The following is a 115,343-nucleotide window of genomic DNA, read 5'->3' on the forward strand; positions in this document are numbered from 1 at the left end:
ATTACGTTGATACTTAGCCGGGATACTGAACGGAAAACCGGGGTCTTTATCGATCAATTCAACCTTGTTATGTTTAATCTGAATAAGCGTCTGATAGAACTGCCCGTCGGCCTGTGACTGATAATCGAGTGTGACCAGGCTGGAATACGGGAACAGGAAGTTGTTCAGCATATTGAAGTCTTCATAATCCAGCCGAAGGGCATTTTTGGTGGGCTGTTCGGTTACCATCAGCCGTTTCAACTTCCGGTCATTTTCGCCGATATAGTTCTCTACCAGCACCTTACCGGCGCTTTGGCGAAGCAGCAAATAATCGCGCTCCTTTTTGATCTTTTGGGCCGGGCGTTTCGGAAGCGGCAGATTTCCGACAATTAATGCCTGCAGCAAATCGAAGTTCATGTCGAAATTGAACTGACGGCTCAGCGTTGGGAAATCATAGACTGCATACCGACGTTCCAGCTTATCCATGATTTCTACCGAATCGCGGGTGATCAGGGCCCGTACAGCTTCAATACCTAATTTAGAAATGCTGATCCAGATGAGGCTGTCTTTGCGAACGCGCAGGTTCAGGTTCGCATTGCTGATATCCTGAGTCTTATTCTTGAAAGACAACTTTGATTTGGCCGTCAGGTACGTGAAGTCAATCTCTGCCACGTTGGCGCGGGCTTCGTCGATACCGGGGCGGGCCAGTGTGGTGCTGGCTATCGGAGCCGTTGTGGTGACGGCATCTGGCGGCGCAGGGTTGGTTGTGGTTGGTTGTGGCTGGCTAATTGCCACCGTATCGGCCGAAAGAGTGGCAGCGGGCGGGGTATTTTTTATGCGCTGACGATGGCAACCGGCCTGTAAAACCAGGGTGCTTGCCAGCAAGGCATACAACAGAACTCTATTCATATAATTTTCCGCCCGCAATTTTCTGGTCGAGCCGATCGCTGGCTTCGCCTTTTTGCCGGGCTAATTTCCACTGTTCAAGTGCTTTGGCTTTATCGCCCAACTGGAACAAAACATCACCGTAATGTTCCAGAATTGTTCCGCTGACATGCTCAGGATCTGACTGTATGGCTTTCTCCAGGAATTTCTTTGCGCCCGCGTAATCTTTCATGACGTACAACACCCAGGCGTGCGTGTCCAGGTACGTTGCATTGGTTGGGTGCAACTCTGCCAATTTTGTCGACATGGTCTTTGCCCTCGGCAAGTTTTCCTTACGTAACGACAGGAAGTAGCTGTAGTTGTTCAGCACCCGGTCGTTGATAGGATCGGCCTTCAGCGCCGCTTCATACGCTTCATCTGAGTGAACATAGTCGCGAATGCCGTTGTAAGCATCGCCCAACTCCCCGTTGATTTCAACCAGTAATTTACCGTTAGAACCTGCCAACAGTTTCCGGCTCTCCTCCAGAGCATCTACCGCCTCTTGATAGCGACGCTTGTACAGGTTTGCCGACCCGTTTGAATACCAGAGTAATCCTTGGTTAGGAAACACTTCCAGTGCTTTTTCCGTGTGAACAAGAATGCTGTCAACCTGCGCCAGTTCGCCGTCTAGTTGCACAATGGCTCCCCAAACCTCATAGGTAGACGGGTCGAGGCGGGCGGCGCGTACGTAGGCATCGCGGGCTTCGGCTTTCTGCCCCTGTTGCATCAGCAGGTCGGCCAGCATGACCTGGGCTTTGGCGTCGTTCGGGCTCTGGCGAGTTAGCTCCTGCGCCATTTTCAGGGCGTCCTGTTTGGCGGCGGGGCTATCACCCGACGTACCTACGTAGCTCGATAAGATCCGGGCTTTCAGACCCGCTTCCAGGTTTGGGTTGGCAAATACCTTTTGTATCGCCTGATTTGATTTGTCGAGGTTGCCTTGTTTACGATAAATATCAGCCAGCATCATGTTGGCTTGTGGATTGTCGGGGCTGAGTTTCAGGGCGCGTTCCAGCCAAGTAGTGGCAAGCGGCACGCGGTCATTGGCCATCAGCAACTCGGCACCTTCGACCAGAAATTCAGGGTCGGCCGGTTCGGAGGCAATCAACTTTTCGGCCTCTTCAATGGCTTTGTCTACTTTGTTCTGCTTCAGGTAAATACGTTGCTTCTGGTGGGTGATCTCTTCGTTCAGGCCCATTGCCTTCTCTACGCGGTCGTAGGTAGCCAGTGCCTTGTCGGGTTTGTCGTCGAAGAGATAGATGGCGGCCAGTTCAACCCCATATTCGATTGTTTCGGATCCTTTCGCCAGCAGACTTTCGTAGAGTTCTTCCGCTTCGGGGTAGCGCTTCTGCTTCACATACAGTTCGGCCACCTGCAGCAGGTAATACGCGTTATTCTTGTCGAGTTGATAGGCTTTCTGGGCGTAGGGAAGTGCTTCGGTCGTTTTGCCCGCCTTAATCATGGCCGACGCCAGGGCATACTGCGTGGCGGCATTGGCCGGGTTCTTGGCCACCATTTTTTCGAGGGCTGTGATTGCCTTCGTTGGTTCATCAACGAGCAGGAACCGGTAGGCATCGGTAAACTCGGTTTCCTCGGCAACGGCCTTATCTGACTTCACCGCCGGTTGAGCAATGGCCCCATTGTCGATGGCAGTCACGGGTGTCGGCTGGCTGAGTGCCGGGACAGTCTTGCGTTGGGCCAGTGTCGTAGCGGGCAGGGAAAGACACAAGCCAACCAGCAGGGAAGGCCACAGTTTTCGTACTCCGGCGAAAGGCAGAGTAAGTGGGCTACAGGATGTGAAAATCAACGGCATAACGAGTAAATACACTATCAACGCCCCGGTCTAGTCTGGTATTGCTGGAAAACGGTATAGGCAAGGTAAACAAATGTACAGCCAAACCCGCAAACTACCTTTCCCTTAACTGGTTCTGTGAGCAAACGCCGTACCAGCACCACAAGTAGCTAGCCTGTGGCCCATGCCTTTCCACAGAAGCCCGATGGCTGTTCTATCTCCGCTGCTCCTATGACCACCTTTCGTTTTCTATGCCTGGGCATGCTGCTTCTGCCGACATTGGTAAAAAGCCAGTCATTCTTTGATTCGAATCTGCCCATTCTGCTGATCGATACCCGCGGTGGAACGATTGTAGATGACCCGAAAATTGTGGCCGAGATGCGTGTCATTGACAATGGCAACGGCAAACGTAATGTCATCACAGACAAGGCTTCGTTTAGCAGCGTCATCGGCATTGAACTGCGCGGAGCCTCGTCGCAGGTGCTTTTCCCGAAGAAACCATACGGTATTGAGCTGCGCGATTCAACAGGCGTAAACTCTGTAACAAAATCTGTGTTGGGTATGCCCGCTGAGAGCGATTGGGTATTGAACGCAACTTATAACGACAAAACGCTGGTGCGCGAAACGCTGACCTATGATTTTTACCGCAAGATGAGCCCATACTACGCGTCACGCTTCAGGTACTGCGAACTGGTGCTGAACGGCGAATACCGGGGAATCTACATCCTGATGGAGCGGCTAAAGCGGGATAAGAACCGGGTGAACATTTCCAGTATCAAGAAAACCGATATTACGGGCGATGCCGTTACGGGGGGCTATATTCTGAAGATTGATAAAACGGAAGGTTCCCCTTCAGTTACCTGGACATCGCCCTATTCTGCGGGCTCATCGCGGGTGCCGGTTCGTATCCAGATTGATCGGCCTAAGCCGGAAGACCTGGCCCCCGAGCAAATTCAGTATATAACCAGGTACGTTACTGATTTCGAAAATGCACTGAATGGACCTGATTTTGCGGATCCCGACAAGGGGTTCAGGAAGTTTGCTGATGAGGACTCGTTCATCGATTACCTGTTACTGACCGAAATCTGCCGGAACGTAGATGGATATCGGTTAAGCGCCTATTTCTATAAAGACCGGGATTCTAAAAATCCTAAAATCGTGATGGGCCCTATCTGGGATTATAACCTGACCTATGGAAATGCCGACTACTGCAACGGGAATAGCTACACCGGATGGGCCTTCGATTTTAATACCGTTTGCCCGCAAGACGTTTACTCCATTCCGTTCTGGTGGAAACGGATGCTACAGGACCTCACCTTCGGCAAGAAGGTAAAAGCAAAGTATAAAGCCCTGCGGCAGACAGTGCTGACGCCCCAGCGATTAGGCGCTTTCGTCGATTCAACAACGACGCTGGTGACAGAAGCCCGAATCCGCAACTTTACGAAGTGGCCGGTCATTGGCGTCTATGTGTGGCCAAACGGTTACGTTGGCTCAACTTACCAGAAAGAAGTAGATTACCTGAAAGACTGGATTACGCAACGCCTGGGCTGGATGGATGTGGCCATCGAGCAATTTGGCATGGCTCCGCTGGCTACTGAACCCAGTGCGTTACGTTTGGGACCAAACCCGTCTATTGGTGATGTGCTGGTGACTCTCCCGCTTCCCGACCCTACCGACGTAGCCTTGACGTTGACTGATATGCAGGGGCTTTCCGTCTATCAGGTACGTTGGCCTAATCAGTCCGCAGGTACGTTCGAGCGAACGCTGTCTGCCCATCAGTTCACCCGTGGGCCAGGTACGTATGTGCTAACCGTGACCACGCAAAGCGGGCCGGTATCGAAGGTGATTGTGCGGTATTGAGGTATCTGTTCTGATACCGAACGATCACAGATGCTCAATTTTAAGTTCTACGCGCCGGTTTTTTGCTTTCTCTGGCGAGTCATTTGAAACAATTGGCTGATCTGGTCCGTAGCCTGCCGTTTTAGTGCGACCAGCCTCGATTCCTTGCCGAATCAGGTAGCTTTTGCAGGCAGCGGCCCGTGCTTTAGACAACGTTAGATTCAGGTTGCGCGACCCTTCGTTTGAGGTGTGGCCCGACAATTCTATAGTTACCGTCTCATGAGACTGCATCCAGGCCACCACTTTATCCAGTTCCGCTCTTCCGGCTGGTAATAAGTCGCTGCGACTTTGTTCAAACTGAATATTCTCCAGAACAATCCGGTCACCTTCGCGCATGGGCGTGTTCCCTAGCACAACAGATGCACTGGTTCTAAGCACCGGAACTGGTTTCAGATAGACAACCAGAGACTGGCAGTCTGACAAGCGTTTTATTTCGGTCTCCAGGCTGTCAGGCATATAATTCGGCGCCTCGGTGATCAGACTGATGTAGCGGCCGGCAGTAAGGTTAAGGAGCGAGAATCGCCCTTCCCGATCGGTAACAAGTTGCTGGCTTCCCACGGTCAATGTGGCTCCGGTGATGGCAGTTCGCTTGTCTGCATCGACAACGAGCCCGCAGATGCGTTGATACTGAGGTGTAGGCACGGGAGCCACCACAGACGGTTTAGGAGTGGGAGAAATTGGTATTACTGCGGGTACTGTTTTAGACTGCTGCGCCATAACCGGGTGTTCTTCTGGTGCGTAACCTGTTGTGTCGTACGGAACGTTAGATAGTGCCAGCCGCTGTGCCCCGGTATTGGCCGGAACGGCAACATCATCAGTAAAATCTAACTCAACGGTTGATAATCCTTCCGGAACATACAATTGAACAACTGTTCGGCTGTAGCCTGCCGGAAAATAGCGGATATAATATCCATCAGGATGTTTAGACCATCGCCCACGGCGTACGTCGGGATTATCGACAAGGGCCGGGCCTGCCAGCATGGCCAGTTGTTCTATATCCTGGAAACTGCTCTGCGCCTGACCAATTAATTCACGAATCTGATGTTCGGCACTAAATATACTGCGCAGACTGGCGGTTATTTCTGGCGAATCGATTAGTGACAGAGCAATGCCCATAAGGGCCTGTTTGTTTAGCCGAAGCAATTGCGAAGGAGTCAGCAGGGTAGTAGCTACCCCAACCAGTTCACTATTCATTGTGCTGAAGTCACTACGGGCAATAATAGCCCACAGCAGGAGCTGTACCTGGTGTTGATCTATTTCGCTATGCCGGGCCGACTCGGCCAGTACCGTTGCAACGATGTCTTTTTGGCGACCCAGTAGTGGAGCATACAGGTAGCCATCGCCGTTACTGGGCGCGTGAGTACCCGCCCTGATGCAATAACTTCGGCTACGGAGTTCGTAAAAACCGGGCGTCAGGATGTACCCACCTGTTGCAGATCGAGGGCGGCGGTGAATCGGGCGGAACGTTTGGTCATTACCAAACGAATCGTTTAAGTCTATCCGCTTATCTGCATCGCGTATACTGGTCGTTATCGGCTCATTTTTAATCCACCTGTTCACCACACCCTTCCCCAAAAGGCTATTGAATGTAGCACTAAGATCATTGCTCGTTTGGGCAGTGGCCGTACCTGATAAAAGTATGGCCAGCGACAGCCAGCTTAACCGGAGGTAGCTTAGTCGTATCATTCATTCCGGGGCTATCGGGAGGAGCGCGAGGGTGAATTCTGGGTAATAATCTCGTAAAACAGCCAGGCGAGCAGGCCTACATTGGCCGATTTTACCAGATAGAATACCGGCTGAGGCAGCAATTCCATTGCGCCGATAAATAGCTCTGCCACAAAACCCACCACAACCGCTGTAACAAGCGGCTGGTTGACCGTGCGTCGTAGTCCCCAGATGTCAATAAAAGTTATCATTATGCCAATCGCTTCCAGAATTCCTGTTAGCCAGGTTGCAACTGAAGCTGTGAAGCCAGTAATGACGAAAGGCAGCAAGCCTATCAGCTTCGTCAGAAGCAGCAGACTTGCTCCGCGACGTACCCACGTGAGCTGATAGAGCCGCCCCACCTGTAATAAACCCCAATACATGACAATTTTGCATCCGTATACAAAAACGGCACCCGCAAAACCCAGTTTTACGAGCAGAAACAGGTAAGAAACGGCCGAGCCGGCCATGGCGCCCAGTGCCGCTATGGTCAGGTCATTTGTGAGTGTGCCGCTCAGGAAAAAGCCTGACCTGGCTGTGGCACTGGGCGCATTGGCTGTGTGCGATTCGCTGGCTGGTATCATGGCTGAATAGGCGTGGTTTTACCGTTGATCGTAACGTTGCCGGAAAGCTGCTCAACACCGTATGTCTCAGCTGGGCTAATAAAATCGAGTTGTACGTATACTGGCTGGTTACTGCCCGATGCACTGACGCTACCCTGCACTTTGTACCTACCCGCTTTTTGCGTTTCGGTAGTTGCATTCGACAGCTCAATGTCAAGTGGGCCCCCGTTCAGGATTACTCCGGATGAATGCTGGTAGTTCTGAAAATACAGTTTGCCGCCAACACGTGGTGTACCCCCAAAAATGAGCGCGCCTAATCCAGCACCAACATCACGGAGCTCAACGCTGCCTTCGTTGTTCCTGCCATCTTTAGTGAAGATAAGGGTCATATTTTTCAGCCCTTTATCATCATGAAAAACGCTCATCAGCCCGTCGCCGATAGCCGTAGCAATGGAAGCGGGCTGGTTGGCCACCCACCCGCCGGTAATGGCTTTGATGCCCGCCATCAACAAAATAAGGCAGGCGAAAATGAAGACTGGCCGGGGTACCTGGCTGTTTGTAACCCAGTGCCCAATGGTACTGGTGGTGGTTTTATCCTGCTCCATTGGTATCAGTAGCCTTGCTCGGCTTTACGTTGATCATAATATTGCTGGTCTTCGGCTTTTTTCTGTTCGCGTGCATCGTTCATGTCCTGCTCTCTCTGGTCTCGTTCATCGGCCCGGCGTTGTTCGTCTTCTTTCCAGTATCGTTCCTGATTTTGCTGGTCAGACGCCTGTTGATTGGCTTTGGCATCCTCCACCTCACGCTGGTTTCGGGCAGCCGATCCACCACCGCTAAACAGATTGAGCAGTGAGCCTGCAAGCCCCCACACATTGGCGTTTTCTTCGGCTACAGGCCTGAACCCACCAGACTGCCCAGCCAACTGCGCATTGGCCGTTTCCTGCGATCGGCCGCCCAATGTCCATAGTTTAACGAGGAGTAACCCCGTAAGTAGCAACAAACTAATCCGAAACCGGGCATTGCTTCCCGTTGTTGTTTGATGGCTGTCGTTCATGCCTTTCTGAGGAAATAGTTAGTGACAGTAAGAGGTGTTACAGACCATCTGGAACGATAGACGTAATACGTCCCTGTTCTGGCTTGCTGGCCGTGGCTGCCAGACGGAAATTGGTAATTCGTTCAGAAAACCCGTCGCTATCCTTAAACGCTCGCCCTGTATTGATGGGGATTAATTCATTGTTAGGGTCGCCGTAATCTTCCAGCATAAACAGCGTAGACTCCAGGTTACGAATGCCGGTAGTCGTTAACTCGCCGGAATACACTTCTACTGTGCGGCTACGGGTCGTATTCGTTGTGCGCTTAGTCTCAAGGATGACAAACAAGGAGAAGAAATTGCCATTTCCTGCCAGGTACGTTCCCTGACCGGTGGATGTAGCCGCTACGCTGCCGGTGCTTTTACTGATCGACTTTGTATCAAGTGAAGCAGTTAGGTTTGCACTGTTTTGTGCGTATACCTTAATCTTGTAATCGTTGAAGCCATCTGGTTTAACTGGTTCATTTGGAACGCTACTCTTCGTCATATAAAGCGGGGCGAGGAGGTAGGCTCCTTCAATGTTGGGCGGGTTACGTCCTTCGTAAATGGTGACACCCAATTCGCGGACTTTCGCAATGGTTTCTGCCGGAACAAGACGGAGAATATCCGTACTGAAATCATACCCGGATGGTTGAATGACTTCCCGTTTTATGGTGCAACCGGCCAGGAAGATCAGTAACCCTCCGATGCAGAGTAAGTATTTAATTTTCATGTTGTTAGCGTGGTTAATGTATTAGAGCGAAAAGCCAAGGCCGAGTTTCAGACCGGCGTAGTTCATGGCCGGAACACCATACTGTTTGTCCCAGGTTGCTTTTTGGTGTACCCGGTAAAATAGCCCTGCATCAAACCAGACCCGTTTTTTGTGGTCAGTGGTGTAGCCTAGTGTACCCCCTAAACTCGTTTGCAGGCCGGTAAACCTCTCCCGCACGTCGTCGAAACCAGCATTGATTGTCAGTAGGTTGATGCCCCCTTCCGGCATCAGGTAAACCGCCTTCGTGATGTATACCGGAATGGTAACCGAGAGTGGAATCTGGGTTGCATCACTGTTATACCGACGAATTACCGGGCCATCCGAGCTTGTTTTGTACTCAACCAGGGTCGACCAGCGCCAGTAGCCCGTTTGTAAGCCGACACTAATTCGGTTCGAGAGGCGGTATCCAGCCAATAGATTACCACCAAAGCCGAGCACATGAGCATAACCAATTGTTTTGCTGGTCCAGGCTGGGTTTTCTCCCAGCATATAGCCTGCACCGGCCTGTATAACCAGATACAGTGGTGATACCCGTTTTTGCCGGATTTGTGCCGCAGGCGCAGCCGATACCGGCGGTGTACTCTCTTTTGGCGGCGGCGGACAGTCGAGTAGTTTAACCCGATTGTCAGCATAAATGAGCTTCAGCACTTTATCGCAAGGCAACTCAAGTAAGGGGGTGTTCTCGTCGATTTTGTAGAGTACCGATTGGGTTTGTTCATTCAGATAGACCAGTGCCGCCGGAATGATCTGCCCGTCGCGGAGGTAAATTTTGGTTATCTGCCCGTTATCCAGCCCCACAAACTGCATCTCAACACGTCGGTTCAGTGTACGGCCAGCATCGGTCGTGTTAGGTGCCACCGGGTGCCCTTCGCCATAGCCCCGAAACGTAACCCGTTTGGCGGTGACCATACCCGCTCCAACAAGCCGATTGCGGACAGCCTGCGCCCGGTTCTGCGATAACGTCAGGTTACGTTGTGGTGGACCAACATTATCAGTGTGTCCCCCGATTTCGAGCATAACCGCCGGAATTTTATTCAGTACACCAGCAATAGTGTCCAGATAAGCGGCACTGCTAGCGGTCAGCACAAACGAATTGGTTTCGAAATTGATATCCTGAAGTTTGATTTTCACCCCTTTAAGCGTTGGTTGATTTCGGAGCGAATCCAGAATCAATCGAAGCGTGGTGGTTGCCGGTACTGTTGTGTCAGCCAGCATACTGGCGGCGAAAACGGGCTTGATAACCGGTTTTGCTACAGCAGGAGCAAGCAGGAACGTACCTACCAGCAGGTATAGAAAAAGTTTGATCATAAACGGGTAGAGATAGAATGCAGATAGCCAGCTTAGTTGGGCCGAAACCATACAGCTTCGGCCCGAACAGGTATTACTGTTTTTTAAGATCAGTGAATTTGCCGTAGACAGACAGTGTGTAATTGCCAATGCCCGAGCTATTACGATCTGGTTCAATCGTGATTTTGTACTGACCCTTCCGTACGTCCTTCAGGATGTAGTTATAGTTTTCGTAGAATGAATTGGCGGCCACTTGCGTACCGTTTGGATCAGCCAGATAGATCGCACCTCGTATATCTGGCGACCGCAGCGAAATGTCCAGAATCGTGTTGTCGGTAGTTACATTTACCGTGTATACCGTTGGCGCGTTCTTACCACGATAGGTATCCGCAATAGTCGACGACTCAAATACGTACTGCTTCAGGTTCTGAACCTGACCAAAAATGTCAAGTGTGTATGTTCCGATAGCATCACGGCTACCTGAACTTGCCCATAAGCCATACACGCCTTTGTTGAGCTTGTTGATTAAATACCGGGGTGTGCCAACAAAGGAATTGCGATCAACCTCTGCGCCGGAAGGGCCGATAAGCGTTAGCCATACAGGCATTTGTGCCGACTGCATGTTTATGTCTGTAACGGAATTGTCGGCTGTGACTTCAAATGTGTAATAATGGTTCCGGGGCGTGAAAACGGTTCCACCTCCCCCTTCCGGCCCGAATGAAATATTGGCTGCTCGTCCATTCAGCGCCGGTATGCGGGTAAACTCTGAACCAAACCCGCGGCCCTTGAGTACGTAATTACCAATGTCGTACCGCTGACCTGAACAAACCATGACCGTGTAGGTACCAGCGTTCACGACAATATCACCGGTTTGATTTCGACCAAAACCAGACCGATTGACCTCCTGACCAAGCGGATTGTAGATGTAAAACCCTACGTTAACATCTGACGAGGTCAGAGAAAGGGATATTGGCTGGTTGTTGGTGGCTACGTCGAACGTGTAGAAATGGTTACGGGGTGTATACTCGTTACCTCCCCCGGTACCGTCGGTGGTGTTCCATCTTCCTGTTATCTCTTTAACCACTGGTATCGTTACCGTCACGGTTACGTCAGCGCTGACGGTGGGCCAGTTACCATCTGTTACGGATAGTGAAAAAACATACGTACCCAGCAGATCCGGCGTAAATTCGGCAATGGGGCTGGTGGCATTCGTGATGGTCGCTGCGCTGCCCGTTGGTTTCGATTTGATCGTCCACAGGTAGGTTAGTTTATCGCCGTCGGGGTCACTTGTTTTTGAGCCATCCAGGGTCACTTTTCGACCGGTTGATACGGTAGACGATACACCGGCATTAACCACTGGGGGCTTGCCCGGTATGGCAACCGTAACAGTTATTTCGCTTGACGTAGACAAACCACCCGAGGCGGTAACTGTTAGCACCAGCACATACGTACCTGGTTTGTCGGGTACAAAACCTGCTGTCAGGCTGGTTGGATTTGTAATAGTTGCCTTACTTCCGTCGGGTTGGCTTTTGATTGTCCACTTATAGGTCAGTGCCTGTCCCTGCGGGTCAGTTGATCCGCTGCCATCCAGCACAACCGAACTGCCCAGCGTTGCGCTCGTAGTAGTTGTAGCTACTTTAACGACCGGAGGCTGAGGAGGCGCAGGTTTGTCGGTCTGTTTGCAACTGGTAAACAGGGCAGCCAGTAGCACAAACGTGTAGATTAATGATGGACTTACCCATTTCATTATACGAAATACTACTGATGGGTTGCCTGAGTGAAAACTATTGATCGGCGTCATAGCTAACGTTTTTTGAGAATTGATAGAAGAAATAATGGTGTGGATAGAAACGGCATCAATCAGCTTGTTAGCTGAGCGGTATGGGCAAAGTACCTTGATACATGCCTCAGAATCAATCAAGGTTTTTGACCTTTTTTACTAGTAAAAACCTTGATTGCTAGCCTGATATATCTGGTTGGAATAGTCAGAAATGGGTTACAGTGGTTGGGGTACGTTGTTTCAGTAGCCGGTCTGTCACATCCTTTACCAGTGTGCGGGCAAAGCGAAGCCATATACCCCGGCGCGAACCCACATAGAGTTGAAGTGTGGCCGTAACCTCGCCCACAGTAACCCGGTCTTCATAAATCAGCATTGGTAACACGTTGCGCTGCGCCTGCTGAATTTTTTGTACGAAAGAGCCACCCAGAATAAACGGCCGGCCTGTTTTGAGGGCGTCGCGGAGCATAGCGGCAAAAAATACCAGTCGATGAATTTCACGGAATGGCGATCGGTATTTCTTGAACCATATGGCTCCTATTTCTACCAGGTCGTTCTCGCACAGGTGAAGCGAAGCCAGCGATCGATCTTTGGCGGCCTCGCCCGGAGCTATAAAATAGCGGTGAGGTGGCACATCATTGATCACGTATCCGCCCAGATACACATCGGGCCGCGCCGTAAGAACGACAACTGTCACTTGCCGAACGCGCTGTAGATAGTCGGCAGATACTGTGACACCCAGAGAAGCAAGTTTGTAATCGGCACTGAACCGGGCCAATTCGGCAGGGGTCGTCAATTGTTTGGTTGTGAACATGGCAATCGAGGGATTTGGTCTCGATTTGCCCTTCACGTCATTTCGGAAAAGGTATACACGCACTCGAAAAAAAAACGGGATGTCGTGGCTGACATCCCGTTTTTTACCTGCTACCAATACAAGCTATACCTCATTCAACCAGCACGAATGCCGCCCATATGGTTGGGTCGTCTACCTGCTTTTGCATATCGAGTTGTGCTGTCTTAAACGCCGAGCGTACGTCTTGACCTGCCTTCAGGTACGTATAGAAAAAGGTCATAAGTTGCTGGGTACGTATGTCATCAACGGGCCATAGGCTCATCAATAGTTTCTCGACTCCCGCCAGTCTGAACGATCGTTGCAGTCCGAATACACCTTCTGCGCCCCGAAGGTCCCCGAGGGCCGTTTCACACGCACTAAGTACAACAAGGCGAGTTTGGCTCAGGTCCTGATCAGCTACTTCATACGCTGTTAATACGCCGTCATCGCCTTCGGGCAATTGAGTACCTGTTTGCCAAAGTCTGTTGGCACCTGCCATAGCCAACCCCGAGCGCATAAGTGCCTTGTCTATACCACCAGGTGATTTATTCTCTGACTCTGCCGGAATAAACAGACCATGGGTGGCCAGATGCAGAATAGCTGGTGAGTTGCCAGAGAACTGCCTGAATCGCTTCTCTGATGCATCAGTACCAATAGTTAGTACTGACTGGGGCAAAAGCCGATGAATCGCGGTCACTTCCTGTCTGGTTGCGTCGAGGTAAGGAAACGGGATTAGGTTACTCGTTTGAATTGCTTTTTGCAGGTACGTGTCCGATTCTTTTGCATCCTTGTTGTTGCCACTGGCCGACGTACCTGCGGGCTCATACCTGATGCCTCCCAAAAGAGCTACAGACATACCCGATTGCCAGCGTAATGGCCTTATTCCCTGGGCAATCTGCCGGGTACTAAACAGTTGGTAGAGCTCATGCCGGCTATTGAGGTAACGTTTACTCGCGGGTGTTTTCGCCGTTGTTCCGGGTAATGGTATGGCCGCAAACGCTACCCGGTGCAGGAGGCCATCTGCCGAAAAGTAGACGCGATTGACGCCTTCAACTAATTTCTCAATGGGCTGCCACACCAATCTGTACAGCGAGTCGCCATAGGTGATGGTGCCAAACCGTGGGCCACGACTGGTATAGAGCGCTGTGGGCGTTTCACTATCAGCCAGCAACTGCCTGAGCTGACTTTCTTTACCAAGCCTCACAAAACGCGGGTAGGTGTAGCCAGGGCGAATGACCATGGCGGCATAAAGAATGCTATCGCCATTGTAATTTGCAGTAGCTATATATGCATTGTATCGAACAAAAGTTACGCTAGCCTGAGCCGGTGCGAGCTTGCGTTGTATATGCTTCCAGTCTAATTGTGTACGTACCCTAAGGTCGTTGTATACGCTCGACAACCGGGCTAATTGCCGTTCGACAAGGTCAACTTCAGCAGACAGGGTAGTTTGCTGCTGAGTTGACGAACCGATTATCTGCCTTTTTAAGTCAACAGATTGATTATAAAGCCGAACAAGCGATGTATCGCCACTTTTTCGAATCACGTTTCGAAGTTGGCGCGCATCATCGAGCAATAAACCGTTCATGTATAGAGCGGCATTATAACTTAACTGCTGCATTAGTGAGTCTTCATCATGCTCGATTATAGACGAAGTAAATGAGATCGTATTGTTGAAAATAAGTGCTCCGTCTTTTGCATATAACTCCTTTTGTTTTTCTGAAATAAAACCGAAATTTTTCGCCTGAATGTGTTGCACGATATCAATAGCTTCACTCAGCAACGGAGCCACAAGTTTATGTTTGCCCATTGTCATATACAGCGAAGATAGATCATTCTCGGAACGAGCTACAAGTATGTCTTTGGCTAAACCTATTTCTTTGGTAATTCTCAGCGCTTCTAATCGGTGTTCGGCCGAGCGGGTGTATGTTGTGGAATCCTGCCTGTAAAGACTCGCTATCATGTTATGAACAATCGCAACTGGCATACTCGTTGGGCCAAATTGTGCTTTCGCTAGCGCCAATGAGGTCTTGAATGATATATCGGCCATCTGATGTTTACCTAGCCTCACATAGGCCTGGCCTCGATCTGTCTTAAGACGCCACAACGAAGGATGTTTGCCCTCAAACCAGTGGGCAATAAATGCCTCAGCATCCGTAATTTCAGCTAGTATTTCGTCTGTATATCCTAAAATGCCTAATTCTGGTACCATGTTTAGCACGGCAGAAATATAGCCGGGATGAGCCGCTTTTTTATAGTAAGAAATCGCTTTCCTGAAAAATATAAGCGACTGTTCGGGGTCATTTAATCGACCATATACGCCACCTAATCCATTATTAATTGCAGCATCAAGTTCTTTGTATTGACCATTAAAATTAGTAGTAAGCAGCTTGTTCGCTTTGTCGAAAAATTGAAGCGCTTCCCCTGGTTGGTCCATGTCGAGATATGTATCACCTGCTGTAATTAACGTAGCTATCTGGCCCGGATCGTTTGGGTAGTGGTCATAGATCGCCAGCGCTTCATTCAATATGAATACTGCCTTTGACGCACGTTGTGATTTCTGGTATAAAGCTCCTTTTTGTGAAAGAAAAAAAGCGGTCAAAACTGGCTGGTCTGCGTATTTTTCCGTTGCTACTTTAAGGCCAAAATCAATCATTTTTTCGGCTTGGTCGAAGTCGTTGGAAGCTATAGCGTTCTGTATCTGGCTATTCAGCGTTTTTAATCCCTGCGCCTTCAGGCTGACAGGCTTGACCACAACCAGCAGGAGTGTCAGGGCTAGTATTCGTACCATCTGATTCATAAACGTTTAGTGTTTAGGGGCAGCTACCCAGAACTGAAACAGGCCGGTACCTGCCTCGTTGAGCAGTAACGACTGGGCTGGACTGCCCCGAAGCCGGGAAGCTACCAGTATGGATAAGGGATGATGCTCAGCGCCGACATCTGAACGGGCACCTCGGGTTTGAACCGTTGCTTTGAGGGCAACGGGTGTGCGTGACAGTAGCAGTTTATACGTTTCCAGACCCATCGGCGGAGTGATTTCACGCATTGGAAACGAACGGCTTTCGCCCGGTTTTAGTCCTAATGAAGCAGCCGGATACCTGTTATTGGGGATTCCTACAGAAATGCCAGCATCGGGCAGAATGTCGATTAATGAAAAATAAAACGGCGACGTACCTACATTGCTGACCGTGAGCCAGGCCTGCTGATCGGTGCGCAAAACCGGCAATCCATTCAGTAACTCGATGGGTAACCGTGTCTGGATGGTGTCACGATTGGGGTAAAGCCGCACTGGAACCAACTCAACGGCTACCTGCATTGCCGGATTTATGATGTCCATGTCGCGTAGCCAGTTAGCTTGTGCGTGCGCCTTCACGCGGGTTGCCAGAGTAGCTGTTTCCGTAACCGGGAATCGCTCGATCAATAGCCCGTCTGTTGCCTGGTAAAGCCCAATCCATTGTTCGTTAGAACGAATCAGCCAGTCGGCCCCGTCGTTAACTAATTGAATGCCGGGTACTTGTTGCAGCACCATGTTGAGTTCCTGCCGTTGCCTTGCGTTGCTGAATCCGAACAGGGTAACGCGGGCCGACCCTGGCTGAAGAGCCTGGGTTGCCAGGTCTGTTTGAATCGTTATTGAATCATGATCTGGCACAGGATTAAGCAGTTCAATAACTGATTCTAGCGGTGTTGCCTGAACTACCTGACCTGTCAGTAGCTGTGGGGCGTCGTCGCCGCGGCTTAGTTTGACCGAAATAGTTGACCCCTTCGTGTAACCCAGGATCATGCCTTTCATGAGCCGAAACCGTTTCGTGGCCTCCAGTTTAACGCGGGTCAACAGGCTGGGAATGACAAGGTCACCACCCAGTAATAGGGCTGTCGAATCGCCTTCTATTGTAGGATTCTGCAGGGTCAGCTTGCGTTTTAGCTGTTGTTTAATCTGCCCGAATAAGGTCAGGTACGTTGTCTGATCATTGATCGACTGCATGGCCTTATTAAAAAAGAGCGACACTGGGCCTACCCACTGGTTGTCGTCATCACGGATCTCGTATTGCTTTTGGCTGGCCTGTGCGCCAGAAATCATGACAACGTTACCGACTGGTCGGGCTGTTCGGGTTGTTGACTTGGGGCGATCGAACCAGCCTGATCCTGGTTCGTTGATTGGAAAGGCCGTGCGTCCGATGTTGTCTGTCCGGATACGGGCCTGCCCTCGAGACAGGCTTCCCGAATGGCAGGCGTCGATTAAAATGAGTACGTGTCCCTGTTTCCCCAGCACATTGCGAAGCCGGTCAAGGTATTCCCCCAGTTCATCATCACGAATCAGCAGGTTTGATCGATTATAGGCGGCAGTAGTTGGGAGCGGAGCATCGTAGGGAACCAGGGCTTCATCTTTTTGATCCAGGGTCTCATCGCCGTTCTGATCTGGCAATTGTGTACCATGTCCACCATAATGAATGATGACTTTATCGCCTGGTTTGCAGTGGTTTATCAGATCGCCAAGCGCTTTTCGAATGGCTTTTGCGCTGGCCTGGCGATCCTGCAGAATGAGCACATCTGTAAACGCCTGCTGCTGCAGCGTCTGGGTCATCCAGTAGCGGTCGCGGGCGGTGTGCAGGCTGTCGCGCCCTGGCGGGTAATGGCCTATCTCGATTAGTAATGCCCGCTTTGTGGCCCATGCCAGCTCGGTGGCACAAAGCACAAGTAGCCCTGTCAGCAACACATATCTGATCATACCCGTCAGCGTAGTTTTTCCAACACGTCAGTGGCCCATTCTCTGTATGGGTGCGTATTATTGTCACTAATAACCTGTAGTGTTTGCCGGGCTTTTGTGGTATCGCCGGTTTTGAGGTAAGCCAGTGCTATGTACCAGTCGGCTCGTTGCCGCAGACTGAGATCGGGCGACTGGCTGACGCTACTGAGCGCAGGTATGGCGTCGTTTGGGCGGCTCATAGCCAGAAGGGTTATGCCCCGGTAGTAGGAAACAAGGCCTAGCGAGTCGGGGGGAATGCTGGTCAGCAGACGAAGTGCTTCCGGGTAGTGTTCAGCATAATACTCGGCGCGGGCCGCTGCCAGACCGGCTGGCTGAACAGCATCTTCACGTGCGTTGGGTTCTGGTTCATAATACGCCATAAACGCCTGTTCAGGCGTGAGCGTTTGCGTAGATTGATACCAGAAGAAGCCACCGGTAAACGCCAGGCATAGCAGCACAAATGCGCTGGCATACCGAACCGTTCGGCGAAGTCGCTGCTGCCTGCCAATGCCGGTTCGCATGGCGGCTAGCTGGCGTTGCATGACCACCGCATCCAGCCCATCCTGAATCTGTTGTTGGATATCAACTTCCTGTCTAAGCTCAGCGTCCTGGTTCATACGTTCCATGAAAACCTGCCGTTCAGTGGGGCTCATCCGTTTGTTCAGATAAGCGTCTATTTCATTGAATAAGTCGTTGGAAAGGTCCATTTGCGCTTCGTTTGCTAGGATGAAGTAGACTCACCACTAACCGATGTAGTTGAATCACCGGTATTGTTTCCTGTTGCTCTGTTTGGCCGAATCAGAATATTCAATTTAAGCAGTTCAGCTTTCAACTCGATCCGGCATCGGTAAACGCCAGTTTTAACTGATTTAGGGTCGATTTTCAATTCGCTGGCAATCTCATCGTACGATAACCCCATTCGCGACAGGAGCAATTTTTGCTGACAGGTAACTGAAAGGGTGGCCAGCGCCCGCTCGACTGCTTCATTAATAAGCATGTACTCAAGCTCCGATTCAACCTGTATGCCTGCCTGTGCCAATACTGGCTGAAGATCATCGGCGTGGAGTAAAGGCATTTGCAAGTCTTTCTTCAGGTACGTTGTGAGCCGGAATCGAACACCCAGTTTAATATAATTGGCCATATGCGGTTCATCGGTCAATCGTAATTTTCCGGTATTGATCCGCTGGTGCATCGTTACAAAAACCCGATCCAGCGCTTCGGCAGCCCGCTCTTCATCGCGCAGTTTAAATCGTCGCGCTTCAGACGAAGCCACCTTAAGGTAACGGTCATACAAACACTGGAAAGCCCGGTTACGAATCAGCTCGTTTGAATTGCCCACGGCCTCATGTAGTTCCTGAAATGTACTAAACCGGGCACAGGGCTTCGTGTCGCCAACGAGCAATGCCCGGATCCGATCGAAATAAAAGCGGGCCGAACGATCAATAGGTTTCGAGGGCATAAACAAACAGCATCACACTATCATCAGGTAAATGCGGCCATAAAATTGCCGCATTAAGAAAGGCCAGTCAATAAAGGGAACCTTTATAAACAGCCATTGTATGGGCTTGATCGTTTGATTGTTTTGTATTTTTCGGATGTTTCTTCCACTCCCGTTATGTTCGTCCGTTTCCTTTGTCTTGTTCTGTCAACAGGACTGCTTCATTGTGCATCCGCGCAGTCGCCGCCATTACTCCGAGTTAATGAATCGGCAACGATATATCCACTTGGCAGGTTTGTGGAGTATTTGGAAGATTCTTCAGGTACGTTGTCGATAGCCGACGTTCGGGCTTCCCATCAGTTTGTGCAGAGTAAAAAGCTGATACCGTCGTTTGGTTTTTCAAAATCAGTCTACTGGTTCCATTGTCGGTTTATAGCCAACCCGGTAGCTACAGATCTGCGGTGGCTACTCGAACTGGGTTATTCGCACTTTCGAACGGCCGACCTGTACGTGTTCAATCAGGCTGGTCAGCAAATAGGGCAGATACTGGCCGGGAATAGCCGGGGTGAGGCACATCGACCGTTAGCAACCCACAATTATGTATTTCCGCTACGGCTGGCTGCAGGTCAGGAAGTACATCTTTATCTGCGTTGCGATGGTATGGCGAGCAAACTATTTCCGCTGACCCTTTATGAGCAGGATGCTTTTTATAATGCTGCTCAGACTACATCGCTCTGGTTGGGTTTTTACTTTGGTTTTCTGGCCATTACAATTCTTTATCACCTGCTGCTCTTCTTCTACAATCAGACGAAAAGCTACCTTCTTTTCAGTGCGTATCTATCGGCTTACCTGCTTAACGAATTGCTTCGGGGAAACGGCAATTACATTGAACGGTTGGTGCTGGTGTACCATCCCTTCTGGCAGGAGCACGTGGTTTCCCTGCTCAACGGGGTGATTGTTCTGGTCAGTGTGCTCGGCTTGCGATTCTACAGCATGGGCCTGAAACTGGAAACCGCTGGTTGGATGTACAAACTATTACGCTGGATGCAGGCTATTAACCTGTTGATTTATAGTTTGTTATTAACTGGAATGTTTCCGGTTTCGTATTCGTTGTTCTTCAATTTCACGGTACCTCTATTCGCTTATCTGACCGTGTTGCTTATTAGTCTGGTCAGAATCGTAGAAGGTTACCGACCTGCCTGGTACTACTTTCTGGCTACGCTAATTCTGTTCGCTGGCGTTCTGATAGTCATGTGTGAACGATCGGGCTGGCTGGAAGGAACGAATTTCTGGCAGCATAATGCCATTCAGGTGGCGTCGATTATTGAGATTCTGCTGCTATCACTGGGTTTCGCCGAAGGAATCAGGGCAGAGCGGAAACGCAGGAAGATGGAACTGGAAGTATCCAACCTGGCTGGCCGAAAGTCGGAGCGCGAATGGCTGTCTATAGTATTGCACACCTCGTTTGGGACCACCTTGTCGACCATGTTGTTTGGACTGAGTCAATTGGAGTGGAAACGGTTGACGGAGACCAATTTAAACCTGCTGGTGAACCTGAAAAAACAGCTCGATAACTCATTGGATGAACTCCGTATTCTGGCTCGTAGTTTGCCGCCAACGCTACTTGACGAACAGGGGTTGCCCGTTGCTCTCAAGACCCTGATCACGAATTATAATACGCGAAACCAAGTGCAGTTTCATTTTAATACAGACGGCAACGAAAGGCGGCTGGAGGCCAGGCAGGAGTTTGAGCTGTACCTGATCGGTCTGGAACTGGTCAATAACGTAATGCGTCATGCCGAGGCCACTTCGGCATGGCTCGACCTGATTTGGGGCCAGCACGATGATTCGTTGACTATTCGAATGCGGGATAACGGCAAAGGTTTTGCCGATAATAGTTCTGGCGGTGGCTATGGCTTGGAGAGTATCCGCCGTATTGTTCAGCACAACCTCGATGGGTCTGTTGAGGCCACCAATGGGCCAGCTGGCGGAGCCCTGGTTACGGTGCGTGTTCAATTGCCGCAACTTGCCAAGTTGAATAGGGTTAAGGCTAGATATAGCCCAGTTCGGCAGCTTTTCGGAGTAGTTCGTTCGTACTTTTAACGCCTAGTTTTTCCTTAATGTGGTGAACGTGAGAGTCGTAGGTATTGGTATTTTTTATCAACAGATCTTTCACAATGTCGGCCCGTTTCATGCCAAGATCAATCCGGTTAAGAATTTCTTTCTCGCGCGGGGTGAGTCTGGGCAGGCCATTTTTATTGATATTGATCAGCACATCTTTCACATCATTACTGAAGACCCGTTCGCCTTGCTCGGCTTTCAGCAAAAAATCAACCAGTTCGTCTTTCGTAATCTGTTTACTCAGGTAGCCGTCAAGCCCCAACTGATTCGCTTCCTGAATAAGCAATGCATTCTGGCTGGCACTTGTCAGCAATACGATTCTCAGGTTGGGGTATGTCTGTTTCAGCCGCTTTGCCAGGCTAAGGTCAGTTACTTCGTTACCCAGAATCAGATCGAGAAGCAACAGGTCGGGTTGCTGGTATTTTAGTTTTTCCCAAAGTTGGGCGACAGTAGAAACCGAACCGATAATCTGAATGGTTGGATGCCCCACAAAGGCTCTAGACATCAGGTCTGTCCAGAGCGGTAAGTCATCAACTAAAAGCACCTTGAACATACTAAGTGGGTCATTAAGAACAGGCTACAAAGAAATTGAATGCATCTATATACTTTCATTTATTATCTGACAGGCACGCTCACCAGCCGATTATATCCAATAAAGATATGATCAGAAAAGTCGGTTTCAACGGTGTTGGTAGACTGGTGATCGGTTTTGGCTCAACTCAACAATCAGCATACGCCAGGCGTAGTTCGCGCTGGGTCACTCTGCCGTCCAGTGTCTTCACGGCGCCAGTTAAACTGAGTGGGCGTTCAGTGCCGAAGGTGCTGTAGATCAACGAGAGTTTGTCGGCCGATACAACTACTTCGATGGGCAACGACCCTTCACGAATGCAAATGGCCAGGTGATTCTCTACTGTCTGCGGCGATATACCCCGCGCTGTGGCAATGTCGGAGATGGACTTTCCCGATAGAAACAACGTGAGCGTCGCTTCATGTGCGGCTGCGCTGGGTACGTTAGGCTGAGCACGTTGGGGCTGGTCCCGAGCTACGCCCACACGGCTGGCGTTACCGTAGCCTGCGCTGGCATAGTCGGGGTTGTTTCGGATGATGTGGAGCAGTTCATCGCCAATGCGCTTGGCCTTAGCCTTGCCTAATCCTTTGATCTTAGCGAGTTGCTCAATGGTTTCGGGACGAACACGCTCTATCTCCGTCAGCGTTTGCTGGGACATGATCTGATAGGCCATGGCGTTATGTTCCGAGGCCATGTTGTTGCGCCATTTCATCAACTCGAAATACAACGCGCTCGGCTTCGACTCATCACGGCGCCCAGCCGCTCCCCGCTGCCGGGCGCCGATGGCTGGCGCTGTGGCCTGTTTCCGGGCGGGTACAAAATCGAGTTCGGCGCGGTTGCGGGCTTCACCATAGCGCAGGGCATCGAACCCATCGCGGCATTTGGCGAAGGTGGCCAGGTTGACGACCAACGCTTTTTCGGTATCGTCGAGGTATTCGAGCAGGGCTGTTCGTACCTGTTTATTGTCCGATTCGGTGGGCAGCGCACGAAGCTTGGGCAGTAGCTCGTCGGTAAGCAGGTTGTGGAAATACACGCTGGCATTGCGTATACGTACCTGAAGAGCCTCGTTGGCCTCGGGCAGCGGCTCCTGTGCAAAGTATTCGGGCAACTGCTTCTGGAACCGGTGGGCCATCAGCCGGGCTTTGTCGGTGAGTATTGCGGCCAGTTCGGTTAGCTCGGGCATCAGGTTCATCGGCAGGCTTCGGGCCGAATCGCCCACGACTTTCCGGGTACGTCCCAGCCAGTAAGCCGCCTGTTCAAACGAGAACAGATCGTACAGCCGCTGTTCCTGATTCACCCGTTTGGCGCTTTGGAAGTGTTGCTCGGTGGGGGTACGTTCCTGCACATCGGCATGGAACCGCTCCAGGTTGTATTCGGTCTTGATGCTGCTGGCCGGAATGGGCGTTTGTAGCACCAGCCCTTCCAGCGTTTTACACCGGCTCAGCGCCACATACACCTGCCCATGGGCGAAGGCTTTCCCGGCGTCGATAATGGCCCGCTCGAAGGTCAGACCCTGGCTTTTATGAACGGTAATGGCCCAGGCCAGCCGCAGCGGAAACTGCATGAACGAGCCGATGATATCGCTTTTGATCGCCTTGGTAGTTGGGTCGAGCGTGTAGCGGATATTCTGCCATTCAACCGGACCGGTCACAATGCTCATGGCCTCGCCGGGGCATTTCACTTCGATGTAATCTTCTCCGAACGCGATGATCCGGCCAATTTTGCCATTGTAGAACAGCTTGTCGCGCGAGACGTCATTTTTGATAAACATCACCTGCGCGCCCACTTTCAGCTCAAGCTTATGCTCGGTGGGGTACATGTGTTCGGGGAAATCATCGAGAACGGTAGCTGTATAGGATCGAAGCGGCGATGATAGTTCGGCCAGTTTCCGGTTGTTGATCTGCTGAGCCGTGTTGTTGTGCGTCGACAGGGTGATGTACCCTGCTTCATCGTCGGGCGCAAAGTCGGGAATGTAGCGTTGATTCAGATCGGCAAGCCCTTTGGCGGTGATCGTTTTCTCGCGGATGCCGTTTAGCAGGTCGATGAAGCGCTGGTCGGATTGCCGGTAGATGTGCGTGAGTTCGATGGACACGTACTCAGTTTCCTGCAAGGCCTGACTGCTGAAAAAATAGCCGGTCTGGTAGTGCGGTTGCAACAACGCCCAATCGTCGTCGCGAATAACGGGCGGAAGCTGCTGCATGTCGCCGATCAGGAGCAACTGAACACCGCCAAAGGGCCGGTCGCCACCCCGGTACCGCCGCAACACCGCATCGATACCGTCGAGCACATCGGCCCGCACCATACTGATCTCATCGATTACAAGCAGATCGAGCGTACGGAGCAACTTGATTTTTTCGCTGTTGAATTTTCGGTTCAACTGCCCCTGATCGCCGGGAACAATAGGCCCGAATGGCAGTTGAAAGAGCGAGTGAATGGTAACGCCCCCCGCATTAATAGCCGCTACGCCCGTTGGGGCAACTACAACAAGTCGCTTGGCCGATAACTGCTTGATCTGGTGAAGAAACGTGGTTTTACCCGTACCTGCTTTTCCGGTAAGGAACACATTCTGGCTGGTATGCAGCACATAGTTATGCGCCAGATCGAGTCGTTCGTTTGGGATGTGGAGTTTAGTAGTCAAGTGCGTACGGTTGGTAACAGAAAATGCCGGTTGGCTCTATAAAGATAAATGGTACGCGGGTTATGACGGGTACGCGGATTATGGTGGGTACACGGATTTAAAGGATTAAACAGATTGACGCGAATTGTCGGATTTAAAATGGATTTGCTCTGCGTCAGTCTGTAATCCGCTTAAATCCAATAATCTGCGTCAATCTGTTTAAGCCTTTAAATCCCGTACCGTTTCCGCTTACCTATCAGTTCCATATTCTGGAAACAGATTCCTGTCTATAGACATTACAAGCTTTATCATATTTTTAAATAACTCATAATCAATAGTTTAATCTACTGGCATGCTATTCGTATTCTTCGTCTCCAAACAATCAGTTCATGGAAACGAAGAACAACCTATCCATTTTCATTGTCGACGACGATCCGTTCTGCGGACAGCTCTACGAACATCAGGTTCGTAACCTTGGCTACACCAATGTAACACTGTTCAACGATGGTCAGGAGTGCCTGAACCACTTGACGGATTCCCCCGATGTCATTTTTCTGGACTACCGGATGGAGCCGATGGATGGCCTGGCTATGCTGCGCAAGATCAAGCGGTTCAATCCTAACATCTATCTGGTCGTCATCTCGGGTCAGGAGGATTTGAACGTAGCCATCGACGTGCTTAAATATGGGGCGTTCGATTACATCATCAAAGGCGAGAACGACCTGGAGAAAATTGACGCTGTGCTGAAGAAAATCCGGCATGTGATGGCTCTGCTTCAACAGCGGCCAACCGGAAAAATTCAGAAGCTGTTGAGTTACCTGGGGGTCGCATGAGCCGGATCAGCACCTTGCCCGTTTTGATGTTCTTGCTCGCCGCTGTCGGGCTGTCGGGTTGCGCCTCGCAAAACCTGTTTCAGAAGCCCGTCACCACTAAAATCGACTCGGTCTTTTTAGGGCAGGCATCGTCGACGCAGTATGTTATCCGGAAAGATGACAAACTCAGTATCAGTATCTGGAATCATGACGACCTCAGCGTAGGCTCGCTCTACAGTATCTACAGCGCCAACGAGGTCTATGGCAAATGGGTGATGGTTGACCCCAACGGCGACGTACCCATTCCGAAAATCGGGAAGGTGAAACTGGCTGGCCTGACGCAATTGCAGGCCCGCGATCGATTACTGACCGAGTTCAGGAAATGGATTGTCGATCCGATCATCGATGTGAAGGTGCTGAACAAAGAGGTGACGATACTGGGCGAATTGAAAAACCCCGGCAAATTCCTGCTCGAAAAAGAAGCCAACTCGCTGATCGAGCTATTGGGCCGCGCGGGCGATTTCGATTTGTACGCCGATCGACAGGCGATTCAGGTGATCAGAACGATTGATAACCAGCCGCATACGATGAACATCGACTTAACAAGGATGGATCAGTTCGCTACAAGAAACATTCAGATTCTGCCCGGCGATGTGGTATACGTACCTGCCAAAAAAAGTAAGCTATGGGATAAGCGAGCCGGGCCAAGTGTGCTCCCCGTTGCCAGTGCCATCACCACGTTGCTGGTGCTATTCAAGTTTTTTATCTAATCATCAGCCATGTCTGAGTTATCGAAAACGCTGGGAATTCTGGGGCCGTTTGTGCGCGGCTTACCGCTGACGGCGGCCATCATGACCGTGGCGTTGTTTCTGGCGGGACGTTACCTGCGCTACGCTACGCCTATGTACGACAGTATGGCGAAGATCAAGCTGGCCGATGCCAACGAGGGAGCTCCCAGTGCTAATCTGTACAAGGATTTCGACGTGTTCGCCAATACAAATAAAATTCTGGCCGAGGTTGAGTTGCTGAAATCCAATGTGTTGCTAACCAAGGCGCTGTCAGATCTTGACTTGGCCGTAACGATCTACAGAGTTGGGAAGCTACGGAAAGCAGACCTGTACGGGCAATCGCCCATTCGTATTACGGCGGCGTTTACGGACCCTACATGGTACAGCCAACCGTTCAAGCTGGTCATCCGGCGCGATTCCCTGACGGCCATTACGCTGCCAGGTGGCAAGACCCTCAACTGCGAATTAGGCCGGATTATGACCTTCGAGGGCGGTAGCATTTTCATCAGCCGTAACGAAGCGTTGCTGAAAGAGCGTCATCACCTGGCTATCAATGATACTTACGAGTTCATTGTCAGAACTAAAGAAAGTGTGGTTGAGTCGGTGGTAAGTGATCTGGATGTGATGGCGGTGGATAAAGACATTCCAGTGCTGCGCATCAGCTACCGGAGTTCCGTACCCCAGAAAGCTGCCGACGTGGTGAATGGCGTAGCGGCCGCATATATCGCCGACGGTGTGAACGACCGGTTTCGCACGGCCGATACCACCGTTGACTTTCTGAATAAACAGCTGGTTGACGTAAAGAGCCGGTTAACGGCCAGCGAGCAGGCCATTGAAGGCTACCGGAATAGTAAAAACATCATCAACATTCGGCAGGAGACGGAAACCGATCTTCGTCAGATTGCCGATTTGCAGAAACAACTGTCGAGCGTACACATGAACGTGCTCGCCATCGACAGCCTGAACAGGTACGTTCGCCGGAACCCTGATTTTCTAAGGTCGGCCCCCAACTTCGAGGCGTTCAACGACCTGCTCTCAACGGAGATCGTCAAGAAAATGAAGCAGTTGCAGGGCGACCGGCGCGAACTGCTGACGCGCTACACGCCCGAGCATGAAAAAGTACGGCTACTGGATACGCAGATGAACGACCTGGCCGACTACATGAAGGAGAGCATCAACAACACACTTACCAATCTGAAAATCAAGCATAACGACCTGGGCCGAACAGTCCGCGAAGCCGAAGCGCAGTTTATTGGACTGCCCACGAAAGAGAAAACCATGACCGTGCTGGAACGCAATTTCAGCCTTGATGAACAGATATACCGTTTTCTGCACCAGAAACGCACCGAAGCCGATATTGCCCGTGCCGCCACTATCTCGTTTCACCGGGTCATTACCGAAGGAAAAGTAGCCCGCACCCCGATTTCGCCTAATCCAACGCTCATCAAGGTGCTGGCGGGATTCCTGAGCTTATTAATCAGCATTGTGCTGTTGTACGGCGTGCATTTCCTGAAAGCGCGGGTCAACAACGTAGAAAATATTCAGAAGACATCGGAGACAGAGGTAGCTGGTATGGTGCCATCCTTGGCGAATCCGGCAAAATCCAGCGCTTTTTTCCGGCAGTGGGCACTACACATGGAGTTGAAACAGTGGCTGGTGCCGGGCTCGGTCATCACCATTTCGTCGTTCGATAAAAAGGAAGGCAAACGTACGCTGGCTACGGGGTTAGCAACGGCGCTCGTTAACCTGGGCAAGACCCTATTGGTTGTCGATGCCGATGGCACGCTAACCCAGTTTGGTGAGCCGGATAATCCGGCTTATGTGAACGTACCTGCTACTGACCCCCAGTGGCAACGGCCTATCAACTGGATGCCGATGCTCAACGAGTGGAAAGCCAGCTATGATGTGGTACTTATCAAAAATGCGCCGATTACCGCCGAACCGGCAGCGGTGATGCTGATGGCTTCCGCCACGCTGAACCTGCTGGTGCTCGACAGCCGCCGAACCAAACAGAGCCGGGTACTGGAAGCCGATCTGCTGGCCCAAAACCTGATGCTGCCCATGATGCGCTTCGTGCTAAATCGGGCAGGATACACGCCTTCGCTGCTGAGCGAGTTGAGTCAAACCGTACGCGGTCTGGTGGTTCGTCGTCGCGCGTCGACACCTAAACAGAAGGAGGTGTACGCATGATACCAGCTTCGATAAAACAACTCGTGGGTTCTGAAAAAGGGCTGGTTTTGGCCGATCAGGTGGTAGTTAGCGGGTCGGCGTTTATAACCAACCTACTGCTGGCGCACGCGCTGGGTCTGGCTGCTTACGGTCAGTTTTCGGCAGTAATACTAAGTCAACTATTTCTCCTGTCTGTTCAGCAGGCGGTTGGCAGCGGCATCTACCAGGTCGTGTTTCCCGGATTGTCTGAAACTGAACAGCAACGTTATACCAACGGGCTGTTCTGGCTTCAGTTGGGTTGGTTAATAGGCTTGATGGTGTTGTCTGGTCTGATCTACAGCCTGTTGCCGACTCGTGTTATTCCCTTCAGCATTCATGTTCTGCTGCCTGCTGTTGTGGGAACAGGCCTGTATCTGTTGCAGGATTTTCTCCGCAAGGTCCTGCTGGTGCAACAACGGGCGGGCCACGCCCTTCTGCTCGACTGCCTGACTAATGTTGGTCAGCTGGCACTGCTGGCCGTCTTTAACTGGCAACATGCGCTATCGCTTCCGGTTTCGCTTTGGATCATCGGAGCCACGTTTGTACCCTCAATTGTACTGGGAATAGTCTGGTTACGAGCGGGTCAGCCACAGGCTACCAATGGCCAGTTCGTCTGGGAAAAGCATCGGCAGCAGGGCGGCTGGATGCTTCTGTCGGCCCTGACGCAGTGGCTGGCCGGTAACTTCTTCATTGTGGCGGGAGGCTGGTGGCTGGGTGCTGCCGCATTGGGTGCGCTCCGGCTGGCGCAATACATCTTCGGGTTGCTCAACGTACTGCTTCAGGCGCTGGAGAGTTATGTCATTCCGAGGGCAGCACAAGTAGCCCATTTGCCCCTTAACCTATTAACGTACCTGCGTGCGGTATTGCTTAAAAGTCTGCTCGGGTTGCTGCCGGTGCTCCTGTTTCTGACGCTGGGTGCCGAACCCTTGCTGGCCTACATGGGTGGCAACGACTACCGCCCGTTCAGTTACGTCATGTACGGGCTGTCGGCGGTGTATATGCTGGTGGTCTGTAGCTACCCGATCCGAATCATCCTGCGGGTTCGCCTGCTTAATAAACACTACTTCACCGGCTATGCCCTGACCACGGTATTCAGCCTGGCTACGGCCTTCTGGCTCATCACCACCTGGGGGTTGGTGGGCGTACTGGTCGGCCTGTTTTCCACCCAGGTCATCCTGATCACGTACTGGCTTTTTGTTGTACATCATAACGGTTTATTCGTATGGAAATCATTCATCTTGTTCTCGGTAAGGCCAATCCGGCCCGAATGAACGGTGTCAATAAAGTAGTGAACGAGCTGGCTTCCCAGCAGCAACAGGCCGGGTATGCGGTCGAGGTCTGGGGGTTCTCGGCCAATCAACTACACGATTATCCGGAACGTACCTATACCACGCGCCTGTTCGAGGCGAGCCGGAATCCGTTCTGGGTTGGTGCCGACTGGAAACGCGCCATGCTGGTCAGAAAAGGAACGGCCGTTGTGCAGATTCACGGCGGCTTTGTGCCCCGTTTCTATGCCGCTGCCCGTTTCCTGGCAGACAATCGAATTCCGTATGTGGTTACGCCTCACGGTAACTACAACTGGCATGCGCTGCAACGAAATAGGCTGACCAAGCGACTGTATTTCAATTTGTTTGAACGAAAAGTGCTCTCTGGCGCCAGTGCTATTCACGCGTTGGGAAAGAGCGAGATCGCCGGTTTGCAGACCATGTATCCGAACCAGAAGTCGGTGCTGATCCCGTACGGCTTTTCGGTGTACGAACAACCCGGCGAGCCGATCGACTCGACGTTTATTATCGGTTTTTGTGGTCGCCTTGATATAGACCATAAAGGACTTGACTGGCTCATGGATGGCTTTGCCGATTTCCAAAAGAACGTACCCACAGCTCGTCTCTGGCTGATTGGCGACGGCCCGCACCGGTTGCAGTTGAAGCAGATGGCCGACGATCGGAACGTTGGCCAACAGGTTACCTTCTGGGGGAGCCGCTTCGGCGAAGAGAAGCTCCAGTTGTTGGGCTTGTGCAGTCTGTTCGTTCATTCGTCGCGGTACGAAGGCCTGCCGGTGTCGGTACTCGAAGCTGCCTCGCTGGGGCTGCCCTGTCTGGTGTCTGAGGCAACCAACGTAGGCGATGCCATCCGGGCGTTCGATGCCGGGTACGTTGTTGAGCAGGGAACAGCGCCGCAGGTAGCCGAAGGGCTGACCGTTCTGCACGATCAGTGGCAAACGGGTGAGCTGGCTCAACTGGGCCGGAACGCCCGCGAGATGGTCGATAAACATTATAACTGGCCGCGTCAGGTAAAGCAGTTTAATGAGTTGTATCAGCAGGTATGGCACGCCAATTAACCGCCCCCCGCGACCATAGCCGGTTTCTGAAAACAGTTGGTTTCTTGCTGACGATAATCCTGTTTGTCAAACTGGGCGGCTTCTTCACCTGGAGCAACAACATCTCGATTACGCGGGTCATTAAAGTCATCAGTCGCATTGCCATGACGACCTCTATCTGGTACCTGTACCGGGCCATCATTAACCGGGGGGCGGTGGCGTCGTTCGGCTGGAAACAGAGCTTGTCGCCGTTTCTGTACGTGGTGTATCTGTTTCTGGGTTTGCTGTCCGTGATGTGGTCAACCGATCCGGGGTATTCTGGTCTTCAGTGGTTTATGGATATGGAAGGGTTGGTATTTGCGTATTACTTCATTGCCTGCTTTATCCTGATCGACTATTTTTTTAGCGGAAGTGCCGTGAAGATGTACCAGGTGATCGGCGATGCGGTCATGATGATGATCAGCATCTTTCTGGTTGGCATGTACATCGATCCCGAGACGTTTTACCGACTGACGCACGGTGGTGAAGAAGCACGTCTCGGTGGATTTATCATGAACCCCAATGAGTTGGGCATGCTGTGCGCGGTGGGCGTTTCCTGCTTCATTTTCAATATCTACCGAAAACACCAGTTCGTCTGGACGTTCATCAAGATTGGCCTGCTGATGTGGGCCGTTGTGCTGACGGGTTCACGTTCATCAACTATTGGCTGCCTGCTGATCGCTTTTTTCCATATTCGTCAATCGTCGAATACAAAGCTGAAGCTGGCCATGTATGCCGGTGCGGTCATGGTAGTGCCGGTGGCAGTTCAGACGCTATTGATTAAGGAACACGGTGGGGGGTTAGACGAAGTAATGAGCATGACAGGCCGACTGCCGTTCTGGACGGCCTTGCTAAACGAAGGCCTGCCGAGAGCACCTTTCTTTGGCTTCGGCTTCATGCGCATAGCCACCACCGACTACTTCCAGGGGGAGCACATCTTCACCTACGCGGCCAAGATGACCCACAACACCTTTATTCAGGTCTTGATGAATCTGGGTTTCGTGGGCTTCTTCATTGTACTCTTCCAACTCGTATTCACCATTCGTGGCTTTCTGCAGGTGCCCGAAAAAGAGAAGAGCCTGATCTGCGTGGGTGTGCTGATTCCGATCATGATCAACTCGTTTACCGAGTTCGGTATTTTCGGCGAAACCAACTACGGCATCCTATTCTATCAACTCCTGATTTTCTACATCAGCCTGTCGATAAATCCGCTGCTGACCCCCGGCGAAAAAATCTATCTCTACCGCCGCCGCCCCGATCTGCGCCCGGCTTAGTGTATGCTGAATGCTTGCGGCGGTCCCGCGTCCGGGTTAGGGTTTGCGCCGTAAGCATTACCGTTCCAGAAAATGGAATCGCTTTCCTGAAGACGGAAGGTGGTTTCAGAAAAAGAGGCCAATACAGCGCGTATTGGCCTCTTTTTGGTACTGGCATGGTACTGGCAGGTCTTGTTTACATGAACAAGTTGGTGTACACATCAGACATACAGCGGTTGCAGACCGGGCTAACGAAAATTGGCATCCCTCTGGCCACTAAACCGACAACGGCGGCCAATTGCACGATCTCCTGTTACCTATACCGTAACCCCGATGGCAGCATCCGGTGGTTATGGCCAATCTGGTCTGATCAGCCTGATTTTCTGCGCTTTTACCACGCCGGTAGTCGCCAGGCGCGTTGGTTCGTTTGGTTAGTTCGGTTACTTTTTCGCCTGAAACGGGGCCATTGGATGGGTCACGATCGCATCACATTCTACACAACCGAAGCGGGCTACCAGTTGCTTCGACGTACCCAGGTTAATCGGTGGGCGCTGTTTACCGGTACGGCCGGGCCAAATCGAAAGCTGGTTATCTGGTATAACACGCAGGTTGAAAAAGGCTTTTTCCTGAAAGTTGCGCTGGCTGAACCGGCCGTAATAAACCTGCGACAGGAAGCGTTGGCCCTGCGGCAACTTCAACAGAACCCATTGCTGCAATTGGCTACACCCCAGCTCGAAGCCTATTCAGAATCGATGCTGATTCAGGAAGACATGGGCGATGCCGATACCTGGCAGATTAACAAACTGGCCGAGTTGCCGTACGGGGCAATGCAGGAGTTTGTTAGCCAGAACTGGCACACGAAACCATTACAGCAGGCCGATTTCTGGACGTCGGCCCTGGATGCTCTGGTGAAATTGCGGGTAGCCAATGACAGCCGCATACCCGTTAGCCTGCTCGATAAGCTGGAACGGCTGATTCAATCGCTTGATGAACAAGCACCGATTGCCGTTGCCTCGGCCCACGGTGATTTTACGCCCTGGAATATCCTGTTGCGCGGCCACAAGCTGTGCGTGATCGATTGGGAGTTGTACCGCGCAGAGTTGCCGGGTTTATACGACCTGTTTCATTTTCAGTATCAGTCAATGGTTATGCTGGGCAACCAGGGCTTCAATGCCATTCGGCGGGAGGTCGATACCATCTTGAAACAGACCGACTGGCGTTTGTTCCGTGAACGAAACTCCGTTGATGTCGACCTTGCCGAGAAACTATACCTCATTCATACCATAACGTATTACCTGTCGGTCTACAGCCGTCAGCCCGATTGGCACCAGCAGGTAAACTGGCTGCTCGACACCTGGAATCAGGCACTCACGTATTGGCTGGGTCAGAAGCAGGTCGTATCTGACCGGAAACTGGTATTGCATGACCTGGCTTTCTGGCTTCACAAGCAACCCCACGCGGCCCTGAAATTCCTGCCAACGTACCTGGATGCGCTTCCCGACTCGTCAGACCTGGATCTGGCCATGCCCCGTCAAACGGCGAAGCAGTTGGTCAGGTACGTTCGGCAGCATCCGTTGATTCGTCAGGTTACGGTAGATCATCGGAGCTTTATGAAACAACTGCATATTCAATGCCTTGATAATACCAGTCTGCATGTTGACCTGATCTGGACATTCAAGCGAAAGCACCTGGAATTCATGGACGCTCATGCTGTCTGGGAACAGGCCACGCTGGCACCGCATGGCCTGAACGTACCTACACTGGCTTGTAATCAGACCTACGTCCGGCGGTTCTACGGTCTCAATAATGCGCTGATACCAGCGCGGTACCGACACCTGTTCGATGAACCGGTTATTGGCTCCCTGTTGGCTGAATCGGTGACCGACATCAGAGCGATGCCCCAGAATCGGGGGTGGCGGGCTGTACGCAGTAGGCTGGCTTACGGGCTTGATACACTTCGGTCGTTTGCTTTTCAACGCGGAATGATCGTGACGTTCAGCGGGGTTGATGGTGCCGGTAAATCGACCGTAATTGAGCAGACCAAACTGGAGATCGAGAAAAAACTCCGGCAACGGGTGATCGTGCTTCGGCACCGGCCATCGCTCTTGCCGATCCTCAGTGCCTGGCAGTATGGCCGCCGGGAAGCGGAACAACGATCGACTAATCGGCTTCCTCGTCAGGGTACGAATCAGAGTGGTCTGTCGTCGCTGCTTCGGTTTGCCTATTACTACGCCGATTACCTGCTGGGGCAATTTTACGTGCAGGTGAAATACGTCTGGCGTGGCTACATTGTTTTGTACGATCGTTACTATTTCGACTTCATCAACGACAGCCGCCGGAGTAATGTACAACTGCCGTCTGGGCTAGCCGCTGGTCTGTACCGTTTCCTGATGAAGCCTCAGTTAAACGTATTCCTCTACGCGCCAGCAGAAGATATTCTACGCCGGAAGCAGGAATTAGATGCCGAAACCATCGCTGACCTGACCCGCCAGTATCTGGGCCTGTTCGATAGCCTGCAAAAACAGTATCCGTCGTCAGAATACATGCCGGTGCTGAATCAGGACCTTCCCGTTACCCTAACCCGCATTTTTGACCGTATTCAACGCACTACGGTGGGTACGCTGGTGGGGTAATGGGCTTCATGCTGTCGAAGGGCCAAGCGAAAGCAACCCGACAGCGCGAAGCCAAGCGAAAAATCAATCAACTAATCTTCTCTAGTCTCCCAATGAAAACACTCCTTGAACGGATCGTTCAGTTACGTAATCCGCGGTTTCGGTTTTCGCCTGCCTTGGCTAACGGGCTCATTCTGGCGTTCGGCTGGCAACAGGTAAGGGCGTTGGTCAGGAGTAGCGGCCTGTTGCTGCGTGGTCGTTTGCCGAAGGGAATGGTTCGGGGGCGGGGCGTTCAGTTTTTCAATCTGCGTCAAATCCAGTGGGGGCGATTTTTGAAGCTGGGCGACCACGTGTATTGCTCGGCGATTGCTACGGATGGTATTCGGCTGGGCAATCAGGTAAGCATCGGGGCCTTCAGCCGGCTGGTTGTGTCGACTACGCTCGATAACCCCGGCCTGTATATCCGGATCGGCGACCGGGTGGGCATTGGCGAGTTTGCTTATTTGGGTGGCGCGGGTGGCTTAACGATTGGCGACGATTGCATCGTTGGTCAGTATTTCAGTTGCCATCCCGAAAACCACCTGTTTGGCGACCTGAACGTACCCATCCGGTTGCAGGGTGTCGAACGCAAACCAATTATCATCGGTATTAACTGCTGGATTGGCAGTAAAGTCACGGTGCTTGGCGGCGTAACCATCGGCGACGGATGCGTCGTAGCGGCCGGTGCCGTGGTAACGCAAAGTTTCCCCGCCAACAGCCTGATCGGCGGAGTTCCTGCCAAACTATTGCGTACCAGAGCAGAGGCTACTAAAACGCGTCAGGCTTCGTTGTCGCTTGCCTGTAGCGAGTGAAAACGGCCTCAGCAATAAATCCAATATCCGAAATCCCAGATCCGACATTGAAAACTGTACTCGCCACCGCCTACGCCGTGAATCCGTATAAGGGTTCTGAAGATGGCATGGGCTGGAATTTTATTCTGCAGATGGCTCGGTACAACCGCGTTGTTGCCGTTACCAGGCCAAATAACCAGCCTGCAATCGATCGCTATTGGGCCGAACATCCGGAGTTAACCGAGCTTCAGCAACGTACCCGGTTTCTGTATTTCGACTGGCCCTACTGGCTGCGATTCTGGAAGAAAGGGCCACTATTGTCGATGATCTATTATTACGGCTGGCAACTGAGTCTGGCTATCTGGCTTCGGCGGCAGCGCCTGACGGTCGATCTGGTTCACAACGTGAATTTCCACAACGACTGGACGCCAACCTTTCTCTGGTTGCTGGGTAAACCCCTCGTTTGGGGGCCGGTGGGGCACCACCCGGCTATTCCTGATGTAGCCCTGCGCGAGTTTGGCTGGAAAGCAGCTCTTCAGGAGCGAGTGTTATGGGCCGTGAAGCAAACCTTCTGGAAGCTGGACCCGTTTTTGCGTCTGAGTAAGCTACAGGCATCGCACATTCTCTGCATGAACCAGGCAGCGGCCGACGTGCTGCATCTGCCAGCCAGTCAATACAGCCTTGTGCCGTCAGTTGCTTCTGCTCCGGTCAGTGTGTCCAGTTCAGGGAGAGCCGGTTCAACGCTCTTCCGGGTGCTTTCGGTGGGGCGGTTTGTGCCGCTCAAAGGCTTCACCAGCACGGTTCGGGCGTTCGCGTACTTTTATCATCAGCTCGCGCCCGACGATCAGCAACGTACCCAGCTCACCCTGGTAGGAAGCGGACCAGCCGAGCCGCTCATCCGGCAACTCATTGCTGACTGTGGTATTGGCCATTGTGTCGAGATTATAAACTGGTTGCCGAAAGAGGCGGTAGCAGCCTGTTACCAATCGGCATCGGTGTTTCTGTTTCCGTCGTACGAGGGGGCGGGGATGGTGGTGGCCGAGGCCATGAGCTACGGCCTGCCTGTACTCTGCTGGGATAACGACGGACCGGGCCGCTTCGTCCATCCTGACTCTAAGCTACGGGTCTCCTGCCAGGTGCTTGAGGTCGGTGAAATGCAACTGGCCAACCGGCTAGACTCCCTGTTTCACCACCCAAGTTTTTACGAACACGAAAGCCAACTGGCGTTACAACGTTTCAAAACCAACTTCAATTGGTCTGTTCGGGGCGAACAGCTCAGAAAAATCTATACAGCTGTTTTGTTGGCTAAACGATCAGCAGCAAGTTCATCTTATGACATCCAGGCGACTTATAGCGGTTCATCTGCTCAATGACTGGAGCGGTAGCCCGCTCGTTTTCCGGCAGGCACTCGAAGCGCTTAGCCAAACTGGGTACGTTGTTACGCTGTTTACGGCAACACCGTCGGGCAAGGGTTTTCTGACGGATATCGATGGCGTAACGACCGAAGCGCTACGGTATACGTGGCACCCGGTTAAAGTCATTACGCTCATTAACTACCTGCTCGTTCAGGCTCGGCTTTTTTGTCGGCTGCTGTTTTTTCTGCAGTCAACAGACGTCGTATATATCAATACGTTACTGCCGTTTGGTGCGGCCCTGGCGGGCTGGGTACGTGGTTGCCGGGTTGTGTATCACGTGCACGAAGTGAGCATAAAGCCCTGGTTATTGAAGGTATGGCTGCGTGGCGTAGCCAACCAGACAGCCCAACAGGTGTTGTATGTGTCAGCCTATACGGCCCGGCAAACGGCGCTGGCCAGGCCCGAGAGCAAGCTGATCTATAACGCCTTGCCAGACGCATTCAGGCAGCGGGCCAGCCAGATCAGCACACCCAATACTGTCTTTCCGTTCACGGCACTCATGCTCTGTTCCAACAAAGCGTATAAAGGCGTTAATGAATTTGTGGCGGCCGCCCGACAGCTACCCCACATGCGGTTTTTACTGGTGTTGAATACAACCGCTACCGACGTCGAGGCATTTATTAAGGCCACCACCCCTCCCGCCAACTGCATCGTTTTCCCTGCACAGACAGACACCATTCCGTTCTACCAGCAAGCGCATGTGGTATTGAATCTGTCGCACGCCAACGCCTGGGTTGAAACCTTCGGGCTGACAATTCTGGAAGGCATGGCCTGCGGATGTCCCGTTATGGTTCCGCCCGTTGGTGGCGTCCGCGAGCTGATCGACGATGGGGTAGAGGGTTTTGTCGTTAATGCCCTACATCCGCAGGAGCTAGTTGATGCGTTGCAACAGGTATCGGCCGATATGACGCTGTATATGCGTATGGCGCAGGCCGCTCGCCAACGCGCCGGCTTCTTTTCCGGCCATTCGTTTCGGCAGCAGATAAACGCTGCCTTTAGCGCAGACAACACCCTGACTACAACCGCTAGCGGTTGACTTGCAGGTCAGCTGCCACAGTCGTGATTACGCTGTCTAGTTTGCTTATCAATTGGCTTAGTTGGTTGGTTGTTAGTGAGTTAGTCGCTTCTTTCTCAATTGTTCTGATGTCGTCTTTCAGCGCCACAATGCCCAGATTATCGATCGATGGCTTAATGCGATGCGCTATTTTCGTGATCGTCTCGTAATCGTTCAGAGCGAAAGCCTCTTTGATTTCCCGTACCGAGGCCGGTCCATAGTCGATAAACAGGTTGATCATTTTGGCGATAAACGTCTCGTCACCGCCTGCCATGCGCCGAAGCGCAGTTAAATCATACAAGGGAGGCACCGCTGCTGCTACCGGCTTAAGCGGGCCCTGCTTTTTAGCCAGCCATTTAGCTACAACGGCTAAGAGTTGTGCCTCTTCAAAGGGTTTAGACAGGTAATCGCTCATGCCGGCGGCGATAAACTTTTCGCTGTCTCCTTTCACCGCGAAAGCCGTTAGAGCAATCACCGGTAGTTGACTGTCAATGCTCGAACGGATCGTTCTGGTGGCTTCTATGCCATCCATAACCGGCATTTGCACATCCATCAGTACCACGTCGAAAGTCTGGTTTTGTAACTTCTCCAGTGCATCCAGCCCGTTATGTGCCTCTTCGATAACGGCGCCATAGTTACTCAGCACGGTTGAGGCCACCAGCCGATTCATCTCGTTGTCGTCTACCACCAGAACGCGCTTACCGGCAATGAAATCGGTATTCACCAGGTCTATTTCTTTCACCGGCAGATTCTCCTGAAGGCCTTTGGCAAACGGAATAACGAAGGAAACAGACGTACCCAGCCCTTTTCTGCTCTGCACCTGCATGGTGCCGCCCATCAGTTCAACCAGGTTTTTACAGATGCTCAGCCCCAGACCTGTACCGCCGAACCGTCGGGTGATCGACGCATCTTCCTGTCTGAATTTCTGGAGAATCGTTTCAGAGAAAGCCTCATCCATGCCAATGCCTGTATCGCTTACAGTGGCTTCGATGAGCTGCTGTGTCGAATTATCGCTAAGTACCTGACAACGGATATCGACGCTTCCTTTTTCAGTAAATTTTATGGCGTTGGAAATAAGATTGAGCAGGATCTGATTGAGCCGGTACGGATCACCAATCAACACGGGCGATAGCTGACTGTCGCAAAACGAATTGGTAAACGCCAGCCCTTTTTCTTCGGCCTTGTGCATCATAACCTGCATGGCCTTGCCAATCACTGATCGCGGTTCAAAACCGATCGCTTCGAGCGCTAATTTCCCCGCTTCAATCTTCGACAGGTCAAGAATGTCGTTAACGATGATCAGCAGGTTATCGGTGGCCGATTGGATCGTGCTCAGGTAAAACTGCTGCTCTTTTGTCAGTGTCGTTTTAGACAATTGATTCGCCATGCCCATGATCGCATTCATAGGCGTGCGGATCTCGTGGCTCATATTGGCCAGAAACAGCTCTTTCACCCGGGTCGATTCTTCGGCTACTTCTTTGGCATATGTGAGATCTAATTCCAGCTGTTTCTGGCGGGTAATGTCAACATGAGTGCCAATGATTTTCAGCGGTTTATCTTCGTCATCTTTCTCCGTTACCACGCCCCGGTCAAGTACCCAGTGAATGGTGTCGTCGTTATGAAACATGCGGTACTCTGTATGGTGCTGACTAATCAGGCCTGCTTTGTACTGCTCGTCGTTCAGTTCCAGAATCTTCCGATCGTCGGGATGCACCCGGCTCCACCACAGGTCGGCTACGTTCGAGGTTTCTGCTAACTGGTAGCCCAGTACGTTATTGCTGGGGTTCGAGAAATAGGTTTTACCCGTTCTGAAATTATGTTCCCAATAATTGTCGCCAACATTGGATAACGCTATCCGGAGCCGTTCTTCATACTCTCTCAGCTTCAGCTGCACTCCCTTTTCGGCCGATATATCCTCGATCATTGAAAAGTAGTGCGTAACCGTTCCCTGCTTGTTCAGCACAGGCTGGCCGTTGGTTCGTGCCCAGAACCAGGTGCCATCTTTCCGGTAGTGAATGCCTTCAATGTCGAACGGTTTACCGTTGGCAAACGCATCAAGCATCGTTTTCAGGCTATTCCGGTCAGAAAGAGGACCTTTGCACAGGGCCATTGGGGTTTTGCCGATAATCTCAGGAATACTGTAGGCGGTGAGGTTGGCAAAGCCATCGTTCGACCAGAAGATGTTGCCTTCCAGGTTGACGAAGACGACGCCATTTTTGTTGGCGCTCGCCACCATCGACAGGCGTTCTAATTCAGCTTCATTCTTTTTGCGTTCAGAAATATCTCTGATGAACGAGCAAAAGAATTGATCATCCCCCTGTTTGACAGGGATGATGTACATCTCGATGGGAAAGGTCTTGCCAGCGTGGTTGATGGCGGGTAATTCCATTTGCTTACCCAACACAGGCCCATTCCCTGTATCTGCGTAATGCTGCATCCCCCGCTCATGCGCAGCGCGGTGTACCTCCGGAATAATCATGTTGGATAACCGCTTTCCAAGCACTTCGGCCGCTTTCCAGCCAAAAACGTGCTCGGCCTGCGGGTTCCAGAATGTGATCAGGCCCGCCATGTCGATCGTGATGATGGCGTCGAGAGCTGCGTTCATGATCAGGCGGTTCTTTAACTCGCTTTGCTCAATGGCATCCTGGCTTCGTTTCCGCTCCGTGATGTTCGTATAGCTCCACAGATGACCTTTATACGCTTCGTCGATGTAGATCGGGATGTAGTCTCGCTGGAATATGGAGCCATCTGCCAGCTCCAGTATCTCGTTGGTAACGAGCTGTTTGTTGGTTAGTATGTCGTCGATCCGTTTAACAAAACTATCCGGATCTTTGAATAGGTGTTTGGTTTGTTCGGCCGTATGTGTGCAGTCAATACCTTTCAGCAGGTCTGGCGCAACGGGTATGGCGAACAGGTTGCAGAACACCTGATTGGTGAAGACTATTTTTCGGTCTTCATTTTCGAGCAGAACGCCGCTCTGCATGTTTGTTATCAACGAGGAGAAGACCTCTTCAGCATTTTTGCGCTTGTTAACCTGCTGGTTCAACAAATGAGCAATGGCCAGCAGGTCGTCGGCTCCGTCAGGTACGTTTTCGTCTGATACTTTACTGGCTACTTCCTTTAATTTTTCAATAGACTGTTTCTTAACGTATATCTCGCGTTTGAGCTTCGTATGAAGCGCCAGGTATTCTTCTTCGCTGATGGTAAACGCCCGTTCGGCCAATTCCCTATCCCGATCAAGCGCCCTGTATGACTCGCTGATCACCTCCAGAAACTTCTTCATACCTGCGCTGCCAATTACCTCTGCCGGCAAGTATTTTATGATTTGCTTCGACAGAAGTTTATGGTAATTCATAAAACGAAGTAATGGTCATGGTCTGATTGTGTAGTTGACAGCTCCCCCCATCGTACAGCGGAGATAGCTCACCGTTGGCGTAAAAGCCGATGATAGGTACGTCGCTCCCCAGCGTATCGCTTACGGCTTCCACTTCCTCATCGATACGTGGCCCGTAGATGAGCTTCCGGCCCACACAACTTATCAGCAGGGTGAGGTCCGGTTTACGATTATTGGCAAACCGGGTTTGCTGAGCGGCATCGGCCGCGGCGGCCGTGAGCTTATCAAAGTTAGCTTTCATAAAACGGACGTTTGAGCCGGCAGGTACGTCACCGGCAAACGTCATACTTTTTTTGTCTCTGTCGATAGACAGGATGGTGCGCACTACGGATTTTTCGGCACCCGGCATCGTTACGGAAAGGGGAAACAACAAGGCAGCTCCCGGTAGATTCTCCGCATCGGGACCCAGGTATTTTCGGTAAATGGCCAGAGCGTTCTGGTCGTCAATCTCATACAGGACGTTGTTCTCTGATCTGGTGATTTCTTTTTCAAGACCAAACATGTCCCAGCCACCCTTTGAGCCGTGGGTAACAACCAGTTTCCGGCCGTAGAAGCCAATCGCTACGATGTTGCCTTCCGTGGGTTGGTCGTTCAACCCTACCAACGTTGATTTAAACTGGGCCGCATCGCCAGCCAGCCCACCCGTCACCAGTACGTTTTTGGTACTGGCCGTAAGCCCTCTTACCAGATCGCTGCCATTGACCAGACATCCGTCTGATAAAACCATCATGTAGGTCAGGTCGTCGGCCAGTAGCTGGTTGGCCAGTTGTTTGGCGGCGTCGAAACTACTCTTGAAGTCGTTGATGCTGACCGAGGCAGTTTGAATTCGGGTATGCCCGAACGCCATGGCAACGGCTACCAGTGTGTTATCATGAACGATATCCTGATAGATCTCGCCGGCTGTACTGCATATGGCTATCTCTGCCTTTGGAAATTTCGTGCGGACGGTGGCAAAGAGGGCGTCATTTTTCAGTATTTCGATGGCTGCAAAACACAAAACCAGCTGAGCATCTTCATCCGCCAACGAATGGCTGACAGCGTGTTTTGACCAGGCATTATCTGAATACTGAACGATGGATGCGACCATTGGAATGGCTATTGACGTAGAAAGTGAACCAACAGCTATTCACCGACAAAATCGTACCAAACTTAAGGGTATTGTATAATGGACTTGTAATCATGCGGTTGGTAATTAGGTATGTAGGCTTCTTTTCCATTATCTGGAAAAAAAGTCTCTATTTGGGAAAATTTCACCCGGCAACGATAGGCCGTTTCTGGTGCCGACACCAACTAGGTACAAGGTGCATTGGAAGGCCTGGAAAAGGAGGCGATACCATCGGCCTACTATCTACTTAGCTGGCCCCTGAGACTGGCTTTATAAGCAGTGAATGGTTGGTGAACCCCGATTGTATAATGTGGAACGGTTTTCCAGAATTCGGAATACTGATGTGGCGAAAACCCGTAAACTGAACAGATAGAGGGGTTTTTCCGGTTTGGCACGGCTTAGGCTAATAGGCTATCCACAAATAAATTATCAGCATGAGTAAGACAAGCGTAGCCATTATTGGCACTGTTGGTATACCAGCCAAGTATGGCGGGTTTGAAACCCTGGCCGAGCACCTGGTCGAGCACCTGGGCGACGAACTGGACATAGCCGTGTATTGCACAACCAAGAAGTACGGGCAGACCGAACGGCAGAGTCATTATAAAGGTGCCCGGCTCATCTACCTCCCTTTCGATGCTAACGGAATTCAAAGCATTATTTATGACTGCATCAGCATTGTGCACGCCCTGTTTTATGCCGATGTGCTGCTGATTCTGGGCGTAAGCGGCGGTTTCATGCTGCCATTTGTCCGCTGGTTCACCAACAAAAAAGTGATCATCTCCATCGATGGTATTGAGTGGAAACGCCACAAATGGAGCAAACTCGCCAAGTGGTATTTATGGGCCGCCGAATGGATGGCTGTTCGGTACTCGCACGCCGACATTTCAGACAACGAGTCGATCCAGAATTATACAGCAATTCGCTATAAAACGCTGAGCCAGATTATCGAATACGGTGCTGATCATACAATGGCCGTGCGCCCCACGCCCGCCGATCGGGAACGCTACCCCGTTCTGGCAAAACCATATGCTTTTACGGTGTGCCGGATTGAGCCTGAGAATAACATCCACCTGGTTCTGGAGGCTTTCGCCCAGTTACCCAAACGAACGCTCGTACTGGTGGGCAACTGGCAGAACAGTGCCTATGGCGTAGCGTTGCATCAGCAGTACAGTACATACCCGAACCTTTACCTCTTCGACCCGATCTACGACCAGCGGGCACTTGACCTGCTACGGAGCAATTGCCTGGTTTATGTGCATGGCCACAGTGCGGGTGGAACTAACCCGTCGCTGGTTGAGGCCATGTATCTGGGTTTGCCCATCATGGCGTATGACGTAACGTATAACCGAACCACCACCGAAGGGGAAGCGCTGTACTTCAAGTCGTCGGATGCGCTGGTCAATCAGATTCAGCAAACATCGGTTGCCGATCTGAAAGCACAGGCAGCCGTTATGAAAGCCATTGCTCACCGCCGATATAGTTGGTCGGTGATTACCCGGAAATACGCGTTTCTGGTGCAGCGTGTCATGCAGACCTCAACCAAAAGTAATCTCAATTCTGAAGCCGGCTCGCAATTATCGCCCGACTGGCTGTTGCAGGCCGGTCTGGCCCATCTACAGGCACCTGCTTACTTCTACGAATAACAACTTGCCTCAACCCATGCTTACTAACGTACAAACTACTGCCAGCCTGTTCTACGGCATCGCCATTGCGCTGCTGCTTTGCTGGATGCTGCTGCCGCTGCTGATTCGCCTGAGCCCACTGATCGGGCTGGTTGATCGGCCCAACGACCGGAAAGTGCATCATCAGTCAATTCCGGCCATTGGCGGACTGACTATTGGCCTGACCGTGATCGGAACGGCCATTATCTATGCCCCTTTGCAAGCCTTGTTCTGGCAGCATATACCGTTGGCAGTAGCTCTGGTCATCTTATTGGCCACAGGCGTGATTGATGACCGGTTGAATATCCGGGCGTCGCTGCGGCTGTTTATTCAGGTAAGCTGCGCTGTTGCTGTTGCCCATCACGGCATCCGGCTGACGTCGTTGCATGGCTTGTTCGGCATCAACGAGCTGTCACTAGTTTTGCAATACGGGCTGACCGTACTGATCCTGACCGGTATGGCTAACGCCTTTAATCTTATAGACGGCATCGACGGATTGGCGGGCAGTCTGGCGTTGATCAATATGGTCTTGTTCAGTACCCTGGCGGTTTTCTTCGGGCAACGTACCTGGCTGGCGTTGTTGCTTCCGGTAGTCGGCGCGTTGCTTGCCTTTCTGAAATATAACTGGCGACCTGCCCGGTTATTCATGGGCGACGGCGGCTCTGTTGTGCTCGGTTTCCTGATCGCCGTTTTAGGGATCGTATTCGTTGAGCGTGCCTATCAGGATCGGAGCGCCTATGTGCCGCAAGTGGTGGCACTGGTAATGGCCAGCTGCATGATTCCGGTACTCGACGCGCTCCGTGTGTTCGCCAATCGAATCAGCAAGGGGCAATCGCCCTTCCTGGCTGATAAAAACCACATGCACCACTGGCTGCTGAAACACCGCCTTGCTCATTCTCAGATAACGGTCAGAATGGCTGGTATACACGTCACGCTGCTCCTGCTTTCGCTGGTTATCTCGGTTTTCTTCAGCATATCGCTGGTCGTTATTGTGCAGGTTGGCGTTGTCTTTGCTTATACCGGCATGATGCAATTGAGCCATTCTTTTCTAACGAGCTATCGACTGGTCAAATTACTGGCCTCTGGTTGAGGGTTAATTTAGAAATATGAAGCCTTTCAGGTTGTTTGTAGGCCGTAAAGCGTATCCCCGTGAGTAAGCAATACCATAGAGCTAAAAATATGTACCTGCTAGTAGCTAGTTTGATGGATATAATTAGTTTCTTTTATGGTCAATATGGCAACTTGAAGCTGATTCTCGTTGCCTGTACAGCTTACCCATACAATCCGCAGACGACTACAGTACGAATCAAACAGCCTCATTGATTCTGTGTACTAACTTAATGCTACCCACTCAATGAAGGACTCTGGTGCCTACCGTATTTTTATTGTTGAAGATGATCCCTGGTATGGCGAAGTACTTAAGTATCAGCTCTCGCTGAATCCAGATTATGAACTGCATCGGTTTACGACCGGAAAAGACTGCCTAACGTACCTGGGTACGTTGACGCCCGACCTGATCACGATCGATTACTCGTTGCCCGACACCAACGGAGCCGACCTGTTCAAGCGGATTCATGAGCAACTGCCCGACGTACCTGTCATTGTCATCAGCGGCCAGAAAGACGTTGAAACCGCTGTTGGTCTACTGCAGGCCGGGGTACACGATTACTTCGTAAAAGATGACCGGACAAAAGACATGCTCTGGAATGCCGTGATCAAGATCCGGGAAAACCAGAGCCTGAAACAGGAGATCGAGCACCTGCGCGAAGAACTGGGGCAGAAATACGATTTCAGTTCGATCATTAAAGGTAATAGTCCGGCCATTCGAAGGGTGTTTTCGCTGGTTGAAAAGGCCGTTCGGACCAACATCAATGTATCGGTCACGGGTGAAACAGGAACCGGGAAAGAACTGGTGGCCAAGGCGATCCACTACCATTCTGACCGGAAAAAGAAACCGTTCGTAGCGGTTAACATGGCCGCCATTCCGCTCGAACTGGCCGAAAGCGAACTCTTTGGCCACGAAAAGGGGGCATTTACCGGGGCCATTAACCGTAAAATAGGCCGCTTTGAAGAGGCCAATAAAGGCACGCTGTTTCTCGACGAGATAGCTGAGCTCGACCTGTCGCTGCAAAGTAAATTGCTGCGCGTTTTGCAGGAACGCGAATTGACGAGAGTGGGCAGCAGCGAACGAATTGCGCTCGATATCCGGCTGGTTATTGCGTCGCACAAAAACCTGCTCGACGAGGTAAAAGCGGGCCGTTTCCGCGAGGATCTGTATTATCGGATCATGGGGCTGCCCATTGCCCTGCCGCCCCTCCGCGACCGGCCAACTGATATTATGATTTTGGCGCGGCACTTTCTGGATGATTTCTGCAAGGAAAATCGCCTGCCTGCCATGGCCATTTCACCATCGGCAACCGATAAACTAATTCAGTATAGTTTTCCGGGCAATGTACGGGAGCTGAAATCGGTGATGCAACTGGCCGCCGTGATGTGCGATGGAAACGAGATCAGACAGGACGATGTCTTGCTGGCGTCTGAGTCGGAGGATATGCCGATGCACGGCGAAGAAAAGACCCTGCGCGACTACACCATTCAGGTTATCAAGTCGTACCTCAAGAAATACGATAACAACGTGGTGCTGGTTGCTGATAAACTCGATGTGGGCAAATCAACCATTTATAAGATGATTCAGAATAACGAGCTCTCGTTGTCCTGAATTGGACCATTATGCGTATGAACCCATTGGCCAGCTCGTCTGCCGAGCAACTCACGTCTGTTACTTCACTACATCAGGAGAACGAACGTCTTCGGAGAGAAAAGCAGGAGCTAGAGGTGATCGTGCAGCAGCAACGGGTCGTCATTACTCAACTTGAACAGCAACTGAGCGAACGGACAGATGCGCCAGAGGGAGTTGACGAGTTGCGTACGCATGCGCACCGGCTGGCAAACCTGCTCAATGACTTTCAGGAAGGCATTTTACTGGAAGATGAACACCGGTCAATTGTGCTGGTGAATCAGTTATTCTGCGATCTGTTCACGGTACCCCTGGCGCCTCACCAGATGAAAGGTATGGACTGTTCAGGCATGGCTGAACAAAGCAAACGCTTTTTCAGGCAGCCCGAGCAGTTTGTGGCGCGGGTCAATCAGTTATTGCGCGACCAGAAGCATGTGGTTGGCGAAGAACTGGAACTGGCCGACGGGCGAATTCTGGAGCGCGACTACGTACCTATCTTCATCGATAACCTGTATGCAGGGCACCTTTGGAAGTATGCAGACATTACCAGGCGCAAACTTGCCGAAAAGGCCTCGGTTCGGCTCAACGAGAAGTATCGGCGCATCATCGACAATATGAATCTGGGCCTGATTGAAGTGGATCTCGACGAGCGTATCGTGTATACCAATCAAAGTTTCTGCGCCATGAGCGGTTATGATGCCGACGAACTGATTGGTAACGTGGCTACCGAAGTTCTGCTTAAAGGCCAGAATATCGACGTTATGCGGGAAAAGAACGAGAGTCGTTTAAAGGGCAGTATGGATGCCTACGAAGTGGCTATCAAAAACAAGCGGGGCGAAGCCATGTGGTGGCTGGTTAGCGGAGCGCCGCTGTATGCCGAAACCGGCGAGGTTGTTGGCTCGATCGGTATTCACCTGGATATAACGAATCAGAAGCAGCTTGAATCAGAATTGCGCGTTGCCAAACAGGAGGCCGAACGATCATCGCAGGCTAAAGAGCTTTTTCTGGCTAATATGAGCCATGAGATCAGAACACCGATGAACGCCATTTTAAGCCTGGGGCAGCAACTGACCAAAACAACTCTGACCGATCATCAGCAGTTTTTTCTGAGCATGATCAACACCGCTGCCCGCAACCTGCTGGTTATCATCAACGACATACTGGATTTCTCGAAGATTGAGGCGGGGCAGTTATCCTTGGAGCATATTGGCTTCAATATGGGCGATCTACTTCAGCGGGCGGTGAATGTGCTGGCCCATAACGCCCGGGAAAAAGACCTGCAGCTGGATGTGGTTGTTGGCTCTGGCCTGGCTCCCGTACTACTCGGCGATCCGTATCGCCTTAATCAAGTGTTGATGAATCTGGTCGGAAACGCCATCAAGTTTACTGAATCAGGCCGGGTGCAGGTACGTTGTCAGAATCGTACGGTAGGTAATAGCCAGCTCGTAACTATCTGTATTGCCGACACAGGCATTGGCATGACGGCCAGTTTCAAACAAAACCTGTTCGCGAAGTTCACGCAGGAAGATGGGAGTATCGGGCGGCGTTACGGGGGTACGGGATTGGGTATGAGCATCACCAAGCAACTGATTGACCTGATGGGCGGTACGATCGAGGTTGAGAGCGTGAAGAATGAGGGCACTACCGTAACAGTGCACCTGTCTTTCCCGATTGGTATAGGCGACGTGCTTCCGGCCACTGATCCAGGCGCTCAGAATACGTCTCTTCTTGCCGGTAAACGTATTTTGCTGGTCGAAGACAACGATATGAATCGGCTGGTTGTGACCACGATTCTGGCCGCCTGCGCTGTCACGGTGATTGAGGTCGCCAATGGCGCTGAGGCACTGGATATAGTACGGACACAGGCCGTTGATCTGGTGCTGATGGATGTTCAGATGCCAGTGATGGATGGCCTGGAGGCCACCCGCATCATCCGGCAGGAGATTAGTTTGTCGTTGCCGGTTATTGCGCTCACCGCCAGTGCTATACGTACCGAGAAAGAAGAATGTTATAAGGCTGGTATGAATGGCTTTCTGGCAAAGCCATTCGAAGAAAGAGAACTGTTTGACGTGCTGCTTAAATGGCTGGCTACTGATAAGCCGCTGCCCGGGACCGACGAAAAACCATTATACGATCTGTCGAAACTGGAATCGATTGGCCGGGGTAATCAGGCATTCATACAGAAGATGATTCGTCTGTTTTGTACGGATGCCCCCGACGTGGCGGCCCAGCTTAAAATGGCCCATCGAGACGCCAACGTTGACCAGATCAAACAACTGGCTCATCGGATAAAGCCGGCCATCGACAACCTGGGCGTACAGACGCAGCGGGCGGTTATCCGGCGAATTGGCGAGCTGGCAACCAACGAACCCGATTCGCCTGAACTCCCAGTATTGATAGACCAGTTTAAGGAAGCCATATCGGTCATTGTTGCGCATATGCAGGCTACGTACCCAGGCGTCTAGTAGCCAACGTACCTGGGTTTAAGCAGGCAGGTAAACAGTGAAGGTCGCCCCTTCGCCAACCTGGCCACGAGCTTCTATACCACCGTTGTGTTGTTCAACAACTTTCTTCACAATTGCCAGGCCAATGCCTGTGCCTGGGTATACGCTGTTACGACTATGTAATCGTTGAAAAGCCCCGAATATGCGGTCTTTGTATTGGTCATCGAAACCAATTCCATTGTCAGCTACCCGAATGGCCCAGTACGAGCTGGCCTGGGGCGTTGGGAGTGAAGCAGGCAACTGTTTGCCCCGAACCTTTTCGGCGCTTATTCGTATGTGTGGCCGTACACCCGGCCGCGAGAATTTCAAGGCATTACCAATCAGATTCTGTATTAATTGCCTGATGGTTAAATTGTTAGCTCTTAGAGTCGGCAGCGTCGATATATCAATCACTGCCTTTTTATCGGCTACGCGCGTTTCCAGGTCTATCAGTACTTCCGAAACCAATACATTAAGATCAAGCGAGTTGCTGATGTCGGGCAGGTTTGTTAGGCGGGAATAGGCCAGCAGGTCCCGGATCAGAATCGACATCCGATCAGCTGCACTTTGCATACGCTGAATCAGGTCTTGTCCGGATTCGCCAAGTTGCGGGCCAAATTGCTGCGACAGCAGATTGCCGAATGATTGAACCTTCCGCAGGGGTTCCTGCAGATCGTGACTGGCAACGCCCGCAAACTGTTCAAGGCTCTCGTTCGATTCGCGCAGTTGTTGCTGCGTTCGCTGGGCGGTGGTGACATCGCTGAACGTAACCACCACGTTATCTGACCCCTGCCGAACCGCCGATACATTAAACCAGGCTTCGAGCCCCTTTTCGTCGCGATAGTACTGAGTTGCCTGCTCGGGCTGGCCAGTTGTCACAACCCGCTGATAAATAGCGAGAAACCCTCCGTCGGCGTTTCCGGGAAAAGTAGTCAGCAATCGAGTTCCCACAATCTGGTCGGGAGTGTGCCCCGTCATGACGGTTGTGGTACTGTTGGCTTTCTCCATCAGGAAATCAATGGGCTGGCCGCTATCATCTCGAATGGCCCTCATGGCTATTATACCGTTTGGCGACGATTCGAAGATGGCCGTCAACTGGTCTTTTTGCCGGGCCAGATCGAGTTGAGCCTGTTTGCGTTCTGAAATATCCAGTAGGGTCAATACCAGTCCGTCGCCCTGTCTGATTGCGGTGATATCAAACCAGGCGTTCAGCCCATCTTCCCTGAATTCCTGCTCTATCTGTTGTTTTTCGCCCGTTTCAACCACGATCACGTAGCGATCGAAAAGCCCGTTTTTGCGCTTGGTGGGGAAAAGGCTCAACATCCGCTGGCCAATCAGGTGCTCAGCTGGTTGTTGCATGATCAGACAAACCTGTTGATTAGTCGAGAGCACTTCAAAATCAATGATATGCCCTTTTTCGTCGCGAACAGACTTACAGGAGATCACGCCGGATTGCACGCCGTCGAGTACGTTCTGGAGCATATTAGCACTCTGCTGCAGTTGCTGTTCGGCTTGTTTTTGCTCAGTTATGTCATTATAGGTTACCAGCAGACCTGTCTCTGTCTTCTGAATGGACAGGTCAATCCATTTCTGGGGAACAGGGTAAAAATGACTCGTTCGAATTGACTGACCGGTCCTGTAAACAGCTAAATAATGGTGAAACATGCCCTGTTCCTGCGTTTCAGGATACAGTTGTATTAGCGTGTTTCCCAGCAGTTGCTCACGCGTATACCCCCCGCCCAGCAGCAGCAATGCGCCATCATTGACCAGCGTTACCCGAAAGTCGATCACCTCACCGGCATCATTCATGATGGGCTCAAACGCAGTAATCCCACTCAGAAATGTATTTATAACACCATCGAGAAGTTGGTTTCGATGAATAAGCGATACCTCGGCCTCTTTTCGAGTCGTTATATCGCTGAAAATCAAAAAGAAGCCGTCGCCCAGGCGCCTGGCCTGTGTTTGTACCCACCGGCCAGCCCGCTTAAAATAGGATTCGTGAATAAATGGCTGATTATTCTGGATCAGCGGCATATAGGCTGTTTCCAGCGCCCGCGCCGCTGGAAACCGTTGAAACAGCGTTCCCTGCCTGAAATCGGTGTCGGTATACCCTAAGAGCATACGGGCCTGCGCATTATAATAGACTGTTTCATAATCTATTATAATGCCTGCTTCATTGCGGATAGGTTGGTACGCAACAATACCGTTAGGCGATCCGTCGAGAATACCCAACAATAGATCCGATGCTCCGGTAGTAGGGAAGTGGGTAATCATAAAGTCATTGAGTAACTCGTAGGCAAAGCCGTTGAGTACAGTTCACGAATGTACAGAAAGTCACGCGTTTACACTATGATTGGGCCAAAAATCACGCCGTGCTTTTGGTATATATACATATACACGAAAGAGGGCAACCACACTCGTTGGTTGCCCTCTTATCAGTTTCTTGCTAGTAAGTAATTAGCTCGAATCGGTTCAGGAGAAGTAGAGTAGAGCGATAGGCAAATTACCACTCAGTAGATCACTGATTGCCCCTGAGTTGACTGGTCTGTCAATTAATTGATCGTGCCAGTTGCTGCTGCCGGTTGGAAATACCACCCGCGTATCGAGCCAGTCAATGGCCAATGGCTTGTCTACACCCGTTTCGTGGCATAATCGCGCCAGATGGAGTGGCACAACGACAACGTACCCGACGCCGTTCTGCTGCCGGGAAAACGCCAGAACATGATCGCGGTAAGCGCCTTCAACGGCTAAAGGAACGTACTCAGACGTCGCCCAGAAGTCAGGCTGAGTGCGGCGGTTCTTCAGCAGCTTGTTTGTTAGCCAGCACTTAACCAGACCACTAAACCGCTCCGCCCAAAGCGCTGCCGATTGGCCAGCTTTATGCTGGTTACCATTCATTTCGTTTAGGTTCGTTATCATTGTTTCCCGCAGCGCGTAATCGACCGGGCGTCTATTATCAGGATCTACTAGGCTTAGGTCATGTAATTCACAGCCCTGATAAACGTCAGGAACGCCCGGCGTCGTGAATTTAAGCAGCACCTGCGCCAGCGAATTACTGATAGCAAAGTCGGCAATACGCTCCTGAAATGCGGTGAATGCCGGCCAGAATGAACCGTGCTTGTCCAACAAATGATCAATGTAGGCATGAGTGGCATCCATGTAGGCGGTATTAGGAGCTGTCCAACTGGTGTGCCGTTTTGCTTCCTGGAAGGATTTGGTCACGTATTCGTGCAGGCGGTCAGAAAAGTCATCTTCATCCTGTCCGGCAAACGGATGGGCTCCAACCAGTGTTTGCAGAATGAAATACGCATCGTTCTGATCGGGCCTGTTGTCGGGGCGTTGTTCTGCGGTCTGATCCAGCCAACGTTGGGCGGTTTGGGTCCACTCGTTGCCCAGGGCCGTCAGCACGTTCAGGCGGGCCCGTACGTCTTCGCCACGCTTGGTGTCGTGGGTCGAGGTGCCGTTCATGGCCAGCGGCCAATTGGTCTGCCGATCCTGCATTGCGTCATGAAACGCAGGTACGTCTATACCAAATGCTTCGGCTGAATCCCCTACTTCGTTATGGCCAATGAACCGGAAATACGTATACAGCAGTGTGTCTTCAACGCCCTTGGCCATCAGCGGCCCGGTAAACTGCATACACCGCTGGTAAAACCGAAGGGCCCGGGCATTATAAGCAGTATCGCCCTGCTGTGGTTTGGTTAGCCAGATCGATTCCAGCAAATCGGCAGGCGCGCGCAGTTCAACGGCCCGGTTACGAACACCATCAAGCATAAGGCGCAAGGCATTGGCTTCGTCTGCCTCCAGCGGAAACTGATTGCCGTAGTAGCGGTAAACCGGGCATTGCACCAGCAATTCGGCAATGGCCAGTAACAGCATCGTTGGGTTTACCGCCGCCAATTGCTCTTCTGTAGCCAGATGCTGATCATGGAAAAGCTTATACAAGTTGGCCAGTTCACCACCCATGTCGTGGTAAAGAATGTAGGCTTTTCGGCTTAATATCTGCTCGTGAATAGGCGTATCGTTACCAACCAGCTTATTATAAAAGTCAGTAAACGCTTCTTTGCCAGCTGGGTCTGTCAGAATATTGTTGACGAGCGCCAGGTAGTCGTATCCACTGCTACCCTGAATGGGCCAGGTGGCAGGCATTGCCTCTCCCGGTTCCAGAATTTTCTCGACTACGATATACGGTTCAGGGCCCATCGTTTCCCGGAGCCTGTCCAGATAACCTGCCGGATCGAAAAGTCCGTCAATATGGTCAATCCGCAACCCCTGGAACGTACCGTCGGCAACCAGTTCACGAACAAACTGATGAACGTGGTCGAACACGTCGGGGCGTTCAACGGCCAGGCAAATAAGCCCATTAACGGTGAAAAACCGCCGGAAGTTGATGCGCCGCCGCGTCTCGTCGCCATCACACAGGCGGTAATGCTGCTCTTCACAAAGCGCATGAATGTCATCGGCCGATTGGTTGAACCAGGCCAGCCGTGTCTCTATGTAATGCCGAACTGTCTCATCATCGGCCATAAGCTCCGCTAATTCAAGGCGTGCCTCGTCCCACAGCATGGAGGCCTGCCCTGCAGATACAGGCTGATGGTCAGTTACTCGGTTCCGGTCAGATAACAGGTTGTCCGGACTGTCGATGACCGGTTGCGTTGGGTGATTTGATGCGTTGGGGGCAAACAGGCCATCAACTCGTTTTAGCCATTCAGATAGCACTGCAGGTACGTTGCTGGTAAAGGCATCTGCCTGTTGTTGTTCTTCAGATACCAGCGCCTGTGCATACGTGTGCGGTGCCAATGGAAAATGGTTGTCGTAATACTGCAACACCAGCCGCTGATGCATGTAGGCTACCCGTAATTCGCCATTCTTGATGATGCTGGCCAGTTTCTGGCCCAAAAACGGAGCCATCAGCGTGCCGTCGAACAATTCGTTATTGCCCGGAATATCGAAATAGTGGGCGTATAGCGATTGGTGACCTTTTTCGAGCACGTCGCTGATCCACGGATTGGCCGGGTGAAACGCCAGGTGGTTTGGCACAATATCCTGCAACCAGCCCATGCCGCGTTCCGTCAACTGCTTACTCAGGCTGCGCAGCTGGTCGAGTGTGCCAATTTCCGGATTGATTCGCTGGGGGTCAATACCATCATACCCATGGGTGCTGCCGGGTGTCGCGGCCAGGGTAGGCGAGGCGTAAATGGTTGTGACGCCCAGTTTGTGGAGGTAATCGAGTTGCCGTTCAAGATGGGCAAACGTGAAGTTTTCGTGTAATTGTACACGATACGTAGAAACCGGATTATACATGACGTTGAGTGTAGATGATCTGTTGACAGACCACTACCTAAACGGTAAGAGTACCGGTAAATGTTTTGCGGGGTTAGCGATAGCCGCCACCGAAGCCGCCATTGTCGAAGAACGAGCGGCGACGGCTTAGTTTCAGCTCCTGAAGGATCGAGGATTTGGCCCGAAGGTCGAACGAATAGTTACCGGCACGGCTGGCACTACCGGCGTAGGGAGTCCAGTTGAATGCCATTTCCCAGCAGTGCAGATCGCGGTTCACGCCAATGGTTGTCAGCGAGGGAGCGTGGTACTGGAAATCGTAACCAGTCTGGTACGTAAATTTCCACTTCGGTGTCAGGCTAAAATCACCGGTCAAATTCAGGGTTTGAATAACGGCGCTCTGCGAAGGTGTCAGACGGGTATAACCAAACGAATAGCTTACGTTGACTGTCCACGGAATGCTAAAGTCGACGTACAGGTCGGGGTTCTGATTAATGGCTTTCAACGTGGCATCTGACGCATTGGGTGACTTTTTCGGAGCATCCGCTTTCTTCGGGGCAAACCGCGTACTCACAAACGCCTGAAGACTTGTTAAGCGTGCCAAACCCTGGCCGAGGGAGTAGGCATACTTGTTAACACGAATAGGGTCTACCGTTTCGCCAACTTGCTGATAGCCATATGGGTCGAACGTTGATGAAACGTTGAAATTCACGTTTTTGGCGATCTGCGTATTGGCACTGACATTCAGCAGCGAAAGTTTGTACTCGGGAGCCAGCAGGTTATAGCTGCCGTTGATGCTAAGGTTATCGAGCAGTGGAATCTTCTTGAACTCAGCCCCCGACGTATCATCGCGTGACCGGACTTTCATTTCCAATTGGTTGACGATGCCGAATGAAAGGATGGCGTTTTGGCCGGGAGCACTGCTGCCGTACGTTCCGCCCAGCCCCCGATAGCGCGACAGTTTACGCCTATATTCGGGTAAGCCTGCCAGTGAACCTTCGGCAGGAAGGGTAGTGAAAAAGCCAAAGGTTGATCCTGAAAAATCGGGCGTATAGCTGATAGACACCGAGGGAGCTACGGTATGGCGAATGGCTTCCAGTCGTTTTCCCCGGATGAAGTAGGTGCCATATACCCGCGTGTTCAGGCTGGCATTGGTTGCAAATGAATACGTTGGGAAAAAGCCCCGTGCCGTATCTATTCGAACGCCCCCCTTTGTTGGGTCTGTAGGATCCGGAATGTAAGTATACGTCAGTTGCCGGCTGTATATATCACCTTGCAGTGAGAAACCGGGTGTAAAATTGATGTACCGGGCGATCTTGAAGTTGGGCAATGATACTGGAATACTGTACCGCATCGTGACGTTACGATTATCTAATATTCGGCCCAGATTCTCCAGATTAAAGGCAACCAGATTAGGGTCGGCTATTGTGCGCCCCAGCCGGATAGAATCTGCCCGCGCCAGACTATCACGAACAACTTCATCGCGACTACGCAACCGGGCATTTGAGATCAGGGTGAACCCCAGTCCACTCGTGTCGATCGTATTACGGATCGTGTTGCTGATCGCCGCCTGCGCATCAAACTGGAAACCTACCCGAAAGCTTTCATACCACTTACCGGTGCCTCCTTTCAGAGCAAATGGGGCAATCTGGTTTACCGATAAGGTGTAGTCGAAGCCTACGTCGGTTTTGCCATTCTCGCGTACACCCGTTGTCTGGTTTACCTGCCCGAACTGCTGGTTTACCCGGAAATTGGCACCCGACCGAACATACTTACCGAACGTGCGGCTATACTGGATTGAGGAACCTGCTACGTTCGACGTAACTGCCTGGGTACTGAACGAGTTGAACTGGTTGTAACTGTTACTGGTGACGTTTACATTGGCTGAGAATGAGCCTCGCCGCCCAATGTTCTGAGGTGCATGCGCCCAGTTTATCGCAAAATCATTGCGATCTGGCGTGAGCAGCCGTTCGGCTTCTGTCAGCGCCCCTGACGTATTATGGTTGAACCGAAGCTGGAAGCTGCCGGCGTACCGATACCGTTTGTTGTAGGCCCCCGACGTACCCAGCCCCCAGCTTCCGCGCGAGTAGATCTGACCGGTAAACTGAAGGCCAATATTTTCGTTCACCGCCCAGTAGTAACCGCCATCGCGCAGGTAAAAGCCCCGGCCGTTGGGTTCTTCCCCATACTGCGGCATTAGAATACCCGACACGCCAATGTCTTTTTTCTTGGGGAACGGGAAAAAGCCAAACGGAAGGCCAAGCGGCAACGGAATCTGGTTAATGACCAGATTGAACGGCCCAGACACCACCTGCTTATTGTGCACCACCTTCAGCTTGGGCGCGTTGATGTGAAAGTGTGGCGTGGCCAGATTACAAGTCGTATAAATAGAACCACGGATATACAAATTGTCTTCTGCGTCTTTCTTGACCACTTTCCCCCGAATGTTTCCTTCCCCCTGCTGCGTAACAATTCCCTGAACCAGTGCTTTTTTGGTCTTAAAATTGTAGCGGATCTCTTTTGTGTTGTACTCTTCGCTACGGTCTTTGAAGATAGGTGTTCCCACCATTTTTTTCGACGTAGAATCGTAGCGACCGCGGGCAAAGACTTCGTTAGTAGCCTGGTTAAGCTTGATGTAATCGGCTTTCAGCGAAATGTCGCCATACACGACCTCGGCATTTCCCCAGAGTTCCACAATCTGACCATTCACCTGGCTGGAGTCTTTCGACGAATATCGGACGGTGGTTGTAAACTGATCTGCCGGGGCTTTGGTGGTATCCTTTCCTACCCGTAATCGAGTAGTATCACCACCCGAAATGCCCGTCACGTTCGTACCTGGTATGCGTGAGCCAGTGGTAGCCGACGTACCTGAGGGACGGGTATTGGCCGGTTGTGAAGGAGGAACGGGCAGTGGACTCAACGGGTTAGTGGGGCGGTCCTGCGCATGCAGAATCCCCGTAACTGCTGTTAAAAGCCACAGTAGCAGTGTATAATTCGTTACCCGTAAAATAATATACGTGATTTTCGGTTCTATCAAAAATTACATTTGCCGCCGTTGATAGTCTCAACAGTGCACACAAAGTTACCTACGAACAATCACCCAATACTGCCTTGAATCGCAATTCGCTGTTAATTTTTATTAAACCATTTACCTCCATCAAGTCAGTTATGCTTGTTAAGATTATCCTACTTTGTGCCGTATTGATTCCGCTACTGGCTGGAACAATGGTGCCCAAACCAGCCTGGCAGGATTCGACCAACCAGCAACCACGACCCGCTGGCCGGGCCAATCTGATACGTACTGTTGTTCTCGACGCCGGGCATGGTGGCAAGGATCCGGGCACACACGGGCGTTATGCCAAAGAGAAAACCATGAATTTGAAACTGGTGCTGGCATTGGGCGCAAAGATCAAAGAAGAGATGCCCGGCGTACGCGTTGTTTATACCCGTACTACCGATCGTTTTATCGAACTGGCCGAACGCTCAGCCATTGCTAATCGCAATCGTGCCGATTTGTTTATTTCGATTCATTGTAACGCCAACCCAAACTCGAAAGCTGTCCACGGGACCGAAACCTACACAATGGGGTTGCATAAAACGGAAGGAAATCTCGACGTTGCCAAGCGAGAGAACGCCGTTATCCTCAAAGAAGCCAACTACGAAGAAACCTACAAAGGCTTTAACCCTAACTCGCCCCTGGCCTATATCATGCTGGCTAATTATCAGCACGCTTTTATGGGAAGCAGTATCAGCTTTGCCGAAAAAGTAGAACGTAATTTCCGCCGCGAGGCCGACCGCACAAGCCGGGGCGTGAAGCAGGCCGGTTTTCTGGTGCTCTGGCGCACAACAATGCCCAGCGTTTTAATAGAGGCAGGTTACCTGACCAACGCTGATGAAGAAGATTTCCTGGCTTCAGAAGAAGGGCAGGAGCGCATAGCAGGCTCGATCTACAAAGCGTTTGAGCAGTATAAACACGACATGGAGGGAGTGAATTGAGCATAGGTGTTACCAGCGGAGGGGCGTGGCTTTATCGATTTCACTGACTCATTGGCTGCGTGGCAACTTTGGACATTGCCTGTCTAACCTTGAACCATGACCCCCCTTTTGCCGGTTATACGTCGAGGCAGGCGTATTAGACGCACGCCGATTCTATTACACGCTACATGAAACTCTCACAGGAAGCGAAAGTGGGTCTGCTGGCCTTGATTACGCTCACCATGTTTTTCTTCGGATTTAATTTTCTGAAAGGAAGCAACATCTTCAAGAAGAATAAACAGTTCACGGTCGTCTACGCCAACGTTGACGGACTGACGACCTCCAATCCCGTGCTGCTTAACGGCCTGACGGTAGGGCGCGTTGCCAAAATCGATCTGATGCCGGATCAGGGGAACAAACTGCTGGTTACGATCGACATGAACAAAAACGTGGTTGTCCGTCAGGGATCGAAAGCCTTGTTAGCCGATGGGGGTTTGTTAGGCGGAAAAATCATTCGGCTGGAAATAAACAAGGCCGGCACCGTTATGGACGAAGGCGAACTAATCGCTTCCAGCGAGCAAGGCATTTCGGCGTTGATCAAAGAAAAAACGTTACCCGTACTGAATAATGTTGACTCCCTGACCCGTCGGCTAAACTATGTAGTTGCCTCGTTTGATCAGACGGCCAGCATTCTGAATCAAACCCTGCGCGGGGCTGGTACGGTAACAGGTACGTTGAATGCAGCACTGGACGAAAACCGGACTGGTCTTAAACTGGCTCTGGCTAACGTAAATCAACTGTCGCGCTCGCTGGATAAGACTACGCAAGAGTTAAGCCCTATTCTGAATAAGGCATCGTCGTTTACGGATTCATTAAATGCGCTGCAATTGCGTCAGACCTTGAATAACGCTAACAAGTCGATTGATAATCTGCAACAGATGCTGGGTAATATTCAGAAGGGGCAGGGGTCACTTGGCAAGCTTGCCACTGATGATTCGCTCTATGTGAACGTTAGTCGCACGGCGGGGGGGCTGGAGAAGTTGTTGACGGATTTCCGGCAAAACCCGAAGAAATACATCAATGTATCGTTCTCTGTTTTTGGCAAAAAAGACAAACCGGCTGTTGGCAAGCCCGGTACAATGACCACCACCACCGTAACAACAATGGTGATAGATACTACGCGAAAGTAAATTTGGGTGTCTGCTTTGATTTCCAATAACTTTCTGCTACTTTTGCACTCCCAATCGCGACGGTTTAGTATCAAACATAGAAGCGGGTGAAGGTCCGAAAGGAAACCACATCTGATTTAATTAGCGGCAGAGGCGTTCCATCAGGTACGTTGTTTTGCCCTGAAGAGGTCAGGTGTTCTAACGCCTGACCTCTTTTTTTGATCCTGAAAAACAAGCCGTTGCAATCACGGCACATTTCCCGTACTTTTGCGGTCCGTTTCGGCGGGGTCCGGTCTACCGGCGGCACGGCGTTCCGTGATAGTTTAATCATTCTTTCACCTGCTTTTTAACAAACAGAAAATGTCTGGATTAATTGGTAAAAAGATCGGGATGACCAGTGTGTACAATGCGGACGGGCAGGCTCTGGCATGTACAGTAATTGAAACTGGTCCCTGTGTTGTAACCCAAGTCCGCACCAAGGACAAGGATGGCTACGAAGCTATTCAGTTGGGCTACGGCGAAAAAAGAGAAAAAAACACCAACAAGCCAATGTTAGGCCACTTTAAAGCGGCTAACACAACGCCTAAGCGGAAACTGGTTGAATTCAAAGAATTCGAACAGTCATTCAACTTGGGTGATACGCTGCAAATTGGCGACGTATTTGGTGAGGGAGATTTCGTTGACGTAGTCGGTACGGCTAAAGGTCGCGGTTTCCAGGGTGTAGTAAAACGCCACGGCTTCGGCGGTGTTGGCGGCCAAACGCACGGTCAGCATAACCGGGGTCGTCACCCAGGTTCGATCGGTGCCTGTTCATTCCCTTCGCGGGTGTTCAAAGGTCTGCGCATGGCAGGTCGTATGGGTGGTAACCGGGTTACGGTTCAAAACCTGAAAGTGTTACGCGTGTTGCCTGAGCAAAATCTGCTGGTTGTCAGCGGTTCAGTTCCAGGTGCCAAGAACTCATTCGTCATAATCGAGAAGTAAGCCGTCATGGAAGTTATCGTATATAACAGCAAAGGCGAAGACACAGGCAAGAAAGCCGAGTTGTCTGACGCCATCTTCGGCATCGAACCGAACACGCACGCGATCTACTTAGACGTTAAGCAGCACCTTGCCAACAAACGGCAGGGTACGCACAAAACGAAAGAGCGTGCAGAAAGTGCTCACTCAACCCGTAAGATCAAGAAGCAAAAAGGAACGGGCGGTGCTCGTGCCGGTAGCCTTAAGTCACCCGTATTCGTGGGTGGTGGTACCATCTTCGGTCCTCGTCAGCGCGATTATTCGTTCAAACTGAACAAGAAAGTAAAGGCTCTAGCCCGTCGTTCTGCGCTGGCTGCCAAAGCCCAGGCCAGCAATGTTTCGGTGCTGGAAAGCTTCACCTTCGAAGCGCCACGCACAAAAGATTATGTAGCATTCCTGAATGCTATGCAATTGACCGGCAAAAAGACGCTGTTGATTCTCCCAGACGTAGACATCAACGTTGTTAAGTCGAGCCGTAATATTCAGAAAACCCGTGTAACAACTGCTTCGCAGGTGAACACGTATGACCTGATGAACGCTGACCAACTGCTGATCAGCACGGAGGCCCTGGAAAAACTGCAAACCATCTTAGCGAACTAAATCATGGACGTGCTGAAAAGACCGATCGTTACCGAGAAGATGGCCACGCTGAACAAGCTGGGTAAATATGCCTTCTCAGTAGATCCAAAAGCCAATAAAATCGAGATTGCTAAAGCTGTAGAACAGATGTATGGTGTGAACGTGACAAGCGTAAACACAACACGGAAACTCGGCAAGAAGCGTTCGAAAAACATTAACGGGCGGGTTGTTACAGGCCGTACTCCCCTCGTTAAGAAAGCCATCGTGACCGTCGCTGAAGGCGAAGTGATCGACATTTACGGAGATTTATAGCCTCATCCCATAGGCTGACAAACCGAACCATTATCATGGGCGTAAGAAAACTAAGACCAGTAACTCCCGGCACTCGCTTTCGTGTTGCTCCCGATTTCAAGGAGCTCACCACGAGTAAGCCTGAAAAAAGCCTGTTAGAACCCCTGAAAAAATCGGGTGGACGTAACGACACAGGCCGCCGGACGATGCGCTACATTGGCGGAGGCCACAAGCGTATGTATCGGATTATCGACTTCAAACGCGATAAATTTGATATGCCTGCTACCGTTGTTTCGGTAGAGTATGATCCAAACCGCTCGGCCCGCATCTCATTGGTGCAGTACGAAGACGGCGAAAAGCGCTACATCATCTCTCCACAGGGGATTCAGGTGGGCCAGGTCATCCAGTCAGGCGAAGGTGTAACACCCGACGTAGGTAACGCCCTGCCACTGGCAAAAATGCCGATTGGTACGATCGTTCACAACATCGAATTGCAGCCAGGCCGTGGTGGTTCTATGGCCCGTTCGGCAGGTACGTATGCGCAGTTGGTAGCTCGTGAAGAGCGTTACGCTGTACTGCGTTTGCCTTCTGGTGAAACCCGCCGCGTACTGAACGTATGTTTGGCTACGGTTGGAACCGTATCAAATGCTGACCACATGAACGTAACGATGGGTAAAGCCGGTCGTATGCGTTGGTTGGGTCGCCGTCCGCGGGTACGTGGTGTAGCCATGAACCCAGTCGATCACCCAATGGGTGGTGGTGAAGGCCGTGCATCAGGTGGTCACCCACGCTCACGCAATGGTCAGTTCGCTAAAGGTCAGAAGACCCGTAAGCCGAAGAACGCATCCAATAAGTTGATTATCAGCCGTCGTAAAAAGTAAGCAGTAAATGGCACGTTCCCTAAAGAAAGGCCCATACATCGACTACCGCCTTGATAAGAAGGTGGAAGCGCTGAATGATACGGGCAAAAAATCGGTGGTCAAGACCTGGTCTCGCCGGTCTATGATTTCTCCTGATTTTGTAGGTCACACCTTTGCTGTGCATAACGGCAACAAGTTCATTCCAGTCTACGTGACGGAGAACATGGTGGGTCACAAATTGGGTGAATTCTCTCCTACCCGCAATTTCCGTGGTCACACGGCGAAGAAAGACAAAGGCAAACGATAAAACAGCTTGGGGCTTAGGGCCTAGGGCGAAGGATTAATTTCCTGCCCCGTGCTCCCTGCCCCACGCCCAAGAAACATGGAAGCAATAGCTAAGCTTAAAAATGTACCCTCGTCGCCGCGCAAAATGCGGTTGATCGCCGACTTGGTTCGCGGTCAGCGTGTGAGCCGGGCGTTGGGTATCCTGCGGTTCCAACCGCAAGCCGCTGCTGTCGTACTGCAAAAAGTCCTTCTTTCAGCAGTGGCCAACTGGCAGCAGAAGTACGAAGGTGAGCGCATTGAAGACGCTGACCTGTACATCAAAACGATTTTCGTTGATGGCGGCACAATGTTGAAGCGTCTGCGCCCGGCCCCACAAGGCCGTGGTCACCGGATCCGCAAGCGGTCAAACCACATTACATTGGTAATTGATAGCGCAGTTCCTGCTCAGCCGACGATTGAAACCGCACCCGAAACATCTGAAAACGCGTAACTCGAATGGGACAGAAAATTAATCCAGTAGGTTTCCGGCTCGGCATCGTCAAAGGATGGGATTCGAGTTGGTACGGCGGCAAGGAGTTCGCAGATAAACTTGTTGAAGACCAGAAGATCCGTAAATACATCTCGGCACGTATTCCGAAAGGAGCTATTGCCCGGGTTGTTATCGAACGGACGCTTAAGCGCATCACCCTAACGATTCACACGGCACGTCCGGGTATCGTTATCGGTAAAGGTGGCGGTGAGGTCGACAAGATCAAAGAAGAGCTGAAAAAGATCACGGGCAAAGATGTTCAGATCAATATCTTCGAGATCAAACGTCCTGAAATTGACGCCAAACTGATCGGCGAAGCGATTGCTCAGCAACTGGAAGCCCGGATTTCATTCCGTCGCGCCATGAAGCAGGCTATCAACTCGGCTATCCGTGTAGGTGCTCAAGGTATTAAAGTAAAAGTATCAGGCCGCTTGGGTGGTGCTGAGATTGCCCGTTCAGAGCAATATAAAGAAGGTCGTGTGCCCCTGCACACTATGCGTGCCGACATCGATTATGCCTTGTCTGAAGCTCAGACAGTATATGGTAAAATCGGTATCAAAGTATGGGTCTTCAAAGGTGAGCTGTACGGCAAGCGTGATTTATCACCAGCTGCATTGATGTCACAAGCTTCAGCTGGCGACCGTGCTGGAGGAAGCAATGACCGTGGCGACCGTGGTGGTCGTGGTCGGGGCGATGAGCGTGGCGGTGATCGTGGCGGCCGTGGTCGGAATGACCGTGGCGGCAATAGCAATGATCGCGGAGGCAATAATCGTGGTGGCGGAGCCCCTGGCGGCGCTAACCGTGGCGGTGGCGGCGCAGGTCGTCCCGGCGGTGGTGGCGGCGGTGGTCGTCGATAGACATCAGTGAACCGTGGGAACGTACCTATACTGACCCACGATTCCTTAACTCACTCTAACAGCAATGTTACAGCCAAGAAGAACCAAGTTTCGCAAAATGCACAAAGGTCGTATCAAAGGACTCGCTACACGCGGGTACGAGATCGCCTTCGGAACATTTGGCATTAAATCACTCGAACCAGGTCGGATCACGGCTCGGCAAATCGAAGCAGCTCGTATTTCAGTAACACGGGCAATGAAACGGGAAGGGCAAGTCTGGATTCGTATTTTCCCTGACAAACCCATCACTAAGAAACCAGCCGAAGTACGGATGGGTAAAGGTAAAGGTGCTCCTGAGTATTGGGTGGCCGTTGTGAAGCCCGGAACAATCATGTTCGAGGCAACCGGCGTTCCGCTTGCTACTGCCCAGGAAGCGCTGCGGTTAGCCGCTCAGAAACTACCTGTTCGGACAAAGTTCATCGTTCGTCGGGACTATATAGAAGAGGAGGCATAAGCCACAGGAGATAAGAAAGCCATGAAAAAGCAAGACATCAAAGCCCTGTCGGTCGACCAGCTCCACGAGCAGATCAGTGCCGAGAAACAACAGTTACAAAAGCTCAACTTTGCCCATGCGGTATCTCCGATTGAGAATCCCATGCGTATTCGTGAAAGCCGCAAACTGATTGCCCGGTTATACACGGAGTTGACCCAGAAGGAAAATCAGGCATAACCCGTTAGCCACGTATCGCAATGGAATCACAACAAGAGCAAACTCAGCCGCAGGTCGCAGCATCTGCGCCAGCCGCCGCAGCGTCGGTTGAACGGAGTGCCCGGAAAGAACGGATTGGGAAGGTGACGAGCAATAAAATGCAGAAAACCATCACCGTTGCCGTTGACCGGAAAGAGAAGCACACCAAGTATGGTAAATTTATGACCAGCACCACTAAGTTCACGGCACACGACGAGAACAATGAGTGCGGTATCGGCGACACGGTTCGGATCATGGAGACCCGCCCGTTGAGCAAGAACAAGCGTTGGCGTTTAGTTGAAATCATCGAGAAAGCGAAGTAAGCAGCCATGGTACAGCAGGAATCAAGATTAGGTGTTGCAGATAACAGTGGTGCTAAAGAAGTACTGGTTATCCGCGTACTGGGCGGTACAGGCAAGCGCTACGCTTCATTGGGTGATAAGATCGTCGTTACGGTCAAAGCCGCCATCCCGTCAAGTAATATGAAGAAAGGCACGGTGTCTAAAGCCGTTGTCGTTCGGACCAAGAAAGAGGTACGTCGGAAAGATGGTTCATACATTCGCTTCGAAGACAACGCAGCTGTGTTATTGAACAACAACGATGAGCCGCGTGGTACGCGCATCTTCGGGCCTGTTGCCCGTGAACTGCGCGAGAAGCAATTCATGAAAATCGTTTCGTTAGCCCCCGAGGTTATCTAAACTAAGGCATCAGGATGGAAAAGAAGAAAACAGTCGTTCCGCACAAGTTCCATATTAAAACTGGAGACACCGTATTGGTTATCTCGGGTAATAGCAAAGGACAACGGGGCGTCATCAAAGAAGTGATCCGGGAAAAAGACCGGGCCAAGGTGGAAGGCGTGGCAATGATCACGAAGCACATCAAGCCAACGGCTCAGAATCCTCAGGGTGAACTGCGTAAAGAAGAAGGTACGATCCACATCAGCAACCTGATGCTCGTTGATCCTGCCACAGGTGAGCCGACCCGGACGGGCCGTCGCCTGAACGACAAAGGGAAGTTGCAGCGTTTTTCTAAAAAGACGAACAACCTGCTCTAATCGGCTAATGTGTTCTAAAACACACTAAACGGACAAAGAAATGGCAAGCACGCCACGATTGAAAGATAAGTATGTGAACGAAGTGGCTGAACAACTCAAGCAGAAGTTTGAGTACAAGTCAACCATGCAGGTTCCCCGCCTGACCAAAATTGTTATCAACAAAGGCATTGGTGCCGCTGTTGCTGACAAGAAACTGGTCGATGTAGGCGTAGACGAGTTGACAACGATTACCGGTCAGAAAGCTGTACCAACGTTGTCGAAGAAAGCCGTATCTAACTTCAAACTGCGGGAGAATATGCCCATTGGTGCGAAAGTTACGTTGCGCGGCGACAAAATGTACGAGTTCCTGGATCGTTTGACTACGGTGGCTCTGCCCCGCGTTCGTGACTTCAAAGGAATTAGCGACAAAGGATTTGATGGTCGTGGTAACTATACCTTCGGCGTTAAAGAACAGATTATCTTCCCAGAGATCAGCATCGATAAGGTGTCACGTATCTCAGGTATGGATATCACCTTTGTAACAACGGCAAATACCGATGCGGAAAGCATCGAATTGCTGCGGGCTTTGGGTATGCCTTTCGCCAGCAACAAAAAATAAGTAAAACCAACCATGGCTAAAGAATCACTCAAAGCAAGAGAGCGCAAGCGGCAAGGTTTAGTCGCCAAATATGCGACAAAACGGGCTGCGCTGAAAGCGGCTGGCGACTATGTTGGCTTAGATAAACTGCCACGGAACGCCTCACCGGTTCGTCTTCACAACCGTTGCAAATTGACAGGTCGTCCTCGTGGCTACATGCGCAAATTTGGTATTTCGCGTGTAACCTTCCGCGAGATGGCAAGTGCCGGTAAGATTCCGGGTGTAACGAAGTCAAGCTGGTAAGGTTTTATTTCTCAAACAGTTTCCGTACTTTTGCAAGCCTTTTTCAGAAACAGGCAAGCAAGTAACTCCTTGCAGAAATGAATACAGATCCGATAGCAGATTTTTTGACCCGTGTCAGAAACGCCATCCGTGCCAAGCACCGGGTAGTGGAAATCCCTGCATCAAATATTAAAAAAGAAATCACGAAAGTGCTCTTCGAAAAAGGCTTCATCCAGAACTATAAGTTCGATGAGACCGGCCCTCAGGGTACGATCAAGATTGCCTTGAAATATAATCCGACTACGAAACAGTCAGCTATTGTTGACTTGCAGCGGGTTAGCCGTCCGGGTCTTCGTCAATATACAGGTGCAGCCACGCTGCCCCGTATTCTGAATGGACTGGGTGTCGCCATTGTGTCGACGTCAAAAGGCGTCATGACGGACAAAGAAGCCCGGACGCTTAACATAGGCGGCGAGGTGTTGTGTTACGTTTATTAATACCAAAGAAACACTATGTCACGCGTAGGGAATAAACAAATTGAACTGCCTGCAGCCGTTACTGTCTCCGTAGATGCTGAGAACGTGGTAACAGTGAAAGGCCCTAAAGGCAGCCTGTCACAGGCTATCGACCGTGATATTTCGGTATCATTGGAAGATGGTATTGTAAAGGTAACGCGCCCCACTGAGCAGAAACGGCATAAGGCTCTCCACGGCCTGTACCGTGCGCTGGTGAACAATATGGTCGTGGGTGTCAGCACTGGCTTCAAAATTGATCTGGAAATTATTGGTGTAGGTTACAAAGCCTCGGTTGCCAATAACATTCTGGAATTGAACCTGGGCTACTCGCACAATATTTTCCTGGCCATTCCGGCTGAGATTAAAGCAACGGCGATCACTGAGAAAGGCCAGAACCCGAAGGTTATCCTAGAAGGAACTGACAAGCAGTTGATTGGCGACGTAGCTGCCAAAATTCGCTCGCTCCGTAAGGTTGAGCCATACAAAGGAAAAGGTATCCGCTTCGTTGGTGAAGTGGTTCGCCGGAAAGCTGGTAAATCAGCAAGTAAGAAGTAATAAGCGCCCATTTGGTCGGTATCAAATAAAATGGCAGCAACGAAACAATCAAGACGGCAACGGATCAAGTTTGGCATCCGGTCGAAAGTATCCGGTTCGCCTTCGCGTCCCCGTTTATCCGTATTTCGCTCGAATAAGGCGATCTACGCACAGATCATTGACGACGAAGCAGGAAAGACACTGGTGTCTGCTTCCTCAATGGAATTGAAGACCGAAGTGAGCGGTTTCACAGTTGAAACTGCGAAGAAGGTCGGTCAGCGGTTAGCCGAGAAGGCCGCCGCCCAGAATGTACAGTCGGTGGTTTTTGACCGGAACGGCTATTTGTATCACGGCAAGGTGAAAGCCCTGGCTGACGGTGCCCGTGAGGGTGGCCTCAATTTCTAAGAGAATGGTATCGAACGTAAAACCGTCAAAAGTAAACGAGGCTGACCTGAAAGAGCGCGTAGTAGCGATCAACCGGGTAGCCAAGGTAGTAAAAGGTGGTCGTCGCTTCAGCTTTGCGGCCATCGTAGTTGTTGGTGATGGCAACGGCGTAGTAGGTTATGGCTTAGGTAAAGCAAACGAAGTTACAGATGCTATTACCAAAGGTGTTGAAGACGCAAAGAAAAACCTGTTCCAGGTTCCTTTGTTGAAGCGCACTGTGCCACACGAAATGGAAGGTCGCTTCGGTGGCGGGTTCGTGTTGGTTAAGCCAGCTGCTCCGGGTACAGGTGTTATCGCTGGCGGTGCCATGCGTGCTGTATTGGAGAGCGCAGGTATCCACGACGTATTGGCAAAGTCGAAAGGCTCATCTAATCCGCACAACGTAGTAAAAGCTACGATCGATGCGCTTATCAAGATGCGTTTGCCCCACCAGGTTGCCTTCCAGCGTCAGGTGTCACTGAAGAAAGTATTCAACGGTTAATCGAGACGAAACATGGCACAGGTACGTATTACACAGGTGCGCAGCACCATTAAACGCCCAAAAACGCAGAAACTGGCTATCCAGTCACTGGGTTTGGGCAAAATTAACCGGAGCATTGTATTGGAATACAATCCATCAATTGCTGGTGTGATCCGTAAGGTTGAACACCTGGTTAAGATCGAAGAAATTTAAAATTAAACTGACAATGAATCTAAGTCACATTAAGCCGGCAAAAGGGTCAGTTAAGCAGCGCAAGCGAGTCGGTCGCGGTCAGGGTTCCGGAATGGGCGGAACATCGACCCGTGGCCACAAAGGTGCTCAATCACGCTCTGGCTACAGCCGTAAGTTAAGCTTTGAAGGTGGTCAAATGCCACTTCAGCGTCGCTTACCTAAATTTGGTTTTACCAATCCAACTCGGGTTGAGTACAAACCTATCAACCTGGATACACTTCAGGAGTTGGCAACAGCAGCTAACGTAACAACCATTGATTTCGCTGTATTGCGCGAGCATGGTTTAGCCGCTAAAAACGACCTCATCAAGGTATTGAGCCGTGGTGAAGTAACGTCAGCCCTGGAAGTATCAGCCCACGGTTTCTCTGCTTCAGCTAAAGAAGCGATCGAGAAGGCAGGTGGCAAAGTAACCGTTATCGAACGGATTGCTAAGAAAGAGTCTGCGATTTAACCACCGGTAGCCGCGTACGACTTGTATGAACCGTTTCATAGAGACTATTAAGAATATCTTTTCAATTGAGGAGTTGAGGACGCGTATCCTCAACACTCTTTTGTTTATAACGGTCTTCCGGCTGGGTACGCACATTGTGCTTCCCGGTGTCGACCCGGCCCGTTTGAACCTGCGTCCTCAAGGGTTGCTAGGCCTGTTAGATACGTTCTTGGGTGGTGCTTTTAGTAAGGCATCCATCTTTGCGCTGGGTATCATGCCTTATATCTCGGCATCGATCGCGATCCAACTGTTGACACTGGCGCTACCTTATTTCCAGAAGATGCAGAAGGAGGGTGAATCTGGTCGCAAGAAGCTGAATCAAATCACTCGAGTGTTGACGATTTTCGTTACGGCTGTTCAAGCTGTAACGTATATCCGGACAACTATCCCAGCTGACGCGCTTTTCATTGATCGGACGTTGTTCACCATTGCTGCTGTATTTATCCTGACTGCTGGCACCATCTTTTGTATGTGGCTGGGTGAGCGGATTACAGATAAAGGAATTGGTAACGGTATCTCAATGATCATCATGATCGGTATCGTTTCGCGGCTTCCAGGTGCTATCTACGGTGAAGCTCTTTCACGGGGTACGTCACAGATCTTCATTTTCTTCATTGAAATGGTTGGTCTATACTTTGTGATTATGGGTGCTGTGTTGCTTACGCAGGCGGTACGTCGAATTCCGATTCAATATGCTAAGCAGGTTGTAGGGAACAAAGTGGTTGGTGGTCAGCGCCAGTACTTGCCGTTGAAACTGAATGCTGCTGGTGTAATGCCAATCATCTTTGCTCAGGCATTGATGTTCATCCCTGGTTTTGCTTTCGGATTGGGTGCCGAGAAGAGTGAGACAATGGCTTCATTGTATAACACATTTCAGGATTACACCTCATGGCAGTACAATTTGCTATTTGCATTTCTGATCATCGTCTTCACGTTCTTCTACACAGCGATCTCGGTTAACCCGGTTCAGATTTCTGATGATATGAAGCGTAGTGGTGGTTTCATTCCTGGCGTAAAGCCTGGTTTGTCAACTTCTGAGTATATTGGAACGGTACTTGACCATATCACACTTCCTGGTGCTGTTATGTTGGCGATAGTAGCTATTCTGCCTTCATTGGCTAGCCAATTAGGCATGACTTCGAGCTTTGCTGCTTTCTTTGGTGGCACATCATTGCTCATCATGGTAGGTGTAGTATTGGATACGTTACAACAGATTGAAAGCTATCTGCTGATGCGTCGTTACGAAGGTTTGATGAAATCTGGTCGGGTGAAAGGCCGCACAGAGGGCGTACCAGCCTAATATAAATTATGATTACGTTACGCAACGACGAAGAAATTGAGATCATCCGGGCGAACGGTCAGGTACTTGGCAAAACGCATGCTGAGGTCGCCAAACTGATTCGTCCGGGGATTACAACAAAGGAACTTGACACTGTTGCTCAGACGTTCATTAAGGATAATGGGGGCATTCCCTCGTTTCTCGGTTTCAATAATGGCACAGCTATCCGTTTTCCCGGTGCCCTGTGTATTTCAGTAAACGATGTAGTTGTTCACGGTTTTCCGACCAACTATGAGTTGAAGGAAGGCGACATAATCTCAGTTGACTGTGGTGTGTATCGCGATGGCTACCATGCCGACAGTGCCTATACCTACCCAGTTGGTGAGATTGCTCTAGGTACTCGTAAACTGTTAATGCGCACGAAGGAGTCATTATATGTTGGCACTGCCAAAGCAATCGATGGCAATCGGGTTGGTGATATTGGCTATGCGATTCAGTCGTACACGGAGCACTTTGGCTACACTGTAGTTCGTGAGTTAGTGGGGCACGGTGTGGGTCAGTCATTACATGAAGAACCACAGGTGCCTAATTATGGTAAGCGTGGTCAGGGAGTGAAATTGAAAGAGGGTATGGTTATTGCCATTGAACCAATGATCAATTTCGGCAAGAAAGGCGTAATACAGGAACGCGATGGCTGGACAATTCGAACTAGTGATCGTAAACCGTCAGCGCATTTTGAGCATACCGTTGCAGTTCGTAAAGGGAAGGTCGATATACTGACTACGTTCGAGTACATCGAAGCGGTAACGGCTGGGACCAGTATGGAAATCGAGTTGAGTGCCGCAGCAGCGGCTTAACGTCTATATGGCAAAACAGAATTCGATTGAACAAGATGGCGTGATCCTCGAAGCATTATCGAATGCAATGTTTCGGGTTGAACTCGCCAACAAGCATGAAGTAATTGCACACATCTCGGGCAAGATGCGGATGAACTACATCAAGATTCTGCCCGGTGACCGTGTTAAGTTGGAGATGTCGCCTTATGATTTGAGTAAGGCGCGAATTGTGTACCGTTACAAGTAAACAGGCAAGCAACCATGAAGGTTAAAGCGTCAATTAAAAAGCGCAGCGTAGACTGCATCGTGATCCGGCGGAAAGGGAAACTGTACGTGATCAACAAGAAGAATCCCCGTTACAAACAAAGACAAGGTTAACCACATGGCACGTATTGCAGGTGTTGACATCCCCGATAAGAAGCGCGGCGCTATTTCGCTGACGTACATCTATGGTATCGGCCGGAGTGCAGCAAAAACGATTCTAGCAAAAGCTGGTATCGACGAAAACAAAAAGGTTAGCGAGTGGAATGACGATGAGTCTACGGCCGTTCGTAACGCTATCAGCGAAGAGTTCAAAGTTGAAGGTGCACTGAAGTCAGAAGTGCAACTTAGCATCAAACGGTTGATGGACATCGGTTGCTACCGTGGTCTGCGTCACCGTAAAGGTCTGCCAGTTCGCGGTCAGAAAACCAAGAACAACTCACGGACTCGGAAAGGGAAGCGTAAGACGGTTGCCAACAAGAAGAAAGCAACGAAATAAGTAAGTGGTCATTAGTTGAAACGTCATTCATAGTCATTAGCTAGTCATTTATCGTTTAGTAGAGTGCTTTCGACAAATGACTATTAATGACAACAAATGACCAACTTCAAGTTAATGACGATTATCTAAGCAAATGGCACAAGCAAAACGTAAAGACAAAGCTAAAAAGCGGGTCGTCGTAGTTGAGTCAGTAGGTCAGGTACACATCCGGGCTACCTTCAACAACATCATCATTTCGATCACGAACATGAACGGTCAGGTTATCTCATGGGCATCTGCCGGTAAGATGGGCTTCCGCGGTTCGAAGAAAAATACCCCCTATGCAGCCCAAACAGCTGCACAGAACTGCGCACAGGTTGCCCACGAATTAGGTATGCGGAAAGCAGAAGTGTTTGTAAAAGGACCAGGTGCCGGACGTGAGTCGGCTATCCGGACTGTACAAAACACAGGTATCGAAGTGACCACAATCCGTGATATTACCCCGCTGCCCCATAACGGTTGCCGCCCTCCGAAACGTCGGCGCGTATAGTATTGGTTAAAGTTGATTGCAATCATTTGGCATCGTAGTAGCTATTACAGTCAGGTTATTGCCGCAGCAATGAATACGGTTGGGCGACATTTAGTTGTGTCTGATCTCTTTTTCACATTATTCATTTCTTATAATGGCACGTTATATTGGCCCAAAAGGCAAAATTGCCCGTAAGTTTGGTGAGGCTATCATTGGCCCCGTCAAAGCCTTACAAAAGAAAAACTACGCGCCCGGTATGCACGGACGCGGCCGGAAGCGTAAGACCTCAGAATACGCTGAGCAGCTTCAGGCGAAACAAAAAGTGAAGTACATCTATGGTATCCTGGAGCGTCAGTTCCGTGGATTGTTTCATCGTGCTGCCGTCAAAGAGGGCATCACAGGTGAAAACCTGCTGAAACTTTGCGAAGCCCGTCTTGATAATACCGTTTATCGTATGGGTATTGCTACCACTCGTCGGGCCGCCCGCCAGTTGGTTGCTCACAAACACATCACTGTTGATGGAGAAGTTGTGAACATCGCTTCATATTCTCTGAAACCTGGTCAGATTATCGCCGTTCGCGAAAAATCAAAGTCGCTTGAAGCCATCACGACTAGCTTGTCTGCTCGTAACGCAAAGCGGTTCAACTGGCTGGAGTGGGATCAGCAGCAACTAGCTGGTACGTTTATCAGCTATCCCGAGCGTGATCAAATTCCTGAGAACGTCAACGAGCAATTGATCGTTGAATTGTACTCTAAGTAATAAATGAGTACAGTTGGCCGAAGCAGTTGGCAGAGCTAATCTGCCAACTACTTCGGCCAACTGTAGTCTTAATTTTAGGCTGTTAACCACGAAAAGGTATGTCTATATTAGCTTTCCAAATGCCCGATAAAGTCGTAATGGAAAAAGCCGACGACTTTCACGGTGTATTTGAGTTTAAGCCTCTCGAAAAAGGTTATGGCGTTACGATAGGAAATGCTTTACGCCGCATACTGTTGTCGTCACTGGAAGGTTACGCCATCACTAGCGTCAAGTTTCCAGGTGTACTCCATGAATTCTCTTCGATCGAGGGAGTTGTTGAAGATGTAACCGAGATTATCCTGAACCTGAAAATGGTTCGGTTTAAGAAGGTTAACGATATGGTCGATAACAAGATCACGGTGAACATCAAAGGTCAGTCGGTGCTCAAAGCTGGTGATATCAGCAAAGCAACGGCTTCATTTGAGGTGCTGAACCCAGATCTGGTTATCTGCAACATCGATAATACACGTGACCTGGAGATGGAAATCTTCGTTGAAAAAGGTCGTGGGTACGTACCTGCAGATGAGCCGCGTGCCAACGAACTGCCGTTCGGTCATATCCCTATTGATTCGGTTTATACGCCGGTGAAGAACGTTAAATTCGGTGTTGAAAACACACGGGTTGAGCAAAAAACGGATTACGAAAAGCTGGTTCTCGACATTGAGACTGACGGCTCAATTCATCCGGAAGAAGCGCTGAAAGGTGCTGCTCACATCCTGATTCAACACTTCATGCTATTCTCGGATCAGACAATGACGTTTGATACGGTGAAGCCTGAAGAAGACAACGTGGTGGATGAGGAAATGCTGCACATGCGCAAGCTTCTCAAGACGTCACTGGCTGATCTGGATCTGTCTGTACGTGCCTACAACTGCCTGAAGTCTGCTGAAGTGCGGACGCTGGGCGATTTGGTTCGCCTGGAGATTTCAGATATGATGAAGTTCCGCAACTTCGGTAAGAAGTCGCTGACTGAATTAGAGCAATTGGTTGCTGACAAAGGTCTGACTTTCGGTATGGACGTTGTTAAATATCGGTTAGACGAAGAATAAGCTCAGTTTGACGTTTACTGTTTTGAAGTTTGACACTTCGAACGCCAAACGCCGAACGACAAACTACTACAATGAGACACGGTAAAAAAGATAATCACCTCAGCCGGACCCATTCGCACCGCGACGCAATGCTGTCGAATATGGCCGTTTCGCTGATTATGCACAAGCGGATTGAGACAACGGTTGCGAAAGCGAAAGAACTTCGTAAGTACGTTGAGCCGATCCTGACGCGTGCCAAAGAAGACAACAACCAGAATCGTAAGGTTGTCTTTCAGTCACTGAATCACAAAGAAGGTATGAAGGAGTTGTTCGGCGTTGTGTCGGATAAGATCGCTTCTCGTCCCGGCGGATACACTCGCATCATCAAACTGGGTAACCGGAAAGGTGACGCAGCTGAAACCTGCCTGATTGAACTGGTTGATTTCAACGAAACATTGCTGGCCGCCGCTGCTGAACAAACGGCAACCAAAACCCGTCGTAGCCGTCGGGGTGGTGCAGGCCGTGGTGCTGCCGGTGCAACCGAGGCTGCTCCCGTAGCTATTGCTGCTGACGACGAGGCTCCATCAGCCGAAGTGGTTGAGGAAACGCCAGCCGCAGTTGCAGAAGAGGCTGCTGAAGCAACTGTAACTGGTACCGACGACCTGACAATTGTTGAAGGTATCGGCCCTAAGATCGCCGAGTTACTCAATAACGCAGGTATCACCACATTCGCTCAATTAGCCGACGCTTCCGACGAGTCGGTACAGGCTGTGCTGACAGAAGCGGGTCCAAGGTACAACATCCACGATGTAGCAACCTGGAATGAACAGGCTGCCTTGCTACGCGATGGCAAAATGGACGAGTTCAAGGCACTAACTGACCGCCTGAAAGGTGGCCGTGAAGAATCTGCCGAGTAGTGATAAACCATTCGTCATAAAGAAATGGGGTTAGCCGGTTATCGGTTAACCCTTTTTTTTAACCAAAAACATCAATTATACCCTCATGACACGCCCTCAACAACCCGAAGCGTTACTGGTTTTGCAGGATGGTACTGTTTTCAAAGGTTTTGCGTTAGGCAAAATTGGTACAGCTGGTGGTGAAATTTGCTTCAATACCGGCATGACCGGTTACCAGGAAATTTACACTGATCCATCATACTTTGGTCAGGTGATCGTCAACACGACGTCGCATATTGGCAACTATGGCATTCAGCTAGGCGCTGAAGAAGAGTCGGCCGGAGTGAAGATTCGGGGAATGGTTTGTAATTTCTTCTCACCAACTTATTCGCGTCATCTGGCCGACGGTTCGCTGCAACAGTACTTCGAGAAAGCTAATATTGTTGGTATTCATGGCATCGACACGCGGCAACTGGTGCGCTACATCCGTGACAAGGGTGTAATGAACTGCATCATTTCATCTGTCATTCTGGATGCAGATGTACTCCGCGCTGAACTAGCGAACGTACCTGACATGGCCGGATTAGAGCTCTCGTCGGAAGTATGTACGCAGACAACCTATGAGTTGGGCGAACAGGACTCTCGTTTCCGGGTTGCCGTGCTTGATTTGGGCGTGAAGAAGAGCATTATCCAAAGTCTGGCCGACCGGGGCGCTTATTGCAAGGTGTTTCCGGCTAAAACGTCATTCTCAGAACTGCAGGCTTTCAATCCGGATGGGTTCTTTATCTCAAATGGTCCAGGTGATCCGGCAGCGATGCCTTACGCTGTAGAAACGGTGAAGCAGGCACTGGATACGGAAAAGCCGTTGTTCGGCATTTGTCTGGGCCATCAGATTCTGTCGCTTGCCAGCGGTATTGGTACCTACAAGATGCATAACGGTCACCGTGGCCTGAACCACCCGGTGAAAAACCTGATCACGGGTCTGTGTGAAGTAACGTCGCAAAATCACGGTTTCGCCGTTGTTGCCGACGAGGTTATGGACCACGCCAATGTAGAGGTGACGCATCTCAACCTGAATGATAATACAATCGAGGGTATTCGGAGGAAAGATAAGCCTGCCTTCTCGGTGCAATATCATCCGGAGGCATCGCCCGGACCACACGATTCGCGCTATCTGTTTGATGACTTTATTACGTTGATGAAGTAATATCGAATCAGTTAATTCCTCTTTTTCGTAAAGCCGACGCCTCAACGGCGTCGGCTTTTTCGTTACTAAGTCCTATGTCATCTGCTACCAAACGCTTTCTTACATTTGGGCTGGGCCTACTGCTGATCAACGCGCTCTCGGCGTTTATCTATACACGTGTAGACCTTACCGAAGATAAGCGATACACACTGTCGGGGGGGACACAGCAACTGCTGGGTACGTTACCCGCCCGCGTGCATGTCGATGTTTTTTTGACGGGGAAACTGCCACCGGGATTTAAACGACTGGAAACAGCTGTTCGCGAAACGCTGGACGAGTTTGAAGCCGAGGCGGGCAGTAACATCAGTTTCCGCTTTATCGACCCAATCGCAGGTACGTCTGAGGCGCAGCTGCAACTACTTGAACGATTGGCAAAGCTGGGTCTTCAGCCCACAAACCTGTTTGCTAATCAGGGGGGGACCCGCACAGAGCAGCTCATCGTACCGGGCGCTGTAATCAGTTACGAAGGCAAAGAAGCAGGTGTGTTGCTATTGAAAGGTAATAAAGCAGCCTCGCCTGCCGAGCAACTGAATCAATCGTATGAGGGCGTAGAGTACCAACTGGCGGCTGCAATCCGGCGGTTAACGCAGCCAGAAGGTAGTCGAAAGCGCGTTGGGCTTGTATTCGGACATACGCAGGTGCCGCCAGAGCGCTTCTCCGACCTGCTGGCTTCCATTCAGGAGCAGTATGATCTTTTTTTCGTAGACCTTAAAAAACCCGGACCCGTTGAAGGTGTTGATGCACTGCTGGTGCTAAAGCCAGATCAACCCTTTGCGGAAAACGAGGTGTTTAAACTTGATCAATACGTAGTTAAAGGTGGTAAAGCTTTGTTCTTCGTAGACGGAACGCGGGTTGATAGTGTGAGTGTACAAGGCTCTTACGCGCAACCACTGTCAATAGGGCTTGACGATCTGTTTTTCAATTGGGGGGCACGTATCAACCGTAATGTGATAAAAGATCTGGCCTGTGGCGTGATTCCATTGAACGTGGGTACGTTGGGTGATAAACCAAATGTGCAATTGGTGCCGTGGCGATTCTACCCCGTGCTGAACTCCTTCGGAGATAGTCCTATCACCCGTAATATGGACGCCGTTGCCAGTCGTTTCCTGAGTACGATGGATACCGTTCGAACGAAGGGAATTCAGAAAACGGTACTGCTGAAAACATCACCGTACACGACAGTGCTAAATCTGCCTGCTCTGATCGCCTATAATGAAGCCCGGCAGCAACCAGATCCGGCTACATATACGGGGGGTGTTAAAATGGCTGGTGTGCTGCTCGAAGGTGAGTTCACATCCTTATTTGCAAACCAGTTACTACCTGACTCACTTAAGCAGGGGTTCAGGGCAAAGTCGCAGGCAGGCAAAGTCCTGATCTGCTCTGATGGAGATATGATGGTGAATGATGTTGACTATAAACGAAAGGCGCCATTGCCGCTTGGCTACGACCGTTTCTCGCAGAAGCAGTTTGCCAATAAAGAATTTGCGCTCAATGCCATCGACTATATGATTGACCCCAAAGGGCTGATTATGGCACGTACCCGCGAAGTTCCCCTGCGGCCGCTCGATACCATAAAACTTGGTCAGGAACGTACCTGGTGGCAGGCAATCAATGTGCTGGGGCCGTTGGGCTTACTAGCCGTTGGTGGACTGGTTTGGCAGTTCTTTCGCCGCCGCCGGTACGCCTGATACAGTTGCTGATGGCTCTGGACAAAACCTGAATTGAGGCTTAGAAAAGGGCCTATTTTTTGCTACTTTTGTTCAAATACACAAGAACCTATTTGACGCCTCCAGCGCATGAAATTCATCGTCTCCTCGTCCGTTCTGCTCAAGAACCTGATGAACATCAATGGGGTGGTTGCGACCAACCCGATCGTACCGATTCTCGAAAACTTTCTGTTTCGTATTGAAGACGGTACGTTGACCGTAACGGCGTCGGATCTGCAAACGACCATGACTACGCAAATCCCCGTGGATGCGTCAGAAACCGGTGCTATTGCCATTCCGGCCAAGCTTCTTCTCGACACCTTACGGAGCTTGCCCGAGCAGCCCATCACGGTTAATATCAACACAGATACATTCGGTACTGAAATCCTGACGGACAACGGCCGGTTTAAGCTGTCGGGCGAGAATCCGATCGATTTTCCGAAGATCCCGGCTGTCAATAAAAACCAGTCTGTGGAGCTCTCGTCAGATGCTCTGTTAAGCGCAGTGAACAATACGGCTTTTGCCACCAGTACCGATGACCTTCGCCCAGCCATGACGGGTGTATATCTGCAACTGAACAGCGATAATGCTACGTTTGTTGCTACCGATGGCCATCGCCTTATCCGGTACCGCCGGACCGACATTCAGACGTCGGCCAGCACCTCGCTGATTATTCCTCGTAAAGCATTGTCGTTGCTGAAAACGTCGTTGCCGGAAGGGGTTGATGTGAAAGTCGAGTTGAGCCAGGCAAATGCGTCATTCGCATTCGGTTCAACGCAACTGATTTGTCGGCTGATTGATGAGCGCTTCCCCGATTACGAAAACGCCATCCCGACTAACAACACGAACGTGATGACGATTGGTCGCGCTGATCTGCTGAACTCACTGAAGCGCATAATGATTTATGCTAACCGGACAACCCACCAGATTCGGTTGACGATGAAAGCGAATAGTCTGACTATTTCGGCGGAAGACCTCGATTACTCGAATGAAGCCAATGAGAAATTGCTGTGCGAGTATGAAGGCGATGATATGGAAATTGGGTTCAACGCCAAACTGATGGCCGAGATGCTGAGCAATCTGAGTGCTAAGATGATTTCGCTTGAAATGTCGGCTCCGAACCGCGCCGGCTTGATCATCCCTGCCGATAAAGAAGAGAATGAAGAGATTTTGATGCTGGTGATGCCGGTAATGCTGAACACATACGCGTAACCAACATTTGTCTAATTCATACCATACAAAAAGGCCCTGGCTAATCAGTCAGGGCCTTTTTGTATAGAAGCGCCAGAAACGCATAAAAAGTAAAGTTGATCAATTGAGAGCCGCAGTGCCTGAGCAAAGTAGCGGGATAGATAAAGGAAAGGATTTAGGAATAGGAAACTGTACGTTTACAAATATAATAGATAGGACAATAGAAAGATATTATTGCCCTTAAAAGGTTAGGGAATCTATTTATTAAACGTATACTAAGGCTAATAATTAACTAGTATAGATAAGTAGCTTGGTTGCCCTCTGTTTACTGCCGGATTACAAACCATGATGCCAAGACATACGAATACCCAGGCAATGACGCCTGGGTATTCGTAAAAAATGTATGTGTTGCCGATCAGGCAGTGGCTTCTGCTAAAGCTGGGTAATCAATGTATCCTTTTTCGCCTGGGCTATAGAACGTGTCGTAGTCGGGCTGGGCCAATTCTGCGCCTGTCTGCATGCGTTCAACCAAATCTGGATTCGGAATGAATGGACGGCCAAAAGCGATTAGTTCAGCTTTGCCAGCGCTTACTGTTTCTTCTGCGCGGGCTGCATCATAGCCGCCGCTCAAAATCAACGTACCTGTGAAGATGTTGCGAATCGCCTCAACAATCTTTTTATCTACGGCCGGGGCACCCATAGCTTCGTGATCGACCAGATGAACATACGTTACAACGCCGTTCAGTTTCTCGGCGACATGCAGCGCAATGGCGTCGTAATCGGGCGAATAAGGCATATCGTTGAAGACGCCGTATGGTGATAAGCGAATGCCGGTTTTCTCAACACCAATAGCAGTCGATATAGCTGCGGCTACCTCGATTGCAAAGCGGGCGTAATTTTCAGTAGAGCCGCCATATTCGTCGGTACGCTGGTTCGACGTCGGCCGTAAGAACTGCTCAACCAGATAGCCATTTGCACCGTGCAGTTCAACGCCATCAAAACCGGCGGCAATCGCATTTTTGGCAGCAGCTACAAATTCCTGGATCGTTCTGTCAATATCGGCTTTGGTCATTGCCCGTGGCGTTGGATGATCCTGCATACCAAGCGCGTCGGTATAGATCTGCCCGGCGGCGGCAATTGCCGAGGGCGCCACAATCTCAGCGCCTTTCTCCATATGCGATGAATGGCTTACCCGGCCTGTATGCATCAGTTGGGCAACTATTTTGCCACCCTTTTCGTGAACAGCCGTAGTTACTGCCTGCCAGCCCTCCACCTGTGTAGGCGTATAAATACCGGGTACGCGGGCATATCCATTGCCGTTGGCCGATGGAGCAATTCCTTCTGTGATGATCAACCCTGCCGATGCACGCTGAGCATAATATGTAGCCATAATTGGCGTAACATCGTGCCCAATTGTAGCCCGGTTACGGGTCATGGGGGCCATAACGACCCGATTTTTCAAAGTGATATTACCTAACGTAGCAGGCGAGAACAATTTCGTTGACATGTTGGATGTGTTGTACGTACAAATACAGGCAGACAACAAGGCCAGAACTGGTATTAGTTTATATGTATTTACATTTAATTCAGATGAATGGAAAATTGGCCTGACCCTCAATGGATTGTAAACGCTAAAAGATTATGGGCGAATGAGCTGGTCTACAGCCTGAGTCGGAAGCAACGTACCCAGACGTACCTGCGATTCGAGCTGTTCCAGACGTTCTGCCATACCTGACTGACTAAAGAACTGCTGCTCGATCTGCTGGCGAAGCAACGTACGGAACCAGTCGAGGGACTGTGTTTGCCGGTGCCGAAGCCGCTCACCCGATTGCTGAAATATTGTCTGGTGGCGTTCGATCATAGCCCAAACGCCGCCGATACCTGTGCCTGTTAGTGCTGAACAGGTCAGTACGGGTGGTTGCCAGCCAGAGCCGGTAGGGGGGAAGAGATGCAACGCGTTCTGATACTCAACACGGGCGCGTTTAGCCGCATTGGTATTATCACCATCGGCTTTAGTGATAGCCAGCGCATCGGCCAGTTCCATAATGCCCCGTTTCATGCCCTGTAGCTCATCACCAGCGCCTGCCAGCATCAGGAGCAGGAAGAAATCGACCATGCCATGAACGAGCGTCTCCGACTGTCCTACGCCCACTGTTTCAATTAGAATGACATCAAATCCGGCGGCTTCGCAGAGTAGCATGGTTTCGCGGGTACGATGCGCCACGCCCCCCAGCGAGTCACCCGCCGGCGATGGTCTGATATACGCCCGTGGGTCCATCGACAAGCTCTCCATACGGGTTTTGTCGCCCAGAATACTACCGCCCGATCGTTGGCTGGTAGGGTCAATGGCCAGCACCGCCAGTTGCTTGCCGAGGCCGGTCAGGTACGTGCCGAACGTTTCGATGAAGGTACTCTTTCCTACACCCGGCACACCCGTGATGCCCACGCGCACCGATGTCTGCGGAATGTGGGGCAGTACCCCTTCCAGCACCTGCCGGGCCAGGAGCTGATCGCTGGGTAACTGGCTTTCAACCAGCGTAATGGCGCGGCTCAGTACCAGCCGGTCACCAGCCCGTAAGCCGTTGATATAGTAGGATGGTGGTTGTCGTTGGCGCATTTTCGAATTTACTGTTTGCCGTTTGCCGTTTTCTGTTGTGCTGCTAATTGACCGTTTTTTCCTCAGCAGCACAACAGAAAACGGTAAACGGCAAACAGTAAATTAATTTTTTAGATCGTCGGGTGTCGTGATCTTGATGTTCTCATAGTCACCTTCGATCAGTGAAATCGGGTAGCCGGCAAATTCGAGTACGCTGGCACAGTCGGTAAAGTGGGCTTGTTCGGGGCCGGCGAAAGCCTGACGGAACCAGTCGAGGCGGAACGTTTGGGGCGTTTGAATGAGACGTACCTGCGCCCGATCGATTGCTTTGCTGCTGCCATCACTGCTAATCAGGCGCACCGAGTCTTTAGCGGGTACACAGGTTACGGCAGAGCCTTTATGCGAGGCCGTGGCGAAACTCACGGCAATCGTTGCCGGGGTAACATAGGGTCTCACGCCATCATGAACGGTCACCAGCCCTGTTTCGTCTGCGTCTGCCGGAATACTGGCCAGGCCGTTGCGTACTGATTGAAAACGTGTTGCCCCTCCAATGATCGTGGTGACGTTGGCGGGGAAAAATTGATGAGTAGCACAGAGCGATTCCCAAATCGCCAAATCGCGCTCGGGTAAAACCAGCCGAATAGGCATGTCGGGCGAATAGGCCAGAAATTGCTCAATGGTATGCTGCAGGATAGGCTTACCCCGGAGCAGTAGAAACTGCTTGGCAATGTCGGATTTCATGCGGCTTCCACTGCCGCCCGCCACAATAATGGCAAAAAAATGAGTTGTTCGTCGCAAGAGAAAATAGTCTACAAAAGTCAATAGTCGACAGTCGCGCTGCTAAAGTACCAAAATGGCTGTTTAGCTACGCGACTGTCGACTATTGACTTTTGTAGACTACTGTTTTTTTATAAAATCAACATCGCATCACCATAAGTGAAGAAGCGATATTTTTCTTTGATAGCCACTTTGTAGGCTTCCTTAATCAACTCGTGCCCACCAAACGCAGAGGTCATCATCAGCAAAACTGACTCTGGCAGGTGCATATTTGTCAGCAGGGCATTGGCTATTTTGAAGTCATACGGCGGGAAAATGAACCGATCTGTCCAGCCTTCAACGGGCTTCAGGCGGCTATTGGCCGACACCGACGACTCAATGGCTTTCAGGGCTGTTGTGCCAATGGCACATACGCGCTTGCCGGCATCCAGACCCGCGTTTACGATCTGCGTTGCTTCAGGCTCGATACGGAAATTTTCTGAGTCGGTTTTGTGCTTGGTCAGGTCTTCAACATCCACCTGCCGGAACGTACCCAGCCCGATGTGCAGCGTAACGGGTGCAAAATGGATACCCTTGATCTCCATCCGCTTCATCATCGCGCGGGTAAAGTGCAAACCGGCTGTTGGGGCAGCAACGGCACCAACATGCTGGGCAAACACAGTCTGATAATGTTCGCGGTCTGCTTCGACCGATTCGCGCATGATTTCGCGGGGAATTGGCATCTCGCCCAGTTGGTCCACCGCTTTCATGAACTCATCATGGTTTCCGTCGAACAGGAACCGGATAGTACGGCCGCGTGAGGTTGTGTTATCAATTACTTCGGCAACCAGATCGCTGTCGCCAAAATACAGTTTGTTACCTACCCGAATCTTGCGTGCGGGGTCAACCAGCACATCCCAGAGTTTCATTTCGCGGTTAAGTTCGCGCAACAGAAACACCTCGATTTTCGCCCCCGTTTTTTCTTTGTTACCGTATAGCCGAGCCGGAAATACTTTCGTGTTGTTGATGACCATCACGTCGCCATCTGAGAAATAGCTCAGGATGTCGCCGAATTTCTTGTGTTCAATGGTCTTGGTTTTACGGTCAACGACCATCAACCGTGCTTCGCCTCGTTCAACCGGATATTTGGCAATCAGACTTTCGGGGAGGTCAAATCTAAATTCAGCTAGTTTCATACACGATTTCCCCTTGATAATTAAGCCTATAAGATGGGGAAAGTTCGCAAATATACGACGAGAAAACCCGGATTCGACGGCAGAGGGGTAGGAAAAGTTAGCAGCAAGTCGATAGTAGTCAGTCAGTAGTCAATAGTCGGCTGACGCAAGCGTATTTAAGCGTCAGCCGACTATTGACTACTATCGACTCATTATGCCTGGCTTTCTTCAGTGGTGAGTGGCTGCACTGAGCCTTCGGTGTTAACCTCAGCGCGGTCAGATACGTTGAATTTAGCCATCAGCTCAGCCGACACTTCGTTCGAGTACGTGCCCTGGGCCGCTACAAAAAGTCCTTTCATCCCGTTCGTGCAGGAGATGGCATACAATGTCATCTCGTCCCCGGGGTCAGATGTCCCTTCGAACCGGTGAAATTCGTCGACCTTGAACTCGTCGCTTTTGCACTTGACATCGTCTTGGCTGGTCACCTTGAGGTAATCTTTTTCGGGCGCAAATTCTTCGGTGTAGCCACGGCTCTGCAAATCCTGCATAGCCTCGGTAAGGGTGGTGAAATGAGTCATAACGAGCGTATGTTTTAGCAGTAAAACCACTTTGCAGGCAGGTTGTTCGCCGGGTGAGTAAGCGGTATTTCAGATAATCACTATATCTATTCGATAGTTTTTAAAGAACAAACCGACAGGTATGTGATTACATGTTGAAACAATTAATTGGTCAACGATGAAAAACGCACTAATTCTGGCACCTGCCCTGGCCCTTTTTGGGCTAAGTGCCTGCAAAAACAATGGTACTGATGTGAACGCGCCGGCTTTTGCCGAACGTACTTCCTTTACGGCCGCCCGCCAATATCCGGAAGGCATTGCCTATGCGCCTACGCTCAACAAGTTTGTTGTTACCTCGCTCACACTGGGTAAAGTTGGAACTGTTGACGTAAACGGAGTGTACGCTGATTTATTTAGTGATGCGCAACTCATTTCAACGCAGGGGGTGAAAGTATACAATGGTAAAGTGTACGTCTGTAACGCGGCCCAGGGAATTGCGACAAAAACAACGGCGGCGGCAACGATGAAAACGGCGGGACTTTTCGTCTACAACCTGAGCACGAACCAGATTGAACGTCGTACCGATTTGGCGGCTTTATTGCCAAACAATCAGCATCTGGCTAATGATGTGGCCATTGATGCGCAAGGTGTAGCCTATGTAACAGACTCGTTTTCGCCGGTCGTTTACCGGGTTGGAAGCGATGGTGCGGCCTCTATTTTAGTGAATAACCCAGTTTTAGGTGTTCCGTCGGGGCAGTTTGGGCTCAATGGCATTGTGGCTCACCCCAATAATTATTTGATTGTTGTGGTTGCCTCTACCGGCAAACTGTACAAGATTGATCTGGCCAACAGTAACACGATCACTGAAGTGACTGGCTTTTCGCCTGTAACCGGAGGCGACGGCATGGTCCTGATCAATGATGATCTGTATGTTGTGAACAACCGGAATCAGGTAACGCAATTACGCGGAGCCAACAACTGGGCAACAGCCTCAGTTATCAAAACAGATGCCGCAGGGTATGATCAGGCCACAACGAATACGGTAGTGAACGGGCAGGTATATACGCTCAACGCCCGGATTGGCGAAATATCAGCCGCGGCTGGGAATCCCACCAGCTTGACCTCATCTGCTTACAGCATTCAACGGTTTAAATAGATTTTTGTGTTTACCGTTTATTGTCTTCTGTCGCTTCGCTACTTAATAGCGCAACAGAAGACAGTAAACGGTAAACTCAATTTAACCATATATCCCCAATTACAACCGATAGCATAGAAATGGCGTCAGGTACGTGGTGAATCTGTAGATTACCATACAGATCACTAGTCACTACCTTCTTACGCCTGACTTTTCTATGCAACTCGTAATTGAAAATCTATCCAAAACGTACAATAACGGCGTTCGTGCCCTTGATAATGTCTCGCTGACTATTCCGACGGGGATGTACGGTCTGCTTGGTCAGAATGGCGCCGGCAAAAGCACGCTTATGCGCACGCTGGCTACTCTGCAAGACGCCGACAGTGGTACGGCGATGCTCGGCGACCTCGACGTGCTCAATCAGAAAGAAGCCGTTCGGCGCACGTTGGGCTACCTACCCCAGGAGTTCGGCGTCTATCCACGTGTATCCGCCTCGGAATTACTCGATCATTTTGCCCTACTGAAAGGCGTGATCAATGGCCGCGAACGGGCGCAGTTGGTTGAGGCGCTGCTGAACCGGGTCAATTTATATGATCACCGAAAGAAGGCGGTGAGCAGCTATTCGGGCGGTATGAAACAACGTTTCGGCATTGCCCAGGCACTCATCGGCGACCCTCAGCTTATTATCGTAGACGAACCTACGGCGGGTCTTGACCCCGGCGAACGCAATCGTTTCTACAATCTCCTATCCGAAATAGGCGAGAACGTTGTTGTCATTCTCTCTACCCATATTGTGCAGGATGTGATGGAACTCTGCAACAACATGGCCATCATTCATCAGGGCCGCGTTCTCTATGGCGGCACCCCCACGGCAGCCGTGGCCGGTCTAACGGGCCAGATCTGGGCCAAATCGATCAGCAAATCGGAACTGCCCACCTATCAGCAAATCCACACGCTGATCTCCAGCAAACTCGTGGCTGGCAAACCCCTCATTCATATCCTCAGCGACGTTGACCCCGGCGATGGTTTCACTGCCGCCCAGCCCGATCTGGAAGACGTCTTCTTTAGTCAGTTAAGAGTGAGGAGTTAAAAGTTAATAGTTGCGCTGCTCAATATATCAGACTCACGGCTAGGGAAAGTATCGTACAGGCTAAGTCGTTTGACTTTGCTGTCCGGATTGTAAAGATGTATCAATGACTTATTGAGAATCATCGAATTAAGCCACTTGCAAAACAAATTCTAAGAAGTGGAACGTCAATTGGCGCAAATGTCGAAGAGGCATTAGGGGGCTATTCGAAAAAGGATTTCGTTACCAAGATTGGTATAAGCCTGAAAGAAGCTCGTGAAACGCACTATTGGCTCAAACTGCTTCATGCGACTGGTTACTTAGAGCAAACCGCGTTCGATTCTATCTGCTATGACTGTCAAGAACTAATAAAGATGCTGGGTGCCATAAAAATCACAACTCAGCGAAATATAGCTGAAGAGTTAAACAAGTTGAAAGGCCGTCGTCTACAAAACTCTTAACTCTACACTCTCAACTTTTAACTGCATATGTTCTCCCACCTCTTCACCTTCGAAATCCGGTATTGGCTACGGCAGCCAATGGTCTGGATATTTATGCTGGTCAACATCACCATGTTTGCCTGGGCTACCGCATCAGATGACCTGACCATCGGTGGGTCGTTTGGCAATATCTTCAAAAATGCGCCTTATGTGATTCAGAATCAATACGGTGTCTGGACGATCTTTGCACTGCTGATGACCACCGCCTTTGTGCAGAACGCCGCTCTGCGCGACTTTACATACAACAGCCATCAACTCGTGTTCTCATCTCCCATCCGGAAGATCGATTACCTGGCGGGGCGGTTCTTCGGCGCGTTCTGTGTAGCACTGATCCCGTTCTTAGGAATTTCAATCGGCATTCTGCTGGGTACGTTGATCGGGCAGGTCACCGGGTCGGTTGAGCCGGAACGGTATGGACCAGTGGTTTGGTCGGCGCACGTAAACAGCTTTCTGACGTTTGCGGTAGGCAACACCTTTATCTCGGGGGCATTCATCTTCATGCTCGCTGCTCTGAGCCGGTCAACGGTAATTGCCTTTGTCGGCGCGGTGCTTCTGTTAGTAGCTCAGATCACCGCCTCAAACCTCACCGGCGACCTCGACAATGAACGGATGGTGGCTTATTTCGACGCGCTCGGCTTCGGTCCGTTCGGCCTTGTGACGAAATACTGGACGGTAGCCGAAAAGAATACGCAGTCGGTTGGGCTGCTGGATAGCTATATGGCCATCAACCGCCTGATCTGGTTTGGCGTTGGGCTGATCTTACTGGGTATCACGTACCTACGTTTCTCATTCAGTGAGCGAGTGAGCGGGGCGGGTTGGTTTCGTCGCAAAAAGAAGACTGACAGCCTGCCAACCGATGCTACAGGTATTGCCGTATTTGGCGAAGCGCAGCCGCTCCCCCGTGTACTGATTCAGACGGGCTCATCGGCACAGGTTGCCCAGATGTGGCGGGTAGCAAAGACTGATTTCAGGGGCACTATTCGGGGTACGGCTTTTCTGGTCATTATGATGTTGGGCCTGATTAACATGGGCTTTTCGCTGAAGTTTGCCGATAATTTCTACGGCCTGTACTCATTTCCCGTCACCTACAACGTGGTACAGACCATTCAGGGAACGATGGGCATTTTCCTGTTCGCCATTATTATTTTCTATTCCGGCGACCTGATCTGGAAAGAGCGTGATGCTGGCCTGGATCAGATTTACGATGCCACGCCGCACCGGAACTGGAGTGTATTTGTGGGAAAACTGCTGGCCATGATCGGCGTGGTACTAGTCATTCAAATCCTATGCGTATTGGCAGGTGTGGTGGCGCAAACGCTAATGGGTTATACGAATTATGACCTGAAACAGTACGCCATCGACTTTTTCGTACTGAGTATGTCGCGGCTTATTCCGATCATCGTGCTTTCGATGCTGTTGCATACACTGATCAATAATAAGTACGTCGCGTTTTTTGCTGTGGTCGTGGTGTTGATCACCAATGGCTATATCTGGGGGCCGCTCGACGTGCAGAGCAATCTGGCGCAGTTCAACGCTACGCCCAACTATACCTATTCCGACATGAACGGCTGGGGACCCTATGTGGCTGCGCTGGCGTGGTTCCGAACCTACTGGCTGCTGTTTGCTGCGCTGCTGAGTGTGAAAGCGGTGCTGTTCTGGGTACGTGGTAAAGACATAGGCTGGCGGTCGCGCTGGCAGAGCGCCAGACAGAATTTTGTGGGGTTGAACCGGCGTGTTACGGTGGGTTTACTGGCCGTCTGGCTAGCTGTTGGGGGCTATCTGTTCTATAATACATATGTGACTAATCCGTTCGATACGTCGAAAGTGCAGCAGAAACGGCAGGTGAGTTATGAGAAAACGTACAAGAAATATGAACACCGGCCGCAACCGCGTATTACCGACGTAGCTTACGTGATCGACCTGTATCCTGATGAGCGCGAGTTGTCGGTATCAGGTACGTATCAGCTGAAAAACCGCACGAACGTACCTATCGATTCGCTCCACATCGTGCTACCTAACCGCATGGAGTACCGCCTGACCATTGCCGACGCAAAACGCGTGCTGAACGATTCATTGCTTCAATACAGTATTTACCGGTTGGCGCGCCCAATGGCTCCCGGCGACTCGCTGACGCTGACCTGGACGGCCCACCGGCGGGCGCGGGGTATCGAAAACGAAGTGGAGTTTGTGCAGCAGGTGAACCAGAATGGCTCGTTTTTCAATAATATGGACATTTCGCCGCAGATCGGTTATCAGAAAGAGGGTGAGATCGGGGGCAAAAATGACCGGAAAGAATACGACCTGCCCGAACGAGCCCGGATGCCCAAACTGGAGCGTAATTGCACTACCGACTGCATGAACACCTACATTGGCGGTAGCTCCGATTGGGTGAATGTGCGGACAACCATCAGTACCGCACCCGATCAGATTGCAATAGCGCCAGGCTCATTGCGGAAAGAATGGACAGGCAACGACCTACAGGGCCGACCCCGCAAGTACTTTACGTATGCGCTTGACCACGAATCATTGAACTTCTATTCGTTCATCTCAGCCCGTTTTCAGGTTGATCGTACAAAGTGGAATGGCATTGACGTGGAGGTGTATTACGATAAGCAGCACCCCTACAACGTGCGAAACATGAGCGAGTCGATCAAACAGTCGCTGGCTTACTACACGGAGCATTTTGGACCCTACCGGCACCAGCAGGCGCGCATCATCGAGTTTCCACGCTATGCCAGTTTTGCCCAGGCGTTCCCGGGCACTATGCCCTATTCGGAAAGCATCGGCTTCATTTCAAAGATCGATCCTGAAACTGACGTTGACATGGTGAAATACGTAGTGGCGCACGAGATGGGGCACCAGTGGTGGGCGCATCAGGTAATTGGTGCCGAAATGCAGGGCGCCACCCTACTGTCTGAAACGATGGCCCAGTACTCGGCCCTGATGGTAATGCAGAAAGCCTACGGCCGCGACCGGATGAAGCGCTTTCTGGGGTATGAAAGTGACCGGTATCTGGGTGCGCGGGGCAGCGAATCAGAGAAAGAGGTGCCGCTCGAAAAGGTAGAAAATCAAGGGTACGTGCACTACAACAAGGGCAGCCTAGTCATGTTCAATATGAAGGAGTTCATTGGCGAAAAGGCGGTGAACAACGCCCTGCATGACCTCACGTCGGCCTTTGCCTACCGCCAGCCGCCGTATCCAACGTCCTACGAACTCGTTGATCGTCTGCGCGCTAATACGCCCGACTCTTTGAAATCGACGATCAAAGACCTGTTCGAGCAAATCACGATCTACGACAATCGGGCTACGGCCGTGAGCGCGAAGAAGCGAAAAGACGGGCAGTACGACGTATCGGTAACAGTGCAAACGGCTAAGCTCCTGGCCGACTCGCTGGGCAGGGAAACGCCGCTTCCGCTCAACGATCTCATCGATGTTGGCGTGTACGGTAAACCGGCCGACGGCAAGAAAATAGGGAAGCTACTCGCCATACAACGTACCCGGATGAAGGCCAAAACAGGTACGTATTCATTCGTGGTGAAAGAAGCCCCTTACGAAGCAGGCGTCGACCCACTCAGCTACCTCGCCGACCGTATTCCGGCCGATAATTTGAAGAAGATTACGGGGCTGTAATTAACGAATGGTACTTAGGTGGCTATTGATAATCAATTTAAGCACCATTTATTGTTGAATATGCTTTGCGCTATAAGTTGCTTACGCTGCGGTCGAAGGGCTCAGCGTAAGCAGCTTGTAGCGCAAAGCCAACACGCTTCGCGAGTATGTGAACATATCTGTTTATTTGCCACCGGTTTTTGGCTTAACTGATTGTGCCACTTCGATAAACGGAGCGATCCAGATTTCGTTTTCGTGCTGTTTCAGGAAGGCTAGTAGCTTGCGATGCTCGGGCAAAGCTACGTTCAGGTTATGTTCGCCACCCACGCCGTGGAAGAGGAAAACCAACACCGAATTGGTCGCCATAGCCTGTTTCACCAGTGCAATCATTTCCTCGCCCGATTGCCCGTTGATACCGTAAGCACCTACATTACCCAGATCAATGGCTGTGGGTTGCTTCATCTCGCTGGTAGTACCTCGGGCAGCAACAAAATCGCCGGTTACTTTTTCGTAGTAGTTTTCGCCGCCAACGGTTCGGTCGCCGCAGGGATAGGCGAAGGTGCGCTGTTTTTTGCCGTCGAGGGCTTCCAGGAATGTATTGGTCATCCGAATCTCGTCCACAATACGCGGTACGGTATACGTCCGCAGGTCGCGGTTGGCGCTTACCCATTCACGGCCAGGGCCACCCGTGCAGGGGTGAAATAGCGTATGATTTGCTAACTCATGCCCGTGCGTAGCGGCTTTTTTCCAGTCGGCAACACGTGCTGTAACGCCGGGAAAACTACCCGACAGGTAGAACGTGCCTTTGAACCCCAGCGAATCCAAAGCGGGAACCACATTGTCGAGATGGACTTGCAAACCATCGTCATAGGTCAGCGCCACTGCGCACTTTTTACCTTTCCAGGCGGGGTTTTGCGCGAAGAGCGAACCGCTAAAGAAGGCAAGCGCGATAAGTAGGAAGGAGTTTTTCATGCTGGCGGTTTATGGATTGTTTATTGACTCAGAGTCGTTTTGTCCTCCCGACGTCAGGAGGGATCGTGGCGTTCCGCCTCATGGCGATTGGCACTTTGAACAGGAGCGCCACGATCCCTCCTGACATCGGGAGGACAAAAAAGGCAATACAGCCAAACAACCTACGAAGGCTTCACCGTTAGCAATCCGCGACGGCGAAGCAGCGGTTTGATGTCGGGTTCGGCACCGCGGAAATTACGATATAGCGTCATTGGCTCGTCGGTGCCGCCGCGCTCGAGCACGTTCTTACGGAACGATTGCGCCGATTTCTGATCGAATAGCCCTTTCTGCTTAAACACTTCAAACGCATCCGCATCGAGCACCGCTGACCAGATATAGCTGTAATAGCCTGCCGAATACCCACCGGCGAAAACGTGCTGGAAATAGGTGCTCCGATAACGCGGCGGAATCTGGTCGATCAGGCCGATCTTGTCCATCGCCTGTTTTTCAAACGCGATTACCTCGGAAGGATCTTTCAGGCCGGGTGTCTGGCCAGGCTTGAGCGTGTGATAGGCCATGTCGAGCAGGGAAGCGGCTAGGTACTCGCTGGTTGCAAACCCCTGATTGAACAGGCTACTTTTCTCGATCTTCTCGATCAGCGCATCGGGAATAACCTCACCGGTTTTGTAATGCTTGGCATACAGTCTCATCATCTGCGGCTCCTGCGACCAGTTTTCCATGATCTGCGACGGTAACTCCACAAAATCGCGGGGAACGGACGTACCTGACTGGCTACCATAAGTCACGTTGGAAAGCAAGCCATGCAGCGCGTGGCCAAACTCGTGGAAAAACGTACGGGTCTCGTCGAGGCTCAACAGCGCGGGTGTATCGCCGGTGGGCTTCGAGAAGTTGCAGACAATCGATACAACGGGCGTTATTTTCTTGCCGTTTTCTACTTCCTGTCGCCGGTAGCTGGTCATCCAGGCACCACCCCGCTTGCTGGCGCGGGGGAAGAAATCCATATACATGATACCAATATGGCGGCCATCGTTTTCCTTCACTTCGTACGCAACAGCATCTTCGTGGTAGACGGGCAGGTCGGTGCGGCGCTCGAAACGCAGGCCATACAGCTTACTGGTTAGCATGAAAATGCCTTCGCGCACGTTGTCGAGCGAAAAATAGGGGCGGAGTTCCTGCTCATCGAGGGCAAACTTTTCTTTGCGCAACTTCTCGGCATAATAGCGCCAGTCCCAACCGGCTAGTTTCTCATTTTTTCCGTCCCGATTCATCAGGGCCTGTAACTCGTCGGCTTCTTTCCGGGCAACGGGCACCGTAGCTGTCCAGAGCTGATTCAGCAGTTCACCCACTTTAGCCGGAGTCTTGGCCATACTTTCTTCCAGAATGTAGGCGGCGTGGTTGTCGTAGCCCAGCAGTTGCGCCTTTTCAGCCCGTAGCGCTACCATACTGGCCATAATAGCTTTGTTGTCGCGCGCATCATTATGATTGGCCCGTTCCAGATAGGCCCGGTAGATTTTCTCGCGCAATGCCCGGTTGTCGGCATACTGCAAAAACGGCATGATGCTCGGGTTTTGCAGCGTAAAGATCCACTTGCCCGGCTGGGTACGTTTCTTCGCTTCGTCGGCAGCAGCGGCAACGATCGACGCGGGCAAACCACTCAGGTCTTCGGCCTTGTCGATCACCAGGGTATACGCGTTGTTTTCAGCGAGTAGATTCTGCCCAAATTTGAGCGTCAGCAACGACAGTTCGCCGTTGATTTTCCGGAGCCGATCCTGCTTCTCGGCCGATAGCCCCGCGCCGCCGCGTACAAAATCCTTATATGTTTTTTCGAGCAGCCGCTGTTGATCACCCGTCAGTTTTAGCTTGCTTCGCTGATCGTAAACGGCTTTTACCCGCGCAAACAGGGCCGGATTCAGCGAAATATCGTCGCTGTGTTTTGAGAGTTTGGGCGCTACTGTCTGGGCAATTTTCTGAAGCTCATCGTTGGTATTGGCGCTGTTCAGGTTGGCAAACACCGTGTTTACCCGGCGCAGCAGATCACCGCTTCCTTCCAGGGCTTCGATGGTATTGGCGAAGGTGGGTGCCCCGGTTTTGGCCACGATGGCGGTAATTTCGACGTCCTGTTGTTTCATCCCTTCCTCAATGGCCGGCTCAAAATGCTCAGGCTTGATTTTGTCGAAGGCCGGAACGCCAAACGGCGTGTTGTACGGACTGAAAAACGGGTTGGGCGTGGGCGGTTCAGCCATGGGGGCGAAGGCAGTCAGAAGCACAGTTGACGCGAGGAAAGCAAGCGTAGCTTTCATGGGATATCGGTAAGATGAAGGTCAGTAACAAAGATATTCATTTGCGCAGTGATAAAGGCGCGCTTACATCCCGGTGACGTACCTGTTTACGCTTCACAGCGTGATACCTTTTTTGCTGTAGGTCCGCCGCTGCAGTCGAAGGGCTCGCACGCGAAGCAACCTACAGTGTGAAGCTCCGTGCGAATAGTATTTACCGCTATTGCTTACTACAACGAGAATTATTGCTCAAGCTTTCCCAAGCATAGACAACGTAGCCGGGTCGGGCGTGCCGCTGTAATATTTGTCCAAAACGGCCTGGAAAATGGGGTCTGCATCAGGAACTAAGCTAAACAGGGTCATGCTGGACCGTAGCTTTACATCATCCGGTGAGCCCAGGATCTGCGTGGCCGGTTTGCCTTCCACATGCAACATAGCCGTGGCGATCTCAATCAGGCGCGGACCGAGTAGGGGGTGGTTCAGGTAATCGATGGCTTCCTGCAGGTCGTGTATGGCGTAGAAAGCGGCTGTACTGCTAAAGCCCAGGCCAGCTATCTGTGGGAAAACATACCACATCCAGTGGCTTCGTTTCTGCCCATTCCTGATTTCGGCCAGAGCCTGCGTATAGTTGCTGGCCTGCGCGTCGACAAAACGATTCAGATTCGTGGCTTCTTCCATGATTGATAAAGTAACGTGAGTGTTGGACAACTGACTGCCTTAGCGATTCCACCCGCATAGCCCCGCGAGGGGCGATAGGTCGATAGAAAGACGGCAACCCATTCGCTACCAGCCCCGTTAGGGACGACATGTTAAAGGTGTTACCTCAATTACATGTCGCCCCTGATGGGCCTCGGTCGATGGCCTTTTCGATTCTGGCTATTGGCATATCACCCCTGATGGGGTTATGCAGCTAAACCGGCTATTTATCCATGTTCAACTTCTGTAATTACGTAACTCCCTACGACCTGAACTGGCGGAGATTGTACGTAAACGTCATCATGAAATAGCGGTTCAGCACCAGCGAGCGGCTGTCTTCCAGGTACGTCTCCGAGAACGTCCGGCTGACGCTGTTGTTCTGATTCAGCAAATCGAAGACCGACAATTTCAGCTCGCCATTCTGGTTCTTGAACAGCCGTTGCGCGAAACTGGCGTTCCACAGCGTGAACTTCTGATTGAACCCGCCCGACAAGCCCGCATACTGCTGGTAGTTGATATCGGAGCGCAGCACCATCCCTTTCCAGATATTCCAGACCACGTTAGCTCCGGCGGTTTGGGTATTGAACGAGTTGTTCAGCTTCGGTTGCAGCGTATTGATGGCCCGATTGTAGCCGTAGTTGTACGACACCGTGAAGTCGATCTTCTCGCTGATGTTGCTGCTGAGTACCACACCCTGGCTGATGGCGTAGGTGTTGGCCCGGTTCACCTGGTAGTTGATCAGGCTGGGCGCGCTGCTGTAATTCAGGCTGGTGTTCAGGTTCAGGTTGCTTTTCATGAACGTCAGCGGTGTGCCGTACGAACCAAATAACCGCAGATTCACGGCGTCTTCAGTGTTGACCGGGCGGGTTAGCTGCGTACCCTTTTGGAGAAAGATGCCTTCTCCTGTTGATGAAACAACACCGGGAACCCGCATGGCGCTGTCGGCAATGAACAGCGACGAACCGATCGGATCCTGCGTGTAGTTGGCGCTAATCAGGGCAACCAGGCTGCTGGCTTTCTGGACCGCCGTTTTAGTGAAGCGGGCCGAAATGTTGTGGCTGTAACTCTGTTGCAGATCGGGGTTGCCGATGGTCTGCAAGAGTGGGTTGGTGTTGTTCAGTACGTTTTGCAACTGGTTGATGCTCGGTGCCTGCGTGTTGGTGCGGTACGTAAACCGAAGCCGCAGATCTTCCGTGAAACGATAATCGGCCGTGACGGTGGGCAGCAGGTTCGTAAACGCGCGATTCACCATGCCGATGCGGGGGAACAGTTGATCGCTCTGTAAGTCAGCCCGTTGTAGATCGACGGAAGCCGACAGGCGTACCTTTTTCGAGTTTACGTTATAGCCGACGCCCGCGCGCTGGGTCAGGTAGTCATTGTCGAAGCGGTTGCTCAACAGTGAATCCAGCAGATCGTAGCGGTCTGAGGCAGGATTAAGTTTGTAGGTAAGCCGATCAGAATTACTGTGGTTGATCCCCGCGCTGTACGACAACTGCAACATGCCTTTACCCAGTGGCTCCGTGTAATTCAGGTTGGCCGACAATTGGTAGCTGTTCGACAGGTTGGTTGTCCGCTGGTTGATGAGCTGCCGGGTGGTTGTATCGACGCCCACAAAATCATTGACCGATGCCAGCGTACTCATTCCATTCCGGTCGTTGACCGACGTACCCAGATTCAGCGACATCGTACGGCCCCGTTTCTCGAACCGGTGACGGAACAGCAGATTGTTGCTGAAGGATAATCCCTGATTGGTCGACGAAAACGAATTGTCTGATCGGTTGAGCAGGCTGTTACCAAGCCGGGTTTCACTATTTGTCAGCGAATTTGACTGGTTCGTTTGAAAGCTCAGGCGAGGCGTCAGCAGGATCGAGTTGTTCTTGTTGATGGTGTAGTCGAGCCGGAAGTTCAGCCTGTGGTTGAGGTTTGTGTTGTTGTTAGTGGTCTGTTCGCGGTATGTCTGGGTCGAATCGCCGGTTTTCTGGTAATATTCCCGCAGCAGCGATTGCTCGTTCCGGTTGTTGCTCTGGTTCAGAAAATAGCTGCCCCGGATGGTCATCTTCTTTCCCCACGAATCACTGTAGTTGATCCCCAGTGAATTGGTAGTATTGATACCGCTCTGCTGACCAACCAGAAAGTTGTCGGTGCCTCCGCCACCCCCGTTACCGCCACCGCCCGGTGCGCCGCCTCCGCCTCCCCGGCCGCCGCGCCCACCGCCGCCGCCACCCTGACGCTGATTACCACCGCCTCCGCCGCCTAATACACCCAACAGGTCCTGACTCGCGAAATTCTGCTGGTTGATGTTATTGCTTTGTCCGATGATCGAGATGCGTCGGTCTCCCTTGAACAGGTTCACACTTCCCCCCGCCGCGAAGGTGGCGTCGGTTCCGGCAACGGCTGTTCCTACACCGCCGTACACCTTCCCAAACTGCCCGTTTCGTTTGTCGGCCCGGGTGGTAATGTTGATGGTTTTAATGGTGTTGCCGTCGTTCACGCCCGTGAACTGCGACTGGTCACTTTGCCGGTCGAACACCTCAATTTTGTCGATTACTTCGGCGGGTAAATTCCGCAGGGCAATGGTCGGGTCATCACCGAAGAAAGGCTTGCCATCTACCAGGATTTCCTGCACCGTTTCGCCCTGCACCTTTATGCCTCCGCCACTCATATCCACACCGGGCATTTTCTTGATGAGGTCTTCGGCCTGCGCATCGCGGTTTACTTTGAAGGCATTGGCGTTGAACTGAAGCGTATCACCCTTTTGCTCGGCGGTAGGTGTTTTGCCTTTGACCACAATCTCGTTGAGTTGCCGGGCTGTTTCCAGCAGAATGATCGTGGGTACGTTCACCTCCCCCGAATCGAGCTGTACGGTTTGTTCGGTATTGTTGTACCCCACGAACGAGGCAATCAGCTTGTAACTACCGGCAGGCAGATTGTCGAACATAAACCGACCATCCAGCCCCGTCACCATACCGCGCCGGATTGTGCTGTCGGTTAGGCTGTTGGCCCGTATGGTAACGCCAATCAGCGTATCGCCTTTGGCACCGGTAATGTTACCACTGATCGAGCCGGTTTGTTGGCTAAACCCGACGGTGACGGTTAGTAAGATGAACAGCAGACCCAGTGCTGATCGGCTGAATTGTTGGGGCAGGGATAGGTTCATAACGTTGAGTGATAGACGAAAAGCGCCTGATAAAAAGGGAGTTGGATAAAGCATGAATACCAAACACGACTAGTTTGTTTGGTGTCCTTCACAGGCTTAGGCCCCGAACCCGAACGGAACTTGCGGTGGGGTGCAAAAAAAAGAGGAACACTCGCAAGGGTGTTCCTCTTTTGTTCTCGGCATTCCAGCGGGGCACCTACCGCACCGAATCTGAAACCATACCCGCCCGCCTTGAACGGGGCATACGGAAGGCGCGGCTGGGTAGTTCGCCCAGCAGTTTATTCAAAAGGGTGCGTTGCTCAGGCGTACAGATAGCCGCTACCCGGTCGAAGTGAGTAAGCGTAATCAGGTCAATCTCGGCGGCTTGCTGATGAAAAGCCGTGACCAGTTCGCGTCGGTGTGTATCGGTCAGTGACGAGTCGAGCAGGTGAAAATAGGCTTTTCTGGCTTGTTTTAGCGGCTTCTGACGCGCTTCTACTTGCTGAAAATAAGCCTTTTGCAAGCTCACCAGTTGCTGACGTTGCTGCGGGCTGAACCCAAGGGTATCGGCCAGGAACGTACCTGAGTTGGCCCGGTTGCGTCGATGCTCTGCTGTGGCTGCCGGACGTACCCAGATCCAGGTAAGCAGTCCAATGTTAAGGGCTACCAGCGCCACAATGATTCCCAGGAAAAAACGGATGCGCCGCTGTTCATTCATACGCTAAAATAACCGGGTCTACGTCGTAATCATCGACTAATGAATGGGTGGTTGTGGTTGCCATCTGGTCAGGCGTGGGCTGGCTACGGGTGGTCGTCAACCAGGCGGCGCCTATGTTCAGCAGCACCAGTAAGAGCAAGGCTGAATAGGCGTACACAGGTTTGCGTAACCACCACGGTAGCCAATCGGTCTGCTCAACAGATTTAGCCAGGCGGGCCTGTAAGCGGGTGTAAAAAAATGGCCGTAGTTCGGGTTGTGGGCGTTTCCCCCACCGCTGGAAATCGGCCTCCCACTGCTCTTCGTTTGGTTCCTGCGTTGATTCGTTCATGGTACGATGTACGGTGTTAGTCGTTTGCGTAGCGTTTGGCGGGCCCGGAAGAGTAATGACTCCACTGCCGACACCGACGTTTGCATCACGTCGGCAATTTCCTGGTACGATAGTTCTTCCTGGTAATGAAGTGTAAAGGCCACCTTCTGCGACTCGGCCAGTTTCTGCACGGCCTGGTTTATGAGCTGGGTACGTTCGTTGGCTTGGAGCACTGTTTCTGGAGTCTGAAAATCGGGTGGGTCAAATCGCTCAGGTTCTTCGTCGCCAAAAAGGCTCGTCAGGAAGGCAAATCGTTTTTTACGTTTACGGTCACGTTCTTTTTTCAATGCCCGCGAGGTCGTCAGTCGATACAGCCAGGTGGCCAGACTGGCTTCGCCGCGAAAACTCCCAATAGTTTTGTAAACGTCCACAAACACTTCCTGCGCCACATCTTCCGCATCTTCGGGCGTTGGCACAATGGCCAGCGCCGTCCGAAAAACCCGCGTCTGATACGTGTCGACCAACCATCGGAAAGCCGATTCGTCGCCTTGTCGAAGGCGGTCGAGCCGGGCTATTTCGTCGGGTTGTTCGTTCTGCACATCAGCGTTCTTTTGTCATTAGGCCCCGTTGGTGGAGTAAACTTGCGGTGGAAATATAAAAATGTCATCTCTATAATTCCTGTCCGCAGTGGGGGCAGCGGCGGGGGGCTTTTTGGTACCGGATGTGTTCGGTAAAGCCAGAAACCAGGATACCGGTTGGCAGGGCAAACAGCGCAATGCCCAGAATGGCCGAAATGCCACCCAGCACTTTGCCGAGGGGCGTAATGGGATGAATATCACCGTACCCCACGGTGGCCATGGCATTAATGCCCCACCACATTGTAGCCGGAATACTCGAAAACGCCTGAGGCTGAGCGGGATGCTCGACGTAGTACATGACGCTGGAGATGATAATAAGCATGAAAATGACCATAATCAGGCTCAGCACCAACTCTTCCTTCTTCTCACGTACGACGTTTAAAATCAACCGGTAAGCGTGCGAATATTTAGAGATTCGGAACAGCCGGAAGATCCGAAAAAGACGCAGGATACGAACAATGGCCAGGTCAGTGGCAAACAAACTGACGTAGAAGGGAAGAATAGCGAGCAGATCGATGATGGCCGACGCCGACAGAACGTACCTGAGCCGCCCGTAGAACCAATGGCTATAGCGCTCATTCTCCACACAGATCCACACACGCAGGGCATATTCAATGGTAAAAAATATGACCGAAAACAGCTCGAAATCGTAGAACAGCCGATCATATTTCTGGCTGTACGCAGGCACCGTATGCATCACAATAGCAATGGCATTCAGTGTGATAATGGTGATCAACGTAATGTTGAACACAAGGCTAAGGCCCCGTCGCTTACCCGCCGACGTTTCGATGACGCGGTAGATTGTACGGCGAAGGTTCATGAGAGCAGGCGAGCGCATAATTGACGCGGATTGACTGACGTGTGTTGGCTGGTGCATCTTGTGTGGAAGGACGTAGGCATTGCTGACGCAGGCGTAGGGCGGAGGCGAGCGTATCGTAAAATTTGTCGGATGGCCAGTTGGCGGGGTTGTTTACGATGTAATCGGCAATGTTTTTGTACGATTGGTCATTGCGAATGATGTGCTCGTAATAATTACGTTGCCAAAGCTTTCCCGTTCGTAGGCCTGGCTTTTCCACCTTAAATAAATCTAAGCAAGCCAACGCCACCAGCGATTTATATGCACAAATTATGTCGTTCATCGTCTGGGAAGTGGGATGCACAATGTCTAAAATGCCATGCAGATGATTTGGCATGAGTTGATACGCATCAAGAGCCAGGCCTGGAAACCGTTTGAGCAGCAGCAACCATTGGTCGTAAGCAATTTGACCAACCGAGCGTAACTGCATGGTCTCGCCGAGAATCTGGCCAAACCAATGTCGTCTGTCCTGCGTACAGATCGTGATAAAATACAACCCTTCCTGCGAGTAATCGTAGCCCTCCATTCGAATTGACCGTCGGTGTTTGCCTACCATGCTGTTTGTGTTTATACAGCAATATTATTCATAAATGGCTGATCTGTAGCATGCATATTGCTGACGTATGGCGTACGTGTATGGCTTGCCGCCGCCCTACGCGCGCGTCAGCCATACAGCCAATTACCCGTTATACGGAAAATCCAGCGGGTCAGGATAAACGAAGACGTACCTGGTTGCCTGCGTTAATTTGTCGCCGTTGATGACTTTGAAAGGCACGGGCTCAGCAGGAGCAACAAACGTAGGAAGAGCGTACCCGAAATCGGCGCAGCTTTTTCGGTAGATGGCTTCGCGGGTAGGATGCTGTGGCGCTACCGCATTGAACGTACCTACCAACCCTTGTGAAATAACGGAGGAGATCAAACCAACGGCATCGACTTGGTGCAGGTAATTCACAGGTACGTTACCACTATCGACGGTTCGGCCAGCCACGTATTTGCCGGGTATTCGTTGATCACCCATCAGCCCGGCACAACGTACAATGGTAACAGCCCGAACCTGGTTAGCCAGCGATGACCAGATTTGTTCGGCCTGTGTCAACGCTGGTGCTGCCGACTGGTCGGGCGTGATCACATCGGCTTCAACCATGTCACGATTCAGTTCTGGATAGACCGACGTTGAGCTAACGTACAGGATGTGCTTGATGCGGGAGGAACGTACCTGATCGGCCAGCAGGCGCATCTGTTCCGGGTGGAAGGCATCGCCCTGTTTGCCTGCTTTGGGCGGAATGTTCACAACCAGATAGTCGACATCGAGCAGCGGGGTAAGATCGCCTTCGGGGCCGGGATTCAGCTGAAGCAGGTACGTGTCGATGCCCTGCTGGCGAAGTTGCGGCACTTTTTCCGGCGTAGTGGTGCTGCCACGAACCGACAGGCCTAACTGCTGCATCTGCTCGGCTAGCGGTGCTCCCAGCCAACCAAGGCCGATGATACTAAGCTGCAACGATTTCATCGGCATTTACCCAGACTTCCATGGTGGTCATGGTCATCGGGCCAAACTGAGTCATGAACGCTACGTCGGCCGCATCACGTCCGTAAGCTACGGTAATGCGGTTGCCTTTTGGCTCGGTCTGTGTGGCGTCGAAGGTGTACCAAATGCCATTGATGTACGCTTCGAACCAGGCGTGGAGATCCATCGGTTTCAGCTCATGCAGGTAGCCAACCACCATACGGGCCGGAATGCTCAGGCTCCGACAAAGCGAAATGCCCAAATGTGTAAAGTCGCGGCAAACCCCCACCTTATTGTAGAGCGTATCGGCGGCTGAGGTGGTCGAGTCGCTGGTGCCGTACTCGTATTTGATGTTGGAGTTGATCCAGGCCCTGATCGCTTCAGCCTGATCGTAACCAGGCGCTGCATTGGCCACAATTTTCGCCGCTTCGTTGATGATGACCAGATAGTCGGACGGGCAATAGCGGCTGGGAAGCAGGAAGTGCAGTACGTCGTCGGGCAAATCCTGCACAATCGTTAGCGGAGCGCCTGGGTCGGTGGCAATAATGTCATCGGTTTGTACAACTGCCTGGGTACGTATCCGAAATTTTCCCGCCGGGGCAATGAGGCGCTGACACAGGTTACCATATAAGTCTGTAAACTCAGTGACGGGCACCTCCGGCTCCATCTCATAGGTTTCGCTGACGATCCATTGTCCGGCTCCAGATCGTGGGCGGAGCATAAGCATTAGTGGTGTATCGTCCTGAACGTCAAACTGTAGTTCACAGCCGGCAGTAAGTTTCATAATTAGAGTTTCAGGTTTCAGGTTTCAAGTTTCAAGTAGCGTTGCTGTTTTACATGACGGTGAATCTGCAACGCTACTTGAAACCTGAAACCTGAAACTAAAGCAGACTATAGCTTAATGGTTGTTCTTCTACTTTAAATTTCGTGCCTTTGTACCCTGAGGTACGTACGTATGACATAAAACCACTGATGATTCGAATGGTTTCCAAGGTAAGGTTATAAGCTACGTTAAATTCTGTCTGGCTAATATACTGCTGGTCAAGGGCGCGGTATAATTGAGATCTTACCTCGCCCAGGGATCCTTTGTCAATGCTAAGAAAGTGCACAAGTTCTTTGGCACCATCTCGTTCATACCCCTCTGCGATATTATCCATCACAGAACCACTAGAGCGTCGAATCTGATCAATAAGGCTAAAGTCGCTAGCAAATTGTGGCGCTTTAGTCATCGTGTAGATGAGGGAGCATAATTCGCGGCTCTTCTGCCAGCAAAGCAGATCTTCGAATCGCCGTATGGTAGCCATAAAAAAGGTTTCAGGTTTCAAGGGCGCCGCTAAGATACGTGTCTGGTAGGTTAGCGGAGCACTTGAAACCTGAAACTTTTCTCCTTACCAGACCCGGATTCGCTGATCGGGGGCTTTGTAGAGTTTATCGCCAGCTTTTACATTGAATGCCTGATACCAGGCGTCGATGTTGCTCAATGGACCATTACACCGGTATTGACCAGGAGCGTGCGGGTCGGTTAGAATCAGTTGTGCTTGCTGTTCGGGTAGTACGTTGATCCGCCATACCTGCGCCCACGACAGGAAGAACCGCTGATCGGGGGTAAATCCGTCAATGGCCGTATTGCCCTGACCCTGCTTGGTTTTTTTGAACGCATCATAAGCAATGGCAAGTCCACCCAGGTCGGCCAGATTCTCGCCCAGCGTCAGTTTACCATTTACCGCCAGCGTGTCGAGCACTTTGTAGCCAAAGAACTGTGCTTCTACTTTACCAGCCCGCTCTTTAAACTTATCGGCGTCGGCTTTGGTCCACCAGTCGCGAAGGGTACCGTCGGCGTCGTACTGACGGCCCGAATCATCGAAACCGTGGGTCATCTCGTGGCCAATTACGGCACCAATGCCGCCGTAGTTGATCGCATCATCGGCCGCTGCATCGAAGAAGGGAAATTGCAGAATAGCAGCCGGGAAGGCGATCTCGTTGTTGACCGGGCTGTAGTAGGCATTTACCGTTGGCGGTGTCATGCCCCATTCTGTTTTATCAACGGGTTTGCCGAGGCGGTTGATCATGTAGTTGTACGACCACTGACCGGCCGCGTCTACGTTGCCAAAGAAATCGTTCCGCTTGATGGTCACGCCGTCGTAGTTCTTCCACTTGTCTGGATAGCCAATTTTCCGTTTGAAGGATACCAGTTTATTTACCGCTTTCTTTTTCGTGTCGGGCGTCATCCAGTCCAGGCCGTTGATGTGCTCTTTGAACGAAGCTTCGAGGTTATCAACCAGCGTCATCATTCGTTGCTTGGCTTCGGGCTTAAAATAGTTCTGTACATACAACTGACCCAGCATGTCGCCCAGCGTACCGTCGATCAGGCTGCTGACACGCTGCCAGCGAGGCGTCTGCTCTTTCTGACCGGTCAATACTTTCGAGAAAGCAAAGTTCTGATTCACAAAAGGCGAACTCAGGTAAGGGGCTGCGCCACGCAGGAGGTTCCAGCGCATATACGTTTTCACGTCGGCTACGGGCGTGGCCACCAGCAGGCTGTCCATCGACTTAAAGAAGGTCAGGTTGCTTACCAGTACCGTATCCTGACCTTCCACGCCAAACCGTTTCATCTGGTCAATCCAGTTGATGTGTGGCGTTAATTTATCGAACTCTTTAACGGTCAGCTTGTTATATGTTTTGTACGGATCACGCATCTCTACGCGGGCCATCTGAGCACGCGCCAGCGCCGTTTCGAGTTTGATCACCTTGTCGGCGCTTTGTGCGGGGTTGGCGTCGGCAATCAGGCCAAACATCTTGGTCAGGTGATCGCGGTAGGCATCCCGGATTTTGGTGCTGCGCGGGTCGTTTTTCAGGTAATAATCACGGTCGGGGAGGGTAGTGCCGCCCTGCCCGAACTGCGGCAGGTACTTGCTCACGTTCTTACGGTCCTGCGATACTGAGAAACCATGCAGCATACCGTTGCTCTGCCGACGCTGGTAGGCCAGTTCGTTCAAGACATCGGTCATGTTCTGGAGTTTGTCGACGCGGGCGAAATCGGGCTTCAGTGGATCCCATCCCCGTTTTTCGATCGTGACGCTATCCATGCCGCTGGCGTAGAAATCGCCCACCATTTGTTGTAGGCGACCTTTCTTCGGGTTTTTGGCAGCATCCTGAAGCAGGCTTCGCATAGCTTCCACGCTCTTTTCACGGAGTTCATTGAAACTACCCCACGACGTTTTAGAGGCTGGTACTGTGTTTGTTTTCAGCCAGGTGCCGTTAGCATAGCGGTAGAAGTCATCGCCCGGCTTCACGCTGGCATCCATATTCTTTGGATCGATGAATTTCCGCTGATCGGGTGGCGTTGGCTTTTTGGGCGGATTATTGGCGAGTGTGGTACTGCCTGCGACCAGCAGCGCAGCAGCCACCAAGAGGCACTGTTTTTTCATGAAAAGATGAAGTTGAGATTCATTTAACCACCAAATTTAACCAAGAATTTTCACCCTTTATGCTTCTAAACACACCATGCGGTATCTATTTCTGATTGCATTACTCAGCCTGGCACCGATGGCTCAGGCGCAGCGAAAGCCTAAGAAGGGCGCGAAAGAGAACGTACCTGCGGTTGAGTCGGCGCAACTACCCCGAACGTTTCCACAGAGTCATGTCGGAAGCTGGGAAGGAACCCTTCAGATCACTAACCCGGGTAATCGGTTACCACAAACGCAGCCCATGCGGCTCACCATCGATTCGCTGCGTGGGCAACCGGGGCGGTACGCGTTTCAGATCCAGTACGGGCAACAGGCCGTGCGGCCCTATGAACTTGTTGTGGTCGATGCCGCCAGAGGCAGTTACCAGATCGACGAGAAAGATGGCGTTGTGCTGGAAGCCTCGAAAATCGGTGATCAGTTGACCAGTCAGTTTTCGGTTGGCAACAACCTGATCACCACGACATACACCTTTCTGACCGATCCTGACCGGATTGGATTTGCTTTGTTTTTTGCCGAAGCAACACCACGCACAACGGGCCCGGCGGCATCGCCTGTGTTGACGTACCCGGTCCGTAGCCGACAGTTAGCCACATTAACTCGGGTTTCCAAATAGCAGGGTTGCTTATTGCCTATTTTTTCTTACCTTTGCACTCCCATTTTTTTGGGATAGCCATAGCAAAAAACCAATTAGTTAATGCCTACCATACAACAGTTAGTCCGCAAAGGCCGCGAGAAGCTGAACTTCAAATCGAAGTCACCAGCTCTTGATGCGTGTCCTCAGCGTCGGGGTGTATGTACGCGTGTGTACACGACCACTCCCAAGAAGCCCAACTCGGCGCTTCGCAAAGTAGCCCGTGTTCGTTTGTCGAACGGGAAAGAAGTTAACGCCTACATTCCGGGCGAAGGTCACAACCTGCAGGAACACTCAATCGTACTGATTCGTGGTGGCCGGGTGAAAGATCTTCCGGGTGTGCGTTACCACATCGTGCGCGGTGCGCTCGATACGGCTGGCGTAAGCGGCCGTCTGCAAAGCCGGTCAAAATACGGCGCCAAGCGTCCGAAGCCAGGTCAGGTTGTTGCCGCAAAAGGCAAAGGTGCCCCAGCGAAAAAGAAAAAATAAGTGAATGGATTTCGGAATTGGGATCTTGGCTTTCGGATTTGCTCCGCCAACCCCAATTGCGTCTAGTAGCGACGTAAATCCGAAATCCGCAATTCCAATTCCGAAATCAATCAGACTGCCCGTTGAAAGACTACGGCAGAGTAAGAGAAATCTGAAGACACAATGAGAAAGTCGAAACCACCCAAGCGGTACGTGTTACCTGACCCTAAGTACAAAGAGGTTCTGGTAACCAAGTTTGTGAACAATTTGATGTACGAAGGCAAGAAGTCGCTGTCGTACGCCATCTTCTATGATGCCATTGACCTGGTTGCCAAGCGCACCAACGAAAGCGGTATTGATACATGGAAGAAAGCGTTGAACAACGTGATGCCTTCTGTTGAGGTTAAAAGCCGCCGCGTCGGTGGAGCTACCTTCCAGGTGCCCACTGAAGTACGCGCAGATCGGAAAGTCTCGGTAGGCATGAAATGGCTTATCCGCTTTGCCCGTTCACGCGGTGAAAAAACAATGGTAGACCGTTTGGCCGGTGAAATCATTGCTGCTGCTAAAGGTGAAGGTGCCGCCGTTAAGAAAAAGGACGACACCCACCGCATGGCCGAAGCCAACAAGGCGTTCTCTCACTTCCGGTTCTAAACCGGGTTCGCGTTATAAACCTCATCGTTTTTCGAAACGAAACAGGTTTGGCAATCTTGAAAAGCCCCTTCACATAGAAGGGGCTTTTTTAATGGCTGATAAATCGCATCTGACCGAAACACCGTACCTTTGAAGGGTACAAAAACCAGTTTACCGTTTTCTGTTTACCGTTTTTTGTTGCTCCGCTAATTCACCGTTCTATAGGTGGTAGCAGCGCAACTGAAAACAGTAAACAGAAAACGGTAAACTTCTTAAAAAATGACCACAACTACGACCACCCGTACCCGCGACACGCAGATTTTTGATCTGATTGCCAAAGAGCAACACCGGCAGGAGTCGGGCATTGAACTCATTGCTTCTGAGAATTTTGTATCACCTCAGGTGATGGAAGCCGCCGGCAGTGTGCTGACCAACAAATACGCTGAAGGCCTGCCCGGCAAACGCTACTATGGGGGGTGTGAAGTGGTTGATCAGGTAGAGCAGGTTGCTATTGACCGTGTAAAAGAATTATTTGGTGCCAGCTGGGCCAACGTTCAACCCCATTCAGGGGCTAACGCCAACACGGCGGTATTTCTGGCCACATTGAAGCCGGGGGATACCATTCTTGGTTTCGATCTGAGTCACGGCGGTCACCTCACACACGGTTCGTCGGTGAATATTTCGGGTAAATATTTTCGGCCTACGTTTTACGGCGTTGAGCAGGAAACGGGCGTTATCAACTACGATGTGGTTGAAGAAACGGCGCACCGCGAAAAGCCCAAAATGCTGATCTGCGGGGCATCGGCCTACAGCCGCGACTGGGATTACGCCCGCCTGCGTGCCATCGCAGATTCAGTAGGCGCGCTGATGCTCGCCGACGTGTCGCACCCGGCCGGGCTGATTGCCAAAGGCCTGCTGAACGACCCGCTCGATCATGCACACATCGTGACCACCACCACGCACAAGACCCTGCGCGGAACACGCGGTGGCCTGATTATGCTGCGTAATGATTTCGAGAACCCCTTTGGTCTGAAAACGCCGAAAGGTGAACTGCGCATGATGTCGTCGCTGCTCGATTCGGGGGTTTTCCCGGGAACACAGGGTGGCCCGCTCGAACACATCATTGCGGCTAAGGCCGTTGCCTTTGGCGAAGCGCTGACCGATGAGTTTTATGACTATGCCGTACAGGTAAAAGCCAATGCACAGGCCATGGCCAACGCGTTCACGGAGCGGGGGTACCGGATTATTTCGGGTGGCACTGATAACCACCTGATGCTGATTGATTTACGCACGAAAGGCGGACAAGCTACCACCCTGACGGGCAAACTGGCCGAGAACACGCTCATTAAAGCAGATATTACGATTAATAAGAACATGGTTCCGTTTGACGATAAATCACCGATGGTTACTTCGGGGATGCGCGTTGGCACAGCGGCCATGACTACGCGCGGTATGAAAGAAGCTGATATGGAGCTAATTGTGGGGTATATCGACGAGGTGTTGATGAACCACGACAATAATCAGAAGATTGAAGCCGTTCGGGAGAAAATTAACGCCTGGATGAAGGCATTTCCGTTATACGCATAAAATCAGTTTACAGTTTTTGTTTACCCGAACCGGTCCGCCGGTTCGGGTAAACAGAAAACTGTAAACTCAATCATTATGGCATTAGATCAGGCATTTGACCAGCGCGGATACGATGATGGCGACGACACCGACGAAATAGAACCGGGCGATGGTACCGAGATGAGCTTTCTGGAGCACTTGGAAGCACTTCGCTGGCATCTGTTGCGCGCATTCGCGTCTATTTTCGTCTTCGCGTTGATCGCCTTCGTGTATATCCACGAGATTTTTGATTTAGTTATTCTGGCTCCATCCCGCCCCGATTTCTGGGCGTACCGTCAGCTATGCAAACTGGCCGCCCTGGCTAGTGCGCCCGATCTGTGTGTGGATAAGCTCGATTTCCAACTGCAAGCGCTGGGCATGTCGGATAACTTCACGATGGGCATCACAATCTCATTCATTATCGGGTTGGCCTTTGCATTTCCGTATGCGTTCTGGGAAATCTGGCGGTTTATTAAACCTGGCCTGAAAATGACCGAAAAGAAAGCGGCCCGCGGGGCTGTGTTCTTTGTGTCGATGCTGTTTCTGATGGGCCTGATGTTTGGGTACTACGTGGCTTCGCCGCTGGCTATCAACTTCCTGGCCAACTGGCAGTTGTCTCCCCAGATTAAAAACCAGTACGATATTACGTCGTATATCGGTATTCTGGCTACCTTATCATTAGGCTGTGCACTGATGTTCCAGATGCCCATGATCGCCTTTGTGCTTTCGAAAGTAGGTGTGTTAACGCCTTCGTTTATGCGCACTTTCCGCAAGCATGCTTGGATTGTTATCCTTGTAGTGGCTGGTGTCATCACGCCATCGCCTGATATTTACAGCCAGTTGCTGGTAGCGTTCCCGCTGGTTATTCTTTACGAAGTAAGTATTCTGGTATCGAGGTCTGTTCAGCGGGCCCGATTGGCTGAGCTCAAATAAGAGCTTATCCGGTAGGTTAAAACAACAAGGAATCCCCGCTTGATGTATCTCATCAGCGGGGATTCCTTGTTGTTTTAACCTATTAACTGACTACCGGCGGAATTTACTACGGTTCACGATTGAGCACCCGCTCCAGTTCTGATTCTTCGGTCGGGTTAGGCTTTGTTACCGGCTTCGGTGCTGGTGGCGTAGCTGTAGGACGGGTACGTTGTGTCGCCGCAGGTTTAGGTGTTGCAAGAGCCTTGCGAATTGTGTTCTCGGCTACTGCCTGCGGTGCTGGTTTCTGCTCAGGTACGTTCGCAGGTGCTTTGTCGGCGCTGCGTGCAGGTGCATCATTCGGTTGGACTGCCCGTTGTGCAGGTACGTCTACGGTGGGTGTTGCCCGCCGGGTGAGTGCTTCAGAAGGACGTTCGCTTGGCTGGGTACGTTCAGTAGCCTTACTTGCTGGCCGATTTTTCGCTGGCGCTATGGATACTGTCGACTCAGAAGCTGCCGGTTGCGATTCGTTACTGGCAGAGCGGGGTGATTCTGATGGCCGTGTTACCGGCTCATCAACGACAGCAGGAGCCGACGTGCTGATGGATGGCCCGCAGCTATCAGGCCAGAGCTGACAGCGGTAGGTGTACCCGGCATATCCAATGCCGACCAACAGTCCTCCCGCCAGAAGGCTTTTGGTCAGGGCGCTTATTGGGCGCTGCGCTGCCGGGCTGCCCGAAAGCGTTGGCAGGCCTACTCCTGAGGTGCGACCAGTTACCGGAATCTGTATGGTCTCAGCGGTGGCCGGCACTTCAACCGTTACCGTTGATTGATGGCGACCCGACCGCTCAGGCGTGTAACGCAAGTGAATATACGACCCCGTTGTTTCTGGCTTAAACGTCAATGTCTGTTTGAAAGCCAGCCGCTCCACACCCGCTGCCACCTGGAACAGACTTGCCTCGTCGACAGTGACAACAACAAGCGTGTTAGGCTGGGGCGGCGTGATCCGGAGCGTCAGAAAGCTTTCTTCGCCGGGGTTTGTAGGGTCGAAGCGGAGGGCCGAGCTACTTACCTGTAATCGTGCCCCTGCGTTGGGCAAACCAATGCCGTTTTGGCCATTGGTTTTTTCTGTTGACACAGCACGGATATCATTCATTTTTTATGTACGTGAGTTTATGTTTAATGGTCTGGCCTATATTAGTGAAGTGAGGCAACGGCTCACTTCACTCCATTTTAACCAAATCCTCATTTTGGCCCTAAAAAGATAGTCAAACCAACTCGTTATGCGTAGGTTACATAACCACCAACGTTAGACAAATGCCCATATTAACCGTTATTGCCAAGCGACTTAAAGATCGTCTGAAAAGTTTCTCACCCACATTCCTTGGCTGGGTAGGGTTAAAATTGCTGACAAAAGAACAGACAGAAGATCTGATGCGGCCTTATCAGATCAGCTTCTCGTCGAAGGTACCCATATCGCTGGCCGGGGTTGTTGATGTAGCCGATTCACAAAAAGTACTGTTTCCTCCTAAAGTAATTGAGACTGATCCTGACTTTGTATGGGATTATGTCAATACCGATAATAAAGCCACGCTACTGCGTAGTGGTAACGTAAACATTGGCAATTCATTTCTGGATACTGATTTCGGTAATCAAGCCTTGCTGGCCGATCTGTTGACCCCTGACCGACGACCTGTAACGAAACACCCGGTTGTTATTGCTCCCTGGAGCCATTATTGGAGTGGTTACTTCGACTATTTACTGTTCGTAGCGGGCAAACTAGCCCGAATGAAAACAGTTTTAACACCAACTCTGTTCGCTGAGGCTATTGTAACATATCCATTACTTCATTCATCTTTTGAAGCTGAGTTACTATCGCTGCTGGGTATTAACGCCGATCGGTTAGTCGACAGCCGAACGCAGGCCATTCAGTTTGACCGGTGCCTGCTGGCCAATAACAGCAGTTGGTTCTACCCGTCGGTGGCTGATGTTATGGCGTTGAAGTCGATCGTAGAATCGCAAATGCCTCCCGCCGAAACCGCCCCAACCAAACGGATTTATATTAGCCGGAAAGGCCGTCGGCAGGTGGTCAATGAAGAAGCCCTGACGGGTATGCTTCGGCAGTATGGGTTTGATATTATCGAAGACAGGCCGCGCTCTATCGTTGAGCAGATTGAACTGTATCGGAGCGCGTCGTTCATCATCGGCCCGCATGGTGCTTCATTTGCCAATATACTCTGGTGCCAGCCAGGTACGTTGCTGCTTGAGTTATTCGCCCCAAACTATCGTCCCGAGTATTTTCGTTATCTGACGCATGTGCTGAAGCTCCGACACGCAGCTTATTGCCTTGGCCCCATAGCCGAAAGCCATTACACGTTTGTTGACGCCGACATCGAGGTGTCTGTAGCTGAGATAGAACGGGGCATCGCGCAGTTGCTGACTGCCTAAAAAGAACAGTCAAGGATGCGATGGCCGGTTACGCCGGTCGGAATGATCTGATGCACTTTGACGCGCCCACTGGCAACAAACGCTTCGATCTGATACCGACTGGCTTCGTCAACAACATAAAAACGGCGGGCAAACTGATGGGCATTGAACTGAGCAGGCCAGATCAGCCCTTTGAGTTTGTAGTTTTCGGCCACACCTTCCAGAATCTTATAATCGGTCGTTGATTCCAGTACGTTGCGTCGGTCAAGGGCTGTTTGCCAGTCGAGTAGGTAATAAGCCGGGTGGTGGGTCTGATAAAACCGGATTGGCAGAAAGTAGTAGGCTGACTCGAACAGCACGGGCTGACCGGGCTTCAGTTTCTCGACATCGTGCCGAATCTCGCCCGAGAAAAGCGGTATTTTCCTGTTCTGGAAAATGATGAACACGCCGGTAAATACCAGGAAAACAACGAGCGCGGCAATTTTTACGCCGGGAGCCAGTCTGATCGTTCGCTCACGAAGTTTTGTCCGGTTCGAGGTACGTATCTGCCCCAGAACCCACCAGCCTGTATACAGCAGTTGATAGATAAATAACAGACTTGATGGCCAGAAGTAGCGGTTCAGAAAGACCGATGTGTGCAGTAACGAGACTGTCAGGCCCAACAATAGGGTAAACCCAATCAGAAAACCAGCCAGCGTATAAAGAGCAAACGCTGGATTGGTTAATGCGCTCAATCCCTGGGTTCGTAACCGGGGCAGGGCGATCCAGCCAAACAAAGCAACGGCCACAAGCACACGCAGCACGATCAGTACCGGGTAGGTACTCTCTAAATGAGCCGATAGGGAAGGCAGGAGGTCGCCAACCGTTTTGAAGGCCGTATGAAACGTAGGAACTGGAATCCAGGAGTGCGGAATACCCGATTTAGTCTGAATGCTGAAGGAAGGAAACCAGACAACCAGCCAGACAACCGCCATAAGCAAATGTGTACCCAAAACTGGCAGAAACCGCATACTCCTGGCACGTACCCAGTTTAACAACCACAGTAGTCCGAAGAACACACCTGAACCGGCAATGTAGAACAAGGCCACGTTGTGCGTAAACATGAAACCGATGCCAACAAGTACGTGGGCCACAAGCCATTTCCGATTCTCGGGAGACAGCAGAATCTGATGCAGTACTACGATGTAGCTCCAGCCGAGCAACAAATAAAGACTGTAGGTTCTAACCTGCGTTGATAGTGTGTAGTTCAGGTACGTTAACGACACCATCATTAGCACGGCTAAAAAGTTGACCAGCGCTGTTTGGGGGGGCAACGTACCTGCTACCCTGCGTGCCGCCACTTCCTGATCGAGCAGGCGGGTGACGTACCGGAAAAACCAGGTGACCGTAACGGCGAACAGACCGATAGAAACGCCTTTCAGAAAAAACGGATTCAGACTAATGCCATGCCCCAGCAACCAGTACAGGTTAATAAATAACGGTGGGTTGGCATCCATGCCGCTGACAATGGCCTGATTGGTATGAGCCAGCGACGGATCTGAGAGGAGGAGGTAACTTAATACCTCGTCCATCCACAGATAGCGATCTTTTACAAATAAGGATACTGTCAGACTCCCGGTTAGGGTTAGCAGCAGCGCTGCGCTCAGCCGGTTTTTAGTCAGCATAGTTACTGGATTGATTTTCCTGTTTCGTCGATGTTTGCGGTGACTGAATAGGTTGCTCCTGATACGGCATCGAAATAAACACCTCCTGTACCTTTACTGAACCGGTTGTTGGCCACAACGACGCCGGTTGCTTTTTCACCATACGCCCTAAATGTAGCTATATTCTCGGTGGCGGGTTTGTTTGAGATTGTATTATCCCGGAAAATATTGTTAGGTGCGTTGTCGCAAATGATCGCGTGTGTAGCACTGCTGATGATCACATTACTTTCGTAAACGCCCCCCGTGCTCGATGTGGTCAGCAATTCCAGGCGCCCCGTCATATTGAGCGTGTTGTGGTTGAACTGAGCGGTGCCGGCGTTAAATAACTGAATGCCACCCGTAACCGTCCCTACTGTCTGGTTACCCACGATGACCAACCCACCCACAACCAGGCCATTACCAAAACCATCATTTGACCCTTCAATGAACTTGTCAAAGGTCCCTTCAAATTTATTGTTCAGGATATTCACGTTCTTCGAAGCACCAGCAATCTCAACGCCATAGAGGCTGCAGTTCTTGATGTAATTCTCTGACACCATCAGACCGTCCAGTGGTCCTGACAGTGAAATGCCGAATGTGCACTCATGAATGGTGTTTTTGGTCACGGTGATGTTCTGGCCAGCGTAGACGTTGTAGTTATCGTGGTTAAACAACTCGAATGCCATCCGCTTTGCCTGAATGTCATTCTGCTGTATGATGACATTCTTGGCTGTCTTGCCTGCCTGGATCTTCAGCGTCAGGAAGTTGACACTGGCTTTAGCGGCGGCATCAGAACTGCGGCAGTTCTGGATGGTCAGGTTGTTTACCGATGGTCCATCAATCGAAATAACGCCGTAGGTTGCTTCGGTAGCTGTGGCTGTCACCACCCAGTTGATGCCGTCGATGGTTACATTATCGAAATTCGGCCCTGAGTCGATTGGCCCGAACAGCGAAACGTAGCTTTTGGGTAGCGTAATGGTCACCTTGCCCGGATTGGCGCGCAGGCCCAGGTTGCTACGCATCCGTACATCCGTCTGCTGGGTATATTGCCCGTCGGGAATGAAGAGGTCGCCGGTAGTAGACTTAATAGCCAGTTGAAGCTCAGGGCCGATGTCGTCGTCGCCCGGAACGATACCAAACCAGCTGGCAATAGCCGCACCGGTAAACTGGCGTTTAAAGCGGCGACCGGTAGAGGTAACGATGACGAGCCCGGTGTTGTCTTCAGTTGTGCGGTCGCCGCGATCCAGCACAAAGAGTCCCTGTTTTCCGGCGTCGGTGAGGTACACATTGGCAGGTACGTCGGCCCGGTTAAAGGCACGTACCTGAGCCAGTGTTAATGTATCTGTGGCTGTTTGCCGAATATAATTATCCGGATCTACTTCTACCTGCTTACAATTTGTTAGCGCTACCGCCAGCCCTATTGCGCTGGCGAACATTATTTGTATCGATTTCATAACTGAGTTGATAAGCCAGTGATCAGCAACCAGTAAACAGCTTTGCGCAGGTACGTTCCATTGCAGCGCTGATAACTATTGACTGTTAACTGATCACTGTTTATTGATTATCGAATGCCGGCGTACGTCTTCAAACGATTGTAAATACGCGTAATGGGGCTGTAGCGTTGAATCGTTTTACGGTGATAGTAGTCTGTTGGCTGGGCTATATCGGGCAGCGTGAACGTGCGCTGCTGACCACTATCAAGTTGCGTTTTATACCTGTTGAAAATATCGGTGTGGGTAGCTCCCGGACCAAAGCCGATGTTCTGCACTTTAGACACCGTTGGGTACACAGTTAACCCATTTGCTTTGAA

103 protein-coding genes (2 of these 103 cut by a window edge) are annotated in these 115,343 nt (G+C 51.2%); 60 read left to right on the plus strand and 43 right to left on the minus strand.

Annotated features, from left to right (window positions below):
* Positions 1 to 888, minus strand: partial view of a lipoprotein insertase outer membrane protein LolB1 gene (gene lolB1 / locus J2I46_RS13570; RefSeq protein WP_207329568.1) — the 5' portion only. 3 nt of this gene lie to the left of the window's left edge; 888 of the gene's 891 nt are visible here — the first part of the coding sequence; it begins with the start codon at positions 886 to 888; the stop codon falls past the left edge of the window.
* Positions 881 to 2,713, minus strand: a complete 1,833-nt coding sequence (locus tag J2I46_RS13575; protein ID WP_207329569.1) for a tetratricopeptide repeat protein — start codon at positions 2,711 to 2,713, stop codon at positions 881 to 883. The genes lolB1 and J2I46_RS13575 overlap by 8 nt, the downstream gene beginning before the upstream one ends.
* Before the next feature lie 210 nt (positions 2,714 to 2,923).
* Between J2I46_RS13575 and J2I46_RS13580 the strand changes: the two genes are divergently transcribed.
* Positions 2,924 to 4,552, plus strand: a complete 1,629-nt coding sequence (locus tag J2I46_RS13580) for a CotH kinase family protein (RefSeq protein ID WP_229379743.1) — start codon at positions 2,924 to 2,926, stop codon at positions 4,550 to 4,552.
* A 24-nt stretch (positions 4,553 to 4,576) separates the two neighbouring features.
* On the opposite strand, the gene J2I46_RS13585 is transcribed toward J2I46_RS13580, so the two are convergent.
* From J2I46_RS13585 to J2I46_RS13640, 12 genes are all read right to left on the minus strand, one after another.
* On the minus strand, positions 4,577 to 6,277 hold the full coding sequence (locus tag J2I46_RS13585; RefSeq protein WP_207329570.1) for an OmpA family protein: 1,701 nt from the start codon (positions 6,275 to 6,277) through the stop codon (positions 4,577 to 4,579).
* A gap of 11 nt (positions 6,278 to 6,288) precedes the next feature.
* Entirely contained in the window at positions 6,289 to 6,879 is a 591-nt protein-coding gene (locus tag J2I46_RS13590) for a hypothetical protein (RefSeq protein ID WP_207329571.1), read from the minus strand.
* The gene (locus J2I46_RS13595) at positions 6,876 to 7,463 is read right to left on the minus strand and encodes a hypothetical protein (RefSeq protein ID WP_207329572.1); all 588 of its coding nucleotides are present in this window, start codon (positions 7,461 to 7,463) and stop codon (positions 6,876 to 6,878) included. The genes J2I46_RS13590 and J2I46_RS13595 overlap by 4 nt, the downstream gene beginning before the upstream one ends.
* A gap of 5 nt (positions 7,464 to 7,468) precedes the next feature.
* A complete protein-coding gene (locus tag J2I46_RS13600; RefSeq protein ID WP_207329573.1) occupies positions 7,469 to 7,912 on the minus strand; it encodes a hypothetical protein in 444 nt (147 codons plus the stop codon).
* Between the two features lie 37 nt (positions 7,913 to 7,949).
* On the minus strand, positions 7,950 to 8,660 hold the full coding sequence (locus J2I46_RS13605; protein ID WP_207329574.1) for a hypothetical protein: 711 nt from the start codon (positions 8,658 to 8,660) through the stop codon (positions 7,950 to 7,952).
* A 21-nt stretch (positions 8,661 to 8,681) separates the two neighbouring features.
* On the minus strand, positions 8,682 to 10,007 hold the full coding sequence (locus tag J2I46_RS13610) for an OmpA family protein (protein WP_207329575.1): 1,326 nt from the start codon (positions 10,005 to 10,007) through the stop codon (positions 8,682 to 8,684).
* 73 nt (positions 10,008 to 10,080) lie between these two features.
* Positions 10,081 to 11,733, minus strand: coding sequence for a PKD domain-containing protein (locus J2I46_RS13615; protein ID WP_207329576.1), 1,653 nt, complete (start codon positions 11,731 to 11,733; stop codon positions 10,081 to 10,083).
* A 238-nt stretch (positions 11,734 to 11,971) separates the two neighbouring features.
* Positions 11,972 to 12,640 carry a hypothetical protein gene (locus tag J2I46_RS13620; RefSeq protein WP_207329577.1) on the minus strand — a complete coding sequence of 223 codons (669 nt, stop codon included), beginning with the start codon at positions 12,638 to 12,640 and terminating at the stop codon, positions 11,972 to 11,974.
* Positions 12,641 to 12,707: 67 nt separating this feature from the next.
* Positions 12,708 to 15,392, minus strand: coding sequence for a CHAT domain-containing tetratricopeptide repeat protein (locus J2I46_RS13625; RefSeq protein ID WP_207329578.1), 2,685 nt, complete (start codon positions 15,390 to 15,392; stop codon positions 12,708 to 12,710).
* A gap of 6 nt (positions 15,393 to 15,398) precedes the next feature.
* Complete coding sequence (locus J2I46_RS13630) at positions 15,399 to 17,318, minus strand: caspase family protein (RefSeq protein ID WP_207329579.1); 1,920 nt, start codon at positions 17,316 to 17,318, stop codon at positions 15,399 to 15,401.
* Positions 17,319 to 17,323: 5 nt separating this feature from the next.
* Complete coding sequence (locus J2I46_RS13635) at positions 17,324 to 18,043, minus strand: tetratricopeptide repeat protein (protein WP_207329580.1); 720 nt, start codon at positions 18,041 to 18,043, stop codon at positions 17,324 to 17,326.
* 14 nt (positions 18,044 to 18,057) lie between these two features.
* The gene (locus J2I46_RS13640; RefSeq protein ID WP_207329581.1) at positions 18,058 to 18,795 is read right to left on the minus strand and encodes an RNA polymerase sigma factor; all 738 of its coding nucleotides are present in this window, start codon (positions 18,793 to 18,795) and stop codon (positions 18,058 to 18,060) included.
* A 276-nt stretch (positions 18,796 to 19,071) separates the two neighbouring features.
* Here J2I46_RS13640 and J2I46_RS13645 point away from each other — a divergent pair, with 276 nt between their 5' ends.
* Positions 19,072 to 20,877 (plus strand): sensor histidine kinase, encoded by a 1,806-nt coding sequence (locus J2I46_RS13645; protein ID WP_207329582.1) that lies wholly within the window; start codon positions 19,072 to 19,074, stop codon positions 20,875 to 20,877.
* Here the strand turns inward: J2I46_RS13645 and J2I46_RS13650 are convergent.
* A complete protein-coding gene (locus J2I46_RS13650) occupies positions 20,825 to 21,448 on the minus strand; it encodes a response regulator transcription factor (RefSeq protein ID WP_207329583.1) in 624 nt (207 codons plus the stop codon). The two genes, J2I46_RS13645 and J2I46_RS13650, sit on opposite strands and share 53 nt — an antisense overlap.
* A gap of 166 nt (positions 21,449 to 21,614) precedes the next feature.
* Positions 21,615 to 24,101: an HRDC domain-containing protein gene (locus J2I46_RS33335; RefSeq protein ID WP_310589027.1), complete on the minus strand. Its 2,487-nt coding sequence runs from the start codon at positions 24,099 to 24,101 to the stop codon at positions 21,615 to 21,617.
* Positions 24,102 to 24,469: 368 nt separating this feature from the next.
* On the opposite strand from J2I46_RS33335, the gene J2I46_RS13660 reads away from it, so the two are divergent.
* The 10 genes from J2I46_RS13660 (at position 24,470) to J2I46_RS13705 (ending at position 37,393) form a co-directional block, all read left to right on the plus strand.
* On the plus strand, positions 24,470 to 24,913 hold the full coding sequence (locus tag J2I46_RS13660; RefSeq protein WP_207329584.1) for a response regulator: 444 nt from the start codon (positions 24,470 to 24,472) through the stop codon (positions 24,911 to 24,913).
* A complete protein-coding gene (locus J2I46_RS13665; protein WP_207329585.1) occupies positions 24,910 to 25,662 on the plus strand; it encodes a polysaccharide biosynthesis/export family protein in 753 nt (250 codons plus the stop codon). Before J2I46_RS13660 ends, J2I46_RS13665 begins: the two co-directional genes overlap by 4 nt.
* Before the next feature lie 9 nt (positions 25,663 to 25,671).
* Positions 25,672 to 27,870 carry a GNVR domain-containing protein gene (locus J2I46_RS13670; protein ID WP_207329586.1) on the plus strand — a complete coding sequence of 733 codons (2,199 nt, stop codon included), beginning with the start codon at positions 25,672 to 25,674 and terminating at the stop codon, positions 27,868 to 27,870.
* Positions 27,867 to 29,159, plus strand: a complete 1,293-nt coding sequence (locus J2I46_RS13675) for an MATE family efflux transporter (protein WP_207329587.1) — start codon at positions 27,867 to 27,869, stop codon at positions 29,157 to 29,159. Before J2I46_RS13670 ends, J2I46_RS13675 begins: the two co-directional genes overlap by 4 nt.
* Entirely contained in the window at positions 29,111 to 30,229 is a 1,119-nt protein-coding gene (locus J2I46_RS13680; RefSeq protein ID WP_207329588.1) for a glycosyltransferase family 4 protein, read from the plus strand. Before J2I46_RS13675 ends, J2I46_RS13680 begins: the two co-directional genes overlap by 49 nt.
* Positions 30,214 to 31,521, plus strand: coding sequence for an O-antigen ligase family protein (locus tag J2I46_RS13685; RefSeq protein WP_207329589.1), 1,308 nt, complete (start codon positions 30,214 to 30,216; stop codon positions 31,519 to 31,521). The genes J2I46_RS13680 and J2I46_RS13685 overlap by 16 nt, the downstream gene beginning before the upstream one ends.
* A gap of 179 nt (positions 31,522 to 31,700) precedes the next feature.
* Positions 31,701 to 34,133 carry a phosphotransferase gene (locus J2I46_RS13690; RefSeq protein ID WP_207329590.1) on the plus strand — a complete coding sequence of 811 codons (2,433 nt, stop codon included), beginning with the start codon at positions 31,701 to 31,703 and terminating at the stop codon, positions 34,131 to 34,133.
* 92 nt (positions 34,134 to 34,225) lie between these two features.
* The gene (locus J2I46_RS13695; RefSeq protein WP_207329591.1) at positions 34,226 to 34,963 is read left to right on the plus strand and encodes an acyltransferase; all 738 of its coding nucleotides are present in this window, start codon (positions 34,226 to 34,228) and stop codon (positions 34,961 to 34,963) included.
* Between the two features lie 47 nt (positions 34,964 to 35,010).
* On the plus strand, positions 35,011 to 36,315 hold the full coding sequence (locus J2I46_RS13700; RefSeq protein WP_207329592.1) for a glycosyltransferase: 1,305 nt from the start codon (positions 35,011 to 35,013) through the stop codon (positions 36,313 to 36,315).
* Positions 36,275 to 37,393, plus strand: a complete 1,119-nt coding sequence (locus J2I46_RS13705) for a glycosyltransferase family 4 protein (protein ID WP_207329593.1) — start codon at positions 36,275 to 36,277, stop codon at positions 37,391 to 37,393. The genes J2I46_RS13700 and J2I46_RS13705 overlap by 41 nt, the downstream gene beginning before the upstream one ends.
* On the opposite strand, the gene J2I46_RS13710 is transcribed toward J2I46_RS13705, so the two are convergent.
* Complete coding sequence (locus J2I46_RS13710) at positions 37,383 to 40,766, minus strand: PAS domain S-box protein (RefSeq protein WP_207329594.1); 3,384 nt, start codon at positions 40,764 to 40,766, stop codon at positions 37,383 to 37,385. The two genes, J2I46_RS13705 and J2I46_RS13710, sit on opposite strands and share 11 nt — an antisense overlap.
* Positions 40,753 to 41,892, minus strand: coding sequence for an FIST signal transduction protein (locus J2I46_RS13715; protein WP_207329595.1), 1,140 nt, complete (start codon positions 41,890 to 41,892; stop codon positions 40,753 to 40,755). Before J2I46_RS13715 ends, J2I46_RS13710 begins: the two co-directional genes overlap by 14 nt.
* A gap of 452 nt (positions 41,893 to 42,344) precedes the next feature.
* On the opposite strand from J2I46_RS13715, the gene J2I46_RS13720 reads away from it, so the two are divergent.
* From J2I46_RS13720 to J2I46_RS13735, 4 genes are all read left to right on the plus strand, one after another.
* A complete protein-coding gene (locus J2I46_RS13720) occupies positions 42,345 to 43,553 on the plus strand; it encodes a DUF1972 domain-containing protein (RefSeq protein ID WP_207329596.1) in 1,209 nt (402 codons plus the stop codon).
* Positions 43,554 to 43,569: 16 nt separating this feature from the next.
* Complete coding sequence (locus J2I46_RS13725; protein ID WP_207329597.1) at positions 43,570 to 44,661, plus strand: glycosyltransferase family 4 protein; 1,092 nt, start codon at positions 43,570 to 43,572, stop codon at positions 44,659 to 44,661.
* A gap of 264 nt (positions 44,662 to 44,925) precedes the next feature.
* Entirely contained in the window at positions 44,926 to 46,290 is a 1,365-nt protein-coding gene (locus tag J2I46_RS13730; protein WP_207329598.1) for a sigma-54-dependent transcriptional regulator, read from the plus strand.
* 17 nt (positions 46,291 to 46,307) lie between these two features.
* Positions 46,308 to 48,773 (plus strand): hybrid sensor histidine kinase/response regulator, encoded by a 2,466-nt coding sequence (locus J2I46_RS13735; protein WP_229379744.1) that lies wholly within the window; start codon positions 46,308 to 46,310, stop codon positions 48,771 to 48,773.
* An 18-nt stretch (positions 48,774 to 48,791) separates the two neighbouring features.
* Here J2I46_RS13735 and J2I46_RS13740 read toward each other — a convergent pair whose 3' ends face one another.
* The 3 genes from J2I46_RS13740 to J2I46_RS13750 all read right to left on the minus strand — a co-directional run bounded on the left by J2I46_RS13740 (position 48,792) and on the right by J2I46_RS13750 (position 56,991).
* Positions 48,792 to 51,065: a PAS domain-containing sensor histidine kinase gene (locus tag J2I46_RS13740; RefSeq protein WP_207329600.1), complete on the minus strand. Its 2,274-nt coding sequence runs from the start codon at positions 51,063 to 51,065 to the stop codon at positions 48,792 to 48,794.
* 198 nt (positions 51,066 to 51,263) lie between these two features.
* Entirely contained in the window at positions 51,264 to 54,095 is a 2,832-nt protein-coding gene (gene treY / locus J2I46_RS13745; protein WP_207329601.1) for a malto-oligosyltrehalose synthase, read from the minus strand.
* 73 nt (positions 54,096 to 54,168) lie between these two features.
* Positions 54,169 to 56,991 carry a putative LPS assembly protein LptD gene (locus J2I46_RS13750; protein WP_229379745.1) on the minus strand — a complete coding sequence of 941 codons (2,823 nt, stop codon included), beginning with the start codon at positions 56,989 to 56,991 and terminating at the stop codon, positions 54,169 to 54,171.
* A gap of 248 nt (positions 56,992 to 57,239) precedes the next feature.
* Between J2I46_RS13750 and J2I46_RS13755 the strand changes: the two genes are divergently transcribed.
* From J2I46_RS13755 to dnaN, 34 genes are all read left to right on the plus strand, one after another.
* Positions 57,240 to 58,067: an N-acetylmuramoyl-L-alanine amidase family protein gene (locus J2I46_RS13755; protein WP_207329603.1), complete on the plus strand. Its 828-nt coding sequence runs from the start codon at positions 57,240 to 57,242 to the stop codon at positions 58,065 to 58,067.
* A gap of 167 nt (positions 58,068 to 58,234) precedes the next feature.
* On the plus strand, positions 58,235 to 59,236 hold the full coding sequence (locus J2I46_RS13760) for an MlaD family protein (RefSeq protein ID WP_207329604.1): 1,002 nt from the start codon (positions 58,235 to 58,237) through the stop codon (positions 59,234 to 59,236).
* A 339-nt stretch (positions 59,237 to 59,575) separates the two neighbouring features.
* Entirely contained in the window at positions 59,576 to 60,196 is a 621-nt protein-coding gene (gene rplC, locus J2I46_RS13765; RefSeq protein ID WP_085412243.1) for a 50S ribosomal protein L3, read from the plus strand.
* Between the two features lie 6 nt (positions 60,197 to 60,202).
* Positions 60,203 to 60,832, plus strand: a complete 630-nt coding sequence (gene rplD / locus J2I46_RS13770; RefSeq protein ID WP_207329605.1) for a 50S ribosomal protein L4 — start codon at positions 60,203 to 60,205, stop codon at positions 60,830 to 60,832.
* Positions 60,833 to 60,835: 3 nt separating this feature from the next.
* Entirely contained in the window at positions 60,836 to 61,123 is a 288-nt protein-coding gene (rplW, locus tag J2I46_RS13775) for a 50S ribosomal protein L23 (RefSeq protein ID WP_207329606.1), read from the plus strand.
* A gap of 35 nt (positions 61,124 to 61,158) precedes the next feature.
* Complete coding sequence (gene rplB, locus J2I46_RS13780; protein ID WP_207329607.1) at positions 61,159 to 61,983, plus strand: 50S ribosomal protein L2; 825 nt, start codon at positions 61,159 to 61,161, stop codon at positions 61,981 to 61,983.
* Between the two features lie 7 nt (positions 61,984 to 61,990).
* Positions 61,991 to 62,269, plus strand: a complete 279-nt coding sequence (gene rpsS, locus J2I46_RS13785) for a 30S ribosomal protein S19 (protein ID WP_085412247.1) — start codon at positions 61,991 to 61,993, stop codon at positions 62,267 to 62,269.
* A 75-nt stretch (positions 62,270 to 62,344) separates the two neighbouring features.
* Positions 62,345 to 62,737, plus strand: a complete 393-nt coding sequence (gene rplV / locus J2I46_RS13790) for a 50S ribosomal protein L22 (protein WP_207329608.1) — start codon at positions 62,345 to 62,347, stop codon at positions 62,735 to 62,737.
* 5 nt (positions 62,738 to 62,742) lie between these two features.
* Positions 62,743 to 63,633 carry a 30S ribosomal protein S3 gene (gene rpsC / locus J2I46_RS13795; RefSeq protein ID WP_207329609.1) on the plus strand — a complete coding sequence of 297 codons (891 nt, stop codon included), beginning with the start codon at positions 62,743 to 62,745 and terminating at the stop codon, positions 63,631 to 63,633.
* A gap of 64 nt (positions 63,634 to 63,697) precedes the next feature.
* Positions 63,698 to 64,126, plus strand: a complete 429-nt coding sequence (rplP, locus tag J2I46_RS13800) for a 50S ribosomal protein L16 (protein WP_207329610.1) — start codon at positions 63,698 to 63,700, stop codon at positions 64,124 to 64,126.
* Positions 64,127 to 64,147: 21 nt separating this feature from the next.
* The gene (gene rpmC, locus J2I46_RS13805; RefSeq protein WP_207329611.1) at positions 64,148 to 64,342 is read left to right on the plus strand and encodes a 50S ribosomal protein L29; all 195 of its coding nucleotides are present in this window, start codon (positions 64,148 to 64,150) and stop codon (positions 64,340 to 64,342) included.
* A 20-nt stretch (positions 64,343 to 64,362) separates the two neighbouring features.
* Positions 64,363 to 64,683 carry a 30S ribosomal protein S17 gene (rpsQ, locus tag J2I46_RS13810; protein ID WP_207329612.1) on the plus strand — a complete coding sequence of 107 codons (321 nt, stop codon included), beginning with the start codon at positions 64,363 to 64,365 and terminating at the stop codon, positions 64,681 to 64,683.
* A 6-nt stretch (positions 64,684 to 64,689) separates the two neighbouring features.
* Positions 64,690 to 65,058, plus strand: coding sequence for a 50S ribosomal protein L14 (gene rplN / locus J2I46_RS13815; RefSeq protein WP_015334425.1), 369 nt, complete (start codon positions 64,690 to 64,692; stop codon positions 65,056 to 65,058).
* A 14-nt stretch (positions 65,059 to 65,072) separates the two neighbouring features.
* Positions 65,073 to 65,414 carry a 50S ribosomal protein L24 gene (gene rplX, locus J2I46_RS13820; protein ID WP_085412253.1) on the plus strand — a complete coding sequence of 114 codons (342 nt, stop codon included), beginning with the start codon at positions 65,073 to 65,075 and terminating at the stop codon, positions 65,412 to 65,414.
* Positions 65,415 to 65,454: 40 nt separating this feature from the next.
* Entirely contained in the window at positions 65,455 to 66,012 is a 558-nt protein-coding gene (gene rplE / locus J2I46_RS13825; protein ID WP_207329613.1) for a 50S ribosomal protein L5, read from the plus strand.
* Positions 66,013 to 66,024: 12 nt separating this feature from the next.
* Positions 66,025 to 66,294: a 30S ribosomal protein S14 gene (rpsN, locus tag J2I46_RS13830; RefSeq protein ID WP_085412255.1), complete on the plus strand. Its 270-nt coding sequence runs from the start codon at positions 66,025 to 66,027 to the stop codon at positions 66,292 to 66,294.
* A gap of 77 nt (positions 66,295 to 66,371) precedes the next feature.
* Positions 66,372 to 66,770 (plus strand): 30S ribosomal protein S8, encoded by a 399-nt coding sequence (rpsH, locus tag J2I46_RS13835; RefSeq protein ID WP_085412256.1) that lies wholly within the window; start codon positions 66,372 to 66,374, stop codon positions 66,768 to 66,770.
* 15 nt (positions 66,771 to 66,785) lie between these two features.
* Positions 66,786 to 67,343, plus strand: a complete 558-nt coding sequence (rplF, locus tag J2I46_RS13840; RefSeq protein ID WP_207329614.1) for a 50S ribosomal protein L6 — start codon at positions 66,786 to 66,788, stop codon at positions 67,341 to 67,343.
* Positions 67,344 to 67,373: 30 nt separating this feature from the next.
* A complete protein-coding gene (gene rplR / locus J2I46_RS13845; protein WP_085412258.1) occupies positions 67,374 to 67,727 on the plus strand; it encodes a 50S ribosomal protein L18 in 354 nt (117 codons plus the stop codon).
* Positions 67,728 to 67,731: 4 nt separating this feature from the next.
* Positions 67,732 to 68,247, plus strand: a complete 516-nt coding sequence (rpsE, locus tag J2I46_RS13850) for a 30S ribosomal protein S5 (protein WP_085412259.1) — start codon at positions 67,732 to 67,734, stop codon at positions 68,245 to 68,247.
* A gap of 12 nt (positions 68,248 to 68,259) precedes the next feature.
* A complete protein-coding gene (gene rpmD / locus J2I46_RS13855; RefSeq protein ID WP_207329615.1) occupies positions 68,260 to 68,439 on the plus strand; it encodes a 50S ribosomal protein L30 in 180 nt (59 codons plus the stop codon).
* Positions 68,440 to 68,452: 13 nt separating this feature from the next.
* Entirely contained in the window at positions 68,453 to 68,929 is a 477-nt protein-coding gene (rplO, locus tag J2I46_RS13860) for a 50S ribosomal protein L15 (protein ID WP_207329616.1), read from the plus strand.
* A 25-nt stretch (positions 68,930 to 68,954) separates the two neighbouring features.
* Positions 68,955 to 70,268 carry a preprotein translocase subunit SecY gene (gene secY, locus J2I46_RS13865; protein WP_207329617.1) on the plus strand — a complete coding sequence of 438 codons (1,314 nt, stop codon included), beginning with the start codon at positions 68,955 to 68,957 and terminating at the stop codon, positions 70,266 to 70,268.
* Between the two features lie 8 nt (positions 70,269 to 70,276).
* A complete protein-coding gene (gene map / locus J2I46_RS13870) occupies positions 70,277 to 71,104 on the plus strand; it encodes a type I methionyl aminopeptidase (RefSeq protein WP_207329618.1) in 828 nt (275 codons plus the stop codon).
* Positions 71,105 to 71,111: 7 nt separating this feature from the next.
* Positions 71,112 to 71,330 carry a translation initiation factor IF-1 gene (infA, locus tag J2I46_RS13875; RefSeq protein ID WP_009284801.1) on the plus strand — a complete coding sequence of 73 codons (219 nt, stop codon included), beginning with the start codon at positions 71,112 to 71,114 and terminating at the stop codon, positions 71,328 to 71,330.
* A 14-nt stretch (positions 71,331 to 71,344) separates the two neighbouring features.
* On the plus strand, positions 71,345 to 71,461 hold the full coding sequence (gene rpmJ / locus J2I46_RS13880; protein WP_207329619.1) for a 50S ribosomal protein L36: 117 nt from the start codon (positions 71,345 to 71,347) through the stop codon (positions 71,459 to 71,461).
* Positions 71,462 to 71,465: 4 nt separating this feature from the next.
* Entirely contained in the window at positions 71,466 to 71,843 is a 378-nt protein-coding gene (gene rpsM / locus J2I46_RS13885; protein WP_085412265.1) for a 30S ribosomal protein S13, read from the plus strand.
* Positions 71,844 to 71,976: 133 nt separating this feature from the next.
* Positions 71,977 to 72,372, plus strand: coding sequence for a 30S ribosomal protein S11 (gene rpsK, locus J2I46_RS13890; protein ID WP_085412266.1), 396 nt, complete (start codon positions 71,977 to 71,979; stop codon positions 72,370 to 72,372).
* Positions 72,373 to 72,505: 133 nt separating this feature from the next.
* Entirely contained in the window at positions 72,506 to 73,111 is a 606-nt protein-coding gene (rpsD, locus tag J2I46_RS13895; RefSeq protein WP_207329620.1) for a 30S ribosomal protein S4, read from the plus strand.
* 98 nt (positions 73,112 to 73,209) lie between these two features.
* Positions 73,210 to 74,199 (plus strand): DNA-directed RNA polymerase subunit alpha, encoded by a 990-nt coding sequence (locus J2I46_RS13900; protein ID WP_207329621.1) that lies wholly within the window; start codon positions 73,210 to 73,212, stop codon positions 74,197 to 74,199.
* Positions 74,200 to 74,270: 71 nt separating this feature from the next.
* Positions 74,271 to 75,095 carry a 50S ribosomal protein L17 gene (gene rplQ, locus J2I46_RS13905; protein WP_207329622.1) on the plus strand — a complete coding sequence of 275 codons (825 nt, stop codon included), beginning with the start codon at positions 74,271 to 74,273 and terminating at the stop codon, positions 75,093 to 75,095.
* Between the two features lie 85 nt (positions 75,096 to 75,180).
* A complete protein-coding gene (gene carA / locus J2I46_RS13910) occupies positions 75,181 to 76,281 on the plus strand; it encodes a glutamine-hydrolyzing carbamoyl-phosphate synthase small subunit (RefSeq protein WP_207329623.1) in 1,101 nt (366 codons plus the stop codon).
* A gap of 74 nt (positions 76,282 to 76,355) precedes the next feature.
* On the plus strand, positions 76,356 to 78,008 hold the full coding sequence (gene gldG / locus J2I46_RS13915; protein ID WP_207329624.1) for a gliding motility-associated ABC transporter substrate-binding protein GldG: 1,653 nt from the start codon (positions 76,356 to 76,358) through the stop codon (positions 78,006 to 78,008).
* 108 nt (positions 78,009 to 78,116) lie between these two features.
* Positions 78,117 to 79,238, plus strand: a complete 1,122-nt coding sequence (dnaN, locus tag J2I46_RS13920) for a DNA polymerase III subunit beta (RefSeq protein WP_207329625.1) — start codon at positions 78,117 to 78,119, stop codon at positions 79,236 to 79,238.
* Positions 79,239 to 79,632: 394 nt separating this feature from the next.
* Here dnaN and J2I46_RS13925 read toward each other — a convergent pair whose 3' ends face one another.
* From J2I46_RS13925 to J2I46_RS13945, 5 genes are all read right to left on the minus strand, one after another.
* A complete protein-coding gene (locus tag J2I46_RS13925) occupies positions 79,633 to 80,724 on the minus strand; it encodes an alkene reductase (protein WP_207329626.1) in 1,092 nt (363 codons plus the stop codon).
* A gap of 132 nt (positions 80,725 to 80,856) precedes the next feature.
* Entirely contained in the window at positions 80,857 to 81,834 is a 978-nt protein-coding gene (meaB, locus tag J2I46_RS13930; protein ID WP_207329627.1) for a methylmalonyl Co-A mutase-associated GTPase MeaB, read from the minus strand.
* A 102-nt stretch (positions 81,835 to 81,936) separates the two neighbouring features.
* A complete protein-coding gene (locus tag J2I46_RS13935; protein WP_207329628.1) occupies positions 81,937 to 82,611 on the minus strand; it encodes a 2-C-methyl-D-erythritol 4-phosphate cytidylyltransferase in 675 nt (224 codons plus the stop codon).
* Between the two features lie 110 nt (positions 82,612 to 82,721).
* Complete coding sequence (gene queA, locus J2I46_RS13940; protein WP_207329629.1) at positions 82,722 to 83,765, minus strand: tRNA preQ1(34) S-adenosylmethionine ribosyltransferase-isomerase QueA; 1,044 nt, start codon at positions 83,763 to 83,765, stop codon at positions 82,722 to 82,724.
* Positions 83,766 to 83,956: 191 nt separating this feature from the next.
* Complete coding sequence (locus J2I46_RS13945) at positions 83,957 to 84,322, minus strand: hypothetical protein (protein WP_207329630.1); 366 nt, start codon at positions 84,320 to 84,322, stop codon at positions 83,957 to 83,959.
* A 157-nt stretch (positions 84,323 to 84,479) separates the two neighbouring features.
* On the opposite strand from J2I46_RS13945, the gene J2I46_RS13950 reads away from it, so the two are divergent.
* The 4 genes from J2I46_RS13950 to J2I46_RS13965 all read left to right on the plus strand — a co-directional run bounded on the left by J2I46_RS13950 (position 84,480) and on the right by J2I46_RS13965 (position 90,632).
* A complete protein-coding gene (locus J2I46_RS13950; RefSeq protein WP_207329631.1) occupies positions 84,480 to 85,457 on the plus strand; it encodes a gluconolaconase in 978 nt (325 codons plus the stop codon).
* Between the two features lie 196 nt (positions 85,458 to 85,653).
* Positions 85,654 to 86,526 carry an ABC transporter ATP-binding protein gene (locus J2I46_RS13955; protein ID WP_207329632.1) on the plus strand — a complete coding sequence of 291 codons (873 nt, stop codon included), beginning with the start codon at positions 85,654 to 85,656 and terminating at the stop codon, positions 86,524 to 86,526.
* Between the two features lie 125 nt (positions 86,527 to 86,651).
* Positions 86,652 to 86,963 carry a four helix bundle protein gene (locus tag J2I46_RS13960; RefSeq protein WP_310589030.1) on the plus strand — a complete coding sequence of 104 codons (312 nt, stop codon included), beginning with the start codon at positions 86,652 to 86,654 and terminating at the stop codon, positions 86,961 to 86,963.
* 27 nt (positions 86,964 to 86,990) lie between these two features.
* Positions 86,991 to 90,632 (plus strand): ABC transporter permease/M1 family aminopeptidase, encoded by a 3,642-nt coding sequence (locus J2I46_RS13965; RefSeq protein WP_207329633.1) that lies wholly within the window; start codon positions 86,991 to 86,993, stop codon positions 90,630 to 90,632.
* 162 nt (positions 90,633 to 90,794) lie between these two features.
* Here the strand turns inward: J2I46_RS13965 and J2I46_RS13970 are convergent, their stop codons facing one another.
* The 13 genes from J2I46_RS13970 to J2I46_RS14030 form a co-directional block, all read right to left on the minus strand.
* Positions 90,795 to 91,583 (minus strand): polysaccharide deacetylase family protein, encoded by a 789-nt coding sequence (locus tag J2I46_RS13970; protein WP_207329634.1) that lies wholly within the window; start codon positions 91,581 to 91,583, stop codon positions 90,795 to 90,797.
* A 161-nt stretch (positions 91,584 to 91,744) separates the two neighbouring features.
* Complete coding sequence (locus tag J2I46_RS13975) at positions 91,745 to 93,883, minus strand: M3 family metallopeptidase (RefSeq protein ID WP_207329635.1); 2,139 nt, start codon at positions 93,881 to 93,883, stop codon at positions 91,745 to 91,747.
* Between the two features lie 225 nt (positions 93,884 to 94,108).
* Complete coding sequence (locus J2I46_RS13980) at positions 94,109 to 94,537, minus strand: DUF1810 domain-containing protein (protein WP_207329636.1); 429 nt, start codon at positions 94,535 to 94,537, stop codon at positions 94,109 to 94,111.
* 280 nt (positions 94,538 to 94,817) lie between these two features.
* Positions 94,818 to 97,712: a TonB-dependent receptor gene (locus J2I46_RS13985; RefSeq protein WP_207329637.1), complete on the minus strand. Its 2,895-nt coding sequence runs from the start codon at positions 97,710 to 97,712 to the stop codon at positions 94,818 to 94,820.
* A 196-nt stretch (positions 97,713 to 97,908) separates the two neighbouring features.
* A complete protein-coding gene (locus tag J2I46_RS13990) occupies positions 97,909 to 98,409 on the minus strand; it encodes a Spy/CpxP family protein refolding chaperone (RefSeq protein ID WP_207329638.1) in 501 nt (166 codons plus the stop codon).
* On the minus strand, positions 98,402 to 98,737 hold the full coding sequence (locus tag J2I46_RS32860; RefSeq protein ID WP_229379746.1) for a hypothetical protein: 336 nt from the start codon (positions 98,735 to 98,737) through the stop codon (positions 98,402 to 98,404). The genes J2I46_RS13990 and J2I46_RS32860 overlap by 8 nt, the downstream gene beginning before the upstream one ends.
* The gene (locus J2I46_RS14000; protein WP_207329639.1) at positions 98,734 to 99,315 is read right to left on the minus strand and encodes an RNA polymerase sigma factor; all 582 of its coding nucleotides are present in this window, start codon (positions 99,313 to 99,315) and stop codon (positions 98,734 to 98,736) included. The genes J2I46_RS32860 and J2I46_RS14000 overlap by 4 nt, the downstream gene beginning before the upstream one ends.
* A 70-nt stretch (positions 99,316 to 99,385) precedes the next feature.
* The gene (locus tag J2I46_RS14005; RefSeq protein ID WP_207329640.1) at positions 99,386 to 100,174 is read right to left on the minus strand and encodes an ion transporter; all 789 of its coding nucleotides are present in this window, start codon (positions 100,172 to 100,174) and stop codon (positions 99,386 to 99,388) included.
* Positions 100,125 to 100,736 (minus strand): transposase, encoded by a 612-nt coding sequence (locus J2I46_RS14010; protein ID WP_207329641.1) that lies wholly within the window; start codon positions 100,734 to 100,736, stop codon positions 100,125 to 100,127. The genes J2I46_RS14005 and J2I46_RS14010 overlap by 50 nt, the downstream gene beginning before the upstream one ends.
* A 153-nt stretch (positions 100,737 to 100,889) precedes the next feature.
* Positions 100,890 to 101,717 carry a Rossmann-fold NAD(P)-binding domain-containing protein gene (locus J2I46_RS14015; RefSeq protein ID WP_229379747.1) on the minus strand — a complete coding sequence of 276 codons (828 nt, stop codon included), beginning with the start codon at positions 101,715 to 101,717 and terminating at the stop codon, positions 100,890 to 100,892.
* Positions 101,698 to 102,498: a transglutaminase-like domain-containing protein gene (locus tag J2I46_RS14020; RefSeq protein WP_207329643.1), complete on the minus strand. Its 801-nt coding sequence runs from the start codon at positions 102,496 to 102,498 to the stop codon at positions 101,698 to 101,700. Before J2I46_RS14020 ends, J2I46_RS14015 begins: the two co-directional genes overlap by 20 nt.
* A 97-nt stretch (positions 102,499 to 102,595) precedes the next feature.
* Positions 102,596 to 103,018, minus strand: coding sequence for a four helix bundle protein (locus J2I46_RS14025; protein ID WP_207329700.1), 423 nt, complete (start codon positions 103,016 to 103,018; stop codon positions 102,596 to 102,598).
* Positions 103,019 to 103,102: 84 nt separating this feature from the next.
* Complete coding sequence (locus J2I46_RS14030) at positions 103,103 to 105,142, minus strand: M13 family metallopeptidase (RefSeq protein WP_207329644.1); 2,040 nt, start codon at positions 105,140 to 105,142, stop codon at positions 103,103 to 103,105.
* A 76-nt stretch (positions 105,143 to 105,218) separates the two neighbouring features.
* Here J2I46_RS14030 and J2I46_RS14035 point away from each other — a divergent pair, with 76 nt between their 5' ends.
* The 5 genes from J2I46_RS14035 (at position 105,219) to tatC (ending at position 109,448) form a co-directional block, all read left to right on the plus strand.
* Positions 105,219 to 105,794, plus strand: coding sequence for a hypothetical protein (locus tag J2I46_RS14035; protein WP_207329645.1), 576 nt, complete (start codon positions 105,219 to 105,221; stop codon positions 105,792 to 105,794).
* A gap of 81 nt (positions 105,795 to 105,875) precedes the next feature.
* Positions 105,876 to 106,301, plus strand: a complete 426-nt coding sequence (gene rpsL / locus J2I46_RS14040) for a 30S ribosomal protein S12 (protein ID WP_085410943.1) — start codon at positions 105,876 to 105,878, stop codon at positions 106,299 to 106,301.
* 162 nt (positions 106,302 to 106,463) lie between these two features.
* Positions 106,464 to 106,931 carry a 30S ribosomal protein S7 gene (gene rpsG / locus J2I46_RS14045; protein ID WP_085410942.1) on the plus strand — a complete coding sequence of 156 codons (468 nt, stop codon included), beginning with the start codon at positions 106,464 to 106,466 and terminating at the stop codon, positions 106,929 to 106,931.
* 258 nt (positions 106,932 to 107,189) lie between these two features.
* Positions 107,190 to 108,497, plus strand: coding sequence for a serine hydroxymethyltransferase (gene glyA, locus J2I46_RS14050; protein WP_207329646.1), 1,308 nt, complete (start codon positions 107,190 to 107,192; stop codon positions 108,495 to 108,497).
* 75 nt (positions 108,498 to 108,572) lie between these two features.
* On the plus strand, positions 108,573 to 109,448 hold the full coding sequence (tatC, locus tag J2I46_RS14055) for a twin-arginine translocase subunit TatC (protein WP_207329647.1): 876 nt from the start codon (positions 108,573 to 108,575) through the stop codon (positions 109,446 to 109,448).
* A 106-nt stretch (positions 109,449 to 109,554) separates the two neighbouring features.
* Here the strand turns inward: tatC and J2I46_RS14060 are convergent, their stop codons facing one another.
* Entirely contained in the window at positions 109,555 to 110,580 is a 1,026-nt protein-coding gene (locus J2I46_RS14060; RefSeq protein ID WP_207329648.1) for a hypothetical protein, read from the minus strand.
* A 161-nt stretch (positions 110,581 to 110,741) separates the two neighbouring features.
* On the opposite strand from J2I46_RS14060, the gene J2I46_RS14065 reads away from it, so the two are divergent.
* A complete protein-coding gene (locus J2I46_RS14065; RefSeq protein WP_207329649.1) occupies positions 110,742 to 111,872 on the plus strand; it encodes a glycosyltransferase family 61 protein in 1,131 nt (376 codons plus the stop codon).
* Here the strand turns inward: J2I46_RS14065 and J2I46_RS14070 are convergent.
* The 3 genes from J2I46_RS14070 to J2I46_RS14080 all read right to left on the minus strand — a co-directional run.
* Positions 111,869 to 113,515: a glycosyltransferase family protein gene (locus tag J2I46_RS14070; RefSeq protein WP_207329650.1), complete on the minus strand. Its 1,647-nt coding sequence runs from the start codon at positions 113,513 to 113,515 to the stop codon at positions 111,869 to 111,871. The two genes, J2I46_RS14065 and J2I46_RS14070, sit on opposite strands and share 4 nt — an antisense overlap.
* A gap of 2 nt (positions 113,516 to 113,517) precedes the next feature.
* The gene (locus tag J2I46_RS14075) at positions 113,518 to 114,987 is read right to left on the minus strand and encodes a right-handed parallel beta-helix repeat-containing protein (RefSeq protein ID WP_207329651.1); all 1,470 of its coding nucleotides are present in this window, start codon (positions 114,985 to 114,987) and stop codon (positions 113,518 to 113,520) included.
* Between the two features lie 107 nt (positions 114,988 to 115,094).
* Positions 115,095 to 115,343, minus strand: the 3' end of a protein-coding gene (locus J2I46_RS14080; RefSeq protein ID WP_207329652.1) for a glycosyltransferase family protein. Its footprint extends 648 nt past the window's final position; the window shows 249 of its 897 coding nt (coding positions 649-897); the start codon falls outside the window, past its right edge; the stop codon is at positions 115,095 to 115,097.

It is taken from the genome of Fibrella forsythiae, assembly GCF_017353175.1.
Taxonomy (GTDB): domain Bacteria; phylum Bacteroidota; class Bacteroidia; order Cytophagales; family Spirosomataceae; genus Fibrella; species Fibrella forsythiae.

Bases quoted from the DNA above. Each gene is read 5' to 3' on its own strand.
- J2I46_RS13590 (WP_207329571.1), bottom strand. From the start codon at position 6,879: ATGATACCAGCCAGCGAATCGCACACAGCCAATGCGCCCAGTGCCACA.
- rplR (WP_085412258.1), top strand. From the start codon at position 67,374: ATGGCAGCAACGAAACAATCAAGACGGCAACGGATCAAGTTTGGCATC.
- J2I46_RS32860 (WP_229379746.1), bottom strand. From the start codon at position 98,737: ATGAACGAATCAACGCAGGAACCAAACGAAGAGCAGTGGGAGGCCGAT.
- J2I46_RS14030 (WP_207329644.1), bottom strand. From the start codon at position 105,142: ATGAAAAAACAGTGCCTCTTGGTGGCTGCTGCGCTGCTGGTCGCAGGC.
- J2I46_RS14070 (WP_207329650.1), bottom strand. From the start codon at position 113,515: ATGCTGACTAAAAACCGGCTGAGCGCAGCGCTGCTGCTAACCCTAACC.
- J2I46_RS13985 (WP_207329637.1), bottom strand. From the start codon at position 97,712: ATGAACCTATCCCTGCCCCAACAATTCAGCCGATCAGCACTGGGTCTG.
- J2I46_RS13695 (WP_207329591.1), top strand. From the start codon at position 34,226: ATGAAAACACTCCTTGAACGGATCGTTCAGTTACGTAATCCGCGGTTT.
- J2I46_RS13955 (WP_207329632.1), top strand. From the start codon at position 85,654: ATGCAACTCGTAATTGAAAATCTATCCAAAACGTACAATAACGGCGTT.
- glyA (WP_207329646.1), top strand. From the start codon at position 107,190: ATGACCACAACTACGACCACCCGTACCCGCGACACGCAGATTTTTGAT.
- J2I46_RS14065 (WP_207329649.1), top strand. From the start codon at position 110,742: ATGCCCATATTAACCGTTATTGCCAAGCGACTTAAAGATCGTCTGAAA.
- J2I46_RS13755 (WP_207329603.1), top strand. From the start codon at position 57,240: ATGCTTGTTAAGATTATCCTACTTTGTGCCGTATTGATTCCGCTACTG.
- J2I46_RS13945 (WP_207329630.1), bottom strand. From the start codon at position 84,322: ATGACTCATTTCACCACCCTTACCGAGGCTATGCAGGATTTGCAGAGC.
- rpmD (WP_207329615.1), top strand. From the start codon at position 68,260: ATGGCACAGGTACGTATTACACAGGTGCGCAGCACCATTAAACGCCCA.
- rplD (WP_207329605.1), top strand. From the start codon at position 60,203: ATGGAAGTTATCGTATATAACAGCAAAGGCGAAGACACAGGCAAGAAA.
- J2I46_RS13635 (WP_207329580.1), bottom strand. From the start codon at position 18,043: ATGGACCTTTCCAACGACTTATTCAATGAAATAGACGCTTATCTGAAC.
- J2I46_RS13575 (WP_207329569.1), bottom strand. From the start codon at position 2,713: ATGCCGTTGATTTTCACATCCTGTAGCCCACTTACTCTGCCTTTCGCC.
- rplN (WP_015334425.1), top strand. From the start codon at position 64,690: ATGGTACAGCAGGAATCAAGATTAGGTGTTGCAGATAACAGTGGTGCT.
- J2I46_RS13740 (WP_207329600.1), bottom strand. From the start codon at position 51,065: ATGATTACCCACTTCCCTACTACCGGAGCATCGGATCTATTGTTGGGT.
- rpsS (WP_085412247.1), top strand. From the start codon at position 61,991: ATGGCACGTTCCCTAAAGAAAGGCCCATACATCGACTACCGCCTTGAT.
- map (WP_207329618.1), top strand. From the start codon at position 70,277: ATGATTACGTTACGCAACGACGAAGAAATTGAGATCATCCGGGCGAAC.
- rpsQ (WP_207329612.1), top strand. From the start codon at position 64,363: ATGGAATCACAACAAGAGCAAACTCAGCCGCAGGTCGCAGCATCTGCG.
- J2I46_RS13980 (WP_207329636.1), bottom strand. From the start codon at position 94,537: ATGGAAGAAGCCACGAATCTGAATCGTTTTGTCGACGCGCAGGCCAGC.
- J2I46_RS13660 (WP_207329584.1), top strand. From the start codon at position 24,470: ATGGAAACGAAGAACAACCTATCCATTTTCATTGTCGACGACGATCCG.
- rplP (WP_207329610.1), top strand. From the start codon at position 63,698: ATGTTACAGCCAAGAAGAACCAAGTTTCGCAAAATGCACAAAGGTCGT.
- rpmJ (WP_207329619.1), top strand. From the start codon at position 71,345: ATGAAGGTTAAAGCGTCAATTAAAAAGCGCAGCGTAGACTGCATCGTG.
- J2I46_RS13670 (WP_207329586.1), top strand. From the start codon at position 25,672: ATGTCTGAGTTATCGAAAACGCTGGGAATTCTGGGGCCGTTTGTGCGC.
- rplV (WP_207329608.1), top strand. From the start codon at position 62,345: ATGGAAGCAATAGCTAAGCTTAAAAATGTACCCTCGTCGCCGCGCAAA.
- rpsE (WP_085412259.1), top strand. From the start codon at position 67,732: ATGGTATCGAACGTAAAACCGTCAAAAGTAAACGAGGCTGACCTGAAA.
- J2I46_RS13720 (WP_207329596.1), top strand. From the start codon at position 42,345: ATGAGTAAGACAAGCGTAGCCATTATTGGCACTGTTGGTATACCAGCC.
- J2I46_RS13975 (WP_207329635.1), bottom strand. From the start codon at position 93,883: ATGAAAGCTACGCTTGCTTTCCTCGCGTCAACTGTGCTTCTGACTGCC.
- J2I46_RS13925 (WP_207329626.1), bottom strand. From the start codon at position 80,724: ATGTCAACGAAATTGTTCTCGCCTGCTACGTTAGGTAATATCACTTTG.
- J2I46_RS14025 (WP_207329700.1), bottom strand. From the start codon at position 103,018: ATGGCTACCATACGGCGATTCGAAGATCTGCTTTGCTGGCAGAAGAGC.
- gldG (WP_207329624.1), top strand. From the start codon at position 76,356: ATGTCATCTGCTACCAAACGCTTTCTTACATTTGGGCTGGGCCTACTG.
- J2I46_RS13990 (WP_207329638.1), bottom strand. From the start codon at position 98,409: ATGAATGAACAGCGGCGCATCCGTTTTTTCCTGGGAATCATTGTGGCG.
- J2I46_RS13640 (WP_207329581.1), bottom strand. From the start codon at position 18,795: ATGCCCTCGAAACCTATTGATCGTTCGGCCCGCTTTTATTTCGATCGG.
- rplX (WP_085412253.1), top strand. From the start codon at position 65,073: ATGGAAAAGAAGAAAACAGTCGTTCCGCACAAGTTCCATATTAAAACT.
- infA (WP_009284801.1), top strand. From the start codon at position 71,112: ATGGCAAAACAGAATTCGATTGAACAAGATGGCGTGATCCTCGAAGCA.
- J2I46_RS13580 (WP_229379743.1), top strand. From the start codon at position 2,924: ATGACCACCTTTCGTTTTCTATGCCTGGGCATGCTGCTTCTGCCGACA.
- J2I46_RS13595 (WP_207329572.1), bottom strand. From the start codon at position 7,463: ATGGAGCAGGATAAAACCACCACCAGTACCATTGGGCACTGGGTTACA.
- rpsN (WP_085412255.1), top strand. From the start codon at position 66,025: ATGGCTAAAGAATCACTCAAAGCAAGAGAGCGCAAGCGGCAAGGTTTA.
- J2I46_RS13705 (WP_207329593.1), top strand. From the start codon at position 36,275: ATGACATCCAGGCGACTTATAGCGGTTCATCTGCTCAATGACTGGAGC.
- rplO (WP_207329616.1), top strand. From the start codon at position 68,453: ATGAATCTAAGTCACATTAAGCCGGCAAAAGGGTCAGTTAAGCAGCGC.
- J2I46_RS13630 (WP_207329579.1), bottom strand. From the start codon at position 17,318: ATGATCAGATATGTGTTGCTGACAGGGCTACTTGTGCTTTGTGCCACC.
- carA (WP_207329623.1), top strand. From the start codon at position 75,181: ATGACACGCCCTCAACAACCCGAAGCGTTACTGGTTTTGCAGGATGGT.
- treY (WP_207329601.1), bottom strand. From the start codon at position 54,095: ATGTATAATCCGGTTTCTACGTATCGTGTACAATTACACGAAAACTTC.
- rpsK (WP_085412266.1), top strand. From the start codon at position 71,977: ATGGCACAAGCAAAACGTAAAGACAAAGCTAAAAAGCGGGTCGTCGTA.
- J2I46_RS14075 (WP_207329651.1), bottom strand. From the start codon at position 114,987: ATGAAATCGATACAAATAATGTTCGCCAGCGCAATAGGGCTGGCGGTA.
- J2I46_RS13680 (WP_207329588.1), top strand. From the start codon at position 29,111: ATGGAAATCATTCATCTTGTTCTCGGTAAGGCCAATCCGGCCCGAATG.
- J2I46_RS13685 (WP_207329589.1), top strand. From the start codon at position 30,214: ATGGCACGCCAATTAACCGCCCCCCGCGACCATAGCCGGTTTCTGAAA.
- queA (WP_207329629.1), bottom strand. From the start codon at position 83,765: ATGAAACTAGCTGAATTTAGATTTGACCTCCCCGAAAGTCTGATTGCC.
- J2I46_RS13625 (WP_207329578.1), bottom strand. From the start codon at position 15,392: ATGAATCAGATGGTACGAATACTAGCCCTGACACTCCTGCTGGTTGTG.
- J2I46_RS13600 (WP_207329573.1), bottom strand. From the start codon at position 7,912: ATGAACGACAGCCATCAAACAACAACGGGAAGCAATGCCCGGTTTCGG.
- J2I46_RS13610 (WP_207329575.1), bottom strand. From the start codon at position 10,007: ATGATCAAACTTTTTCTATACCTGCTGGTAGGTACGTTCCTGCTTGCT.
- J2I46_RS14020 (WP_207329643.1), bottom strand. From the start codon at position 102,498: ATGAAACTTACTGCCGGCTGTGAACTACAGTTTGACGTTCAGGACGAT.
- tatC (WP_207329647.1), top strand. From the start codon at position 108,573: ATGGCATTAGATCAGGCATTTGACCAGCGCGGATACGATGATGGCGAC.
- J2I46_RS13735 (WP_229379744.1), top strand. From the start codon at position 46,308: ATGAACCCATTGGCCAGCTCGTCTGCCGAGCAACTCACGTCTGTTACT.
- J2I46_RS13730 (WP_207329598.1), top strand. From the start codon at position 44,926: ATGAAGGACTCTGGTGCCTACCGTATTTTTATTGTTGAAGATGATCCC.
- rpsH (WP_085412256.1), top strand. From the start codon at position 66,372: ATGAATACAGATCCGATAGCAGATTTTTTGACCCGTGTCAGAAACGCC.
- J2I46_RS14060 (WP_207329648.1), bottom strand. From the start codon at position 110,580: ATGAATGATATCCGTGCTGTGTCAACAGAAAAAACCAATGGCCAAAAC.
- J2I46_RS13760 (WP_207329604.1), top strand. From the start codon at position 58,235: ATGAAACTCTCACAGGAAGCGAAAGTGGGTCTGCTGGCCTTGATTACG.
- rpsL (WP_085410943.1), top strand. From the start codon at position 105,876: ATGCCTACCATACAACAGTTAGTCCGCAAAGGCCGCGAGAAGCTGAAC.
- rpsM (WP_085412265.1), top strand. From the start codon at position 71,466: ATGGCACGTATTGCAGGTGTTGACATCCCCGATAAGAAGCGCGGCGCT.
- rpsG (WP_085410942.1), top strand. From the start codon at position 106,464: ATGAGAAAGTCGAAACCACCCAAGCGGTACGTGTTACCTGACCCTAAG.
- J2I46_RS14035 (WP_207329645.1), top strand. From the start codon at position 105,219: ATGCGGTATCTATTTCTGATTGCATTACTCAGCCTGGCACCGATGGCT.
- rpmC (WP_207329611.1), top strand. From the start codon at position 64,148: ATGAAAAAGCAAGACATCAAAGCCCTGTCGGTCGACCAGCTCCACGAG.
- rplF (WP_207329614.1), top strand. From the start codon at position 66,786: ATGTCACGCGTAGGGAATAAACAAATTGAACTGCCTGCAGCCGTTACT.
- rplW (WP_207329606.1), top strand. From the start codon at position 60,836: ATGGACGTGCTGAAAAGACCGATCGTTACCGAGAAGATGGCCACGCTG.
- J2I46_RS13715 (WP_207329595.1), bottom strand. From the start codon at position 41,892: ATGGTCGCATCCATCGTTCAGTATTCAGATAATGCCTGGTCAAAACAC.
- J2I46_RS13970 (WP_207329634.1), bottom strand. From the start codon at position 91,583: ATGAAAAACTCCTTCCTACTTATCGCGCTTGCCTTCTTTAGCGGTTCG.
- J2I46_RS13675 (WP_207329587.1), top strand. From the start codon at position 27,867: ATGATACCAGCTTCGATAAAACAACTCGTGGGTTCTGAAAAAGGGCTG.
- J2I46_RS13725 (WP_207329597.1), top strand. From the start codon at position 43,570: ATGCTTACTAACGTACAAACTACTGCCAGCCTGTTCTACGGCATCGCC.
- J2I46_RS14005 (WP_207329640.1), bottom strand. From the start codon at position 100,174: ATGAACCTTCGCCGTACAATCTACCGCGTCATCGAAACGTCGGCGGGT.
- J2I46_RS13650 (WP_207329583.1), bottom strand. From the start codon at position 21,448: ATGTTCAAGGTGCTTTTAGTTGATGACTTACCGCTCTGGACAGACCTG.
- meaB (WP_207329627.1), bottom strand. From the start codon at position 81,834: ATGCGCCAACGACAACCACCATCCTACTATATCAACGGCTTACGGGCT.
- J2I46_RS13585 (WP_207329570.1), bottom strand. From the start codon at position 6,277: ATGATACGACTAAGCTACCTCCGGTTAAGCTGGCTGTCGCTGGCCATA.
- J2I46_RS13950 (WP_207329631.1), top strand. From the start codon at position 84,480: ATGAAAAACGCACTAATTCTGGCACCTGCCCTGGCCCTTTTTGGGCTA.
- J2I46_RS13605 (WP_207329574.1), bottom strand. From the start codon at position 8,660: ATGAAAATTAAATACTTACTCTGCATCGGAGGGTTACTGATCTTCCTG.
- rplC (WP_085412243.1), top strand. From the start codon at position 59,576: ATGTCTGGATTAATTGGTAAAAAGATCGGGATGACCAGTGTGTACAAT.
- rplQ (WP_207329622.1), top strand. From the start codon at position 74,271: ATGAGACACGGTAAAAAAGATAATCACCTCAGCCGGACCCATTCGCAC.
- rpsD (WP_207329620.1), top strand. From the start codon at position 72,506: ATGGCACGTTATATTGGCCCAAAAGGCAAAATTGCCCGTAAGTTTGGT.
- J2I46_RS13900 (WP_207329621.1), top strand. From the start codon at position 73,210: ATGTCTATATTAGCTTTCCAAATGCCCGATAAAGTCGTAATGGAAAAA.
- rplB (WP_207329607.1), top strand. From the start codon at position 61,159: ATGGGCGTAAGAAAACTAAGACCAGTAACTCCCGGCACTCGCTTTCGT.
- J2I46_RS13690 (WP_207329590.1), top strand. From the start codon at position 31,701: ATGAACAAGTTGGTGTACACATCAGACATACAGCGGTTGCAGACCGGG.
- J2I46_RS13665 (WP_207329585.1), top strand. From the start codon at position 24,910: ATGAGCCGGATCAGCACCTTGCCCGTTTTGATGTTCTTGCTCGCCGCT.
- J2I46_RS14015 (WP_229379747.1), bottom strand. From the start codon at position 101,717: ATGAAATCGTTGCAGCTTAGTATCATCGGCCTTGGTTGGCTGGGAGCA.
- J2I46_RS13710 (WP_207329594.1), bottom strand. From the start codon at position 40,766: ATGAATTACCATAAACTTCTGTCGAAGCAAATCATAAAATACTTGCCG.
- J2I46_RS14010 (WP_207329641.1), bottom strand. From the start codon at position 100,736: ATGGAGGGCTACGATTACTCGCAGGAAGGGTTGTATTTTATCACGATC.
- J2I46_RS13615 (WP_207329576.1), bottom strand. From the start codon at position 11,733: ATGAAATGGGTAAGTCCATCATTAATCTACACGTTTGTGCTACTGGCT.
- secY (WP_207329617.1), top strand. From the start codon at position 68,955: ATGAACCGTTTCATAGAGACTATTAAGAATATCTTTTCAATTGAGGAG.
- rplE (WP_207329613.1), top strand. From the start codon at position 65,455: ATGGCAAGCACGCCACGATTGAAAGATAAGTATGTGAACGAAGTGGCT.
- J2I46_RS13965 (WP_207329633.1), top strand. From the start codon at position 86,991: ATGTTCTCCCACCTCTTCACCTTCGAAATCCGGTATTGGCTACGGCAG.
- dnaN (WP_207329625.1), top strand. From the start codon at position 78,117: ATGAAATTCATCGTCTCCTCGTCCGTTCTGCTCAAGAACCTGATGAAC.
- rpsC (WP_207329609.1), top strand. From the start codon at position 62,743: ATGGGACAGAAAATTAATCCAGTAGGTTTCCGGCTCGGCATCGTCAAA.